The sequence below is a fragment of the Ralstonia edaphi genome (genome assembly GCF_958350185.1).
GTDB classification, from domain to species: domain Bacteria; phylum Pseudomonadota; class Gammaproteobacteria; order Burkholderiales; family Burkholderiaceae; genus Ralstonia; species Ralstonia edaphi.
Window position 1 is genome coordinate 686,114 of record NZ_CATWHI010000001.1, and the last position, 114,139, is coordinate 800,252.

104 protein-coding genes and 1 riboswitch (2 of these 105 cut by a window edge) are annotated in these 114,139 nt (G+C 65.8%); of the genes, 46 read left to right on the plus strand and 58 right to left on the minus strand.

The genetic code is table 11. From position 1 onward, the window contains the following. The 15 genes from R2669_RS03030 to R2669_RS03100 form a co-directional block, all read right to left on the minus strand. A protein-coding gene (locus R2669_RS03030) for a methyl-accepting chemotaxis protein (protein WP_316898476.1) crosses the window boundary here: on the minus strand, positions 1-663 show its 5' portion. Its footprint begins 1,182 nt before the window's first position; the window shows 663 of its 1,845 coding nt (coding positions 1-663); its start codon is at positions 661-663; the stop codon falls past the left edge of the window. A 122-nt stretch (positions 664-785) separates the two neighbouring features. Beyond that, the gene (locus R2669_RS03035) at positions 786-1,277 is read right to left on the minus strand and encodes a chemotaxis protein CheW (RefSeq protein ID WP_147214363.1); all 492 of its coding nucleotides are present in this window, start codon (positions 1,275-1,277) and stop codon (positions 786-788) included. A gap of 77 nt (positions 1,278-1,354) precedes the next feature. Further along, on the minus strand, positions 1,355-3,532 hold the full coding sequence (gene cheA, locus R2669_RS03040) for a chemotaxis protein CheA (RefSeq protein ID WP_316877105.1): 2,178 nt from the start codon (positions 3,530-3,532) through the stop codon (positions 1,355-1,357). Positions 3,533-3,550: 18 nt separating this feature from the next. Next, positions 3,551-3,964 (minus strand): response regulator, encoded by a 414-nt coding sequence (locus tag R2669_RS03045; RefSeq protein ID WP_092972205.1) that lies wholly within the window; start codon positions 3,962-3,964, stop codon positions 3,551-3,553. A gap of 24 nt (positions 3,965-3,988) precedes the next feature. After that, positions 3,989-4,936, minus strand: a complete 948-nt coding sequence (gene motB, locus R2669_RS03050; protein WP_316877106.1) for a flagellar motor protein MotB — start codon at positions 4,934-4,936, stop codon at positions 3,989-3,991. A 79-nt stretch (positions 4,937-5,015) separates the two neighbouring features. Further along, entirely contained in the window at positions 5,016-5,876 is an 861-nt protein-coding gene (motA, locus tag R2669_RS03055) for a flagellar motor stator protein MotA (protein ID WP_027679318.1), read from the minus strand. Between the two features lie 535 nt (positions 5,877-6,411). Then, positions 6,412-6,972 carry a flagellar transcriptional regulator FlhC gene (gene flhC, locus R2669_RS03060; protein ID WP_092972206.1) on the minus strand — a complete coding sequence of 187 codons (561 nt, stop codon included), beginning with the start codon at positions 6,970-6,972 and terminating at the stop codon, positions 6,412-6,414. A gap of 77 nt (positions 6,973-7,049) precedes the next feature. Beyond that, positions 7,050-7,367 (minus strand): flagellar transcriptional regulator FlhD, encoded by a 318-nt coding sequence (flhD, locus tag R2669_RS03065; protein ID WP_004627783.1) that lies wholly within the window; start codon positions 7,365-7,367, stop codon positions 7,050-7,052. 860 nt (positions 7,368-8,227) lie between these two features. Continuing rightward, a complete protein-coding gene (locus R2669_RS03070) occupies positions 8,228-9,124 on the minus strand; it encodes an SMP-30/gluconolactonase/LRE family protein (protein ID WP_316898478.1) in 897 nt (298 codons plus the stop codon). Next, positions 9,121-9,975, minus strand: coding sequence for a citryl-CoA lyase (locus R2669_RS03075; protein ID WP_316898480.1), 855 nt, complete (start codon positions 9,973-9,975; stop codon positions 9,121-9,123). Before R2669_RS03075 ends, R2669_RS03070 begins: the two co-directional genes overlap by 4 nt. 2 nt (positions 9,976-9,977) lie before the next feature. Continuing rightward, entirely contained in the window at positions 9,978-11,165 is a 1,188-nt protein-coding gene (locus R2669_RS03080) for a CaiB/BaiF CoA transferase family protein (RefSeq protein ID WP_316898482.1), read from the minus strand. Between the two features lie 70 nt (positions 11,166-11,235). Next, positions 11,236-12,030: an IclR family transcriptional regulator gene (locus R2669_RS03085; protein WP_316899058.1), complete on the minus strand. Its 795-nt coding sequence runs from the start codon at positions 12,028-12,030 to the stop codon at positions 11,236-11,238. Positions 12,031-12,050: 20 nt separating this feature from the next. After that, on the minus strand, positions 12,051-13,055 hold the full coding sequence (locus R2669_RS03090) for an ABC transporter substrate-binding protein (protein WP_147214369.1): 1,005 nt from the start codon (positions 13,053-13,055) through the stop codon (positions 12,051-12,053). A gap of 27 nt (positions 13,056-13,082) precedes the next feature. Next, positions 13,083-13,913, minus strand: a complete 831-nt coding sequence (locus tag R2669_RS03095) for an ABC transporter permease (RefSeq protein WP_316898484.1) — start codon at positions 13,911-13,913, stop codon at positions 13,083-13,085. After that, positions 13,897-14,718, minus strand: a complete 822-nt coding sequence (locus R2669_RS03100) for an ABC transporter ATP-binding protein (protein WP_316891434.1) — start codon at positions 14,716-14,718, stop codon at positions 13,897-13,899. The genes R2669_RS03095 and R2669_RS03100 overlap by 17 nt, the downstream gene beginning before the upstream one ends. A gap of 259 nt (positions 14,719-14,977) precedes the next feature. Between R2669_RS03100 and R2669_RS03105 the strand changes: the two genes are divergently transcribed. Further along, positions 14,978-15,490 (plus strand): FlxA-like family protein, encoded by a 513-nt coding sequence (locus tag R2669_RS03105; protein WP_147214372.1) that lies wholly within the window; start codon positions 14,978-14,980, stop codon positions 15,488-15,490. Positions 15,491-15,645: 155 nt separating this feature from the next. Continuing rightward, positions 15,646-17,262, plus strand: a complete 1,617-nt coding sequence (locus R2669_RS03110) for a COG3904 family protein (protein ID WP_316898486.1) — start codon at positions 15,646-15,648, stop codon at positions 17,260-17,262. Between the two features lie 9 nt (positions 17,263-17,271). Here the strand turns inward: R2669_RS03110 and R2669_RS03115 are convergent, their stop codons facing one another. Next, positions 17,272-17,979, minus strand: coding sequence for a GNAT family N-acetyltransferase (locus R2669_RS03115; protein ID WP_316898488.1), 708 nt, complete (start codon positions 17,977-17,979; stop codon positions 17,272-17,274). Between the two features lie 288 nt (positions 17,980-18,267). Here R2669_RS03115 and R2669_RS03120 point away from each other — a divergent pair, with 288 nt between their 5' ends. Next, positions 18,268-18,951, plus strand: a complete 684-nt coding sequence (locus tag R2669_RS03120) for a hypothetical protein (RefSeq protein ID WP_316898490.1) — start codon at positions 18,268-18,270, stop codon at positions 18,949-18,951. 411 nt (positions 18,952-19,362) lie between these two features. Here R2669_RS03120 and R2669_RS03125 read toward each other — a convergent pair whose 3' ends face one another. Both R2669_RS03125 and R2669_RS03130 read right to left on the minus strand, forming a co-directional pair. Further along, entirely contained in the window at positions 19,363-19,917 is a 555-nt protein-coding gene (locus R2669_RS03125) for an NADPH-dependent FMN reductase (RefSeq protein ID WP_316898492.1), read from the minus strand. A 43-nt stretch (positions 19,918-19,960) separates the two neighbouring features. Next, positions 19,961-21,178, minus strand: a complete 1,218-nt coding sequence (locus R2669_RS03130; RefSeq protein WP_316877117.1) for a cation:proton antiporter domain-containing protein — start codon at positions 21,176-21,178, stop codon at positions 19,961-19,963. Positions 21,179-21,430: 252 nt separating this feature from the next. Between R2669_RS03130 and R2669_RS03135 the strand changes: the two genes are divergently transcribed. The 11 genes from R2669_RS03135 to R2669_RS03185 all read left to right on the plus strand — a co-directional run bounded on the left by R2669_RS03135 (position 21,431) and on the right by R2669_RS03185 (position 31,307). Then, a complete protein-coding gene (locus R2669_RS03135) occupies positions 21,431-22,192 on the plus strand; it encodes a CoA transferase subunit A (RefSeq protein ID WP_027679331.1) in 762 nt (253 codons plus the stop codon). Positions 22,193-22,220: 28 nt separating this feature from the next. Further along, positions 22,221-22,895 carry a 3-oxoacid CoA-transferase subunit B gene (locus R2669_RS03140; RefSeq protein ID WP_316898493.1) on the plus strand — a complete coding sequence of 225 codons (675 nt, stop codon included), beginning with the start codon at positions 22,221-22,223 and terminating at the stop codon, positions 22,893-22,895. A 9-nt stretch (positions 22,896-22,904) separates the two neighbouring features. Further along, the gene (locus R2669_RS03145; RefSeq protein ID WP_316898495.1) at positions 22,905-23,540 is read left to right on the plus strand and encodes a 2-hydroxychromene-2-carboxylate isomerase; all 636 of its coding nucleotides are present in this window, start codon (positions 22,905-22,907) and stop codon (positions 23,538-23,540) included. Next, positions 23,533-24,237: a Crp/Fnr family transcriptional regulator gene (locus R2669_RS03150; protein WP_316891443.1), complete on the plus strand. Its 705-nt coding sequence runs from the start codon at positions 23,533-23,535 to the stop codon at positions 24,235-24,237. Before R2669_RS03145 ends, R2669_RS03150 begins: the two co-directional genes overlap by 8 nt. A gap of 160 nt (positions 24,238-24,397) precedes the next feature. Beyond that, positions 24,398-25,384: a 3-oxoacyl-[acyl-carrier-protein] synthase III C-terminal domain-containing protein gene (locus R2669_RS03155; protein WP_316898496.1), complete on the plus strand. Its 987-nt coding sequence runs from the start codon at positions 24,398-24,400 to the stop codon at positions 25,382-25,384. Further along, positions 25,381-26,394: an NAD-dependent epimerase/dehydratase family protein gene (locus R2669_RS03160; protein WP_147214381.1), complete on the plus strand. Its 1,014-nt coding sequence runs from the start codon at positions 25,381-25,383 to the stop codon at positions 26,392-26,394. The genes R2669_RS03155 and R2669_RS03160 overlap by 4 nt, the downstream gene beginning before the upstream one ends. Beyond that, entirely contained in the window at positions 26,372-27,178 is an 807-nt protein-coding gene (locus tag R2669_RS03165; protein WP_316898497.1) for an MBL fold metallo-hydrolase, read from the plus strand. The genes R2669_RS03160 and R2669_RS03165 overlap by 23 nt, the downstream gene beginning before the upstream one ends. Next, positions 27,175-28,485 (plus strand): F390 synthetase-related protein, encoded by a 1,311-nt coding sequence (locus tag R2669_RS03170; protein ID WP_316898498.1) that lies wholly within the window; start codon positions 27,175-27,177, stop codon positions 28,483-28,485. The genes R2669_RS03165 and R2669_RS03170 overlap by 4 nt, the downstream gene beginning before the upstream one ends. Next, complete coding sequence (locus tag R2669_RS03175) at positions 28,482-29,105, plus strand: phosphatase PAP2 family protein (protein WP_261797064.1); 624 nt, start codon at positions 28,482-28,484, stop codon at positions 29,103-29,105. Before R2669_RS03170 ends, R2669_RS03175 begins: the two co-directional genes overlap by 4 nt. Continuing rightward, positions 29,102-30,232, plus strand: a complete 1,131-nt coding sequence (locus tag R2669_RS03180) for a sterol desaturase family protein (protein WP_316898501.1) — start codon at positions 29,102-29,104, stop codon at positions 30,230-30,232. The genes R2669_RS03175 and R2669_RS03180 overlap by 4 nt, the downstream gene beginning before the upstream one ends. Next, positions 30,216-31,307: an acyl-CoA desaturase gene (locus R2669_RS03185; protein WP_316898504.1), complete on the plus strand. Its 1,092-nt coding sequence runs from the start codon at positions 30,216-30,218 to the stop codon at positions 31,305-31,307. Before R2669_RS03180 ends, R2669_RS03185 begins: the two co-directional genes overlap by 17 nt. A gap of 24 nt (positions 31,308-31,331) precedes the next feature. Here the strand turns inward: R2669_RS03185 and R2669_RS03190 are convergent, their stop codons facing one another. Both R2669_RS03190 and R2669_RS03195 read right to left on the minus strand, forming a co-directional pair. After that, the gene (locus R2669_RS03190; RefSeq protein ID WP_430708756.1) at positions 31,332-32,114 is read right to left on the minus strand and encodes an alpha/beta fold hydrolase; all 783 of its coding nucleotides are present in this window, start codon (positions 32,112-32,114) and stop codon (positions 31,332-31,334) included. Between the two features lie 57 nt (positions 32,115-32,171). Continuing rightward, positions 32,172-32,423 (minus strand): hypothetical protein, encoded by a 252-nt coding sequence (locus tag R2669_RS03195; protein WP_027679343.1) that lies wholly within the window; start codon positions 32,421-32,423, stop codon positions 32,172-32,174. Between the two features lie 328 nt (positions 32,424-32,751). On the opposite strand from R2669_RS03195, the gene R2669_RS03200 reads away from it, so the two are divergent. Together R2669_RS03200 and R2669_RS03205 are read left to right on the plus strand one after the other, a co-directional pair. Next, complete coding sequence (locus tag R2669_RS03200) at positions 32,752-33,150, plus strand: cupin domain-containing protein (RefSeq protein ID WP_316898506.1); 399 nt, start codon at positions 32,752-32,754, stop codon at positions 33,148-33,150. 35 nt (positions 33,151-33,185) lie between these two features. Next, positions 33,186-34,232: an alpha/beta fold hydrolase gene (locus tag R2669_RS03205; RefSeq protein WP_316898507.1), complete on the plus strand. Its 1,047-nt coding sequence runs from the start codon at positions 33,186-33,188 to the stop codon at positions 34,230-34,232. Positions 34,233-34,259: 27 nt separating this feature from the next. Here R2669_RS03205 and R2669_RS03210 read toward each other — a convergent pair whose 3' ends face one another. The 5 genes from R2669_RS03210 to nirK form a co-directional block, all read right to left on the minus strand. Next, complete coding sequence (locus R2669_RS03210) at positions 34,260-35,213, minus strand: AEC family transporter (protein WP_316898509.1); 954 nt, start codon at positions 35,211-35,213, stop codon at positions 34,260-34,262. A gap of 146 nt (positions 35,214-35,359) precedes the next feature. Further along, positions 35,360-36,244: a LysR family transcriptional regulator gene (locus R2669_RS03215; RefSeq protein WP_316898510.1), complete on the minus strand. Its 885-nt coding sequence runs from the start codon at positions 36,242-36,244 to the stop codon at positions 35,360-35,362. Positions 36,245-36,351: 107 nt separating this feature from the next. Further along, entirely contained in the window at positions 36,352-36,936 is a 585-nt protein-coding gene (locus tag R2669_RS03220; protein WP_147214388.1) for an SCO family protein, read from the minus strand. Further along, positions 36,933-37,724 (minus strand): formylglycine-generating enzyme family protein, encoded by a 792-nt coding sequence (locus R2669_RS03225; protein WP_316898512.1) that lies wholly within the window; start codon positions 37,722-37,724, stop codon positions 36,933-36,935. The genes R2669_RS03220 and R2669_RS03225 overlap by 4 nt, the downstream gene beginning before the upstream one ends. A 16-nt stretch (positions 37,725-37,740) precedes the next feature. Continuing rightward, positions 37,741-39,240, minus strand: a complete 1,500-nt coding sequence (nirK, locus tag R2669_RS03230) for a copper-containing nitrite reductase (RefSeq protein ID WP_316891456.1) — start codon at positions 39,238-39,240, stop codon at positions 37,741-37,743. A gap of 272 nt (positions 39,241-39,512) precedes the next feature. Here nirK and R2669_RS03235 point away from each other — a divergent pair, with 272 nt between their 5' ends. From R2669_RS03235 to R2669_RS03270, 8 genes are all read left to right on the plus strand, one after another. Further along, positions 39,513-39,803, plus strand: coding sequence for a DUF2249 domain-containing protein (locus tag R2669_RS03235; RefSeq protein WP_024978368.1), 291 nt, complete (start codon positions 39,513-39,515; stop codon positions 39,801-39,803). Between the two features lie 32 nt (positions 39,804-39,835). Next, a complete protein-coding gene (locus R2669_RS03240) occupies positions 39,836-42,112 on the plus strand; it encodes a nitric-oxide reductase large subunit (protein WP_316898514.1) in 2,277 nt (758 codons plus the stop codon). A 145-nt stretch (positions 42,113-42,257) separates the two neighbouring features. Continuing rightward, entirely contained in the window at positions 42,258-42,980 is a 723-nt protein-coding gene (locus R2669_RS03245) for a GntR family transcriptional regulator (RefSeq protein WP_260781160.1), read from the plus strand. A 53-nt stretch (positions 42,981-43,033) separates the two neighbouring features. Further along, positions 43,034-43,828, plus strand: a complete 795-nt coding sequence (locus R2669_RS03250) for an ABC transporter ATP-binding protein (RefSeq protein WP_316898515.1) — start codon at positions 43,034-43,036, stop codon at positions 43,826-43,828. Further along, positions 43,818-44,714 (plus strand): ABC transporter permease, encoded by an 897-nt coding sequence (locus R2669_RS03255; protein WP_316898517.1) that lies wholly within the window; start codon positions 43,818-43,820, stop codon positions 44,712-44,714. The genes R2669_RS03250 and R2669_RS03255 overlap by 11 nt, the downstream gene beginning before the upstream one ends. Positions 44,715-45,031: 317 nt before the next feature. Next, a complete protein-coding gene (locus R2669_RS03260; RefSeq protein ID WP_316898519.1) occupies positions 45,032-46,060 on the plus strand; it encodes an ABC transporter substrate-binding protein in 1,029 nt (342 codons plus the stop codon). Positions 46,061-46,095: 35 nt separating this feature from the next. Further along, positions 46,096-46,494: a DUF488 domain-containing protein gene (locus tag R2669_RS03265; protein WP_316877148.1), complete on the plus strand. Its 399-nt coding sequence runs from the start codon at positions 46,096-46,098 to the stop codon at positions 46,492-46,494. 134 nt (positions 46,495-46,628) lie between these two features. After that, positions 46,629-46,847, plus strand: a complete 219-nt coding sequence (locus R2669_RS03270) for a DUF1059 domain-containing protein (RefSeq protein ID WP_206273118.1) — start codon at positions 46,629-46,631, stop codon at positions 46,845-46,847. A gap of 17 nt (positions 46,848-46,864) precedes the next feature. Here R2669_RS03270 and R2669_RS03275 read toward each other — a convergent pair whose 3' ends face one another. Both R2669_RS03275 and R2669_RS03280 read right to left on the minus strand, forming a co-directional pair. Continuing rightward, positions 46,865-47,506, minus strand: a complete 642-nt coding sequence (locus tag R2669_RS03275; RefSeq protein WP_147218566.1) for a helix-turn-helix transcriptional regulator — start codon at positions 47,504-47,506, stop codon at positions 46,865-46,867. A gap of 114 nt (positions 47,507-47,620) precedes the next feature. Further along, a complete protein-coding gene (locus R2669_RS03280; RefSeq protein WP_316898521.1) occupies positions 47,621-48,058 on the minus strand; it encodes a multidrug/biocide efflux PACE transporter in 438 nt (145 codons plus the stop codon). Between the two features lie 114 nt (positions 48,059-48,172). Here R2669_RS03280 and R2669_RS03285 point away from each other — a divergent pair, with 114 nt between their 5' ends. Further along, a complete protein-coding gene (locus R2669_RS03285) occupies positions 48,173-49,069 on the plus strand; it encodes a LysR family transcriptional regulator (RefSeq protein ID WP_316898524.1) in 897 nt (298 codons plus the stop codon). A gap of 21 nt (positions 49,070-49,090) precedes the next feature. Here the strand turns inward: R2669_RS03285 and R2669_RS03290 are convergent, their stop codons facing one another. The 4 genes from R2669_RS03290 to R2669_RS03305 form a co-directional block, all read right to left on the minus strand. Beyond that, complete coding sequence (locus R2669_RS03290; protein ID WP_316877152.1) at positions 49,091-49,966, minus strand: flagellar brake protein; 876 nt, start codon at positions 49,964-49,966, stop codon at positions 49,091-49,093. 143 nt (positions 49,967-50,109) lie between these two features. Beyond that, entirely contained in the window at positions 50,110-50,499 is a 390-nt protein-coding gene (locus tag R2669_RS03295; RefSeq protein WP_316898526.1) for a RidA family protein, read from the minus strand. Continuing rightward, positions 50,496-51,473 carry a threo-3-hydroxy-L-aspartate ammonia-lyase gene (locus tag R2669_RS03300; RefSeq protein ID WP_316898528.1) on the minus strand — a complete coding sequence of 326 codons (978 nt, stop codon included), beginning with the start codon at positions 51,471-51,473 and terminating at the stop codon, positions 50,496-50,498. Before R2669_RS03300 ends, R2669_RS03295 begins: the two co-directional genes overlap by 4 nt. Continuing rightward, on the minus strand, positions 51,470-52,111 hold the full coding sequence (locus R2669_RS03305) for a helix-turn-helix transcriptional regulator (RefSeq protein ID WP_316898529.1): 642 nt from the start codon (positions 52,109-52,111) through the stop codon (positions 51,470-51,472). Before R2669_RS03305 ends, R2669_RS03300 begins: the two co-directional genes overlap by 4 nt. A 474-nt stretch (positions 52,112-52,585) precedes the next feature. Between R2669_RS03305 and R2669_RS03310 the strand changes: the two genes are divergently transcribed. Continuing rightward, positions 52,586-54,913 (plus strand): TonB-dependent siderophore receptor, encoded by a 2,328-nt coding sequence (locus R2669_RS03310; protein ID WP_316898531.1) that lies wholly within the window; start codon positions 52,586-52,588, stop codon positions 54,911-54,913. Positions 54,914-54,959: 46 nt separating this feature from the next. On the opposite strand, the gene R2669_RS03315 is transcribed toward R2669_RS03310, so the two are convergent. After that, positions 54,960-55,721 (minus strand): SDR family oxidoreductase, encoded by a 762-nt coding sequence (locus tag R2669_RS03315; protein ID WP_316898533.1) that lies wholly within the window; start codon positions 55,719-55,721, stop codon positions 54,960-54,962. 112 nt (positions 55,722-55,833) lie between these two features. Here R2669_RS03315 and R2669_RS03320 point away from each other — a divergent pair, with 112 nt between their 5' ends. The 3 genes from R2669_RS03320 to R2669_RS03330 all read left to right on the plus strand — a co-directional run bounded on the left by R2669_RS03320 (position 55,834) and on the right by R2669_RS03330 (position 59,355). Next, positions 55,834-56,763 carry a LysR family transcriptional regulator gene (locus R2669_RS03320; RefSeq protein ID WP_147218550.1) on the plus strand — a complete coding sequence of 310 codons (930 nt, stop codon included), beginning with the start codon at positions 55,834-55,836 and terminating at the stop codon, positions 56,761-56,763. Between the two features lie 209 nt (positions 56,764-56,972). Next, on the plus strand, positions 56,973-57,506 hold the full coding sequence (locus R2669_RS03325; protein ID WP_316898535.1) for a DUF3761 domain-containing protein: 534 nt from the start codon (positions 56,973-56,975) through the stop codon (positions 57,504-57,506). Between the two features lie 79 nt (positions 57,507-57,585). Then, positions 57,586-59,355 carry a SulP family inorganic anion transporter gene (locus tag R2669_RS03330; protein ID WP_316891468.1) on the plus strand — a complete coding sequence of 590 codons (1,770 nt, stop codon included), beginning with the start codon at positions 57,586-57,588 and terminating at the stop codon, positions 59,353-59,355. Here R2669_RS03330 and R2669_RS03335 read toward each other — a convergent pair. From R2669_RS03335 to R2669_RS03345, 3 genes are all read right to left on the minus strand, one after another. Continuing rightward, positions 59,352-61,115, minus strand: a complete 1,764-nt coding sequence (locus R2669_RS03335) for a virulence factor family protein (protein WP_316898538.1) — start codon at positions 61,113-61,115, stop codon at positions 59,352-59,354. The two genes, R2669_RS03330 and R2669_RS03335, sit on opposite strands and share 4 nt — an antisense overlap. Next, complete coding sequence (mprF, locus tag R2669_RS03340; protein ID WP_316898540.1) at positions 61,112-63,745, minus strand: bifunctional lysylphosphatidylglycerol flippase/synthetase MprF; 2,634 nt, start codon at positions 63,743-63,745, stop codon at positions 61,112-61,114. Before mprF ends, R2669_RS03335 begins: the two co-directional genes overlap by 4 nt. Positions 63,746-64,029: 284 nt before the next feature. Next, positions 64,030-64,236 (minus strand): hypothetical protein, encoded by a 207-nt coding sequence (locus R2669_RS03345; RefSeq protein ID WP_316877169.1) that lies wholly within the window; start codon positions 64,234-64,236, stop codon positions 64,030-64,032. A 293-nt stretch (positions 64,237-64,529) separates the two neighbouring features. On the opposite strand from R2669_RS03345, the gene R2669_RS03350 reads away from it, so the two are divergent. The 5 genes from R2669_RS03350 (at position 64,530) to R2669_RS03370 (ending at position 71,406) form a co-directional block, all read left to right on the plus strand. Next, the gene (locus tag R2669_RS03350) at positions 64,530-66,047 is read left to right on the plus strand and encodes a sensor domain-containing diguanylate cyclase (protein WP_147216187.1); all 1,518 of its coding nucleotides are present in this window, start codon (positions 64,530-64,532) and stop codon (positions 66,045-66,047) included. Positions 66,048-66,134: 87 nt separating this feature from the next. Beyond that, positions 66,135-67,151, plus strand: coding sequence for a helix-turn-helix domain-containing protein (locus tag R2669_RS03355; RefSeq protein WP_147216189.1), 1,017 nt, complete (start codon positions 66,135-66,137; stop codon positions 67,149-67,151). 331 nt (positions 67,152-67,482) lie between these two features. After that, positions 67,483-69,393: a S8 family serine peptidase gene (locus tag R2669_RS03360; RefSeq protein ID WP_316898542.1), complete on the plus strand. Its 1,911-nt coding sequence runs from the start codon at positions 67,483-67,485 to the stop codon at positions 69,391-69,393. 22 nt (positions 69,394-69,415) lie between these two features. Continuing rightward, on the plus strand, positions 69,416-69,901 hold the full coding sequence (locus tag R2669_RS03365) for a hypothetical protein (protein WP_316891472.1): 486 nt from the start codon (positions 69,416-69,418) through the stop codon (positions 69,899-69,901). A gap of 98 nt (positions 69,902-69,999) precedes the next feature. Next, positions 70,000-71,406, plus strand: coding sequence for an amino acid permease (locus R2669_RS03370; protein ID WP_316891473.1), 1,407 nt, complete (start codon positions 70,000-70,002; stop codon positions 71,404-71,406). Here the strand turns inward: R2669_RS03370 and R2669_RS03375 are convergent. Both R2669_RS03375 and R2669_RS03380 read right to left on the minus strand, forming a co-directional pair. Continuing rightward, positions 71,385-72,584 (minus strand): M20 aminoacylase family protein, encoded by a 1,200-nt coding sequence (locus R2669_RS03375; protein WP_316898544.1) that lies wholly within the window; start codon positions 72,582-72,584, stop codon positions 71,385-71,387. The genes R2669_RS03370 and R2669_RS03375 overlap by 22 nt on opposite strands. Positions 72,585-72,637: 53 nt before the next feature. Further along, positions 72,638-73,933: an MFS transporter gene (locus tag R2669_RS03380; protein WP_316898546.1), complete on the minus strand. Its 1,296-nt coding sequence runs from the start codon at positions 73,931-73,933 to the stop codon at positions 72,638-72,640. A gap of 255 nt (positions 73,934-74,188) precedes the next feature. On the opposite strand from R2669_RS03380, the gene R2669_RS03385 reads away from it, so the two are divergent. After that, positions 74,189-75,106 carry a LysR family transcriptional regulator gene (locus tag R2669_RS03385; protein ID WP_147216200.1) on the plus strand — a complete coding sequence of 306 codons (918 nt, stop codon included), beginning with the start codon at positions 74,189-74,191 and terminating at the stop codon, positions 75,104-75,106. 20 nt (positions 75,107-75,126) lie between these two features. On the opposite strand, the gene R2669_RS03390 is transcribed toward R2669_RS03385, so the two are convergent. From R2669_RS03390 to R2669_RS03420, 7 genes are all read right to left on the minus strand, one after another. Further along, on the minus strand, positions 75,127-76,431 hold the full coding sequence (locus tag R2669_RS03390; RefSeq protein ID WP_316877180.1) for an O-acetylhomoserine aminocarboxypropyltransferase/cysteine synthase family protein: 1,305 nt from the start codon (positions 76,429-76,431) through the stop codon (positions 75,127-75,129). 237 nt (positions 76,432-76,668) lie between these two features. Beyond that, complete coding sequence (locus R2669_RS03395; protein WP_316898548.1) at positions 76,669-77,598, minus strand: amidohydrolase family protein; 930 nt, start codon at positions 77,596-77,598, stop codon at positions 76,669-76,671. Positions 77,599-77,600: 2 nt separating this feature from the next. Further along, the gene (locus R2669_RS03400; protein WP_316898550.1) at positions 77,601-78,926 is read right to left on the minus strand and encodes an MFS transporter; all 1,326 of its coding nucleotides are present in this window, start codon (positions 78,924-78,926) and stop codon (positions 77,601-77,603) included. Positions 78,927-79,002: 76 nt separating this feature from the next. Beyond that, positions 79,003-80,373, minus strand: a complete 1,371-nt coding sequence (locus tag R2669_RS03405) for an MFS transporter (protein ID WP_430708758.1) — start codon at positions 80,371-80,373, stop codon at positions 79,003-79,005. A gap of 56 nt (positions 80,374-80,429) precedes the next feature. Further along, positions 80,430-81,380 carry an SMP-30/gluconolactonase/LRE family protein gene (locus R2669_RS03410; protein ID WP_316899062.1) on the minus strand — a complete coding sequence of 317 codons (951 nt, stop codon included), beginning with the start codon at positions 81,378-81,380 and terminating at the stop codon, positions 80,430-80,432. A gap of 5 nt (positions 81,381-81,385) precedes the next feature. Continuing rightward, positions 81,386-82,336, minus strand: a complete 951-nt coding sequence (locus R2669_RS03415) for an NAD(P)-dependent oxidoreductase (RefSeq protein WP_316898554.1) — start codon at positions 82,334-82,336, stop codon at positions 81,386-81,388. Then, complete coding sequence (locus R2669_RS03420; protein WP_102065904.1) at positions 82,336-83,034, minus strand: RraA family protein; 699 nt, start codon at positions 83,032-83,034, stop codon at positions 82,336-82,338. Before R2669_RS03420 ends, R2669_RS03415 begins: the two co-directional genes overlap by 1 nt. Positions 83,035-83,203: 169 nt before the next feature. On the opposite strand from R2669_RS03420, the gene R2669_RS03425 reads away from it, so the two are divergent. Next, complete coding sequence (locus R2669_RS03425; RefSeq protein ID WP_316898556.1) at positions 83,204-83,914, plus strand: IclR family transcriptional regulator; 711 nt, start codon at positions 83,204-83,206, stop codon at positions 83,912-83,914. Positions 83,915-83,939: 25 nt separating this feature from the next. Here the strand turns inward: R2669_RS03425 and R2669_RS03430 are convergent, their stop codons facing one another. Then, positions 83,940-85,220 (minus strand): voltage-gated chloride channel family protein, encoded by a 1,281-nt coding sequence (locus R2669_RS03430; RefSeq protein ID WP_316898558.1) that lies wholly within the window; start codon positions 85,218-85,220, stop codon positions 83,940-83,942. A gap of 77 nt (positions 85,221-85,297) precedes the next feature. Beyond that, a riboswitch (Fluoride riboswitch) is annotated at positions 85,298-85,375 on the minus strand. Positions 85,376-85,644: 269 nt separating this feature from the next. On the opposite strand from R2669_RS03430, the gene R2669_RS03435 reads away from it, so the two are divergent. Continuing rightward, positions 85,645-87,138, plus strand: a complete 1,494-nt coding sequence (locus R2669_RS03435) for an acyl-CoA synthetase (RefSeq protein WP_316898560.1) — start codon at positions 85,645-85,647, stop codon at positions 87,136-87,138. Positions 87,139-87,165: 27 nt separating this feature from the next. Here R2669_RS03435 and R2669_RS03440 read toward each other — a convergent pair whose 3' ends face one another. From R2669_RS03440 to R2669_RS03470, 7 genes are all read right to left on the minus strand, one after another. Beyond that, a complete protein-coding gene (locus R2669_RS03440) occupies positions 87,166-88,935 on the minus strand; it encodes a phospholipase D-like domain-containing protein (RefSeq protein ID WP_316898562.1) in 1,770 nt (589 codons plus the stop codon). Positions 88,936-89,142: 207 nt separating this feature from the next. After that, the gene (locus tag R2669_RS03445; RefSeq protein ID WP_147216217.1) at positions 89,143-90,294 is read right to left on the minus strand and encodes an enoyl-CoA hydratase/isomerase family protein; all 1,152 of its coding nucleotides are present in this window, start codon (positions 90,292-90,294) and stop codon (positions 89,143-89,145) included. Next, positions 90,291-91,088 carry an enoyl-CoA hydratase gene (locus R2669_RS03450; RefSeq protein ID WP_147216219.1) on the minus strand — a complete coding sequence of 266 codons (798 nt, stop codon included), beginning with the start codon at positions 91,086-91,088 and terminating at the stop codon, positions 90,291-90,293. The genes R2669_RS03445 and R2669_RS03450 overlap by 4 nt, the downstream gene beginning before the upstream one ends. Continuing rightward, positions 91,088-91,981 carry a 3-hydroxyisobutyrate dehydrogenase gene (gene mmsB, locus R2669_RS03455; RefSeq protein ID WP_316898565.1) on the minus strand — a complete coding sequence of 298 codons (894 nt, stop codon included), beginning with the start codon at positions 91,979-91,981 and terminating at the stop codon, positions 91,088-91,090. The genes R2669_RS03450 and mmsB overlap by 1 nt, the downstream gene beginning before the upstream one ends. Positions 91,982-92,000: 19 nt before the next feature. Continuing rightward, on the minus strand, positions 92,001-93,548 hold the full coding sequence (locus tag R2669_RS03460) for a CoA-acylating methylmalonate-semialdehyde dehydrogenase (protein WP_316898567.1): 1,548 nt from the start codon (positions 93,546-93,548) through the stop codon (positions 92,001-92,003). 66 nt (positions 93,549-93,614) lie between these two features. Continuing rightward, positions 93,615-95,309, minus strand: coding sequence for an AMP-binding protein (locus R2669_RS03465; protein WP_316898569.1), 1,695 nt, complete (start codon positions 95,307-95,309; stop codon positions 93,615-93,617). Positions 95,310-95,370: 61 nt separating this feature from the next. Beyond that, a complete protein-coding gene (locus R2669_RS03470; protein WP_027679405.1) occupies positions 95,371-96,504 on the minus strand; it encodes an acyl-CoA dehydrogenase in 1,134 nt (377 codons plus the stop codon). A 171-nt stretch (positions 96,505-96,675) separates the two neighbouring features. Here R2669_RS03470 and R2669_RS03475 point away from each other — a divergent pair, with 171 nt between their 5' ends. Then, complete coding sequence (locus tag R2669_RS03475) at positions 96,676-97,692, plus strand: AraC family transcriptional regulator (RefSeq protein ID WP_316898571.1); 1,017 nt, start codon at positions 96,676-96,678, stop codon at positions 97,690-97,692. Here R2669_RS03475 and R2669_RS03480 read toward each other — a convergent pair. From R2669_RS03480 to R2669_RS03490, 3 genes are read right to left on the minus strand one after another with little or no spacing between them, the layout of a single operon-like run. Continuing rightward, entirely contained in the window at positions 97,668-98,597 is a 930-nt protein-coding gene (locus R2669_RS03480; protein ID WP_316898573.1) for a LysR family transcriptional regulator, read from the minus strand. The genes R2669_RS03475 and R2669_RS03480 overlap by 25 nt on opposite strands. An 8-nt stretch (positions 98,598-98,605) precedes the next feature. Further along, positions 98,606-100,813: a xanthine dehydrogenase family protein molybdopterin-binding subunit gene (locus R2669_RS03485; protein ID WP_147216228.1), complete on the minus strand. Its 2,208-nt coding sequence runs from the start codon at positions 100,811-100,813 to the stop codon at positions 98,606-98,608. Next, a complete protein-coding gene (locus R2669_RS03490) occupies positions 100,810-101,277 on the minus strand; it encodes a (2Fe-2S)-binding protein (protein ID WP_316899064.1) in 468 nt (155 codons plus the stop codon). Before R2669_RS03490 ends, R2669_RS03485 begins: the two co-directional genes overlap by 4 nt. Before the next feature lie 134 nt (positions 101,278-101,411). Between R2669_RS03490 and R2669_RS03495 the strand changes: the two genes are divergently transcribed. The 8 genes from R2669_RS03495 (at position 101,412) to R2669_RS03530 (ending at position 110,428) form a co-directional block, all read left to right on the plus strand. Beyond that, positions 101,412-102,305: a LysR family transcriptional regulator gene (locus R2669_RS03495; RefSeq protein ID WP_316898574.1), complete on the plus strand. Its 894-nt coding sequence runs from the start codon at positions 101,412-101,414 to the stop codon at positions 102,303-102,305. 240 nt (positions 102,306-102,545) lie between these two features. Beyond that, positions 102,546-103,457 (plus strand): amidohydrolase family protein, encoded by a 912-nt coding sequence (locus tag R2669_RS03500; RefSeq protein WP_316898576.1) that lies wholly within the window; start codon positions 102,546-102,548, stop codon positions 103,455-103,457. 29 nt (positions 103,458-103,486) lie between these two features. Further along, a complete protein-coding gene (locus R2669_RS03505) occupies positions 103,487-104,410 on the plus strand; it encodes an amidohydrolase family protein (RefSeq protein WP_027679411.1) in 924 nt (307 codons plus the stop codon). A gap of 63 nt (positions 104,411-104,473) precedes the next feature. Continuing rightward, positions 104,474-105,865 (plus strand): UbiD family decarboxylase, encoded by a 1,392-nt coding sequence (locus tag R2669_RS03510; protein WP_062738775.1) that lies wholly within the window; start codon positions 104,474-104,476, stop codon positions 105,863-105,865. Then, positions 105,862-106,503 (plus strand): UbiX family flavin prenyltransferase, encoded by a 642-nt coding sequence (locus tag R2669_RS03515; RefSeq protein WP_316898578.1) that lies wholly within the window; start codon positions 105,862-105,864, stop codon positions 106,501-106,503. The genes R2669_RS03510 and R2669_RS03515 overlap by 4 nt, the downstream gene beginning before the upstream one ends. Then, positions 106,500-107,597 carry a CobW family GTP-binding protein gene (locus R2669_RS03520; RefSeq protein WP_316898580.1) on the plus strand — a complete coding sequence of 366 codons (1,098 nt, stop codon included), beginning with the start codon at positions 106,500-106,502 and terminating at the stop codon, positions 107,595-107,597. Before R2669_RS03515 ends, R2669_RS03520 begins: the two co-directional genes overlap by 4 nt. A gap of 79 nt (positions 107,598-107,676) precedes the next feature. Continuing rightward, a complete protein-coding gene (locus tag R2669_RS03525; RefSeq protein ID WP_316898581.1) occupies positions 107,677-109,020 on the plus strand; it encodes a nucleobase:cation symporter-2 family protein in 1,344 nt (447 codons plus the stop codon). A 19-nt stretch (positions 109,021-109,039) separates the two neighbouring features. Next, positions 109,040-110,428, plus strand: a complete 1,389-nt coding sequence (locus tag R2669_RS03530; RefSeq protein ID WP_316898583.1) for an amidohydrolase family protein — start codon at positions 109,040-109,042, stop codon at positions 110,426-110,428. A gap of 4 nt (positions 110,429-110,432) precedes the next feature. Here R2669_RS03530 and R2669_RS03535 read toward each other — a convergent pair whose 3' ends face one another. From R2669_RS03535 to cphA, 3 genes are all read right to left on the minus strand, one after another. Beyond that, entirely contained in the window at positions 110,433-110,945 is a 513-nt protein-coding gene (locus R2669_RS03535) for a GNAT family N-acetyltransferase (RefSeq protein WP_316898585.1), read from the minus strand. After that, positions 110,942-111,523, minus strand: a complete 582-nt coding sequence (locus R2669_RS03540) for a flavin reductase family protein (protein ID WP_316898587.1) — start codon at positions 111,521-111,523, stop codon at positions 110,942-110,944. The genes R2669_RS03535 and R2669_RS03540 overlap by 4 nt, the downstream gene beginning before the upstream one ends. Positions 111,524-112,172: 649 nt before the next feature. Then, positions 112,173-114,139, minus strand: the 3' portion of a protein-coding gene (gene cphA, locus R2669_RS03545; protein ID WP_316898588.1) for a cyanophycin synthetase. Its footprint extends 601 nt past the window's final position; only the last 1,967 of its 2,568 coding nucleotides appear in the window; its start codon lies beyond the right edge, outside the window; the stop codon is at positions 112,173-112,175.

Genomic DNA, 114,139 nt, shown 5'->3' on the forward strand with positions numbered 1-114,139 from the left:
CGCCCGCATCAACGGTACCGTGATGGAGCGGCGCAACGCCCACGTCAGCAGCCCGCCCACCAGAATGCCGCCCAGCAGCAGGCCCGTGGTAAGGGCGCTGAGATTGTGATGCTCGGTCTGGCTGGCTTCGTAGCTGGCTTTGGCCGTGTCCATCTGCAGGCGGTTGAGCGCCGTGACCTTGTCGCCAAGGGGGCGGTACAGCGCCGGCATGACGTCCATGACCGTCTTGTTGATGCGCGCTTCGTCGTGTGCCTGCACGGCTTGCATCAACACCTGTGCGCCGTCACGCACGAAGGCATCGCGCAGGCCCTGGGCCTCGTCGGCCAGCTTGCGCTCGTCTGCCGTGGTGGGCAGCGCGCGGTAGCGCTTCCAGGCGGCGTCGGACTTGTCGAGGAACATCTTGGCGCGCTCGATCGTCTTTTCCATGCCCGGCGCGTTGGGCGCCATGGCTGCACGATCGAGCACGATGCGGAAGCTCAGGAGGTTGGAATCGGATTCGGCCAATGCCACGGTGCCCGCCAGCTGCACGGCATAGCCGTCCTGCACGCGGATGTTGGCGTGTCGCATGCCGATCAGGCCCGTCACGCCCACGATGACGGCGAGCACACCGATGCCCGCCATCATCAGCCCCAAGCGGAGCCGGATGGTCATTTTGCTGAACATGCTTCCCTCCCCTAACGGCGCCGCACCTGTTGTTTCGGTGTCTTGTCGCCCACCGGGCCCCTTCGGCCCGGCCTCAATCGCTGTGGACACGTCGCCGCGCCCCAGCCGGATTCATGTCGCGATCAGGCAGCTTCCGCTTCGTCGCACAGTGCCATGTCGGCCGACATCAGCAGACGCTCGATGTCCACCAGGATCAGCATGCGCTCGTCGATCGAACCCAGGCCGCGGATGTACTCCGTGTCCAGCGCGCCCGAGAACTCCGGCGCCGGCTTGATCTGCTGGCTTTGCAGCGTCAGCACGTCCGACACGCCATCCACGACGATGCCGACCACGCGGTCCATCAGGTTCAGGATGATGACGACGGTGTACTGGTTGTACTCGACGCGATCGAGCTGGAACTTGATGCGCAGATCAACGATCGGCACGATGATGCCGCGCAGGTTGATCACACCCTTGATGAAATCGGGCGCATTGGCAATGCGCGTGACGGTCTCGTAGCCGCGGATCTCCTGCACCTTCAGGATGTCGATGCCGTATTCCTCGCGGCCCAGCGTGAAGGCCAGGTATTCCTCCCCGCCGGTGTCTTCGCCGATCGCGTGTTCCTTGACTTCCATTGCGGCTCCCCTCGGCCCATCGGGCCACTAGATTGAATTCGTTGCGGTGGCGGATTCCACCCTGCAGGCGTGAACGCTTATGCCGCGGCCATCGCCTCGGTCGAGAAACGGCCGCCCTGTGCTTCGCCCATCTCGTGCTTTTCGGCAGTAACGGCACGCATCGCGTTTTCTGAATGGCCCGAGCGGGTCTCGCGCATCAGTGCCGACACGTCGACGATCAGTGCAACGCTGCCGTCGCCCAGGATGGTCGCCCCCGAAATGCCGGGCACGCGGCGGTAGTTGGTCTCGAGGTTCTTCACCACCACCTGCTGCTGGCCGACCAGTTCGTCCACCTGCAGCGCAATCTTCTTGCCTTCCGAATCCAGGATCACGACGATGCCTTCCGACGGATCGGGCAGCGACGGCGTGATGCGGAAGCGTTCGTACATCGGCACCAGCGTCAGGTATTCGTTGCGCACCTTCAGCAGGCGGCCACCGCCCGGCACGGCCTTGATGTCTTCCGGACGCGGCTGCAGCGATTCGGCCACGCACGACAGCGGGAGGATGAACACTTCGTCGCCGGTCTTGACGGACATGCCGTCCAGAATCGCGAGCGTGAGCGGCAGCACGATGCGGATCGTGGTGCCCTTGCCCTTCTGCGACTGGATCTCGACGTAGCCGCCCATCGACTGGATGTTCTGCTTGACCACGTCCATGCCGACGCCGCGGCCGGAGACGTCCGTCACCTGGTCGGCGGTGGAGAAGCCCGGCGCGAAGATGAGCTGGTTGATCTCGTCGTCGGTCATGTTGTCCGACACGGGCAGTCCGCGCTCGCGCGCCTTCTTGAGAATCTTGTCGCGGTTCAGGCCCTGGCCGTCGTCGCTGACTTCGATAACGATGTTGCCGCCCTGGTGTGCAGCGGAGAGCAGCAGCTGGCCGGTGGCGTCCTTGCCGGCGGCCACGCGGGCCTCGGGCAGTTCGATGCCGTGGTCCAGGCTGTTGCGCACCAGGTGCGTGAGCGGATCGATGATCCGTTCGATCAGGCCCTTGTCCAGTTCGGTCGACTTGCCGAACGTCGACAGCTCCACCTGCTTGCCCAGCTTGTGCGCCAGGTCGCGCACCAGGCGAGGGAAGCGGTTGAACACGTAGTCCATCGGCATCATGCGGATGGACATGGCGGCCTCTTGCAGGTCGCGCGCGTTGCGTGTGAGCTGCGACAGGCCGGCAAACAGGCGTTCGTTGAGCACCGGGTCGAAGGCCTGCGCGGTTTGCGCCAGCATGGCCTGCGTGATGACGAGTTCGCCCACCAGGTTGATGAGCTGATCGACCTTTTCCACGCCCACGCGGATCGACGTTTCTGCAGCCACGGCGGGCTTGTGGTCGGCAGCGGCCGGGCGGGTCGGCGCCGGGGCTGCGGCAGCGGCAACCGCCTGCGCCGGCGCGGCTTCGTTGGCAGCGGGGGCATGCACTTCCGTCTGTGCGGCGGCGGGCGTCGGTGCGGCGACAGCCGGTGCGGCGGCTTCGGCCGCGGCCGGCGCGGCGCCACCAACGTGCGGCGTGATGACGATCTGGTCGGCATCGATGATGAAGCAGCTCACCGCGGTGATGTCGTCGGCGGTGCAGGTGCTCTGCAGCACGATGTCGCTGTTGCGGCCGGTGCGCACGTGGCGCAGCACGGTGCCCAGGTGCTTGAGTTCGGTGACGATCAGCTCGCAGTCTTCATTCGAGACGTTGATGAGCTTGATGTCCAGGCCGCCTTCGATGTCGCCCACGGCGTCGGCCGCAGGCGCTTCGACGACCACCGGCTCGGGTTCAGGCGCAGCCACCGGTTCGGGCGTCGCCACCACGGGCGCCGCAGCCGCCGGTGCGGCGGCAACAGGGGCGCCTTCCTCGGCGGTCAGGCTGTTGAGCTTGGCCACCATGTATTCGAGCGTGGCCGTATCGATGGGGTGCTCTTGCCGGTAGGCATCAAGTTGGCTTTTCAACACGTCTTTCGTTTCCAGGAAGGCATCCACCATGTTTTCGCGCAGCTGCAAGGTACCGGTGCGGGCGCGGTCCAGAATCGATTCCGCCACATGCGTGAGTTCCGTCATGTGCGTGAAACCGAAGGTCGCGGCACCACCCTTGATGGAGTGCGCGCAGCGGAAGATGGCGTTCAGATCATCAGAAGAAGGGTTGGCGACATCGAGGTTGAGCAGCAGCCGCTCCATGTCGACGAGCAGCTCTTCCGCCTCTTCGAAGAAGGCGCCGAAAAACTGGCTAAGGTCGAGGTTCATATCTGTCGTCTCGGTCGTTTAATGCGTCGATGCAGACCCGTGGGTCTGCGCATGCCATTCGAGCAGTTGCATCACCGAATCCGTCAGCCCATCCGGGTCGAACGGCTTGGGCAGGAAGCCCGTCGCGCCGGCAGCGCGTGCCTGGTCGCGGATGGTGCTGTCTGCCTCGGTGGTCAGCATGAGGATCGGGGTGTCGGCGTAGGCCGGCAGCGTGCGCAGGGCACGGATAAGGGTCAGGCCGTCCATCGACGGCATCACCTGGTCGGTGATCACAAGGTGGTGGCTGCCCTGGGCCAGCGTGCGCGCGGCTTCCAGCGCGGCGGTGCCGTCGCCGGCTTCCGTCACGGCAAAGCCGCACTCGCGCAGGCACGCGGCAATCATGCGGCGGATCGATGTGGAATCGTCCACCACCAGGATGTGTTTCTCGCTCATCGACTGTTTCTCCCTCGGCGCTCTTTATGGCTTGGCCGCAGTCACCGCGTCTGCCACACCCGTGGCACGTGCGGCGGCGTCGGTCAGCGTGTCTTTGCCGTCATTGCGCAGGTCGGCCACCGGCTCGACCCCACCCGAACGCACGGCTTCAGCGGCGCGTGCGTTGAGCACGACGATGCTGATGCGGCGGTTGATCGGGTTGTAGATGTTGGTCTTGTCCAGCGGCACCGACGCCTCCAGGCCCACCACGCGGCTGACCTTCTCGGGCTTCATGCCGCCGGCCACCAACTCGCGTCGCGACGCGTTGGCGCGGTCAGCCGACAGTTCCCAGTTGCTGTAGCCGTGCTGCGTTGCGTACTGCGTGGCGTCGGTGTGGCCCGACAGGCTGATCGGGTTGGGCACGTCGTTCAGCGCCGAGCCCAGCTCGCGCAGGATGGTGCGCATGTAGGGCTGCACCTCGGCGCTGGCGTTGGCAAACATCGGGCGATTCTGCTGGTCGACGATCTGGATGCGCAGGCCCTCGGTGGTCATGTCGATCAGCAACTGGTGCTTGAACTGGCTCATCACTGGGTTCGTCTCGACCATCTCGGCAATCTTCTGCTTGAGCTTGTTGAGCGCCGCATCGTCCGATTCGTCGCGGATGTTGCGCTGGCGCTGCACGGTCGGGCTGGGGCTTGGGTTCGGCTGCGGCATGTTCTGCTTGAGCGCGGGGCTGCCCTGCAGGATGCTCGATTGGTCGCCCGAACCGGCGCCACCGAACAGCGCCACCTTCAGCGGCGTGCGGAAATACGTTTCGACCGACGACAGCTCGGCCTTGGTCACCGAGCTGAGCAGCCACATCAGCAGGAAGAACGCCATCATGGCGGTCACGAAGTCGGCGTAGGCGATCTTCCACGCGCCACCGTGGTGGCCGTGTCCGCCTTTCTTGTTGCGCCGAATGACAATGAAGGTCGGCGTGCTGGACTTGCTCATGGTCCGTTCCCGTCGGTGTGTGCTGCGTCGTTAATGGCTTGGCTCGTTGGCCACGCTCTGTGTCATATGGGGTTCAGCGCTACGCTGTCTTGGCGCCACGGACGTGGTCTTCCAGCTCGGCAAAGGACGGACGCTCGGTCGAGAACAGCACCTTGCGGCCGAACTCCACGGCAATGGCCGGGGCGTAGCCGTTCATGCTGGCCAGCAGCGTCACCTTGATGCACTGGAACAACTTGGTCGATTCTTCGGCGCGCTGCTCCAGCAGCGAACCCAGCGGCCCGATGAAGCCGTACGCCAGCAAGATCCCGAGGAACGTACCGACCAGCGCGGACGCGATCAGCTTGCCCAGCTCTGCCGGCGGCAGGCCGACCGAGCCCATGGTGTGCACCACGCCCATCACGGCGGCCACGATGCCGAAGGCCGGCATGGCGTCGCCCACTTTGGTGATGATGCGGGCCGGTTGTTCGGCTTCGTGGTGGTGGGTGTCGATTTCCTGATCCATCAGCGCTTCGATCTGGAATGGATTCAGGTTGCCGCCGACCATCAGACGGAGGTAATCGCAGATGAAATCCAGCGCGTGGTGATCAGCCTGGATGGCGGGGTAATTGGCGAACAGCGCGCTTTCGTGCGGGGCTTCGATGTCGGCTTCAATCGACATCATCCCTTCGCGGCGGATCTTGGACAGCACCACGTACAGCAGCGCCATCACTTCCATATAGAGGGCCTTGGTGTACTTCGAGCCTTTGAACAGGCCCGGCAGCGCCTTGACGGTGGCGTTGATGGCCTTTTTGTCGTTGCCGACCACGAAGGCGCCAATGCCGGCGCCGAAGATGATCAGCAGTTCGGTCGGCTGGAACAAGGGCCCGAGGTGTCCTCCGGCCAGCATGTAGCCGCCGAACACCGACGCGAGAATCACGATGTAACCGATGGCAACTAACACGGGGCGAACTCCTGAATGGGCGATCCTTCGATCAATACAAAGGGGAATATCGGCATTCCCCCGGTTAACTGAAGGCCGGAGCCCCTGGTTTTGCTGCTGCGCGAACCTTGCGAAACCCCGCCGCCGCGCCCTTCTTCCCCAAGAACGGCAACAAAACGGGCGGCTTGAGCACCACCTGGCTGAAAGAAGACGTTCCCCTGGGCGAATCCAAAGAAAAAAGGACGGAAATCGCTTTCCGTCCCGACTTTTTCGTCCGTTTTCTGCGCCCAGCGGCAAAAAAAATGCCGGTCCGCAGTTTCCTGCGACCGGCCTACCCCCTTCCCCTTTTGTCCTGCCTGAGCCCCTGTGCTTTCCTGCTCTGTGTTCCTGCTCTTTGTTCTTTGTATTGTTATGTGCCGATCTGGCCGGCTATTCCCGTATTTCCCGTACTGCTACCCGTATTTCCCGTCCGCCCTTTTTTTGTCCATCCCCCGGCGGTCCTGCAACTTCCGTGCTCCCGTCTTCCCGTATTCCCGTCTTCTTGCAAATGCCGTGATCAGGCGTCGACCGTCTTTTCTGCGATCGCATCAACCGGAGCAGCGACGCGCTTTTTCTTGCCTGCGCGTGACGGCGGCTGGCACACACCGCACACGAAATCGTGGTGCAGGTCGTCTGCGTGGGCCACGAAATGGCCGGTGCAGCGCTTGCACTTCACGGTGTGCAGCATCTTCCCCTCGAAGAATTTCAGCATCATCCACGCGCGGGTGATCGAAAGCACCTCTTCCTGTTCGTGGACGTGAATATGTTCCTGGTACAGCTTGTAGGCCGAGATCAAGCGGCGCACACCCGTGCTGCGGCTGTTCTCGCCCAGAAAACGGTAGATGTTCAGGAAGATCGACGAATGGATGTTCGGCGACCACGTCAGGAACCAGTCTGCCGAGAAAGGCAGCATGCCCTTGGGCGGCGATTCCCCACGGATTTCCTTGTACAGCTTGACCAGACGCTCACGGCTGAGCGTGGTTTCCTGTTCCAGCAATTGCAGGCGCGCACCGAGCGAAATCAATTCCGCTGCGAGGTGGATCTGCTGAACTTCGTTCATGACGCTGGTGTGACGCATGGCACTGCTCCCGCTTTCGCTTACTACCCATCCAAAGTGCAATCTCTGAACCCGGCGGAAAACCCGCCGCAAATGGCTCAGCTGATCTGCTCAACCGCCTGACGTGCCAGCAGAATCGACATTTGCGATTGCTGCAGGCCCTTGTCACGGTGCGGCTGGGTCACCAGACCCAGGATGGCGTGATCGTCGAAGCGGAAGCGGCACAGCATCATGTTCGTGCTGGCCAGCTTGACGATCTGCGCGGGCGACATCGTCAACAGGATGTCTGCCAATTCTTCAGAGATGCCCAGGCGAAAGAGCGCGGCATCGCGATCCTTGGCCAGCATCTGCTGGGCAAGCATCAAGTAGGTGAGATTCAGTTCGCTGATCTCGGAAACAATGTCTTGCGTGTCCATGTATGTCCCGTCGTGTGCAGTAAAAGTACAACTTGCATCCGATCTCGCATGGTGACGTCCGGTGGCGCTCTCTTTTTGCGCCTACCCTCGCCGGGCTGTTCACCAATCCCCACAGATCGGATGTTCCTGCAGTCGGCGCCGTTGCCGGCACTTCCTGCTCCTTCTTACTCACGTCGCTAAAGACATGGCGAAGTTGTTTTCTGTTGAACACATTGTGGGTTTACGTCCGGGCTAAGTAAAGAAGGGGGGACCCCTACGTCGGAGGGGTGAGGTAGTCCGATCTCTTGTAGGCGATTTTCCTACAAATCTGTTAATAAACGTTGCAAATGAAGCCTTTGCCGACGCAACAGCCCTGGGTGGACGATGCGCTAAAGCGGGTGTTTGACACGTATTTACCCCAATGAACGGCCAAAGATAGCAATTAAATTGCCTAAAGTTGCCGAAAATCAACAAAGAAGGCGTCGCACTTCTGCGACTGTGAGCATCGGATGCCGGGTTAACCGCTTGTAGGACACTTCTGACCCACTCCTACACGCCGTGTAGGACAGTTCCGACCCGTTTTTGGCCAATTTTGTAGGAGCGGTCCTACAGTCAAATGGCGATTTTGTAGGACGACTCCTACCTTTCAGTTTATCTAAACAAGACACGTCTACTTAAACGATACAAAAAGCCGTCGTGCGACGAGCTTGCCGAGGCGCGAAAGGACGGTACCGTCACTTCCCGTGCTGCAGCACAGCAAAAAGTGCGGCTTGACCGCCTTCATGAGGACAAATTGGGGAAATTTTGACGATCTGACGGCCGCCCTTCTTGTAGGACAGCTGTAGGACAACGTGAGCCGCAGCAACCGCTCACGTGTGCCGTCAATCTTGGAGCGGCGAGATCCAGCGGGCGCGCAATACGGTGCCCGTGGCGGATTCGGTGATGACGAGCGATTGCCCGTCGGGCGTGAGTGCAACGTTGGTGGTGGTGCGCCCCCGGCATGACGCGATGCGCGCCAGCGGTTCGCCATGCGGCGAGACGACGAACACCGCGCCCAGCGATGCATGCGCGACGAAGAGGTGGCCGGCTGCGTCCATCGCCATGCCGTCGGGGCCGCTGGTGCCGTAGAACTGCGCGAAGCGGCCGACCTTGCTCGTGCTGCCGTCGGCAAGCAACGGCAAACGCCAGACGGCGTTGTCGCGCGTCATGGCAACGAACAGCGCGGATTCGTCGGGCGTCAGCACCAAACCGTTGGGGCTCGGGCCATTGGCGAGCAGACAGTCGAGCCGGCCATCCGTGCGCAGGCGATACACACGGCCGGTCGGGTCATGCAGGCCGGTCTGGCCTTGGTCGGTGAAATACACATCACCGTTGCGGGCGACGATCAGATCGTTGGGGCCCTTGAAGCGCTCGCTGTTGCGCCGCGTAAGAAACGGTGCGACCGCGCCCGTCGCAGGGTCCAGCGACAGCAGGCCATTCTTGTAGTCCGCAATCAGCAGCGTGCCGTCGTGGCGCAGCGCCAGGCCGTTCGGTTCGCCGTCGTATTCGGCCACCACATCCCACACGCCCTGCGCAGAGACGCGCAGGATACGGCCATGCGGAATGTCGACCAGCCAGAGATTGCCGTGTGCATCCCAGCACGGGCCTTCCAGAAAGCAATCGACCGGCGCGCCGCCTTTGTTGGCGCGGGACCATTCGGTCGGCACGGGGCGGCGCAGCGCGCCGGGCATCTCCGCAAAGACGGTGGTTTCGATGACGGGCCAGTTGAAATACGTCATGGCGCGGTGGCGGGTTCAGGGTGAGCCAGATGCCGCGTGGCATGCCCGGTATAGCGGTACGGCAACTGGCGCGGCATCGGGCCCTTGTTGCGTTCACCGCGGCCGCTTTGCTCCCAGGCGTGCGCCAGGATGCCAACGGCACGCGACAGACAGAACACGCCGCGTGCAAGCGGCGCAGCAAAACCCAGTTCCGCATAGATGACGGCCGTGGCGCCATCGATGTTCATCGGAATCGGCTTGCCCTTGCGGCTGGAGAGCAGCGCTTCAATGGTGCGGCCGATAGCGGCATAGCGCCCGCCGACCACCCCGTCCTGCGCCGCCTCGTCCACGAGCGCGAGCAGGCGCCCCGCGCGCGGGTCTACGGGGTGAAAACGATGCCCAAAGCCCGGCAGGTATTTGCCATGCGCAGCGATGAACGCGTCGACACCCGCCGCCGTGGCCGCCTCCAGCGAGGCGCCGTCGAAGATGCGCGCCTCGATATCGTGGAACAGCTCGACCGCCTGCTGCCCCGCTCCGCCGTGCACGTCATCCAGCGCATTCAACGCAGACGCCATCGCGCCGTTGAGCGGCAGGCCACAGCTTGTCGCCATCTTCGCGATCGCAATGGATGGCGCATGCGGGCCGTGATCGACCGACGCCACCAGCGCCGCTTCCAGCAAAGCCGCCTGCCGCTTGCCCGGCAATTCGCCGCGCAGCATCAGCCAGATCATTTCGGCAAAGCCGATCTGGCCGATCAGCTCCTGGATCGGGTAGCCGCGTACGTGGATGCGGCCCGGTTCGATGTCAATGATGTCGGTGCGCCAGTAATCGGCAGCGAGGCCGGCGGCGTCCTGTGTCGGTGCGGTCGTCATGATCAGATGGCGCCTTCGGCGCGCAAGGCTTCGATTTGGTCGTGGCGGTAACCGAGCCTGGCGAGCCAGTCGTCGGTATGGGCAGAGAGCGATGGCGCCGGTGTCTGCGGGCACGGATCTTCGCCCGAGAGGCGGAAGCCCGCGCGCGTCACGTGCTGCCCGGCTTCCGGGAACGAGGTGACAAAGCCGCGGCCCGTCACCTGTTCGTGCGCCAGCACGCCAGGCACGTCGAGCACCAGCCCGGCCGGCACGCCGGCTTCGATCAGCAGCGGCTCCCATTCGGCGGCCGGGCGCGCGGCCAATGCCGCTTCCAGCGCGTCGTTGAGCTGCTGGCGATGTTCCTTGCGTGCATGGCGCTCGGCAAAGCGCGGGTCGGTGGCCAGCTCCGGATCCCCCACCACGCGGCACAGCGCGGCAAATTGCTTGTCTTCGTTGGCGGCGATGTTGATCAGTCCATCGCCCGTGGTGAATGTGCCCGACGGCGCGGCGGTGAAGTTCTGGTTGCCCATCGGCTGCGGCGTCACACCGGCGTTCAGGTAATTGGAGACGACCCAGCCCATGGTGGCAAGCGTCGATTCCAGCATCGACACGTCCACCATGCAGCCCTGCCCCGTACGCTGCGCGCCGAGCAGGCATGCGGTGACGGCCAGCGCCGCCGTGATCCCGCCCACCGTGTCGCTGATCGGGTAACCAACGCGCAGCGGCGCCGATGCATCGTCGCCGGTGACGCTCATCACGCCGGAAATGCCCTGGATGATCTGGTCGTATGCGGGTCTGCCGCTGAGCGGGCCGTCCTTGCCAAAGCCCGAGATGGCGCAGTAGACGAGACGCGGATTGACCTCGCGCAGCACGTCGTAGCCGAGTTCCAGGCGGTCCATCACGCCGGGGCGGTAGTTCTCGATCAGCGCATCGGCCTGCGCCACCAGCTTGAGCAGGATCGCGCGCCCCTCGGGGTGTTTCAGGTTGACGGTGACGGACTGCTTGCCCGCATTGACGGCAACGAACGAGGCGCCCATCTTGCGGCGCGCCTGCTCCGGATCGGCGCCCAGACGGCGGGCGAGATCGCCATTGCCCGGCACCTCGATCTTGATGACTTCAGCGCCGAGCAAACCCAGCTGATAGCCGCAGAACGGCCCGGCCAGCACGTTCGACAAGTCGAGCACGCGCAAACCCGCGAGAGGCAAAGCCATGAAAACAACTCCTGCTACACAGTCGGCTCCGCCCCTCGCCCGTTCAGGAAGTTGGGCGTCTTGGCGGAGCCTAGGTTTTAGAGATCAGTTGGGCAGCGAGACGCAGCGGCGCGGGGTCGCCGCCCAGCGTGGACGTGATTTGCGCAGCGTGCTCCAGCACCGGCACGCGCCACGACTGCAGCAGCGCCCCGTCGATGCGCGAAGCCGGGCCGGCCAGGCACAGCGCCCCGCGCAACGCCTGCTGCGCCCCAAACACCGGCACCGACAGGCCCACCGTTTCCCGATCTCGCTCGCCGATCGACACGTAGTAGTGATCGCGCCGGATCGCGTCGTACGTGGCGCCCTGCATGCCCGAGAACGCGCACAGCACGCGCCCGCCCGAACCGCGCTCCAGCGGCAGCACATCGCCCTCGCGCACGTGATCGCGGATCGAATGGTTTGAATCCACGCGGTGCAGGCAGACACGCACGTCGCGCTCGCGGATGTAGAGCGACACCGCCTCGCCCGTGGCTTCGGCCAGCGCGCGCATATGCGGCAGCACCACGTCGCCCAGGCGCATGCTGCGCTGGTAGAGCGCGCCCAGCATCAACGGCGCGGCACCGATCTGGTAGCGGCCGTCTTCGAGGCGAAACAGCATGCGGTGCTGGATGAGCGAGCCGGCAAGCCGCAGGATCGTGCTCTTGTAGAGCCCGGTGCGCGCGGCCAGCTCGGCCAGCGTCAACGCGTAATCGCCGGGGCGGAACGCAAACAGGATCGAGAACGCGCGGTCCAGCGCAGCCACGCCCGACTGCCCCGGCGTGGCGGCATCGCCTTCGTTGGCGGCGGGCGTGGTCTCGTTCTGGGCGGTTTGGCGCTCTGCGGTCATGGCGGGTTGGGCGAGACGGTTCACTTGACCGTCTTCAGGGCTTGGTCGACGAAGCGGTTAGTGTACGTTTTCGCCAGGTCGATCTTGGCGTTGCGGATCTTTTCGTCGTAGCTGGAAAGCACCGTCAGCGCCACCTTGGCATCGGCATCCGTCATCAGGCCGTCCTTGGAGAAGATCGGCTTGGAGTGGCGCAGCGCATCGACAAACACGTCGCGCCCACCCACCTGCTGCTCCTTGGGCATCTTGTCGGCAATGGCTTCTGGCGTGCTGGCGTCGATCCATTTGAGCGTGCGGATGAAGGCGTTCACCAGACGCTGCACGGTCTCCGGATTCTTCGTCATGAAGTCGCGCGTCACGTACAGCGTGGCGGTCGGGTAGCGGCCGCCGAACACGGCGTTGGAGCCGGCATCGGTGCGCGTATCGACGAGGAACTTGGCGGCGCGGCGCTTCTCCAGCAGGCTCGCCACGGGGTCGAAATTGACGAGTGCATCGATCTCCTTGCGATCCAGCGCCACCATGCCCGGCGCGCCGGAACCCACGGCGATGTACGACACGTCGTTCACCTGCAAGCCGCTCTTGATGGCGTAATAGCGGGCAAACAGATCGGTGGACGAGCCCGGCGCGGTGATGCCGATCTTCTTGCCCTTCAAGTCCTTGCCGCTCTTGATATCGAGGTCGGGCCGCACGGCCAGCACGATGCCGGGCGTGGTGTTGAGCAGCGCGACCGAGACGATGTCCTTGCCCTGCGCCTGGATGTGGATGGTGTGGTCATAGAAGCCCACCACCGCATCGGTCGAGCCGGCAATCAGCGCCTGCAGCGCCTTGCTGCCGCCGGCCTGGAAGTTCTCCACCTTCACGTTGAGCCCTTCCTTCTGGAAGTTGCCCAGCGACTGCGTGAGCGGCACCGGCATGTAGTTCAGGATCATCGAGCCGACCGACAGGCTCACGTCCTTCTTCTCCGGCTCGGCGGCGTTGGCTGCCGTGCAGACGGCCGCACACAGCAGGGCCGAAATCCATCGCTTCATGGTTGTCTCCATCATTGTGATTGGGGCTCAGGCGCCCGTTTCGGGGTCGACCTTCGGGCGCCACACCAGCAACTTGCCTTCGAGCGCATCGACGCTGCGGTCCAGCGCAATCACGAAAGCGGATAGCACGACGATCCCCGAAAACACGCCGGTGGCATCGAACACGCCTTCGGCCTGCGCAATCAGGTGGCCCAGGCCGGCAGACGAGCCGAGGTACTCCGCCACGATCGCGCCCATGACGGCCATGCCGACGGAAGCGCGCAGGCTCGAGAGAATCCAGCTGGTGGCCGACGGCACATACACGTGGCGCAGCAGGCTGATGCGGCTGGCCTTGAGCAGCCGCGCGTTGGCCAGGATGACGGGGTTCACCTCGCGCACGCCCTGGTACGTATTGAAGAACGTGATGAACAGCACCATCGTCGCGCCCAGCGCCACCTTGGAGGTCAGCCCCAGCCCGAACCACATCACGAAGATGGGCGCGAGCAGGATGCGCGGGATCGCATTGAAGACCTTGATGAACGGGTCCAGCACCTCGGCCGCGAGCTTGGACAAGCCGAGCCACAGCCCCAGGCTGATGCCGAGCAACGTGCCGATGCCGAACGAGAGAATCGTCTCGGCCAGGGTGATCGCCAGATGCGTGTAGATGTCGCCGCCGGAGAACCACTCCCAGATGCGCGCGACAATCGACGACGGCATCGAGAAATAGAACGGATCGACCACGCCCGCGCGGCCGACGCCCTCCCACGAGCCGAACATCAACACCACCACGGCCAGCTGGAACAGGCGGATCTTGGTCTTGTGCGCGAGACCGGCGCGCTGCGTGCCCACGGCAGACATCGTGTTAGTGCTGGACGGCATGGCTCTTCTCCACTTCGGTGCCGAGGATCGACCAGATCTCGCGATACAGGCGGATGAACGCGTCGGACATGTTGATTTCAGACACGTTGCGCGGGCGCGGCAGCGTGATTTCCACATCGCCAACCGGCCGGCTGGCGGGCCCGGCGGACATGACGACCACGCGGTCAGCCAGGGCAATGGCCTCCTCCAGGTCGTGCGTGATGAACAGCAGCGATTTGCGGTCTTCCTGCCAGAGGCGCAGCAACTCGCTCTGCATGAGATGGCGCGTGTGCACATCGAGCGCCGAGAACGGCTCGTCCATCAGCACGATCTTGGGCGAGAGGATCAGCGTCTGCGCCATGCTGATGCGCTTCTTCTGCCCGCCCGAGAGCTGGTGCGGATAGCGCGCCTCGAAGCCGGCCAGGCCGACCTTCTTCATCCACGGACGGGCGCGCTCGCGGGCTTCATCCACCGGCATGCCCTGGAACACCAGGCCGAGCGCGACGTTGTCAAGCGCCGTCTTCCAGGGCAGCAGCGAGTCCTGCTGCATCATGAAACCGGCATTGCCATTGAGCCCGGTCAGCGGCTCACCAAACACCGTGACGCTGCCGCCGGCCGGCTTGAGCAGCCCGGTCACGGCGTTCAGCAGCGTGCTCTTGCCGCAGCCCGTCGGCCCCACCACGGCCACGAATTCGCCTTCACCAATCGACAGGTCAACGCCCTGCACCGCGGTGAAGCTGCCGAACCGCACCGAAACCTGATTGAGCTGGACCGCCGGCAACCCGGCGTGGAGTCGGCCGCTTGGGGCCGGAGGGGAGGAAAGCATGGGCGTCTCCGTGAACGCGCTTTTTTCGATGCGTTCTATTCAATGGAATTTTGTTCTATTCTATCGACCATCAACGACCGGGTTAACGGGCGTAAACCCGTAAACATCCCAAATCATGGGGACAATTGACGTACATTGACCAGAAAAATCGCCACATTTGTTCTTTTGGACAAACCTTCGTTCTTTTAGACGGAACGTTAGCAATAAAGACTCGTAAGGTTTGTTGGGCCGAACCCTAAAGTTTTCCGCCCGCCATCCGTTGACAGGCGTACTGATCAGCGAGATGGCCATGCAACTTTCCTCCCCTTCCGTTTCTACTGCGACCGCCGGCGCATCGGGCAGCGGAAGCAGCTCGGGCGCCGACATCGAGCGCCTGCAGCGCCAGCTCAAGAACCTGCAGAAGTCGATGCAGGATCTTCCCGCGCAGAATCTGCCGCCCGATCAAGCACGCGAGCAGGCCCAGTTGCTGAGCCAGCAGATCCAGATCGTGCAGGCGCAGATCGCGCGCCTTCAGGCGCAGAACGGCCTCGAGCAAGCCGAGACCCGGCTGGAGAACCGCCACAACGCATCCAAGAACGCTTCGGGCACAAGCAATACCGATGCGGCCGCCAAGGCCCGCACGACCGACAAGGTCACCGGTTCGTCCACCGTAAGCGACACCCGGCAGCACACTCGCGAGGCAGCGCAGGCGCAGGCGGCACAGGCTGCCCACCCCGCCAGCGCGGAGGCCATCACGCCGGCCAAGCCACCGCTGGTTTCCGTCAGGGCCTGACGGGCGCAGCGCGGCGGCGGCTTTTTGTGGATGACGCCGTTGCCCACGCCTGACCGCCCTGCTCATCACCCCCTCCCATCGGGGGGACGCCAGCTTGCGGCGCCGACAGCGACAATCGCCGCGCCGCCATCCGATGTGCGGCATCGAGAACACGCATGACCTCCGCTGCCAGCGACGCCGCCCTGCCCCCAACCGCTCCTTCCGATCCGCATCGGGAGCGCACGCCATCGCGCAATTTCTTTGCACGCCACTGGCGCGGTGATTACAGCCTCGCCCGGTCGTACTGGCTGCACACGGCGCTGATGCAGTTTGGTGTGGTGGCGCTCAGCGCCGGTGTCACGCACGCGCTCGCGCATAACGCGCCGGCGCGCGCGGCATCTGCCGCGCTGCTCGTGATTTACGTGATGGGATTGGCGCTGTGGATCTGGGCGGTGGTCGGCACCTGGCGCTCGGCGGATCGCGAACAGGCACGCAACCGGATTGCCGGCATGTCGAATCTGTGGCCGCTGATCGCCAAGGTGATGATCGTGGTTGGCGCCGTGGGCACCAGCTCGCGCCTCATCAACGATGGGCCGCGCCTGGGCGCGCATCTGCGTACCGCGCTCGGTGAGCAGGCGGCCTCGCCATTTACCGTGATACCGCAGCGCGACGGGCGGGCCATCCTCTTCAATGGCGGCATCAACGACGGCGCCGCCGATGCGCTGGAAGCCGCGCTGCGCAAGGCGCCGAACGCCACGGCTGTCGTGCTGCGCTCCGAAGGCGGTTGGCTGCGCGAAGGAACGCTGGTGGCAGACGTCATCCGCCGCCACCATCTGCGCACGTATGTTGAGCGCAGCTGCGCTTCCGCTTGCACGATCGCCTTCCTCGCAGGAGCGGACCGCGCCGCAGCACCAGGCGCGCGCATCGGCTTCCACCGCCCACGTGCGGTCGGCGCCGAGCACGACCAAACCCCGGGCGCGATCGACAGCGAACTCTGGCGAGCATATTCGGATGCCGGTCTGCCCGACGCATTCGTGCGCCGCGTGCAGGACACGCCGTTCGACCAGATGTGGTTTCCCACCGCGCAGGAATTGCTCGCCGACCACGTCGTCACCCGCACATCGCCCGGTGGCGAATACGCGACGATGGCCACGCAGCTGAATACCCGCGAAGCGCTGGCGGCGGAATTGCGTAGCGCCCCGCTGTACGCCGCACTGGAACGCAAGTACCCCGCGCACTTCAGCCGGCTGATCGACACGCTGTGGCCAGAGCTGCAGCGCAACGTTACCGATGCGCAGATCGTGGCGCTGCTGCGCGAGCAGACGGGCAAGCTGTACCGCGCGCTGATTCCGACTGCGCCTGACGCGCTGCTCTTCGCCAACGCGCAACTTACGCTGGAACAGGCCCAGGCCTTGCAGCGCGTGAGCCCTGAAGCCTGCGTGGCCTATCTGGACGGCACGTCCGGCGCGAGCGCCGCCGCCGCGCGATTGCCGCGCGCCCTCGTGACGCGCGAGCAGGCTCTGTTTTCAGACCTGATGCAGGCCGCCGACCCAGACCACGCGCCGGTTGTCACGCGCGCTCAGACCCTGCCGGTGCTGCAACTCGCCGTGGCCGCGCTTCCCATGGCCGAGCAGCGCGTACTGACCGTCCCGGCGCTGCGCCACACGGCCCCGCCGGCCGAGCGCTGCCAGGCGCTGATCGGTTTCTCCCGCTCCATCCTGGCCCTGCCGGAAGCCGAACGCGCGCTGGCGCTGCGCGGCATGTACGCCGATACCTCCGCCCCCGATGCGTGAAGCGGTACGTCAGCTCGAACGCAGCGCAGCCAGCGACGCGCGCTGACGACCCGCCTCATCAAAGTTGTCTGGCGACAGCCATTGCTCGAATGCGGCCCGCACCTGCGGCCAATCGGCGTCGATGATGGAGAACCACGCGGTATCGCGGCTGCGTCCCTTGTAGACAACGGCCTGGCGGAAGATGCCCTCGAACTGGAAGCCAAGCCGCCGCGCGGTCTGCCGCGACGGTGCGTTCAAGCTGTCGCACTTCCACTCGTAGCGCCGGTAGCCGAGGTCTTCAAAGACGTGCTTCATCAGCAGAAACTGCGCTTCCGTCGATGCCGGCGTCCGTTGCAGCAACGGTGAAAACGTCACCGCTCCCACCTCCACCACGCCGTGGTCTGGCGTGATGCGCATCAGCGCCAGCGTGCCCACTGGGCGTTCAGTGCGCATGTCGACGACTGCGTACTGCAACGGATCGCGCTTCGCCGCAATGCGCTCGATATAGGCGCGGTGTGCCGCTGCATCGGCAAACGGGCCTTCCACCATGTAGGTCCAGACGCGGTCGTCCGGGGCTTGGCTGAACGCCTCGAACAACGCGTCGGCATGGCGTGCCGCATCAAGCGGCTCGAGCCGGCAGTAGCGGCCGGCGAGCGGCGTATGCGGCGGCAGCGGACGGGCCGTCCAGTCGGGCAGCGGCGCGCCAATGGGTTGCTGATAAGCGTTGAGGGTGGCCATGCGTGGAGCCTGAATCGAGAGCGACAAGGAGCCTTCACCCTACCGGACGCGCTGGCTCCAGGGAAAGAGCCATGGAAACCAACAACGATAGAGCCACATCCAGCACCCCACGCGCGGATTAATCCGTTCGATGCCCCGCCACACGCCGATAGCGCACGTGCATGCAAATCGATATGTTGGCGGCGGGGGAGACGGCGCCACGAATAGGCGCGGGCATAGGCATTGCTGTGCAGGGGTATGCACGCGCCCTCGGAATCGTCCGCCATCTTTTCTGCCAGGAGCCCGCGAGTGGCGCCGTTCATTACAGAGTGGTATCGCCGCTGGGGCCGCCACGTCCGCTACGCCTGCGCGGCCGCATGGATGGCCCTCGCCGGCATGGCGCCCGGCAGCCCGGCGTGGGGGGCGCCGAAATTCGCCTACCCCGTCACGCAGCGCATCGACGCCGGTGCGAGCATCGCCGTGCCGCGCACGTGGGGCCCATTGCGGCTGAACGGCGACACACCCATCCCGTCGGTTGCGGCGACCATCAACTCGCCTTTCGGTCCATCACGTCTGGTGTTTGCGCAGCAAACGGTGGCGCCGGAGAGCTTCGCGCTGGTCACGGTGCGTAAATCGGATTTCGACAAAGGCACGCCTGATTACCTGGAGACGTTGCGCCCGCGGGATCTGGCGATCCTGCTCACGCACATGGAGTCGCGCGTGCATGGCGATCGCCCGGCCTGGGCCTCCCGCCTCGTGCGCGGCCGGGCTCCGACGCAGCAGATCGTCGGCGGGCGCCGGGTCATTTACTGGGAAGGCGAATGGAACACGTCCGCGGCCCGGACAGTCGTCGTTCGGGGGTATGCATTCTTTGGCAACGGCGCCGTCTATCTGCTGCGCATATTCGGCACTGCGGGGCACAGCGAACCAGCCGAATTTGCCGAAGAAGCGCGCTTTGCCGACATGGTTGCCGCCACCTTCCGCACGAAATAGCCACCGCGCCTTCGCCCTGATTGTTGCAACGCAACAACAAGCGTCCCACGCCTAACAGCCCCGGTTCCCAAGCGCAGGCCCGTCCACGCAAGGGCTGAAATCTGTTGTTACTCTTGGAACAGTCTGTTCACCCGGCGCCGTATTGTTCTTCCGCATTGCAACACCTACACTTCGTGACAGTTGTTCAGACATCGATTGCCTGAACAAGCAATGCAAGTGTTGTAAGGAGAACAATGATGAAATGGTTGGATATTGGCGCCGTCATGGCCGCCTGGATTGCGAGCTGCGTGGCAGCCGGCTGGCTCATCAGCGCCGCCGCTTTCCTGGCTTAACGCCCCTGCCCTAAAGGCAAAACGGCCGAGCGGGAACCCCTTCCCCGCCCGGCCCTGAACACCCCGGTTGATCGATTCGTCAGGCTGGCTTCTGACCCGCCCACTCGACGAATCGGTCGACAAACCCCTGCAAGAACTGGCGCGTCCGCGCATCCGTCACCCCGCCCTGGGCATCAAAGGGCTCTCCCGCAAAGTGGAAGAACACCTCCGGCAACGGCAAGACCTTCACGCCGACCGCCGCGAGCACATTACGCAATTGCGCCTGCGACAGCGCCGTGCCGATTGCGCCCGGCGAAGCCCCCGCAATGCCGGCCGGTTTACCGCCCCACACGCTCTGGCCGTACGGCCGAGACCCCCAGTCGATCGCGTTTTTCAACACGCCCGGTATGCCGCGGTTGTATTCCGGCGTGACGAATAACAGGGCATCGACGCCCGCCACCGCCGCCTTGAAACGCTGTACCGGCTCGGGCAGGTTCGCATCCAGATCCTGGTTGTACAGCGGCAGCTCGCCAATCTCGATGAACCGCGCCGTCGCCCCCGACGGCAGCAAGCCCGCCAGCGCCTGCGCCAATTGGCGGTTGAACGACGCCTTGCGCAGACTGCCGACGATCACTCCGATAGTCAGATTGCTCATGAATGCTCCTTGCGTGCAAAACAGTTCGGGATGGCGCTGACGCTCAATCCGCCGTCGCCGGTTCGGGGGCCACCTCCCGCTTGAGGCGGTTGATCAGGGCAAACATCAGCGGGTTCAGCAGAATCGACAGGATCGCTGCCGACAACAGCAGCCCCCGCGCACGGTCGGGCAGGATTTGCAGACTGATCCCGAGCCCAATCAGGATGAACGAAAACTCGCCGATCTGCGCGAGGCTGGCGGAAATCGTGAGCGCCGTGCGGTTACCGTGGCCAAACGCGCGCACCACCGCAAACGCCGCCAGCGACTTGCCCACCACCACGATCAGCACCGTGCCCAGCACAGCCCAGGGGTCTTCGATCAACACCCTCGGGTCGAACAGCATCCCCACCGACACGAAGAACAGCACCGCAAACGCATCGCGCAGCGGCAGCGATTCTTCCGCCGCGCGCTGGCTGAATTCGGACTCGGCCAGCACCATGCCCGCAAAGAACGCGCCGAGCGCGAACGACACGCCAAACAGCACCGTCGCGCCATAGGCGACGCCCAGCGCCGTGGCCAGCACGCCCAGGCGGAATAGCTCGCGGCTGCCCGTCATGACGATGCGCTCGAGCATCCACGGGATCACGCGGCGGCCCACCACCAGCATCAGCGCGGCAAAGGCCACCACCTTGGAGAGCGTGACGGCCAGCACCTTGACGATGTCCCACGTGCTGACCGCCGTGCTGCCGGCGCCGCCCAGCGCACCCGCCAAGGCAGGCAGCAGCACGAGCGTCACCACCATCACCAAGTCTTCCACGATCAGCCAGCCGACGGCGATATGGCCCTCGTGCGAGTTGTCGATACCGCGATCTTCCAGCGCCTTGAGCAGCACCACCGTGCTCGCCACCGAGAGCGCTAGGCCGAATACCAGCCCCGGCCCCCAATCCCACCCGAGCAGCCACGCCAGCCCCATGCCCATGAGCGTGGCAAGCGCAATCTGTCCGATGGCGCCCGGAATGGCGATGGCCTTCACCGCCAGCAGCTCCTTCATCGAGAAGTGCAGCCCCACGCCGAACATCAGGAGGATCACGCCCAGCTCGGCCAGCTGCGGCGCGAGGCTTTGGTCGGCCACGAAACCGGGCGTGAACGGTCCGGCCACCACACCCGCCATCAGGTAGCCCACCAATGGCGGCAGCCGCAGGCGCTGCGCGATGGTGCCGAAGATGAAGGCCAGCACGATGCCGCCGATGATGGTGGAGATGAGCGGAGTGTCTACGTGCATGCGGTCCTGGAATGGAAATGCGGCGGGTTCAGAGACAGGAGGAGCGGAAATGCTGGGAAAGGGCCGATCGGCCCTGGTGCGACAACTGCGGCGCGGATTTGTTCTTGGTGCGTCACAACTATAAGGATTGCCCTTTGCGAAACCTTACGAAGCAAATGTCATGCAGAAGACATCGCGGCAGAAACACCGCTCCTACACTGCGCCGCAGACCGCTCGCCCAGGACGGCGAGGGCGACCCTCAGGAGACAACCCATGCGCTACGCCAACAAAGTCCTTCCCGTGGACGAGGCCATCGCCCACGTCCGCAGCGGCAGCCGCCTGATGCTGGGCGAATTCGTGGGCGCCGGCGAGCCGGCCTGCTGCATCGAGGCGCTGCTCGCCAGCGGCATCGGCCAGCTCACGCTAATCACCAACACGCCGGGGCTGCGCGGGGGCTTTCTCAAAGCCCGGCTGTTCAGCTCGGGCCAACTGGCCGAGTTCATCGGGACGCACGTCGGCACGACCGATGAGTCGACGCAGGCTTACCTGACCGACTCCGTGCGCGTGGCCGAGTTCTTTCCCATGGGCACCTGGGCGGAAAAAGTGCGCGCGGGTGCGCTGGGCCTGGGCGGCGCCCTCGTGCCGGTGGGCGTGGGCATCCTCGACCAGCCCGGGATGTTTCCCAAGCGCGGCGCCCCCAAGCAGACCCTCACCGTCGATGGCACGACGTGCTTCGTCGAGCCGCCCCTGCGCGCCGACGTGTCGATCATCAAGGGCTGGCGCGCCGATACCTTCGGCAACGTGGAGTTTCGCGGCACGGCACTGCAGAACCAGCGCGACATCGCCATGGCCGGCGACTACACCATCGTCGAGGTGAACGAGATCGTCGAAGTGGGCACGATTCCGCCCGAGCGCGTCGGCTGCCCGGGCGTGTTCGTCAATGCGGTGGTGCAGGGGCTGTCGCTGGACGACCAGCACGCGCTGTACAGGCACCACTGGACGAAGCTCGGCCGCCTGCCCGCCGCCGAAGCGTGATCGTCAGACCCACAACAAGGAGACCGCCATGCAAGCCCTGCCCGAAACGCCCAAGCAACGCATTGCCGCCCGCTGCGCACAAGAACTGCGCGCCGGCGAAGTCGTCAACCTTGGCCTGGGAATCCCCACGCTCACGGCCAACTACCTGGACGCCAATGCCGGCGTCATCTTCCATACCGAAAACGGCGCCTTCGGCTTTGGCGGACGCCCGCCGCTGGACGCCATCGACAGCGACTTCACCAACGCCGGTTGCGAACCCATCACGCTGATGCCGGGCGCGGCCCTCATGGACCTCGCCACCTCGCTCGGTGCAATGCGCAACGGCTACATCGACGTGACGATCCTCGGCGCGTTACAGGTGGATGCGCTGGGCAACCTCGCCAACTGGGCGTGCGATCGCAACGGCAAATGGTGGCCCGGCATCGGCGGGGCGATGGACCTCTGCTACGGCACGCGCAAGGTGATTGCCGCGCTGGCGCATACCGACAAACACGGCAACTCCAAGATCCTGCCGCGCTGCACGCTGCCGCTCACGGGCCGGGGATGCGTGAAGGTCATCGTCACCGAGCACGCCGTGTTCGACGTGACCGACGCGGGGCTGGTGCTGCGTGAAATCCTCTCGCATGCGACACTCGACGACATTCGCGCCATGACGGCAGCGCCCTTCACGCTGGCGCCGCTGCTGCAGATGCGCGCCGCCTGAGGAGACGCCATGCCCACCACCGTCGATTGGTTCTTCGATGTCATCTCGCCGTTTGCCTACCTGCAGCTCGAACAGTTCGATGCGCTGCAGCAGGCGAACGACATCGTCATCCGCCCGCGCCCACTGGTGCTGGGTGCGCTCCTGCATCACTGGGGGCAGAAGGGCCCGGCGGAGATCACCTCCAAACGCGTGTTCACGTATCGGCATGCGCTGTTTCGCGCGCAGCAGCTCGGCATTCCGTTTCGCATGCCGCCCGCGCACCCGTTCAACCCGATCAAGGCATTGCGGCTGACGATTGCGATGGGCGGCTCGCTCGACGCCGTCCGGGCGGTGTTCCGGCATATCTGGCGCGACGGCAACGATGTGGCGTCGCCGGAGGGCTTTGCCGCGCTGTGCGAGGCGGCCGGCTTTGCAGAAGGCGTCACCGCTGTCGAACAACCGGCCGTGAAAGACGTGCTGCGTGCGCACACCGATGCGGCCATCGCGCTCGGCGTGTTCGGGGTGCCCACGCTGGTGCACGACGGCGAGCTGTTCTGGGGTGAAGACGCGACCGACATGTTCCTGCAGAGCCTGCGCGCTGGCTGGCTCTCCACGCCCGAAGCGCAGCGCGTGAGCACGCTGCCGGTGGGCATTCAACGTGGCTGAACACGACACCAACTCGCGCCCCGGCATCAGCCGCGCGCGGCTGGCGCATATCGCGGCATGGTCGATCGATCTGCCCGCGGAAGAAGCCGACCGCGCCTGCGCCGGCATCGTTGAGAAAACCTACGCGCGGGGCGCCTGCATTTGCCCGAAAAACACGTTGCTGGAGAGCTGGACGGGCGTGGTGACGGGCCTCATCAAGATCGGCACGGTGTCGCCCGAAGGGCGCAGCGTCACGTTTACGGGCGTGCCGGCCGGCGGCTGGTTTGGCGAAGGCACGGTGCTCAAGAACGAGCCGCGCCGCTACGACATCGTTGCGCTGCGCGACACGCGCATGGCCTTCATGGACCGCACCACCTTCATGTGGCTCGTTGAAAACAGCGTCGCGTTCAACCGCTTCCTGGTGAAGCAGCTCAACGAGCGGCTCGGGCACTTCATGGCGCTGCTGGAATACGACCGGCTGCTCGATGTCACGCCGCGCCTGGCGCGTTGCATTGCGTCGCTGTTCAACCCGGTGCTCTACCCCGGCGCGGGCGACCACCTCGAGATCACGCAGGAAGAACTCGGCCTGCTTTCCGGCATGACGCGGCAGGTGGCCAACCAGTCGCTCAAGGCCCTGGAGAAGGACGGCGTGGTGCGGCTCGAATACGGCGGCGTGACGGTCGTCGACCTCGATCGGCTGCGCAGCTACGGCGCCTGAAGACGCCGCTTTTATTAACGAATCTTCATCCGGCAGAGCAAGCCGCACCCGCTAGAATCGCGGCACAACAAGACAAGATCATTACGCTGCGGCATGCGCCCCGCGCCGCCCGCAGCCGGAAGAGGGAACAGGGCATCGCACCATGTGCGTGCCTGCATCTATGCTGCCGATTCATCTGCTTTCCACCGGCAAGGCGCTGCCGGAGCAACAAGTCACGTCCGCTGAACTGGATGCCCGCCTCGGCCATCGGGCTGGGTACGTGCGCAAGAAGTCCGGCATCGACGTCCGCCACCATGCCACGCTGACCGAGCATCAGTCGGAACTCGCCGGCGCCGCCGTGCGCGATGCACTGCGCCGCGCCGATGTTCCGGCTGCGTCCATCGACCTGTTGATCTCCGCCTCGGGCGTGCAGGAACAGGCGCTGCCCAACACGGCCGCGCGCATCCTGGAGCCCGCCGGGCTGCCGGCCGGCACGCCCGCGTTTGACGTCAACGCCAGTTGCCTGAGCTTTCTCACGGCGCTGCATGTGGCAAGCAGCCTCCTGACCACGGGCGCGTACAAGCGCATCGCCGTGGTGGCGTCCGACCTCGCCTCGCGCGGCATCGATTGGGACGACGCCGAGACCGCATTGATTTTCGGCGACGGGGCAGCGGCGGTCATCGTTGAAGCGGCCCCATCGATATCCGGCGCGGGCATCCACGCCTACCGCATGGAAACCTACCCCGCCGGCAAAACCTATTGCGAAATCCGCGCGGGCGGCACGCGCCGCAACCCGCGCACCGGTGCGCAACCGACCGATTACCTGTTCCACATGGACGGCAAGCGCGTATTCAAGCTCGCCTCGCAATTGATGGACGGTTTTCTCGATCGTCTGTTCACGGGCAGCGGCTACACGCTGCGCGACATGCATGTCGTCGTGCCGCATCAGGCGAGCCACCTGGGGATGCAGCATCTGCGCAAGCGGTTGGGCGTGCCGGAAGCCAGCGTGGTCGATATCTACGCGCAGCACGGCAACCAGGTAGCCGCGTCGATTCCCACCGCGCTGCATGAAGCGGTGACGACCCAACGCATCGAGCCCGGCAAACCGGTGCTGCTTGTCGGCACGGCGGCCGGCCTGACGCTCGGCGGCATGGTGCTGACGCTATGACGACGCTGGTGACGGGCGCCACCGGTGGGCTCGGCCGCAACGCGGTCGACGCACTGCTCGCGCAAGGCGCCCGCGTGCGCGCGACGGGGCGCGATGCCACGCAACGCGACGCCTTTGCCGCCCGTGGCGCAGACTATGTGCCGGCCGACCTGGCACAGCCGACAGCGGCCACGCTGGATGCGCTGCTCGACGGTGTCGACACGGTCTGGCATTGCGCGGCGCTGTCATCGCCCTGGGGCGCGTATGCGGACTTCTACGCGGCCAATGTGCGCGCCACGGCGGCGCTTGCCGAAGGTGCCGTCAAGCATGGCGTCCGCCGCTTCGTGCATATCTCCACGCCGTCGATCTATTTCGACTACCAGCATCACGCCGATCTGCCCGAGAACTATCGTCCTGCGCGCTTCGCCAATCATTACGCGGCGACGAAGATGCTGGCAGAGGCGGCCATCCAGCAGCAGGTCGCCACGCAGCACCGCACGCACTTTGTCATCCTGCGGCCGCGCGGGCTGTTCGGCCCGCATGATCGCGTGGTACTGCCGCGCATCCTGCACTTGCTGGAGCTGCGCGGCGGCGTGCTGCCCCTGCCCCGTGGCGGCGCGGCGCGCATGGACCTGACGTATCTGGAAAACGTGGTGCACGCCATGCAGTGCGCCACCAGGGCGAGCGTGCCTTCCGGCGCCGCTTACAACATCACCAACCATGCGCCGGCCACGCTGCGCGATCTGCTCGATCAACTGCTGGCGCAGCAGCTCGGCCTGCGTTATCGCGTTCGCGCAGTGCCGTATCCCGCGATGGCATTGGCCGCACGCGCCATGGAAGCCGGCAGCGCCGTCACGCGTCGCGAGCCGCTGCTCACGCGCTACAGTGCCGCCGCGCTGCACTACGACATGACGCTCGCCAACGACCGCGCGCGCATCGAACTCGGCTACGTGCCGCCCATCGACATGGCCGAAGGCATCCGCCGCACGGCTCACTGGTTACGTGAACATGGCAACGTTGTCCGTTTTTGAAGCCGGGTACTGCACGCATACCGCGTGTGTGGCGCTGCGCGGCGCGGGCCTGCGCACCTGCGCGTTTCCCGCACGCGCCTGGCTGATCGAAGCCGCCGGGCGGCGCTGGCTGTGGGACACGGGCTATGCCTCGCATTTTCATGACCACACGCGCAGCGGCTTGTTTGCGATCTACCGCAAGGTCACTCCGGTGTATTTTGATGCGTCCGAATCCATGGCGGCGCAGCTCGCGCAACAGGGCGTGCGCCCAGCTGATCTGGACGGATTGATCGTCTCGCATTTCCACGGCGACCACGTTGCCGGCTTGCGCGACTTTCCGGGCGTGCCGGTCATCTGCTCCGGCGAGGGATGGATGCACCTGCGTGCGCTGCGTGGCGTTTCCGCGTTGCGGCGCGCTTTCGTGCCCGGGCTGATTCCCGAAGATTTTGAAACGCGCACGCGCTTTGTCGAACAATTCGAGCAAGTCGCGCTGCCGCCGGAGCTGGCGCCATTCACATCCGCCTGGGCCTTGCCCGACAGCAACGGCGACGTGCTGCTCGTGCCGCTGCCCGGCCACGCCGCCGGGCACCTCGGCGCGTTCGTGCGCACGCAGGAAGGCTGGGTGCTGCTGGCCGCCGACGCCGCCTGGTCGCCGCTGAGCTATCGCGAGCTGCGCGGGCCATCGGTATTGGCGTATTCGATCATGGAAGACCGCCACGCCTACTTCGACACACTGCGCAAGCTGCACGCGCTCGATGCGGGCGGCCACGTGCGCATCCTGCTCACACACGAGGGGGCGTTGTGACGGCGTTGCACCGCCTGCTGTGGTCGTACTGGCAAACGCGCCGGTTGCGGCTGCCTGATCGCGCCACGCTGGAAGCGCATCAGCAGCGGCAGATCTCGCGCTTCACGCAACGCGTGCTGACTCGCAGCCCGTATTTCCGCCCGTTCGCATCGAAGCCGATGCACGAATGGCCGTTGATGGACAAGGCCACGATGATGGCCAATTTCGACGCCATGAATACCGCCAGCCTGCGCCTGCACGACGTGCTGGCCTGTGCGCAACAGGCCGAGCAGTCACGCGATTTCCGGCCGACGGTCGGGGCGTATTCGGTGGGCTTGTCGTCTGGCACCTCCGGCGGACGCGGCGTATTCGTCGTCAGCCCGACCGAGCGCGCGCAGTGGGCCGGCATCCTGCTCGCCAAGCTGCTGCCGCGCGGGCTGTTGCACGGCGAGCGCGTCGCGCTGTTCCTGCGCGCCAACAGCAATCTGTACACGGCCGTGCGCAACCCGTGGCTGACGTTTTCATTCTTTGATCTGTTTGCGCCGTTCGAATCGCACCGCGCGCCGCTGGAAGCATTGCAGCCGACCATCATCGTGGGGCCGGCGCAGGTGCTGCGTGCCCTCGCCATGGAGAAGTTGGCTGGCCGGCTCGACATCGCGCCCGTGCAGGTGTTGTCCGGCGCCGAAGTGCTGGAACCGATGGACCGCGCACTGCTTGCGCAGGCCTTTGGCAACGTCGGCGAGGTCTACCAGGCCACCGAAGGCTTTCTGGGCGCGACGTGCGCGTACGGCACGCTGCACCTGAACGAAGCGCACGTGCACATCGAGCCGCAATGGCTGGACGCGCGCCGCTTCGTCCCCGTCATTACCGATTTCACGCGCAGTACGCAGCCCATCGTGCGCTACCGGCTGGATGACATCCTCATCCGCCGCGACCCGGCGCTGGGCGCCTGCCCCTGCGGCAATCCGGCGATGGCCATCGAGCGTATCGAAGGCCGCTGCGACGATACGCTCGTCCTGCCCGCGCTGGGCGGCGGCACTGTCACGCTGTTTGCCGACGTGTGTTCGCGGGCGCTGGCACAGGCGCTGCCGCTGCATGCGGATTACCGCCTGGTGCAGACCGATGCGAACACGCTGGCGTTGTCCATTCACCCGGCCGACGCCGACATTGCGCGCGCGTGCCGGGCGCACCTGGCCGATGTCTTCGCCTGCCAGGGCGTCGATGCATCGCGCGTGACGTGGCACGCCACACCCGAGCGCATCGCCACCGATTTCACCACCAAGCGCCGCCGCATCGTCCGGCTCGCGGCGCCGGGAGCGGCACGATGAGCCCGCTTGCCACGCGCCTGCGCCATATGGCCTTGGGCTGGTGTTCGGTGGGCCTCGTCTATGGTCTCTGCGGAGCGCTGCAAGGCGTTGGCACGATCGTGCCCGAGACTGCACTGGACCGCGCCATTCCGTTCAGCACGTCGGGCATCTGGCTGTACCTGTCGTTCTTCGTGCTGATTCCGCTGGCGTATCTGCGGGCCGACATGTCGCGCCTGCCTTGGCTGGAACGCGCCATGCAGATGAGCGCGCTCGTGAGCGGTGCGGTGTTCATGCTGTGGCCGACCACGCTGCACTACCCGCCGTTGGCGGATGCATCGTTGCCCGGCAGCGTGCAACGCATGCTGATCGCCATGGATTCGAGCCAGAACTGCCTGCCCTCGCTGCATGGGGCGCTTACGCTGCTCTCGGTATGGGCGCTGGCGGATTCGCGCAGGCCGATGCGCACAGCGCTCGCCGCAGCCTGGGGGCTCGGCATCCTGTACGCCACGATCCAGACGCGCCGGCACGTCGCACTTGACCTGTCGGCAGGCGTGGCCGTGGGCGTGCTGTGCGGCGCGGCTGTCCGTCTATGGTTGGCGCGGCGCGCGTCAACGCTCTCCATCGAACCGGTGTCCACATGAATGCCTTCGCCTTGCCGCTTGCATTGATGCTCGGCTGCGTGCTGCTGGAACTGGCTGCGCTCAAGTGGTGGCGCGGCCAACCGCTGCCGTGGCGCGACGTCATCCTCAACCTCAACTCCGGCCACGTGCTGATGTGGCTGTGCCGCGGCGTGGAAGTCGCGGGCTTCACGTGGCTATATGCCCATGCCAGCTTGCATTGGGTAGATGGCTGGCACCCGGTGGCGGGCTGGGCCTTCGCGTTTGTCGCGTGGGATCTCGGTTTCTACTGGCTGCACCGCATGCACCACAAGCTGGGCTTTCTGTGGGCGATCCATGCCGTGCATCACGAGGGCGAGCATTTCAACCTCTCGCTGGGCGTGCGCAACGCGTGGCTGTCGTCGCTCACATCGCTGCCGTTCTTCGTGCCGCTGGCGCTGTTGGGGGTCACGCCGGAAATGTTCGTGGCGGTGTCAGGCCTGCATTACTCGGTGCAGTTCTACAACCACTGCGGACTGGTCGGCCGCTCGGGCGTGCTCGACCGCTTCATGGTCACGCCCGCCAACCACCGCGTGCATCATGGCTGCAACCCGGAATACATCGATCGCAACTTCGGCGGCACGCTGCTGCTGTGGGACAAGCTGTTCGGCACCTATCAGCGCGCGCTGGCCGACGTGCCGATCCGCTACGGCGTGCACAAGCCCACCCACAGCGACAACCCGTTCTGGGCCAACGTGGTGCCGGCATTGCAGTGGCTGGGGCTGCGCACGCCGCATTTGCAACGCGATACGCGCACCACGCCCGCCGGCTGGATCGCCACCGGCGGTGTGCTGCTGTTTGGCGTGGTGATCGACTATGTGCGCACCGACGGCCTGTGGCCCGGGCACTGGCAAGCGGCCTGGTTCGCGCTCATCCTGCTGCTCACGCTGGCGCTGGGCGGTTTGTCGGATGGGCGCGGCTGGGGACGCTGGCTTTGGCCGTTGCTGGCGCTTGCGCTGCCCGTGCTGATGATCGGCATATGCGGCGCGGGCGATGCATTGTCCGACACGTTGGCCGTTGCGCTCGGGTTGCATGGTCTTGCTTGCGGACTGTGGCACGCGCTGCGGACCGAATCGCCGCTCTCTTCGTCGCCGCATGCCGAATCTCGCTAAGCTCCGCTACGCTTCACCGCGCGCCTCGTCGCTGGCCGAAGATTTACGCCGTGCCGCGCACGACCATCTGCAGGCGCACGGCGACCATCGCTTTGCCGATGCACAGTTCATTGCCAAGGGCGTCATCCTCGTTGCGGTATCCGTGCTGTTGTATGGCGCCATGGTCACGGCCACGCATGCGACGGCTTTCGTGCTCGCCTACATGGCCTTTCCGTTCATCGCGATGCTGCTGGCCATGAACGTGCTGCACGACGGCGCACACCGGGCGCTCTCCCCCCGGGCATGGCTGGACCGCCTCATGACGCGCGTGACCGCCATCCCGCTCGGCATCGAACCGGCCTACTGGACGGTGCGCCACGTGCACTATCACCACGCGCATGCCAACGTGGAGCACTACGATCTCGACACCGCCGCAAACCGCTTCCTGCGGCAGACGCCCTTTCAGCCGTGGTATCCGCAGTTTCGCTATCAGCATCGCTACTGGCCGCTGATTGCCGCCCTCTCGCTGCCGTACATCAACTGGATCTACGACTGGTCGGATCGCCTTGGCCTCACGCCGCTGGCGGCGGATCGCGTGTTGCCCGGCCTGCGCGGCTGGGTGACGTTCCTGTCTGCGAAGACGCTGCACTTGCTGATTGCCGTGGCGGTGCCGGCCTGGGTGGCACATCGGCTTGGGCTCGGCTGGGGCTGGGTGGCGTTCGGGTACTTCGCAGGGCAGATGCTGGCTTCATGCGTGCTGGTCGCGTTGATTCTGGGCACGCACTGGGCGGACGTGACGTTCTATCTGCCGCCCGAATCGGGCCAGCTGCCGCACACGTGGCACGAACATGCATTCCACACCGCGTGCGACTGGCGACCGCAACCGGCGTGGATCGGCTACTGGCTCGGGGGCCTGAACTGGCACCTCACGCATCACCTCTTCCCGACGTATAGCCACCGCCACTATCCGGCGCTGGCGGCACGTGTGGCGGAGGTGGCGCGCGCCCATGGGCTTGACTACCGCGCACTCACCTACCGCGAGTTGCTGACCGCGCAGCAGACCTTCCTGCGCGCCATGGGCCAACGCCCGAACTGACGCGCAGGCAACACGCGCGCGGCCTCAGTTACGCGCCTCGACCGCGTGCACCGCATCCAGAATCACCTTTGCCACATCCTGCGGCCGCGACTGCTGCGGCACGTGGCTCGTCGGTAGTGTCGTCACCTTGGCGCCAATCTTCCTGGCCATGGCGCGTTCCAGATCCGGCTGGATCATGCGGTCGTGCGCGCTGACGATGAACCACGACGGCTTGCTTTGCCATGCCGCCACCGTGGTGCGCTCCCCAAATGCCGTGGCCTTGATGGGACCTTGCGTCGCGGCCATCACGCGTGCCTGCGCGGCGGGCACATCCTGCGCAAAGTCGCTCGCCAGCGCCGCGGCGGGCAGTGACAGATAGCCGTTGGCGTCAGCGACAAGCTTGCCGATGCCCGGCGCGGGCGCGTAGTCCTTGCCCACCTCTTCCGTCGACTGGCCGGCGTCCGGCGCAAACGCCGCCACATACACGAGGCCGGCAACCTTGCTGTCCGCGCCGGCTTCGGTGATGACCGTGCCGCCCCACGAGTGCCCCACCAGCACGACCTTGCCCGGCTGGTTGCCGATGGCGCGGCGCGTGGCGGCCACGTCGTCGGCCAGCGAGTTCAGACGGTTCTGCACCGCCTGCACCTTCACGCCCTTGGCCTGCAGCAGCGGGATCACCTTGGCCCAGTCGGACCCATCGGCAAAGGCGCCGTGCACGATCACGACGGAAGGTTGATCGGCGTCGGCCGTCGTGGCGGCCAACAGGGGCGCACTGGCGGCCATGCCGAGTGCCAGCGCTGCGATGGAGACGGCTTTGCGGTTGAACATGTCGGGTCCTTGTTGTCTTCGGTTCTTGGTGGGAGGGGCGTGCGCGCTGCCGCCGCTTCAGGCGTGTGCACCGTCGTAGTACGGGTTCGCGCTGCGGGCACCGTCGGTGTAGATGTCGGTGGAGCGCGCACCGTCCGTATAGACGTCGGACGAACGCGCGCCCTCGGTGTAGGCATCCACGGCGCTCTGCACGGCGCGGGCGCCTTCGGTGTACGGGTCGCGAGCGCCAACAGATGAAGCCGCTTGCGCACCGGCAGCGGCCACAGCGAGAGCAACAACAGCAAGGGTCTTGGCGAGATTGCGGGTCATGATCGTTTTCCTTTTGAATGGTTGGGTTGGGATTGCGGCCCGCCGGTGCCTTGCTTGGCATCAGGCCGGCGTCTTGGCCACGGAATGCATTTAAGTCGCCCGACGTATCCGCCGCGTAGCGATGTGCTGCCCGTTTTGTCTGGACGTGTACCGGAGCCGCCACCGGATACAAACGCATACAAAACCCCGTCCATCGATGCCCATTGCTACAAAGCAATACAAATCGGCGGCATCGTGAAACCGACCGGATACATCGGGGGCGCCCAATGCTGGAAACGAGGAGAGCAAGACCCCGCCTCGTCATCCATCCTTGATCACTGGAGCCCTCATGCAACCGAAACGATTGACCGCAACCTTGCTCGTCCTCGCAAGCGCGCTGGGTGCGCACAGCGCATTTGCGCAAGCTGCAGGCGTGCATCGGACCGACCTCGTCCATCACGACCTGAGCGTGCCCGGCCGCGAAACCCTGCAAGTGCGCGTGGATTTTGATGAGCGTGCGTTTGCCCCCGCGCATGTCCACCCTGGCGAGGAAATCGCCCACGTCCTGCAGGGCACGATCGAATACCGGCTGGAGGGCCAGCCGCCCGTGACGCTGCACGCCGGCGATTCGCTGTTCATTCCGGCTGGCGTTGCGCACTCCGCGCGAAACGTCGGCAGCGGCAATGCCTCGGAACTGGCCACGTATGTCGTGAAGTCCGGTGAGCCGCTGGTCACGCTCGTTCACTAAACCTGTCGCCCTTCCCCCTCAAAGAGAGAACATCCATGTCGAACCCCGTCAACCTTCGCCGTCGCCGCCTTCTGGGCACCACCATCGCCAGCATTGGTGTGCTGGATCTCGGGCTGGCCGAACTTGTGCATGCGCAACCGGCACCGTCCTCCAGCGCAAGCACGCTGCTGAGCGGGCAGGCCAACCCGTTCGGCTCGCTGCAACAGATCGATGCCGGCGTGCTCAACATCGGCTATGCAGACCTGGGCCCCAAGAACGGCCCCGTGATGATCCTGCTGCATGGCTGGCCGTATGACATCTACAGCTATGCAGAGGTGGCACCGGCGCTGGCGGCGGCGGGCTATCGCGTGCTGGTGCCGTATCTGCGCGGCTATGGCACGACGCGCATCCGCTCAGCAGACACCCCGCGCAACGGGCAGCAGGCTGCGCTGGCCGCCGACATCATCGCGTTCATGGACGCGCTGAAGATCAAGCAGGCGCACTTTGGCGGATACGACTGGGGCGCGCGCACGGCGGACATCATCGCGGCGCTGTGGCCGGAACGCTGCAAGACGCTGGTGTCTGTGAGCGGCTACCTGATCGGCAGCCAGGAGGCGAACCGCAAGCCGCTGCCGCCGGCTGCGGAATTTGCGTGGTGGTACCAGTTCTATTTCACGACGGAACGCGGCGCGCAGGGCTACGCCGCCAACCGCAAGGAATTCAACCGCCTGATCTGGAAGCTCGCTTCGCCCACGTGGAAGTTTGACGACGCCACGTACGACCGCAGCGCCGCCGCCTTCGACAACCCCGATCACGTCGACATCGTCATCCACAACTACCGCTGGCGCCTGGGGCTGGCGCAGGGTGAAGCAAAGTACGACGCGCTGGAACAACGCCTGGCCGCGGGGCCCGCGATTACCGTGCCGACCATCACCATGGAAGGCGACGCCAACGGCGCTCCGCACCCCGAGCCGTCGGCTTACGCGAAGAAGTTCACGGGCAAGTACCAGCATCGCAACATCGGTGGCGGCATCGGGCACAACCTGCCCCAGGAAGCACCGAAGGCGTTTGTGCAAGCCATGCTGGATGTGGTGCACCTCTAAGCCGTCAGGCCGGCCGACGCTTCTGGCTCACAGCGCGGAGAGCAATCCTTGGGGCAATCCGCGTGTAAGCGCCAGCAGCGTCATCACGGCCGGCATGGCCGCCGCGGCCATCACCGTCTGCGCGGCGGTGATGCCGGCCATGAGCGGCGCGTCACCGCCCAGCTGGCGCGCCATGATGTACGACGAAGACGCGGTCGGCAGCGCCTGGAACAGCAGCGCCACGATCAATGCGGCATCGGTCAAGCCCAGCGCGTGGCCAAGAGCCAGCGTCAGCACGGGCATGGCCAGAAACTTGATGACCGACGACACGAGCACCGGCTGCGCCCACGACCTCACACCGCTGAAGTTCAGCGCAGCGCCCACACACAACAGCCCCAGCGGCATCGATGCCAGGCCGAGCGCCCGCACCGCCGGCTCGATGGCCGCAGGCATCTGCAGCCCCAGCAGCTGCATGGCAATCCCGAGCGAGCAGGCGACCACCGGCGGGTTCGTCACGATCTGACGCACCAGCGCACGGCCGGTGAGCCGCACCGACCCATAGCGTGCAAAAACGAGCACGCACAGCAGATTGACGGTCGGCACGATCGCCGCGTTGCATACCGCGGCCAGCGCAATCCCCTTGGCGCCGAAGAGGCCCGTGGCGAGCGACACGCCAACGTAGTTGTTGAACCGCACGGCCCCTTGGAACACCGAGGTGAAGGCCGCCCCGTCCACCTGCATCCAGGGCCGGGCCAGCATCAGCGCGACGGCCACCAGCAATGTCGCACCAATCAACGTCAGCACCAGCGGCAGCACGGGCAAGGACTGCATGTGCGCCGTGGCCAGACCATGCATGAATAGCGACGGCAACAGAACGTAGTAGCAGAGCCGCTCGGCCTGCGGCCAGAACGGTTCCGCGATAAAGGCGGAGCGCTTGAGCCAATGGCCAAGCGCCACCAGGAGGGCAACGGGTGCGAGCGCGAGCAGGATGGCAGCAGTCACGGCCGTGCTCCTGCAGAGCAACGTGCCCGCAATGTGGATGAGGGGCGCAGGAACTTCTGGAACAGCATGCGGATGCTCGGCAAAAACGGGAACACCGCCAAGCTATCACGCGGTCGCAGCAGCAATAATTGTTATTTATCTGGCAATCAATGAGAAATTCTCATTGCAGAAGCGACGACGGCATCGGCCAACGCCTGCGTAAAGCGCTGCGCAGCCCGCGATTGGTGTTCAAGCAGGACCACCGCGCGGTGCAATTGCGGTTGCCCGAATGGCAGGCGGGCAATGGGCGGCAATTGCGTCAGCTCCGAATCGGAAAGCGCCACCACAGCGGCCCCCAATCCGCTGGCCACCATCCGCACGATCGTGTCCTTGTTGTCGAGCACCATTTCTTCGCGCACGCGCACGCCCAGGCGACGCAGTTCGGAAGCGATCATGCGACCGGCCCAGGCCTGCGCATCGAAGCGGATAAACGGCAGCTCGGTCAGCAACGCACGCGCATCGTGCTCGGCATATTGGGCCGGCGCGAGCAGCCAGAAGCGGTCTTCATAGAGCGTCGTCCACACAAGCTCGGCCGGATGCGGCCGCACAGGGTGTGACGTGATCGCGGCGTCCAGCTCGCCGTCAGCCACGCGTTGCGCAAGCTCGGCCGACATGCCGGCGGCCACGTGCACGCGCAGGCCTGGATGCGCCGTCCGCAGAGCCAGCAGCGCATTGGGCAGCGGCCCCGACAGCGCCGTCTGGATGGCGCCGATGCGCAACCGTCCGACCAGCGCCCGCTCATCGCTTAGCGCGTCGGGAATGCGGTCATACAGCGCAAGGATCTGTTCGGCCTGGGCCAGCACGATGCGGCCGGCCTCTGTCAGCGCGGGCTCGCGGCGCGAGCGGTCGAACAGGCGGACGTTGAACTCCTCCTCCAGGGATTTCACCTGCAGGCTGACGGCCGATTGCGTGAGCCCGATGGCCTCGCCGGCACGCGCAAACGTGCGGTGGCGGGCGATGGCAACGAGCGTTCTCAAGGCGCGGAGGGACATGGCGGATGCGAAGGTGAACCGGAGGGACGGGATGGTGCATCGTACCTCTCCACCTGCCGCTTCCCCAACGGGGAGCCGCTGCGCCAGCCGCCTAGCCGCCTAGCCGCTCAGCGTTGCGCCGCCACCAGCTTGCGCATGGCATCCACCAGTTTCGGATCGACCGCGCCGAGCGTGTTGGTGCGCGCATTGATGCGCCCTTCCGCGTCCAGCAGCAGGATCGTGCTCGAATGGTTGAAATCGCCATCGGCCAGACGGCGGTATTGCACGCCCAGCAAGGCCGCCACCTCACGCGTGCCGCTCGCGTCAGCACGGGCGACCTGCCAGTGCTCGTCTGCGTTGTGCGCGGCGGCGGTCTTCTTGAGCGCCGCAACGGAATCACGCTCCGGATCGACCGTCACCATCAGGACACGCACGCCGTCGTGCGCGGGCTTACCGCCCTTTGCCAGCGTCGCCCGAATGGTCTCGAAGATCATCGGGCAGACCATCTGGCACGACGAATAGAACATGCTCACCAGCACCGGCTGGCCGCGCAGGTCGGCCAGGTGGAAGACGCGGCCGTTCTGGTCGGTCAGCGCCACTTCGGATTGATACAGCGAGCCCGAAGCCACGGGCCCGGCGGCAAGCGCGCCTGCAGCGGCACCCGCCAGCACACATGCCACGAAGGCACGGCAAAGTTGCTTAAGAAGCGTCATGGACGTTCTCCATTGATGGATCGGGCGCAGCGAAAGCCAAGGCTTCCCGTGGCATCGGCGCCTTCAAGTGATGACAGCAACGCCACGCGCATCAGCACGGCGTAACTGTCGCGGCGGACGATGCTGATGGCACCGGCGCCGCAAAACTTCTGCTTGTCGGGGTCGCCCTGGGTGCGGCTGTCTCCGGCAATGAACAGTGCGTTGAAATCGTCGACCCATTCCCAGATCAGGCCGTGCAGGTCGCGCACGCCATGGACATCCGCAGGGCCGCCAACGGGTGGCAACACACGCGTCGCGGGCCGTTCGTACCAGCCGAGAATGCGTTGCGCCCATTGCGGGTCGTCGCGGGCGTCAGCGCGCGTGGCGTCGGCCGCGGCGGCGGATTCCCACTCGAGCCACGTCGGCAGCCGCGCGCCTTCGCTTTCGCAATAGGCACGGGCGGCAAACCAGCTCACGCCGGTCACCGGCGCTTGCGGCGACGCTTGCGGATCGGCGTGCGTCGCATCGGCCCAGTCGGCAAGGTAGGCCTTGCCGGCAAAGACTTGCGGCACCCGGCCACGCTGCCAGGCTTCGTGGCGTTGCACGAAGGTCTGGAATTCGCCGATGGTGACGGGCGTGGTGCGCAGCTCAAACGGCTCGATACGCACCCGCTGCGGCTGCCCCGGTGCGTTCTGGGGCAGCACGCTGTCGAAGTCGCCGCCGGGCACCCGCACATAGGTGGCCCCGTGTGCGGTTGCACTGGCCAGCGCCATCAACATGGCAGCAAGGTGCAAGGTCAGGCGGGACATGGTCGTGCGGGTCCGCTCAATGTTCGGCCGCGGCCTTGGCAGGCGCCGGCTGGGCACGCACCTTCTTGACTTCGTCTGCGCTCACGCGGCCGCCGGGGTTGTCCCAGCTGTTGAGCACGTAGGTCAGGATGTTGGCGACCTCGTCGTCGTTGAGCTGCGTCATCGGCGGCATGACAGAGTCGTATTCCTGCCCGTTGACCTTGATCTTGCCGTTCAGGCCGTGCAGCACGATGTTCATCGCACGCTTCGGGTCTGCCGCGAGGAAATCCGACTTGGCCAGCGGCGGGAACACGCCAGGCAACCCGGCGCCATTGCCCTGGTGGCACACCGAGCAGGTACCCGCAAACAGCGCGCGGCCAGCCTGCACCTGATCCTGCACGGTCAGCGTGCCGCTCACGGATGCCTGGGTTGCCTTGGTGACGGCGCTCATGTTGGGAGCCGCGCGATCGCCCAGGTACACAGAATCCAGCTCCTTGCCGGAATAGACCAGCTTGTTCTCCGGCCCATCGATCTTGAGGATGGCCAGCGCACCCTTGTTGAAGGCACGGAAGATCGAGTGGTCGACCAGCACGTAGCTGCCAGGCACGCGCGCGGTGAACTTCACAACCGCCGCGCCGCCCGCCGGGATCAACGTGGTCTGCACGTTCTTCTGCACGTTGGTGCCGCCCTCGTAGCGCACCTGGTCGAAGATGGCGCCAATCACGTGGAAGCTGGAGACGAGGTTCGGCCCGCCATTGCCCACGAAGATGCGCACCGTTTCGCCCACCTTGGCATGCAGCGCCTTGTCACCGGTCAGTGCACCTTCCGCACCGTTGAACAGCACGTAGCTCGGACGTTCATCAATGGCCTTTTCCATGTCGAACGGCTGCAGGCCCTTCTCGCGGTACTTGCCGGCCGTGTAGAAATCGCCCTGCATGACGTAGTACTCGTGATCCACCTTGGGCAAGCCTTCGGGCGGCTCGACCAGGATCAGGCCGTACATGCCGTTGGCGATATGCATGCCCACGGGCGCGGTGGCGCAGTGGTAGACGTAGATGCCCTCGTTGAGCGCCTTGAAGGTGAATTGCGACTCATGGCCCGGTGCGGTGAAGCTCGATGCTGCGCCGCCGCCCGGCCCGGTCACGCCGTGCAGGTCGATGTTGTGCGGCATCTTGCTGCTCGGGTGGTTCTTGAGGTGGAACTCCACCGTGTCGCCCTGGCGCACGCGGATGAAGCTGCCGGGAACGGTGCCCCCGAAGGTCCAGAAGGTGTAGCTGACCCCTTCGGAGATCTGCATTTCCTTCTCGACCACTTCCAGTTCCACGATGACCTTGGCCGGATAGTTCCGGTTGACCGGCGGCGGCACAAGCGGCGGACTTGTCAGGACGGCGTGGATCGGCTCGCCGCGTGGCGGCCCGAAGTCGCCCGGCAATTTGGCGCTGGCGGCGCGGGCCGCAGTGCCCGCAAGCAGTGCGCCCATCACCACAGAAATCAGGCCCGCGCGCATGAGGCTGCGGACGGTGTGAAGACGGCTCATTTTTTCCCCCGTGTATCGGTCTGGTGTCGTCCGCTCCACGTTAGGCCCCGACAGCCAGTAGGGCTTTGATACAGCGCAAACGAAAAACGGCCCAAACCAGCACATCCGCCACGCCGTATAGCGGGCAACCCCAGTCGTGGCGCGATTCGCCGCATCAAGATACCCATAAAACAAGCATCTGACGTACATCAATAACGCCGGAGATTCCGGCCACTAATATAGTTGCATCCTTAATGCATCTTTTTGATGCGACACCCACAGAGGGCATCCCCATGACACAGTCCGCCTCCACCATCCAGCTCGACCTCCGCGTGCTGGCGCCGCGCGAGCGCCATCCGCTGATCTTCTCCGCCTTCGGGGAACTCGGCATCGGCCAGAGCCTGGAGCTGATCAACGATCACGATCCGCGCCCGCTGCAGTCGCAGTTTCAAGTGGAGCGCCCGGGCCAGTTTTCCTGGGACTACCTTGAGCGCGGCCCCGCCACGTGGCGCGTTGCCATCACCAAGGTGGCGTCTGCCGCCAGCGCCGGCCACTGCTGCGGCGGTTGCGGTGGTGGCGCCTGAATTTCCGATTGCATCCTGCAAGGAACCTTGTCATGAAAAACAACCAAAGGCTGTGGCGGTGGCTCGGCCTGATCTTCATCCTGTCGTTCGGGGCATTGGGCTATCTAGGCCGGCAGATCTATCTGGCTGCGCCGCCGATTCCGCATGCCGTCGTCACGTCTGTGGGCGAGGTGCTCTTTACCGGCGAACAAATCCAGCGCGGGCAAGAGGCCTGGCTGGCAGCCGGGGGCCAGCAGCTTGGCACCGTCTGGGGCCACGGCAGCTACGTTGCGCCTGACTGGTCTGCCGACTGGCTGCACCGGGAAGCCACGGCGCTGCAAGCCATCCGCGCGCGTCAGCAGTTCGATACCGACGCGCCGCTGACGACCGTGCAGCAGGCCGCCGTCGACGCCAGCGTGAAGGAGGAAATGCGCCGCAACACGTACGACGCCAATCACGACATCCTGACCGTATCGCGTGAGCGCGCAGAGGCCATCCGTGGTGTGGCACAGCACTTCCAGGCGCTGTTCGGCACCGATCCGTCGCTGGCAACGCTGCGCGACCAATACGCCATGGCCACCGGCGTGCTGCCGGAAGCGGCCGACCGCGAAGCCCTGGCGGCATTCTTCTTCTGGACATCGTGGGCCGCCGCAGCGGACCGCCCGGGCGAGACCGACATCTCGTACACGAGCAACTGGCCGCATGAACCGCTCGTGGGCAACACCATGACCGGCGGCGCCGCCATGTGGTCGATGGTCAGCATCGTGCTGCTGCTGGGCGGTATTGCCGCCATGCTGTGGCTGCACGGCAGCAGCAAGCACGAAGAAGAGGCTGCGCCGCTGCCGGCAGATCCGTTCCTCAACGTGGCCGCCACGCCGTCGATGAAGGCCACGCGCAAGTACTTCTTTGCCGTGATCGGCCTGATGCTGGTACAGATCGGCATGGGCGCCATCACCGCGCACTATGCGGTGGAAGGTGAATCGTTCTTCGGGATTCCGCTGGCACAGGTGCTGCCGTACGTGATCAGCCGCACCGTGCATACGCAACTCGGCGTGCTGTGGATTGCCACGGCGTGGCTCGCTACGGGCCTGTACATTGCGCCGCTGCTGTCGGGGCGTGAACCGAAGTTCCAGAAGCTTGGCGTTGATCTGCTGTTCTGGGCGCTGATCTTTATCGTGGTGGGCTCCATCGCCACCGGCTGGCTCGGCACGCTGCAACATCGCGGTGCGGACTTCGGCTTCTGGGTCGGCAACCAGGGGCTGGAATACACCAGCATGGGCCGCGTGTGGCAAATCTTGCTGTTCGTCGGCCTGCTGTTCTGGGTCGTGCTGCTGGGCCGGGCGCTGTGGCCGGCACTGAAGACACCGTCGGAATCGCGCGGGCTGATCGCCATGGTGTTCCTGTCGGCCACGTGCATCGGCGGGTTCTATTCGACGTCGCTGGTGTGGGGCCAACACACGCACTATTCGATGATCGAGTACTGGCGCTGGTGGCTCGTCCACCTGTGGGTCGAAGGCTTCTTTGAAGTGTTCGCCACCGCCGTCATCGCGCTCATCTTCACGCGCCTGGGCCTGATTCGCGCCAGCAGCGCCAACCGCGCCATCGTGGCCGAGACGATCGTGTTCCTGTTCGGCGGCATCCTGGGCACGCTCCACCACCTGTACTTCACGGGGACACCGACCTCGATCATCTCGGTGGGTGCCGTGTTTTCTGCGCTGGAAGTGGTGCCGCTCACGCTGATCGGGCTCGAAGCGCTGCAGAACTATCGCCGCACGCAAGGCACGCCATGGCTCAATGCCTACAAGTGGCCCGTGCTGTGCTTCGTGGCCGTGGGCTTCTGGAACACCGTCGGCGCCGGCCTGCTCGGCTTCGCCATCAACCCGCCGGCTTCGCTGTACTACGTGCAAGGTCTGAACATGACAGCCGCCCACGGGCACGCCGCACTGTTCGGGGTGTACGGCATGCTCGGTATCGGCCTGATGCTGTTCTGCCTGCGCGGCCTGTATGCGCGCAGCCTGCATGCCGACCGCCTGCTCAAGCCCGCGTTCTGGGGCCTGAACATCGGCCTGGCCATGATGGTGTTCATGTCGCTGCTGCCGGCCGGTATCTACCAGGCCTGGGCCAGCGTCACCAAGGGCATGTGGTACGCCCGCTCGCCGGAAGTCGTGCACTCGAAGGTGATGGAAACGCTGGTCTGGCTGCGTGTGCCGGGTGACATCGTGTTCGCCATCGGTGCGCTTGTGCTGGCCTGGTATGCGCTGCGGTTGCTGCGCCGTCCGAAGGCCCAACAGACCGAGCCGCTGCCGGCTTCGGCTCGCGCCACGCGTTAATTCTTGACCCAAGCAGTTCCACCAAAACCCGCAGGGCCCGTGTCGAGCAGACCGGGCCCTGCGGGTTTTCCTGTAATGCCCTCCGCCTTCAACCTCCCTACAATGACAAATCATATAGATGAATAGTTGACCACTTTTGATACCGATGCCCGCCGATCTCCGCCTGCCCCGCTACCAGCAATTGCGCGACGATCTGGCCGCGCAGATCGCCCAACAGCACTGGCGCCCGGGCGACGCCATCCCGACTGAAGCCGAGCTTGCCAAGACGTACAACGTGGCGGTCGGCACGGTCCGCAAAGCGGTCGATGTCTTGGTGGCCGAGGGCTTGCTCGAACGCTTCCAGGGCCGTGGCACCTTTGTGCGGCGCGCCAGCTTTGCCAGCTCCCTGTTCCGGTTCTTCCGCTTCCAGAGTGAAAGCGGCGAGCGACGCATTCCTGAGAGCCGCATCCTCAAACGCGATGTGCTCGATGCGCCGTCTGCACCGGCTGCGGGCTTGCAGATCGAAACGGGCTCACCGGTCATTCGCCTGACCCGGCTTCGCTTGTTGGATGGCGCGCCGATGCTGGCCGAAGAGATCTGGCTGCCTTACGACCGTTTTGCGCCGCTCGCCACGCTCGAACTCGACGCGTTTGGCGACCTGCTGTATCCGCTGTACGAATCCCACTGCGGCCAGATCATTGCCAGCGCTGAGGAAACGCTCACCGCCGAGGCCGTGAACGCAACGTATGCGCGGCTGTTGCGCATCCAGGCCGGCGATCCGGTGATGGTCATCGAACGCGTTGCGCGCGGCTACGACCGGGTACCGCTCGAATGGCGGCGCTCGCGCGGCGCGGCGGCGCACTTCCGCTACCACGTGGATATCCGGTAGCGCCGCATACGCCGCACCCCAATCCGACAAAAACACACACAGGAGACAACATCATGCAGGCCAACTCACCGACCGCGCCGCCGCTGGTGGACGTGCGCGGCGTCACGCTGCAGTACAAGACACGCCAGCATCTGGTGACGGCCACCTACCGCGTCGACTTCCACGTCTATCCCGGCGAGCGCTACATCCTGCTCGGGCCGTCGGGCTGCGGTAAATCGACATTGCTCAAGGCCATCGGCGGCTACCTCACGCCCACCGAGGGCGAGATCCGCCTGAAGGGCCAACCTGTGACCAAGCCGGGGCCCGATCGCATGATGGTGTTCCAGGAGTTCGACCAGCTCCTGCCGTGGAAGACGGTGAAAGAGAACGTGCTGTTCCCGCTGCTCTCCACGGGCAAGCTGGGCGCGCGCGAAGCCGAAGAACGCGCGCTGCACTACATCAACAAGGTCAACCTCACCAAGTTTGCCGACCACCACCCGCACATGCTGTCGGGCGGGATGAAGCAACGCGTGGCGATTGCGCGCGGCATGGCCATGGAGCCTGACGTGCTGCTGATGGATGAGCCGTTCGCCGCGCTCGACGCGCTCACGCGCCGCAAGATGCAGGACGAGCTGCTGCAGCTGTGGGACGAAACGCGCTTCACCGTGCTGTTCGTCACGCACTCGATTCCGGAGGCGATCCGCTGCGGCAGCCGCATCCTGATCCTGTCGCCGCATCCGGGCCAGGTCCGCGCAGAGCTGCCGAGCCTCGCGCGCGGCGATGATGACCCGGAGCGCTTCAAGGCGCTCGAAGCCGAGATCCACGACATGCTGTTCGCCCGCGCAGTGGAGGAAACCCATGCAGACTGAAACCCTTTCCATGCCGGCCACCCCCGACATCAGCAACCGCGCGCCCGTCTACAGCACGCCCGTGGCGTTCGAGCGCATCGGCGTAGTGGAAAAACCGCTCTCCATTGCCGAGCGTCTGTACGAACAGGCATGGCTGCGCAAGCTCGTCATCCTCGTCGTGCTGGCACTCGTCTGGGAAGGCGGGGCGCGCTGGCTCGACAACCCGCTGCTGATGCCGACGTTCTCCGACACCGTCCAGGCACTGTGGGCCGGGCTGGCCAGCGGCACGCTGTTCGCTCGTATCGGCACGTCGATGCAAACGCTGCTGGCGGGCTACGCGCTCGGCTTGGCGTTGTCCTGCGCGCTGGTCGTGCTCGGCATCAGCAACCGGCTCGGGCAGGACTTCCTGGAAACGCTCACCGCCATGTTCAACCCGCTGCCCGCCATCGCCCTGCTGCCGATCGCGCTGGTGTGGTTCGGCCTGGGCAACGGCAGCCTGATCTTCGTGATCGTGCATTCGGTGGTGTGGGCGGTGTCGCTCAACACGCATGCCGGTTTCCTGTCGGTATCGAACACGCTGCGCATGGTGGGCCGCAACTACGGGCTCTCCGGCATGGGATACCTCACCAAGATCCTGATCCCGGCCGCGTTCCCGTCCATCCTCACCGGCCTGAAGATCGGCTGGGCCTTCGCATGGCGCACGTTGATCGCGTCCGAACTGGTGTTTGGCGTCAGCTCCGGCCAGGGCGGCCTCGGCTGGTACATCTACGAAAACAAGAATCAACTGCAGATTCCCGAAGTGTTCGCCGGCCTGCTGACGGTGATCATCATCGGCCTGCTGGTAGAGAACCTAGTATTCCGCACGCTGGAAGCCCGCACCGTTAAACGCTGGGGCATGCAGAACTAAGGGAGCCCGCGCGACTACCGGGACCGTCCAGGCGCTTACGGTCGCCCCCAGACGGTTTGGCCGTACCCTGCCCTAGATGGCGCCTTGAATTTCTGTTGCAGGGAGGAAAAAGAAGGGAGGCTTGTCTGAGCGCAGCGAGTTTGCCTCCCTTCCCTCCCTGCGACATAAATTCAAGGAATGGGTCGCCATCTCGGGCGCGCCTTTCTTTGCTTACTTTCTTTGGCAAGACAAAGAAAGTGAGTCGCCCCCGGCAGGGGGTGAAACGAGAAATGCACCACCAACATACAGCCATACAAACAACGACAAGGAGACAACCAATGCAGCAAACACGACGTAACGTCCTCCGCCTGACAATCGCCGCCACGCTAGCCACATCGCTCCTGTCCGGCGCCATCAGGACCGCCCACGCAGAAGCCACCGAAGTCCGCATCTCCCACGGCTACGGCATCCTCTACCTGCCCATCATGGTCATGGCCAGCGAGCACCTGCTGGAGAAGCAGGCCAAGGCCGCCGGCCTGGGCGACGTGAAGGTCAGCTACCGCGTGCTCGACGGCGGCAACGTCATCAACGACGCCATGCTCTCCGGCGCGCTCGACATCGCCTCGCTGGGCGCGCCCGGCTTCCTCACGCTCTGGGACAAGACCCGCGGCAGCGCAATGGAAGTGCGCGGCCTGTCGTCGCTCAGCTCATCGTCGATGTACCTGATGACGCGCAACCCCAACGTCAAAACGCTGGCGGATTTCTCCGACAAGGACCGCATCGCCGTGCCGGGCATCAAGACCTCGCTGCCAGCCGTGGTGCTGCAAATGGCTGCCGCCAAGACCTTCGGCGACAAGCAGTTCAACAAGCTCGACCCGATCACCGTGCCGCTGCCGCACCCTGACGCCACCGCCGTCATGCTGGCCGGCGGCAGCCAGATCAACAGTCACATGGCCTCGCCGCCGTTCTCCTACACCGAGGCCGCAGCGCCCGGCCTGCACCGCGTGTTCAACACGGTCGACGTGCTCGGCAACATCACACTGGACATGACCTACACCAGCAAGAAGTTCTACGAGGCCAACCCGAAGCTGTCGGCGGCATTCGTGGCGGCGCTGGACGAAGCCAACGCATTCATCGCCAAGGACAAGACCAAGGCGGCGCAGATCTACATCGCTCAGTCGAAGGTGAAGAGTTCGCCGGAAGAGGTGAAGAAGATTCTGGACGATCCGGATTCTCGCTTCACGACCACGCCCGTGGGCGTCGCACACTATGCTGAGTTCATGCAGCGCGTGGGCACGCTCAAGAACAAGCCGGCGTCGTGGAAGGATCTGTTCTTTCCCACGGTGCAGAGCAGGCAGGGTTCGTAAGCAGGCCGCGCGCAGCATCCACACGGAGACATTCCATGGCACTACGCATCGTCCGGCTCGGCGAGCCGCGTCACCCCGATGAAGGCTTGCGCATCGGCACCGTGCGGCGCCCACCGCGCGGCGTGCCCAAGGAAGAATTCGCCAGCCGCGATTTCTACGATGTATGGATGCCGCTGCTCTCGCCCACGCCCGAACTGGTCAAGCAGGCGCAGGCCGCGCAAACCGCGCACGACGAGAAGGGCTGGCAAACCTTCGTACGCCACTTCCGCACCGAAATGCGCGACGGCGATGCAGCGCGCCTGCTCGACATGCTGGCCGCGCTATCGCACCAGACCAACCTGTCGGTGGGCTGCTATTGCGAAGACGAGGCGCATTGCCATCGCTCGGTGCTGCGCGCGTTGCTGGAGGAGCGTGGGGCGAAGGTGGTCGGCTAAAGGAAGGCTCAACAGGACGGCACGTACCCCACACGGGTGACGACGCGCCGCCGCGGCAAACCTATAACGAAGAGGCGCACGACCGGAGTCGCCCGCGTCGCGCCGTCGTCATTCGTCATTCCAGGAGCACCGCCATGGGCCGCCGCTACATCGATTGCCGCGCCTTCCCCAGCGAGACCAACTGCTCGGTCGCCATCAGCGCCGACAGCGATGCCGAACTGCTGGAGGCAGCTGTGCAGCATGCCGTTTCCGTGCACAAGCACACCGATTCGCCCGAGTTGCGGGCGCAACTGCAAACCCTTTTCCAGGACGGCACCCCCGCCGTGGCGCCACCAAAGATGGCTACCGCCTGATCCAGGCGCACATGGACCTACCGACGCGCCGACAGGGCCAGCATCAGCCGCACGACATCGCACTGGCTGTGCGTGTTGGTCTTGCGATAGACGTGCTTGAGGTGCGTGCGCACCGTATCGAGTGAAATGCCCAGCGTGCGGGCAATACAGGCCGGGTCCGAGCCGCTTGCGAGCAGATCGGCAACATCGGCTTCGCGGCGCGTCAGGTGGAACGCATCGGACAACCACAGACTGGCCGGCTGCGCAGGCGAGATACCCACTCGCGCCGCAACGCGTTGCCAGCACAAGGGCAGTGCCTGTGCAAAGTGCGGCAGCAAGGCTTGCGGCATCGCACCACGCCGCACAGGCTGCGGCACGCCGGCCTTGCGGTAATCGAGCCATACCGCGCCGCGCACTTCGGCATCGGCCACGGGCCAGGCCTCGACGCCATCACCGCGCACCGCGTGCAGCAGCACGTCGGCCGAGCATGCACCACGCGATGCCGCCCAGTGCCAACGTCCATCGACGCGCCAGCGGATCATGGCCGCAGCGTGGTCCGCACCGCACGCATCGCGCAGCACGTTCATCACGCCAACGGCGTCACCGGCGCAGGCCGCCACGTAGCATTGGCGCAGCACGGTTGCCGAGGCATGGGATGACGTAACGGAAAGACGCGGCATGAAGGCAATACGGGCGCAGCGGCTTGCGACCGCTGCGCCCGTCTTGAAAGGGACTTCATTATAGGAAGCGCGTCACCTTCCGCACTGCCCCTTTTGCCCTAAGCCCATCGTGCATCAGGCCAGCGCGCGGCGCGACATCCAGCGTGCGCGCAGATGGTCGTACGCGAGGTTGAAGAAAAACGTGTACGGCAGGAAGAACAGCATGATGCCGATGTCGATGACGAAGGCTTCCCAGAGGCTGACGTTCAGCCACCACGCACCCAGGGGCACCAGCATCACGACCAGCCCACCCTCGAACAGGCAGGCATGCACCACGCGCAGCATCAACGTGCGGGAGAGCCTGTAGCGATGCTCAATCCGCTCGAAGATCGCGTTGAACACCATGTTCCACGCCATCGCGACGCCGGCAAACATGAGGGTCAACGCGCCCATGTGCGCGAGCGGCACGCCCATGATCCAGCTGAACAGCGGCGCGCAGATGATGGTGGCGATCAACTCGAAACTCAGCGCGTGAAACACACGCTCGGCAGGGGTTTTGGCGGGAACTTGCATGGAAACGACTCCGAAGAATGGGCGTGATTTTCATCGGTGGAGACGGGTTTCGCCAGTTCGATACCATCGGCTTTTCCGATATATTGAGGCCATCCATCCACCCGGGAGCGATCGATGCGCCACTCACCTGAAGCCTTGCACGCCTTTGCCGAAGCCGCCACGCTGGGTTCGTTCTCGGCGGCGGCGCGCAAGTTGGGCAAGCGGCAATCCACCGTGAGCGAGGCGATCGCGAATCTGGAGATCGACCTGGGCCTGACGTTGTTCGACCGGACCACGCGACAGCCGAGGCTGACCGAAGCGGGCCGCGCGATGCTCACGCAGGTGCGCCGCGTGCTCGACGCCAGCGAGCAGATGGACCGCCTGGCGGCGCAAATGGCCGGTGGCCTGGAGGCGCGCCTGACGCTGGTGGTGTCCGATACGTATCAGTCCGATCGTTACGAGCAGACGCTCGCGTCACTCGAACAGCGCTTCCCCGAACTGGAGCTCGAATGCCTGATCGCCGAGTACGAAGACGTGCTCGACATCATCCAGCAGGGCCGCGCGCAGTTGGGGCTGGTGGCCACGCAGCCGACGTATCCGCCCGACATTGGCGCCGCAACGATCGCCGAACAATCCGAGATCGGCCTGTTCGTGGGACGCCAGCACCCGCTTGCGCAATATGGGCACGAAGAAGTGCCGCATGCGGTGCTGCGCGACACGCGCGAGCTGCGGCTGAACACGTTCGTCGATCCGGTCGGCCCCAGGGCGGAAACGACGCCCGTACGCGGCCTGCGCCGTTGGTCTGCGCCGAGCTACCTGATGCTGCTGGAAATGGCCGTACTCGGTTTCGGATGGACGGAACTGCCGCGCTGGCTGGTCGATCACTTCGCAGCGGATCGGCTGCACGAGGTGCAGGCACGCGGGTGGCCTCGTCATGTACCCGTGGATGCAGTGTGGTCACGCAAGCGCACACTCGGCCAAGCCGGCGCCTGGCTGCTGGAGACGATGCTGGCCGGCACCACGCCGCCCTGAGGCAAACGCTGGTCCCGATCGCTACTCGTCTAGCCGATCGATGATCAGATGCGAAAGCTGCGCCGTCTGCTCCTTCGACAAGGAAAACTCCATGCCAAACGACGGAAACGCAGATGCAGGCGCCCCCAGCGCGGGCGACCCGCTCGCCACGCGGCCCGTCAGGGAGAACGACTCCAGCTGACCATCCACGTAAGCGCTGAAATCGAGTGCCAGCCTGTCGCCGGGCTGAAACGCCGCGCTGGCGCTTTGCACAAGCGCCCCATTCAGGCAGATGTCGCGGATCACCGCCACGCGGTCTGCCGCTGACGCCGCCTGCCCGTCGGGGCGCAAGCGGGCACCGATCCGGACCTGCACACGCTTGGCACGGCGCAGCGGCATCTTCTGCATCTTGATCGGCGCAGACAGCACGAGATACGGCGCGGGAAATTGCCCCACCGACACCACGCTGCACATCATGGTGACGACCGCGCGGCCGGAAAATCCGCGCAGCAGGAGGATGTCCCGAATCTCTGGGCGCAGCGTCCGCTTGCCGTCGGCGGGCTGCGTGACGAACAGCGCCTCGCCTTCGATGTAGCCGATGAGCCTGCACGGCAGCAGCCCGCGCAGTGGCGCCGATTTTTCCTGCACCTGCAGGACGGTGCCCACACTGAGGCCGCTCGACGCGAGGCGGGGCTTGGCTTCACCGGATGCCGCAGGCGCAGCAACCTCAACGCCCTCGCCTTCATCCAACGCCAGCACCGGGCCGTGATGGAACAGGAGGCGGACGTCTTCGGCATCCGGAACCACGGCGCCGGCGGGCAGCAGCAGACGGCCTCCACTATCGGCGAGCGGGAACGGCAGCGGCTGGCCAACCGGCACGTCTTCCTGGGTAAGTTGCCGCGTTTTTTGCAGGGTCATGGGGGCGATGGATCTGTGCGTCTAGGCCGGGCATGTGCCTCGGCAGGCTTACCGGCCATTTTGCAACAATGGCGGGCAAACGGCCGGAGATCAACTCGCGCGAACCCTGCCTGCCTGACGCACATCAACTGCAAGCGTTTGCATCACGCCGCCAGTGCCGTCGCCTCGATTTCCACTGCCAGACCGTAGTGCAGCGTCGGCACCGGCACCACGGCGCGCGCCGGGCGCAAGTCACCGATCCACTCTCGGTAGAGCGCATCGAACGCGGGCCAGTGCGTTTCCATGTCGGTCACGTACACGCGCACCTGCACCAGACGCGAGCGGTCGGTGCCCGCGGCGGCAAGCACGGCGTCGACGTTGGACAGCACTTGCCGCACCTGCGTCTCGAACGGCGCGTCAACGAGCTTTTCGCCGGTGGGCGTCACGGGAATCTGTCCGGCGACGAACACGAAGCCATTGGCGCAGACCGCGTGCGAATAGTGCCCTGCCGGCGCACGCAATGCCGGCGCGTTCAGATAGCGCGCGCCGCTCATCTGGCTTCCTCCGCGCCCAGCACCAGCTTGGCGAAGAGCTGCAAGTCCACATTGCCGCCCGACAGGATCACGCCGACGCGCTTGCCGCGCACGTCGACCTTGCCGTTCAGCGCCGCAGCGGCGGCCAGGCAGCCGGTGGGCTCGACCACCGCCTTCATGCGCGAGGCGAAGAACTGCATGGCGTTGACGAGTTCTGTATCGGTCACGGTCACGATGTCGTCGACCAGTTCGCGAATCACGGCAAACGTGTGATTGCCCAGATGCTGCGTCTGCGCGCCGTCGGCCAGCGTCTTGGGTGTATCGATGTGGACGATCTGGCCCGTGCGGAAGCTCTGCTGGCCGTCGTTGCCGGCCTCGGGCTCCACGCCGAAGACCTTGCACGCCGGGTTCAGCGCGCGCGCTGCCGTGGCGCAGCCGGAGAGCAAACCGCCGCCGCCCAGCGGGGCCAGCAGCACATCGAGCGGGCCGACCTCTTCGATCAATTCCTTGGCGGCCGTGCCCTGCCCGGCCATCACGTGCGGATGGTCGTACGGCGGGATCAGCGTCAGACCCTGCTCTTCAGCCAGCTTGCGGCCGATGGCTTCGCGGTCTTCGGTGTAGCGGTCGAAGAACACCACCTCGCCGCCGTAGCCGCGCGTGGCTTCCACCTTCACGACAGGCGCGTCCTTCGGCATGACGATGACGGCGCGCATGCCGAGCAGCCTGGCCGACAACGCAATCGCCTGCGCGTGGTTGCCCGACGAAAACGTGATCACGCCGGCCTTGCGCTGCTCCGGCGTGAATTGCGACAGCGCGTTGTACGCCCCACGAAACTTGAACGCCCCCATGCGCTGGAAGCTCTCGGCCTTGAAGAACAGCTCGGCGCCGGTCATGGCGTTGGCGGTGGCCGACGTCAGCACCGGCGTCTTGTGGGCAACGCCGTGCAGGCGGGCGTGGGCGGCAACGACGTCGTCGTAGGAAATGGGCAGGCTCATGCGAGGTCCTCGGGAAGGTAGGTGTAGACGGTGGAGCGCGCCACGCCCAGCGTTTGCGCGACTTCAGTCAGCGCGCGGCGCAAGTTCAGCAAGCCGCTGGCGGCCAGCTCGCGCATGGCCTCGCGACGCTGGTCGAGCGTCATGGCCATGGGCGTGGTGTTGCGTGCGGCGGCAAATTGTTCGAGCGCGATGCGCACGTCTTCAACGCGGCGCGATGCGAGCGACTCGGGCACCGGCGGCGCTGCCACATCCACGCGCATCAGTTGCGTCAGGCCGGTGGTCACCGCGTTCAACATCGATACATCCATGTTCAGGCAGATGGCCACCACGTAATCGCCGCGGCTGTTCTTCAGGCCGATCGATGTGCTCTTGGCCGGGCGCCCGTCGGGAAACCGGTTGGCGTAGTTTTCGATGACTTCCGGGAAGTCCGGATCGGCCAGGCGCGCGAGACCCAACTCCGTCACGGCGTCGCCCACACGGCGGCCGGACAGGTTGTTGGCGATGGCGACGACGGCATGATCGGGATTGGTCAGATCGTGCAGGACGACTTCCACCAGCGGCGCCAGCGTCTTGCCCAGCGCCTCGACGATCTTCCGGCCTTCGCGCAGAAGAAGGCGGTTTTCTTCGATGGGCTTCATGGGTGTTGACGATACGTCAGTTACTGACATTTCGTCAATTCCGCATTCGGCGTCATCCACGCACTCATTTGGGGCGCGCGATGGGCTGGCGCATTTCAGGGCTCCGCCTGCGATGCAGCGGCCAGAAAACATCCTGAAGAAAGCTCACCAAATCTGCCCCTCCATGGAAGTCCGACGACGCATCGTGTCAGGCGTCGCGGCAAAAGAGGTCATCCCTTCGCACGGGCGGATGGCATGGTTCCTGCACGCCACCGCGCGTCGTATCACCAAAAAAGCGGTCGGGGAGTTGTGTGATGAAGGTGCAGTACGGAAGGGCAATCCGCCCGGCAAGAGAGAAGTGCGCAAGGGTTCACGCTACGCGGCACAGCCAGCGGCAGCGCTGCGTCGTGCAGACCCGCCATGGAGATGGAGCCCCGCACGCTAGGGTGACTGCAGAGCCCGCGGCCTGATCGCTGCGTCGCTTGCTTCACCATCATGCGGTCGTTTAACGCCTTTGCACGCGCTGCGGCGCAGGCCTGCCTGCCGCCGCGCACGGGCCGCACCGTGCAGCGGGTGCGGCTGCTGGGTCTTGCCGCGCTGTTCGCGGTGCAGTACGCCCATGCAGCGCCGCCGGGCACCTGGGATTTTTCAATCGAGCGGGCGCCCCTGGAGCGCGTGCTGATGGAAATCGCCCGCATAAGCGGACAGCCCATGTCATTTCCGTCCGGCCTTGCGAAAGACCTGTCGGCGGGTCCGATTCGGGGCACGATGTCTGCCCAACAGGCAGCACAGCAGGCACTGAAGGACAGCGGCTTGCAACTCACCACGCTGCCCGACAACACGTTGACCATCGTGCCGGCGCCCGACGCACCGCGCGACATCGGGACCTTGCCGCCAGCCGAGGTGCGCGCCAGCGTGGGCAGCGATTTTGCGGTCTTCACAACCGGCTTCGCCACGCACATCGAAACGCCCATCACGAGCGTGCCCCATGCCGTCAGCACGCTCACAAGAAACCTGCTTGCGAGCCAGAATGCGCCGTCGATTGCAGACGCCCTGGCGCTGGCCGGTGTCTCGTCAATGTCGCTCGATCCCACGGCCACCCCCCGCTACGCCACGCGGGGTTTCATGACGGGACAGATCACCGTTGATGGCCAGCCCGACAAGATGGCTTCGCTGCGGCCCGTCGAGGCGGTCGAAGATGTTTCGGTGATCAAGGGCGCGCATGCCGACATTGGCGGCACCCCGACAGCCGTGGGCGCCATCAATGCCAACCTCCGGGCGCCTGCCGTCATGCCACAGCGAACAGTCACCGTGGAAATCGGCTCGCATGCCGAGCGCAAGGCCGTGGTGGATCTGGCCGGCCCCATCGGATCAACCGACCTGTCTTATCGGACAGTGGCGTTGCAGGACACGACGGCCAACAGTGATTCGGGATACGCCGGCCGTCGCAAGAGCTACGGGCTTGCGGCGCTCGGCTGGCGAGATGCCGCAACGGAAGTCGCGGTCGGACTCGAATCCGCAACCAGCCGTCAGCCCATGCCGCCCGCCACGTTTGCGCTGAACGGCGCGCCTGTCCGGCTGGCCCTGCAAAGCCCGCTGGGCAATGCCGACGACAACGTGCAGTCCCGTGCGAGCCGCGGTTACTACAAGGTGTCGCGCACGCTCTCAGACGATTGGTCGTTGCACTCACGCGGCACGTACGAAACGCTCACCCAACAATCTGTGCTGTGGCATTTGGCCCCGGTGATCAACAACACCGCGCCCTCGCTTACGTTCAATCTGGGCGACCGCAGCGACAACACCGCGTGGGCCATCTCAAACGAACTGGCGGGCAAGTTCGCACACGGGCCGTTCGAGCACGCGCTGACGCTCGGTTGGGATGAATTCCACGAGCGGCAGGACATGGCGTTTGCGGCAACACCCATGCTGATGCCCCAGAATCCGTTTGCGCCTGTCCTGCTGCCGCCGGCCACCTTCGTGCCGGGCCTACAGGCTTCGCAGTCGGTGCGGCAATCAGTGTTCCGCGTGCGCGACCAGATTGCCATTGGCGACCGTTGGGAACTGTCCGGCGCCCTGTACGTGAATGACTACGTCGCCAAACTGCCGCGCACACAGCTTCAGGGCACGGCCTGGACACCGTCGATGGGTCTGCTCTACAAGCTTACGCCGCATACCGCATGGTTTGCCGACTACTCGCGCGGGTTCCGCCTCAACACCGGCTACTTCGACCCCTGCGAGACCTTGCTGCCCGAACGGAGCCGCCAGTTGGAAACCGGCCTGCGCTGGGCCGATGCCAACCGTGGGCTGACGATGCAGGCCGCGCTGTATCGCATCGATGCGCACAACGTGAGACTCGTGGACGTGGCGCCTGCCGGCTACGACACGCAAATCGCCAAACAGAGCAGCGAAGGGCTGGAAGTCTCGATGCAGGGTTCGGTCACAAGCGGCTTGGACGCTTCACTGTGGGTGGCACTGTCTCGTGTATCCGGCGTGTCGAGCACCGGGTTCCTGCCGCAGGCGCCATTCCTGAGCGGGTCGCTCTGGGCGACGTACACCATGCAGGCGGGGCAGTGGAAAGGCGCGGGCGCCGGGATTGGCATCACCGGCCAACGCGGCGCCCCCTGCTACGGCGACACCCCGTTTCGCATGCCCGGCTTCGTGCGCGTCGACACCAGTCTCTTCTGGCACCAGAAATCCTGGAGCGTCGATCTCTTCGCGCGCAACCTCTTCAATATCCGGGCTTATGGCAACGCACAGTCCGGAAACTTCATCCCCGTTCAGCCTGGCCGCACGCTGACACTGCGCGTGACCCGCAGCTTCTGACGCTGGCCGGCCAAACCGGATCGGGCCCACCCGCCAAGGGACGGGCTTAAAGCTGGCTCATGCCGCCGTCGGCAACGATTTCCGTGCCAACAATGAAGGCCGATTCCGGCGCCGAGAGATGCAGCACGGTCGACGCAATCTCGTCCGGCGTGCCAAAGCGGCCCAGTGGCACCTGGCCCTGTATCTGTGCGGCGGTGGCGGCCAGCGTGTCGGCATCCAGCCCAAGCTTGCCGTACAGCGGCGTTGCGACCGGGCCGGGGCTCACCACATTCACGCGGATGCCCGCACCAATCAGCTCACCCGAGAGCGTCTTCGCCAGCGAAATCAGCGCCGCCTTGCTCGCCGCATAGACCGACGAATTCGGCATGCCGATGTGCGCGTTGATGGAGCCGTTCAGCACGATCGACGTGCCCTTGTTGAGGATGGGCAGCAGCGCCTGGACCTGGAAAAACGCGCCCTTCACGTTGGCGTTGAAGGTCGCATCCCACAGGGCTTCGTCCACATCCGGCAAGGCGGCAAACCTAGCCATGCCGGCATTGATGAACACCGCATCCAGACGCACACCCGCCTCCTGCAGCTGACGGGTCAGCTCGCGTGCGGCCGCCACGGTGCCGGTTTCATTGCGGATGGCGATGGCCGCATTGCCGCCAACCGTGCCGAGCGTGGCGCGCGCCGTTTCCAGCGCTGCCGCATCGCGGCCGGTAATGACCACGCGGGCGCCTTCGCGCGCAAATGCCTGGGCGGCTGCCAGGCCAATACCGCTGTTGCCGCCAGTGACCAGAACGGTCTTGCCTTCGAAGCGATTCATGATGTCCTCCAGTAGGAAAGTTGAACGTGAACAATCGCGTGACTGCAGTGTGGACGCGGGCAAGCGGTTTGCCATACGATCCGGACGATGAACACGTTCGAAGGAATTGCACATGTTGACAGACGAAGAATTGGCGCTGCTGCAAGCCATCCGGCAAACCGGCAGCCTGTCGCGTGCGGCAGCGCACTTGGGCAAGGCGCCGTCGACCGTGTCGTACGCCGCACGGCAGCTGGAGCAGCGCTTCGACGCCCTGCTGTTTGACCGGCGCCGCTACCGGCTGCAGCTCACGCCAGCCGGGCAACTGCTCGTGGAAGAAGCCGCGCGGCTGGCGCAGGACGTCTCGCGCGTGACGCAGCGCGTGCGGCAAGTCGCCAACGGCTGGGAAGACCGCTTGTGGATCGTGACGGACGAGCTGCTGGAGTTCGAATCGCTCATGCCCGTGATGCACGCGTTCGATGCGCTGCAATCGGGCGTGACCCTGCGCGTGACGCACGAAGTGCTGGCCGGCACCTGGGAAGCGCTGCGCGATGGCCGTGCCGATCTCGTCATCGGGGCGACCAACGAGCCGCCTTCCATCCCGAACCTCGGGTGGTTTGAACTGGGCGTGGTGGAATGGGTGTTTGCCGTGTCGCCCCGGCATCCGCTCGCCGCCATCGACGCGCCCCTCACGCGCGAGGAAATCACCCGGCATCGCGCCGTGGTGGTGGCCGATTCGGCGCGCACTACGGCCGGCCGCGCCTACGGCATGCTCAGCGGGCAACCGACGCTTGCCGTGCCCAGCATGCGCGCCAAGACGCTTGCCCAGCGCGACGGCCTGGGCGTCGGCTGGCTGCCCAGGCACCGCGTCGCGTCCTTACTTGCGCGCGGCGAGCTGGTGGAAAAGCGCACCACCGATCCGCGCGAGCCCAACCTGCTCTACGTCGGCTGGCGCAGCGGTGGCGATGAAGACGGCGAAGGCCGCGCACTGCAATGGTGGCTTGAGCAGCTACGGCAGCCGCGTCTGGCCAAGCAGCTCGTGCAGGGTGTGGACGTGTTCGCCTGAAACTGCGCCGGGCCGTGCGATCTTGCCTATGCTGGGATGGCGTCGGCACCATACCGCCCGTCGGCGCAACACAAGCAACGCCGACTGTTGCGGAATGATCAACGTTGCCGCGTTTGTCTGCTGACAAACCCTCGGGTTGGTCAACGCGCGCTGTCGGCCGGCGTTAATCGGTCACGCACGTATCTCCGTGCCTCGTTGAGGGTCTCGTTATGAAACTGTCTGCGTTGATGTTTTCGATGGGTGCGCTGGTGATGGGGTCGGCGTTTGCGCAGGGCACCGCTGCACCTGCCACCGCCCCGGCGGCCGTTCATGCGGTCTGCAAGGACGGCACGCCCTACAGCGGCGCGACGCTCAAGGGCGCTTGCCGCGGCCATGGTGGAGTCGACAAGAAAGCCAGCACAGGCGGTACCCCGGCTGCCGCGCCAGCCGCGCCCGCAGCTGCACCTGCCGCTCCGGCTGCCGCCAAACCTGCGGCTGCAGCGCCGGCCGCGGCGCCCGCACCGGCACCGGCGCCTACCCCCGCAGCCAAGCCTGCTGCTACAGCGCCGGCCAAGCCGGCTCCGGCGGCCACCGTTGCTCCCGGCGGCGGCCCCGACAAGGTGTGGGCCAATGCCAGCACCAAGGTCTACCACTGCCCGGGCGATCGCTACTACGGCAAGACCAAGCAAGGCGAATACATGACCGAAGCCGATGCAAAGGCCGCCGGCATGCGCCCAAGCCGCAACAAGGCCTGTACCAAGTAAGACACGCCTGCAGCAAACCCGTACGCCGCGGCCCGCCCGGGTCGCGGCGTCGTCCATTTCAGCCGGACCACCGCGTCGCATGCCGCCAAGCAACGAACACCCCGCCGCCGCCCTGCAACACCCCGAGGGCTTCGCCCCGCTGGATGCGCCGCCACAGCCACCACAGCAGCGGGTGGTGCGCGACGTTATCGCCGGGTTCTCGATTGCGGGGCTGCTGCTGCCCGAAGCCGTTGCCTACGCGGGCATCGCAAGCCTGCCGCCGCAGGCCGGGTTGATCGCATTGCTGTGCGGGCTTGTGGTCTATTCGCTCGTCGGCACAAGCCGCTTTGCCATCGTTTCGGCCACGTCGTCGTCAGCGGCCGTGCTGTTTGCCACGGTGTTGTCGGAACCGGGCGCCAGCGGTGCGACGGCGCTCACGATGGCCGCGGCGCTCATCATCGCAACGGGCGTGCTCTTCATCCTGGCCGGTGCGGCGCGGCTGGGCGGCATGTCGGATTTCATCGCGCGGCCGGTGCTGCGCGGCTTCACCTTCGGGCTGGCGCTGACGATTGCCGTCAAGCAGTTGCCCAAGATCATCGACGTGACGGTGCACCACAGCGACACGCCCCGCGTTGCGCTGGATCTGATCACCAGCGCAGCGGGTGCCAACCCGTACAGCACCGCATTGGGCGCCATCGCACTCGCCCTGCTCTTCGGCCTGGGCCGGTGGGGGCGCATTCCCGCCACGCTGGTCGTTATCGTGATGGCGATTGCGGCCGGCTACTGGATCGACTGGCACGCGCACGGCATTGCCGTGGTCGGCCATATCGACCTGCAGAACATCAGCTTCGGCGTGCCGGCGCTGAATCGCGCGCAATGGATGGAAAGCGCCGAACTGGGCTTTGCGCTCATGCTGATCCTCTACGCCGAGTCCTACGGCTCGATCCGCAACTTCGCGCTCAAACACGGCGACAGCATCTCGGCCAACCGGGACCTCGTCGCGCTGGGCTGCGCCAATCTGCTCTCGGGCCTGCTGCACGGCATGCCCGTCGGCGCCGGATACTCAGCCACGTCTGCCAACGAAGCCGCGGGCGCGCAATCGCGTCTGGCCGGGCTGTGCGCGGCAGCCGTGGTGGCGCTGATCGTGTGGCTGTTCCTGCCGCAGCTCGCGCGCATTCCCGAACCGGTGCTGGCGGCCATCGTGATCTTTGCGGTCAGCCACTCGCTGCATCCGGCCGTCTTCAAACCGTACTGGGCGTGGCGCCGCGATCGGCTGGTGGTGATTGCCGCGTTGCTCGCCGTGCTGGTCCTGGGCGTGCTGCACGGGCTGCTGGCCGCGATCGGCGTGAGCCTGCTGCTCACGCTGCGCCAGCTCTCCGAGCCGAACGTCAGCGTGCTCGGCCGCCTGCGCCAGAGCCACGATTTCGTCGATGTGTCTTTGCACCCGGAAGCCAAGCCGGTGCCTGGCGTGCTGATCGTCCGGCCCGAAGTGCCGCTGTTCTTTGCCAACACCGAACGCGTGCTCGGCAAGGTGCGGGCGATGCTGCAACAGCCGCACGAGCCCGCGCTGCGCGCCATCATGCTCAGCCTGGAAGAAACGCCGGACGTGGACGGCTCGGCCATCGAAGCGCTGCGCATCTTTGCCGCCGAATGCGCGGCGCGCGGCCTGCAACTGATGCTGGTGCGGCTCAAGCCCCGCGCGCTGACGGGCTTGGAGCGCGCGACCGACAACACGCTGCGCCCCGAGATGCTGCACGAATTGAGTGTGGACGAGTGTGTGCAGTCGCTGGCAGCAGCGCCGGGCACACCCGCTGGCGCCCAGGTCGACAACGCCACAGCGTCACCGTCAGCCCCGGCGCCGGCAGACTAACGCGGCGCGTTGCCCGCTACGCGCGCACCTTCGAGAATGATGCGCGCCAGCTTGGCGTAATCACCATCAAAGTGATGGCCGCCCGGCAGCTTCACGAGCTGCACCTGCTTTGGGTCCAGGCCTGGGCAGTTGGTGTCTTTCTCTTCCTTGCCGTAGATGCACATGCCAATGCCCGCCGGCAGCTTCTGCACCTCGGGCAGGATCGGCAGGCCCGACGCACTGCTCGACACCCAGTTCGTCATGTGGAACTCAAAATCCGCACGCTTGCCCAGGCCCATCATCACGGCCAGGGCAACATGCTCGCGCGACGCCGCCGGCAACCGGTTGACGATGAAGGGCAGTACATCTGCGCCTTGCGAATAGCCGATCAGCAACGCCTTCTGCTTCTTCCAGCGCGCGGCGTAAAAGCGCACGAGGCGGTCCATGTCGGCGGCGGCAGAGGCCGGCGTGCGCGGCGTCCAGAAGTAGCGCAGCGAGTCGATGCCGACCACAGGCACGCCCGATTTGGACAGCGCGGCGGCCACCTCCTTGTCCAGCCCCGCCCAACCGCCGTCGCCCGACAGCAGCACCGCGAACAGTTCGGACGATGTACCGGGCTGCGCCGGGACTTCGATGATCGGCAAATCGGACACCGCCGCAGGCGGCGGCGGGGGCGGCGGTTTGCGCTGGGCGACAAGCTTGGCGAAGGCCGACTTGAACGGCTCGACGGCCGTCACAGGCGGCGCATTGGGCGCCGATGCCGTTGCCGGCAACGCCACCGATTGGGCACCCGAAATCGTATCGATGAAGGCTTGCGTGGCACGCGCCTCGCACAGCGGGCCGGAGCGCCGCGCAAACGACGTCGGCGTGGCCGATTGCAGCGCCACCCACGGCGCAGACAACTTCGTGGCGGGCAGAAGCACGACCCCGGCATTCTCGGGCGGCTTGACGCGTTTGGCGGTCGTGCGGCTCTCACTCATGCGTCGGCTGAAGTGCACGCCCTCGCCCTTGCACAACGGCTTGCGCAGCTCCAGCACGGGGCAGAACTCCATCGACATGGCCGCGGCAAAGATGTTCGGGCGCGCCTGGGCAATCATGGCGTAGGCCAGCGCACCGCCTTCGTTGTCGCCAACGAGGATGGGCGGGTAGTAGCCCGGCACCTTCTCGTAGGCCTGCAGGAAGCGGCTGAAGTTTTCAAGATCGCCATCGGGGAACGCGCAATCGCCGGGGTCGGCTTCCAGGCTTGCGAACAGCGCGGGCGTCGACAGGCCTGCCACCAATGCGCCCTGCTGCGCGAGGCTTTCTGCCATGCGCGATTCAGCCGACGTCCAGCCAAGATCGCCCGACAGCATCAGCACGACGGAGCGGATTTCGCCCTTCGGCTTGTAGACCGGCACATCGCGAAAACGCCCGTGCGTGACGAACTCGACCGCGCCCGGTGCGGCGGCGGGCGTAGCGGGCGCCACCACCGGCAGCGACAGCACGCCGCCGTTGGCCGCTTTGTTGGCCGTCACGGCGGCCCCACTCATCTGCAGGCGGGGGGGCATGTCGCCACGCGGCGGCACCGCCACGACACCGCTGGCGCCTGTCATGCCAACGGGCGGCACCAGAACCGGGCCCTGCGCGGGCGCAGGCCTGGCTGCAGCCGGAGCATCGGCGGCGATGGCCGAGGACATGGCCAGCACCATGCCGACCGCACTCACATGCCCGACCCAACGCAAGCCTTTGCGTAGCACTCCCCGATGCCGCGCCTCTTGCGTGCGCGGTGCTTGCCAACTCATTTGGAGATCACTCCCTTCAAGCCACCGCCGATCAGCGCAGCGACATCCGTCAATGTGAACAGCGGCGCAATCCCGCCACGTGCGAGCAGGTAGCGGGCTTCCCACACCGGCTCGAACTTGTCCTTGAAATTGCGCAACCCTCTGAAATTGTAGAAGCGCGCGCCGTGTCGGAACATCATCCGTCCGAAGCGGTGCCAGCGCGGCGCAAGCTGATGCTCAACCATGCCCGACATCGGCGCCATGCCCAGCCCGAAACGCTGGTACCCCTGCGCCTGGAAGTGGAGGATGACCTTGCCGAACAGGAAATCCATCGTGCCGGGCGGCACATTACTGCGATAGCGCATCAAGTCGACGCTCGCCTCGATGCGCAGCACGTCGGGGCACATCAGCGTGGCAAACGCGAGGATGACGCCCTCGCGGCGCACCACGGCCACGGGCTGGCTGCAGATGTAGCGGTCTTCAAATGCGCCGAGCGAGAAACCCTTCTCGCGTGCGTTCTGATTGCGCAGCCATTCATCGGAGATGGCGCGCAATTCGTCCAGCACGGTCGGCACCTCTTCCGTCGGGATGATCTCGAACGACAGCCCTTCGCGCTCGCCGCGCGTCACGCCGTGGCGCAGGTTGGCGCGACGCGAACCCTTCAGGCTGAACTCCGGCAGCGACACATACGCCTCTTCGCCCAGCTTGTAGGCACGCAGGCCCGCATCGAGATACAGCGACAGCGTCTGCGGCCGCGTCTTGTAGAACGCGGCGCGCCCGCCATGCGCGTCGGCCATTTCGATAAAGCGCCAGATCAGCTCGGGCCATTCCTGCTGCGCGCCCACGGGGTCGGACAGCGCCACCCACGAGCGCCCCTGCTTGGCGTACATGATGAACGCGTTGCCCGACGGCGAGAACAGCAGGCTCTTGTCGCCCATCAGCGCGAGCGTGGCATCGGCGGCGGGCTGCTTGCGGACGATCTCGGCCGCGCGGGCGAGCTCTTCGTCGCTCGGGAAGGTCGTAACGCCCGGCTCCTTGCGAAAGAGCTGGCGCATGCCAAAGCCGAGCCCCGTGACGGCCACCGCCATCAGCGCGCGGATGGAACGCGGCGCATCGCCGTCGAACGTGAACTGCCACCAGAGCTGGTTGGCGTAGGCGACCTCGCGGTAGGCGAAGAAGAGGATCCACACGCACGCCGCAAACACGCAGACCATGGCGAGCAGCCACCCCGCCTCGAGCCGCTGCGAGAACAACGACGAAGGCCGGTCAAACTGCCGGCGCGAGATGACGAGCAGCACCGCCAGCGTGACCAGCACGGCCATCTCCGACACGGCAATGCCCTTGGGCAGCGCCAGCACGCCGGTCAGCAGCGACAGCACCAGCGCCGCCCACCACGCGGCGTCCAGCCGGTGCAGCAGCCCGCGCGCGACAAACAGCATGATGAGCCCCGCCACGCTGCCGATCATGTGCGAGGCTTCCACCACGAACAGCGGCACGTGCATGCGCAGGAGGTCTTCTGCCTCGTCACTGGCTGGGGTGACGCCCGAGACCAGCAGCATCACGCCCGCCACCATCGTCAGCGCGGCCAGCAGCACCGGCGACAGCTTGACCGCCGCGCGGCCAAACGGGGCCCCGGCGCCGGAGCGCAGCTCGAACGCGCCGAGCATGGCGGCAGCCACGACGAGCGGCAGCAGGAAATAGATGACGCGGTAGAACAGCAGCGCGGCAAGCACCTCGGCCGGCGGCGCCTGGCCGCTGCAGCCCAGCAGGATGACGGCCTCGAACACGCCCAGGCCGCCGGGGCTCTGGCTCAGCACGCCCAGCGTGACAGCCAGCGCGTAGAACGCCACGAACGTCGGCAGATCGACCGCGCCGGCCGGCATCAGTACCCACAGCGCGGCCGCCGCCGCGATCATGTCCGCCGCCGAAATCGCAAACTGGCGCGCGGCCAGGCCCGGCGGGGGCAGGCGGATTTCCCACCGGCCGAACAGCGTCACATGGCGCTGCCGCATGCACAGCGCGAGCAACGCCACGACGCCGGCCAGCACCAGCAATGCCACGACTTCGAGCAGCGCGGCCGGCAAATGCGTAATGGCCGCGATGTGCGGCGCGCCCCACAGCAGCCCGACCGCGCCAAAGGCCGTGGTCGACACGCCCAGCGCCCCTGCATCAAACGCGACCGCCTCCGTCACGCGGGCGGCATCGACCCCGGCTGCCGTGTACAGCCGGGTGCGCACCGCGCCGGCCGTCAGCGAACCGAGGCCGACGGTGTTGCCCAGTGCATAAGCAATGAACGAGGTGGTTGCCACCGTGGCGGGGGCCACGTGCGCGCCGGCATAGCGCAGGCCGGACGCGTCGTAGCCGGTCAGGGCGATGTAGCTCAGCGCGGTGGCAAGAACGGCCAGCAGCAGATGCGAGCGTGGGGTGGCCTGCAGCGCCGCGACCATGTCGGCGTAGTGCACATGGTCGAGCAGCGCATACAGGCTGTCGAACACCAGCGCGCCCAGCACCAGCACCACGCCGATCACGATCCAGCCGGCGAGGCCGAGGCCCGAATCGGGTCGGGCAGGCGTGGCGGGCGCGGCAGGTGCAGCGTGGGCCGATGGTCGGCGGGGTGTTGGACTGGCGTCGTTGGACGCGGCGTCAGGCATGGTGAAAAACGAAATCCTGCTGGCTTGGCGGAGTGCCGGGTCGAATCGATTTGCGAATCCGGACAGGCAGACACGGGAAGCCGCGGCAAGCCAAACCGCCGAAGCCCTTGCTCCGCACGGTATCGACGTCTTGATTGGACCTTGGCCGACCGGCGCGGGCTTGTCGCGCGCGCCGGTGCTCGCTGGACCCGCGCTTCAGACGGCGCGTGTGCTGGATTCGCACGTTGTTTGCGGTCTACGTAATACGGCTGACGCCGCCGAAACGTTGACACGCAGTCCGCATTTTACGGTTTGGGCGCACTCCCCGGCGCCTTGGGCGGCACATCCGGCTTGCCGGCATCGACAGAAACCGGATCGCTGGCGGGAAAGGTTTCCTCGATGCCTTCGTCGAGTAGCGCTTCTTCGTGCGTGTCGGCCACGGGCGGATGCGGATTGGCAGGCGCCGGCGTGGGCCCGGGGGTGGACAAAACGCGATCGTCTGACTCTGGCATGGCGTTCTCCAAGGATGCTTACCCAGCATAGGCAAAGCCGGCTTGACAGGATGACATGGAGGGCGGCATGGGCGTATGTCGGGCCGGCGGCGTGCCTGGCGCCACGCGTGCGGCACTCAGCCGATGCTCAGCAAATCGTGCGCCAGTGCCTCGGGAAGCGTTGCGCAAACCGCGTCGAATGCGCATCCGCAAACGTTTTCTCTGCGGAAAACGTCTTAGATAGTATTGCGTAGGAAGGTGGAGTCCGGTACACAATCGGGGCTACCATTTTCAATATCTTCACAATTCTGCGCATGCCTTTACAGCGCGCCACCGGTGCATTCCTGCGGCGGCCTTCCCTGCTGATCATCGGCGCGTCGGTGCTGTCACTGATGCTGGCGGCACTCACCGCGCTCTCGCTCTGGGAAATGCGCACGGACGCGCTGGCCCGTGCGCGCGATGCTGCCGACAACCTCTCGCTGATCTTGCAGCGCGACATCGCCCGGAACATCGAGGTGTACGACCTCTCGCTGCAGGCCGTGATCGACGGGGTGCGCGACCCCGCCATGCTGGCGCTGCCGCCCAACGTCCGCCAGCTCGTGCTGTTCGACCGCTCGACCAACGCGCAGGATCTGGGCTCGCTGCTGGTCACGGACCAGACGGGTCAGGTGGTCATCGATTCGCGTTCGGTGCCGCCGCGGCATATCTATCTGGGCGACCGCGATTACTTTCAGGTGCATCGGGGTTCTGCAAACGTCGGGCTGTATATCAGCGAGCCGTTTACCCCGCGCGTGACCGGCCTCGACACGTCGCTTGGCCTCAGCCGGCGGCTGAATGGCCCTCACGGCGAATTCAACGGCATCGTGGTCGGCACGCTGCGCCTGAACTATTTCCGGCGACTGTTCGATGGCATCAATCTCGGACCGCACGCCACCGTCACGCTGGTACGCACCGACGGCACGCTGCTCATGCGGCGCCCGTATGACGCAAAGCTCATCGGCCGCAGCCTGGCCGATGCCGCTGCCTTCCAGAAGCGCCTGCTCGCGCCGCAAGGCTCCTATGTGGATGTCGCCGGCGTTGACGGCGTCGAGCGGCTGTTCAGTTTCCGCCATATCGGCGACCACCCGCTGATCGTGACCGTGGGCCTCGCCACCGAAGACATCTACGCCGAATGGCGGCAGCGCGCATGGGTCATCAGCGGCATCGTGCTGATGCTCGACGCGGTGTTCATGGGCCTGTCGTTCCTCTTTGCGCAGCAGCTGCGCAAGCGGCTCGAGATGGAGCAGCAATTGCATCTGCTGGCCAATACCGACAGCCTGACCGGACTCGGCACGCGCCGCGCACTGGACGCTGCGCTGGACGTGGAATGGCGCCGCACCAATCGGTATCACACCCCGATGTCGGTGCTGATGATCGACGTGGACGACTTCAAGCCCTACAACGACAGGTACGGCCACGCCGCAGGCGACACCGCGCTGCGCACGGTGGCACGCTGCATCAACGACTGCATCAAGCGCCCCGGCGACTTCGCCGGCCGCTATGGCGGCGAGGAATTCGTCGCCGTGTTGCCGAATACCGACCTGAGCGGCGCCGTGCGTGTTGCCGAAAGCATCCGCGTCGCCGTTCTGGCCGCCAACGAACCGAACGCGGGCAGCGCGTACGGCAAGCTGACGGTCAGCATCGGGGTGGCGTCCTACTCAGGCATCGCCGCGGCCGACGATACCGTCCAAGACCTGATCCACCTGGCAGACGGGCGCCTGTACGAAGCCAAGGCCGCCGGGCGCAACGTGGTCATGCCCAGGCAGGAAAGGCCGAAGCTGGCGGTCGTTTAGCCAGGCCCCGCCGGACACCCCACTTTGGGGGCATGCCATCATCTGCCACCGCTTCTGCACAATGCGCAGGGCTTTCAGGAAACCGCCGTGAGCAAACCTCCGCACTCCCACTTCGATACGTCTGCGCTGCCGCGCGAGCATCAATTTGCGGCGTGGCGGGATGCCATCAACGTGCTGTTCGACACGCGCTCCGCCGCGCCGCAGTCGCACGGCTTCCAGGCCAGCGTCGACGCCTATCTGTGCGGCGAGACGGGCGTGGGCATGATCAGCGCCCAGGCTCAGCACTATGACCGGTCCCGCTCCAAGCTGGGGCGCGACGGCATGGACGTCTACGTGCTCCAGTACTACCTGGAGGGCAGTTGCGGACAGCGCGACGGCGCAAGCGACAGCGCCACACGCCCGGGCGATCTTTTCATCGTTGACGCAGCCCAGCCGCTGGCCACCAGCACGAGCGACAGCCGCTTCCTGAGCCTGGCCGTGCCACGGCGCCTGCTGGCACCGCTGCTACGCGCACCCGACGAACTCAGCATGCGAGTGCTGCGTGGCGACGCCCCGATGGTCGGGCTGCTGCGCGATCACCTGTGTTCGCTCTATCAGTCCGTCGGGAAGTTGAGCGATGCCGAGGCACAGGCCGTCATCCCGGGCACCTTGCAACTGGCTGCGGCCGCCATCAACTGCCAGGTGACCGAAGCCAATGCGCCGTCCGTGAGGGAGAGCCTGTTTGCCTCGATCTGCCGGCATGTGCAGCACAACCTGTCGGACCTGGCGCTTTCGCCCGAAGGCGTGGCCGCGCAGTTCGGCATCTCGCGTGCCACGCTGTACCGGCTGTTCGAGCGCGAAGGCGGCTTCTTCAACTACCTGCGCATGCAGCGCCTGCGGCAGTGCCATGCGATCCTGGCCAACCGGTCGCAGACACACCGTTCGGTGGCCGAAATCGCGCAGACCTACGGCTTTTCCGACGCCTCGAACTTTACGCGTGCGTACCGGCGCGCGACCGGCATGTCGCCCCGCGAGACGCGCATGCTGGCCGTCGAAGGGCGCGCCGCCGCCATGCCGTTCGTGCAGCACAAGGACTGGCGCACCTGGGTCATGCAGATGCGCTGATGCGCGCGGCACCCTCTCTTCCCGCACCTCGTTTCCCTTCCCCCTCCCTTGCTTGCGGCGCCCAGGGCTGAGACGCGCTGACAGGTTCGCGCGACGGCCGAACCGGTTCGCAGCCACAGCGGCCATCTCCGTTGAATGCCGGCTGGCGTGCGTGCGAGCATCCGGCCCGACCTGACGAGTGCCCATGTGCTCGCGGCGGGCACGCCGGACGTGCCCTCTCTTCGTCGAACAGGTCGGAGCGGTGCGGACATTCCGCACCTCGCACAACACACAACACACAACGACAAAAAACGGGGGTCTTGTGAAAGACATAACGGGAAAATCGCTTGCCTTGACGCTCTTCGCCACCGTGGCGCTGGCCGCGTGCGGCGGTGGCGACTCGGGAAGCAACACCGCCAGCAACGGCGGCAACACCGGCGGCAACACGCCGCCCGCATCCACGTGCGCGGAAACCGGCGTTGATGCCAAGTACGCCTGCCAGACCGGCAGCACCGAGCCGCTGTACGCCTACCAATGGGCGCTCAAGCAGGCGACGAGCTTCTTCGCGGCGTTCGGCCTGGTGGCCAACGGCACGACCGACATCGACGTGGAAGACGCACACAAGGCCGGCATCAAGGGCCAGGGCGTGAACGTGCTCGTGCTCGATGACGGCATCGACGTGCACAACGAAGACCTGTTCGCCAATGCCAACTCGGACATGACGCACAACTTCGACGATGGTTCGAACGATCCGACACCGGCAGACATTCCCGCGAACATCAAGGACGCGCATGGCACCAACGTGGCCGGCATCATCGCGGCGGCGCAGAACGGCAAGGGTGTGATGGGGATCGCGCCGCGCGCGACGCTGGGCGGGGCGCGCTTTATCGGCGCGGCGAATCCGGACACGACCGCAGCCTACGGCGGCGCGGACTGGTCGAAGAACGGCCACATCATCAACGCGTCGTACGGCGCGAACCCGCAGGCGCCGCTGGAGTACGACACGTCCACCTCGACACAGGCAGCGGTGCGCGCCTTCCCGAACCTGCGTGGGGGCCGCGGGCTCGTCATGCTCAAGGCATCGGGCAACGAATATGAGTCCATCAACGACGGCGTCAATGTTCCGCCGCGCACGTGCCCGACCGTGGGTGCCAGCGCCGGCATGATCGGCTGCGAAACGCCGGCCAATGACCCCGAAGCGCTGGAGCCAGGGGTGATCGTGGTCGGCGCGGCAAACGCGCAGGGCATCAAGTCGAGCTACTCCAACGCCGGATCGGTGAACTGGATCACCGGCCTGGGCGGCGAATACGGCGACGGCGGCAAATACGGCGAAACCGGCAGCGGCCCCAAGATTTTCTCCACCGACCTCAGCGGCTGCGCACGCGGCTACAGCCGGGCCAATCCGGACGACACCAACGACTTTGCGATTGCTGGCACGACCACCAACCTGAAAGACAACGCGAAGTGCGACTACTCGAGCATGAACGGCACGTCGGCGGCTACGCCCACGCTGTCGGGCGTGGTGGCGCTGATGCTGGCTGCCAACCCGAACCTGACGTGGCGCGACGTGCGCGAGATCCTGCGTGCGACAGCCCGCAAGATCGACGCCGACTACGGCAGCCGTAACGGCCGCAACGCGCGGATCGACTTGCTCACCGGTGCGGCCACCGGCGATACCAGCGCCGCGCTCACCGACGGCGCGACCACCGCACGCCTGGACTACGGCTGGCAGACCAACGCCGCCGGCTATGCGTATTCAACGTGGTACGGCTTCGGGCTGGTCGACGCATCGGCCGCCGTGAAGATGGCCAAGGCGACCGTCGCCTACAAGCCGGCAGCGCTGTCGGTGCCCGATTTCGCGCCCGCGTTTGCCAACGTCAACCAGCTGAATTACGGCGCGGTGCAGAAGCTCGGCCAGTTCAACGTGTCAGGCACCGACAAGGTCGACGCCCTGCAGTTGCGTGTGTCGGGCTCAGTCTGCGTTGGTAGTGTTGGCTTCTTCGTGAAGTCGCCGTCGGGCACGGTGTCGGCGTTGTCCCTGCCGTACAACGGCTATTACAACAACGGCGTGGATACGGTGAACAAGTACGGCCTGGGCAGCTACGCCTTCTACGGCGAGAACGCCGCCGGCACGTGGGAGGTCTATGCCGTAAGCGGCGTGCCGACCAATGCCTGCTCGACGTACCAGCCCCAGGGCGGCACCCACACCGTGACCCTGACCACGCCGCTGGCCGTGGAATATCGCGTGATTGCTGCCAAGTGAGCCCGTTCGGAGACCATTCAACATGATCAATGCAACTCTTATGAAGACCGTGGCGCTGGCGGCGCTGCTCTCGATGGCGTCGGCGTGCCAGGCGGCCGACCTGACGGTGGGCAAACACCTCAGCACGCAAGAGCTGGCCCAGTACGCGAGCGCACCAACGGTGCAGATCGAATCGCAGTCGTTCAAGGTGCTCTCCAGCGGCACGCGAACCAAGGCGGCGGGTGCGACAGGATCCGCCGTCACGCAGGTCGTCAATGAACGCGGCGTGGTGGGCGAGAGCCGCAACGAGGTGGTCGTCTCGCAGGTGTCAGTCGACAGCGTGCGTCAGGCCGTGAGCAGCCTGCCCGCAACGCCCGTATCGGCTGAGTACTACGGGCACCTGAACATCAGCACCCTGCGCTTTGCTTCGTTCCAGGAAGCCGTGAACGCGCGGGCGCAGCTCCGGAAGGCGCTGCCGCAGGCGCGGGTGGATGTTCCGATCCAGTACGCCAAACCCGTGGCGCGCTGAGCGTCGCCGCCCCGTTGCACAAGACGCCCCGCCGCCGCGCGGGGCGTTTTGCATGGAAGGCGTATCATCCCGGCCTCTTCCCAAGCCAGGACAACATCATGACGAAGGCCACCGGCAGCTTCGAAGCGCTGGCCGCACGCGAAGGCGGCCTGCAGCACCGCCTCTCTTCCGCGCAGCTCACCATGATCGCCATCGGCAGCGCGATCGGCACAGGCTTGTTCCTGGGCAGCGGCGCGGCCATTCAACTGGCCGGCCCGGGCGTGATTGCCAGCTACGCCATCGGCGCATTCATTGCCCTGCTGCTCATGGGCTGCCTGGCAGAAATGGTGGTCGCGCATCCGACCACCGGGTCTTTCGGCGCCTATGCCGAGCACTACGTAAGCCCGCTTGCCGGCTTCCTCGTGCGCTATGCGTATTGGGCGGCCGTCGTCTTCGTGATCGGCGCCGAAGTGACCGCGGTGGCGGTGTACATGGCGTACTGGTTTCCGGGTGTGCCGGCGTGGGTGTGGATCGTGGGGTTCTCGGCCGTGCTGGTGTGGATCAATGCCAGCAGCGTCGACGTGTTTGGCGTGGCCGAATACTGGTGCTCGATGATCAAGGTGGTGGCCATCGTCGCGTTTCTGGCGGTAGCAAGCTACGCCATCCATGGCGCACCCGACGGCGGCCCGATCGGCTTTCACAACTACGTGAGCGCGGGCGGTTTTCTGCCGCACGGCTGGAACGGCGTGTGGTTCGGTGCGGTGGTCAGCATCTTCAGCTTCTTCGGCATCGAGCTGATTGCCGTGGCCGCCGGCGAGGCTCGCGAACCCGAAGCTGCCGCCACGAGCGCATTCCGCTCGACGCTGTTCCGTCTGGTGTTCTTCTACCTGTGCACGCTCGCGTTGATGCTCGCCGTGGTGCCGTGGCAGCAGGCCGGCACGGGCAAGAGCCCCTTCGTGCGGGTGATGGAAATCCTCGGTATTGCCGGGGGTGCGGGCGTGATGAACTTCGTTGTGCTGACTGCGGCGCTGTCGTCGATGAACGCGCAGTTGTATGTATCGACGCGCATGCTGTTCAGCCTCGCGCGCGGCGGCCAGGCGCCCAGGGCGCTTGGCGCGGTGAGCCAACGCGGCGTGCCGCTGCGCGCACTGGCGGTGTCCAGCTCCGGTGCGGCATTGGCCGCCGTGCTGAGCGTCGTGCTGCCGGGTCACTCGTTCCTGCTGATGATGTCGCTGGCGATGTTCGGTGCGCTGTTCACTTGGCTCGTCATCTTCATCACGCACCTGCGCTTTCGCCGCGCAGCGGAACGCGAAGGGCGCATGCTGCGGTTCCGCATGTGGGGGTTTCCGGCGCTGACCGTCATCGGTTCCGCCGCAATGGCAATCATCATCGTCAGTACGGCATGGATGGCGGACTTCCGCATGACGCTGGTGGTGGGTGTGCCGTTCCTGCTGCTGATGGCCCTGGTATTTCGGCAGGCGCGGCTGGGGGAGCCGCCTGCGCCTCAGCCCTCTGCGCGCAACTGATCCTCGACCAGCGCCACCCAGCATGCCGCGCCAATGGGGATGAGCTTGTCGTTGAAATCGTAGCCGTCGTTGTGCAGCGAGCAGCCGACCCACTGGCCGCCCAAGCCGTTGCCCAGCGCGAAGTAGCAGCCCGGGCGCTTCTCCAGCATCCAGGCAAAGTCTTCGCTACCCATCTGCGAGGACGGCGGCACCTGGATGACGCGCTCGTCGCCGAGCACACTCGCCACGGCACGGCGTGCGATAGCGGTCTGCTCTGGTGTATTGCAGATGGCCGGCACCAACCGCTCATAGACGATCTCCGCGTGCACGCCATGGGATGCGGCCTGGTGCGTAATGACCTCGCGAATGCGCGTCTCCAGCAGCTCGCGCACCTCCGGCTTGGTCGCGCGCACGCTCAACTTGAGCATGGCCGTTTCGGGGATGATGTTATGCGTCGTCCCGGCCTGCATTTGCCCGACGCTGATGACGGCCGCATCCACTGGGGCAACGTTGCGCGAGACGATGCCCTGCAACGCCACAACCGTCGAGGCCAGGGCCAGCGTCGGGTCCACCGCCAGGTTAGGCATGGCGCCATGGCCGCCGCGCCCGCTGAAGGTCACTGTCACGCGATCTGACGAACCTCCCAGCGGGCCGCTCTGCACCACGGCCACGCCCAGCGGCAAGCCCGGCGCGTTGTGAAACGCGTAGATGCCATCGCAGGGAAAGCGCTCGAACAGGCCGTCCTCCATCATGGCCACGGCACCGGCCAGGCCCTCCTCATCGGGCTGGAAGATGAGGTTAAGGGTGCCGTTGAAGTTGCGCGTGGCCGCCAGGTGCTCGGCGGCGGCAAGCAACGTGGCGGTATGGCCGTCGTGGCCACACGCATGCATGCGACCGGCCACCTGGCTGGCGTAAGGCAAGCCTGTGCGTTCCTGCATGGGCAGCGCGTCCATGTCGGCGCGCAGGCCGATCGTGCGCGTGCCGTTGCCCACTTTCAATTGCCCCACCAGGCCGTGGCCGCCGACGCTGTGCACGTCATAGCCCCATTCACGCAGCAGGCTGGCGACGAGCTGGGAGGTGTGCGGCACGTCGGCACCCAATTCCGGATTGGCATGGATGCGATGACGCAGTTCGGCAAAGCGATCAGCGCCCGCGTGCAGGGCCTGGGGGATGCTGGGTGAATTGGGATCGAGGTACATGGTGCGAGGTCAGAGGCGAACTGGGTAAAGGCAGCGATGGCGCGGTATCGATGTCAATCGCGGCCGGGATACGTCGGGAACAGCGTGAGCGCGCCCAGACTGATGGCGCTGCTGGCCAGCAGGTACCAGGCCGGTGCCATCGGGTTGCCGGTTACGCCCAGCAACCACGTAACGATGAGCGGCGCAAAGCCGCCGAACACGGTCACTCCCAGGCTGTACATCACCGACATGCCGGTTGCGCGATGTTGGCGTGGGAAGGCTTCCATCAGCAGCGCCGCGCCCGCGCCATTGCTGACCGACATGAAGGTCACGCCCAGCGCGATCAACCCCATGGTCAGTGCCAAGCCCGCGCCAGAAGAAAGCAGCACGAAGCCTGGGTACGTGCACGACAGGCTGACCGCAGCCGCGACATACAGCATCGGCTTGCGCGTCGGCAGACGATCGGCCAACAAGCCAAACAACGGCGACATGATCAGCATGGTGAGCCCCGCCACGCACGCCGTCAGAAATGCCGTGACAGGCGGCATGTGCAACGAGTGGATCAGGTACGTGGGCATGTAGAAGATCAGGATGTACATGGACGCAGTGGCCCCCGTCATCAGCAGCATGCCAAGCACGAGCGTGCGCGCATGCTCGCGAAGCACGCCGACCATGCTGCCGTGCGGGCCGCCCTCGTGCGTCTCCTTCAGATGCCGGCGGATGTACATGCCAACCGGCGCGATCAGCAAGCCCAGCAAGAACGGCAGCCGCCATCCCCAGCTCTGTAACGCCTCGGGGCTGAGCACGGCGCTCACCCCGGCCGCACTCAACGCGCCGAGCAGTGCAGCCGCACCCTGCGTGGCAGCCTGCCAGCTCACCAGGAAGCAACGCCGGCCCTTGCTCGCCGATTCCAGCAGCAGTGCCGACGCCGCACCGATTTCCCCGCCGGCCGACAGCCCCTGGAGCAAGCGCCCGAGCACCGCCAGCACCGTTGCCGTCACGCCGATCGTCGCGTGGCTGGGCGTGAAGGCGATCAGCGCGGTGCCTGCCGTCATCAAGGCAATCGTCAAGGTGAGTGCTGCCTTGCGGCCACGCCGATCGGCCATGTTGCCGATCAGCACCGCACCCAGCGGCCGCATGACAAAGCCCGCGCCAAACGTGGCGAATGACAACAGCAACGATGCCAGCGGGCTGCTCGATGGAAAGAACAATCGCCCGATGGTGGCGGCAAAGAAGCTGTAGACCGTGAAGTCGTACATTTCGAGGCCGTTGCCGATGGCGGCAGCAACGACTGCGCGCCTCGAATGCGGGGTGACGGTGGTGGTGCCTTGGCGCGGGGCGCCAGCGGGCACGGCGATCTGGGCATCCATCTTGATGTCTCCTCCAGTCGGGCGGGCTTCTATGAGCGTCCCGCAATGCGCTGGATTGAAGGGCAATAGTAGGAGCGGTCGGGCCGGTTCCGCCTCTCGCTTTTTTTCATGGCTATAGCTGTTGGCTATGGCGGGAGCCCGCACCCGGGCCTGCGCGGCTCGTCCAATGGCCGCCCCAGGAGGATTCCGCAGTACAGTTGCTGGCTGGCGGTGCGGCATGCCGGCTTTCCGCTGCGCCGGGTATCAAGGACACCTATGAAGCTCAACCAGCTACGCGCACTGGTCACCGTTGCCGAGACGGGCAGCATCCAGGAGGCTTCGCGCCTGCTTCACATCACGCAGCCCGCGCTCAGCAAGGCCATCAAGGAACTGGAAACCAGCGTGGGGGCCACGCTGTTCGTACGCTCCAGCAAGGGCATCCGGCTTACGCCGTATGGCCAGCGCCTGGTCGGGCATGCACGCTTGATCAACGAAAGCGTCAAGCGCGCACGAGAAGACCTGGAAGACATGAAAGGGGCGGTGACGAGCGAATTGACGGTGGGCGTCACGCCCGTCACCGCGCTCATCGGGCCGGTGGCTGACTGCCTCGTGACCTTCAGGCGCGAATTTCCCAATGCGCGGCTGCGCATCCTGGAGGCACGTCCGGGTCAATTGCTGGAACTGCTGCGCGAGGGCGCCATCGATTTTGCGCTGACGTCTCAGTTGCAGACGGGCGAACGCGGGTTCGACCACACCGTGGTGTGCCGCGCGCAGACGCTGATCGGCGTACGCAAGGGCCACGCGCTGCGGGGCCAGCAACCCCTGCATGCCTTGCAGCAGGAAGAGTGGCTCGCCCCCGATTCGCTTACCGACGAACACTCGCCGCTGTACCGGCTGTTTGCCGATGCCGGTCTCGCACCGCCCGAACGCGTGGTCGAATGCAACTCAATGACGCTGCTGCTTGAGCTGTGCTGGAAATCGGACGCCCTGCTCCTGCTCTCGAGCGAATCGACACGCTCGCCCATCATCCGTCAGACAATCGAGTTTATCGAGACCGATCAGCCAATGCCCGAGCGCGTCATCTCGCTGCTCACGCGGGACCGCCATGTTCTGACAGCGCTGGGCGCGCGCTTGCATGACGCGCTGGCACAGGCGTTGCGGCAAGCCTATCCGGAGCGGCCGGCGCAGCCGTGAGCCAGCGCGGTTCTGCGCGATCAGGCCAGCGCCAGCGCCTGATCCAGATCGGCGAGCAGGTCGTCGATATGCTCGATGCCAATCGATAACCGGATCGTCTCCTGCCGCACGCCAGCCTTGGCAAGTTCGGCTTCCGACAGCTGCCGGTGCGTGGTCGATGCCGGATGCGTTGCCAGCGATTTGGCGTCGCCAATGTTCACCAGCCGCGTGAACAACTGCAGCGCATCCTGAAAACGCGCGCCGGCGGCAAAGCCGCCCTTCACCCCAAACGTAAGCAACCCCGGAGCCTTGCCGGAGAGGTATTTGCGCACGAGCGCGTAGTCCGGGTGGTCGTCCAGGCTGGCGTGGTTGACCCACTCCACCTTGGCGTGGCCGCGCAGATGCCGGGCGATGTGCGCCGCGTTCTGCGCGATGCGGTCGATGCGCAGGCCCAGCGTTTCGATGCCCTGCAGGATCAGGAACGCGTTGAACGGCGACAGCGCCGCACCGGTGTTGCGCAGCGGCACCACGCGGGCGCGGCCGATATACGCCGCGTCGCCCAGCGCTTCCGTATAGACGACACCGTGGTAGCTGACATCCGGCTCGTTCAGCCGCTTGAAGCGCGCCTTGTGCTTGGCCCACGGAAACTTGCCCGAATCGACGATCGCGCCGCCCAGGCTCGTGCCGTGGCCGCCCAGGTACTTCGTCAGCGAATGCACGACGATGTCGGCGCCATGTTCGAAGGGCCGCGTCAGGTACGGGGTCGGCACCGTGTTGTCGACGATGAGCGGCACGCCGTGGCGGTGCGCGATCTCGGCCAGCGCGGCAATGTCGGTGATGTTGCCCAACGGGTTGCCGACGGTCTCGGCAAAGATCGCCTTGGTACGGTCGTCGATCAGCGCTTCGAACGAAGCGGGGTCGCGCGGATCGGCAAACCGCGTGGTGATGCCCGACAGCGGCAGCGTGTGCGCGAACAGGTTGTAGGTTCCGCCGTACAGCGTGCTGGCCGAGACGATGTTGTCGCCCGCTTCCGCAATGGTCTGGATCGCATACGTGACGGCCGCCTGCCCCGACGCCAGCGCAAGCGCCCCGATGCCGCCCTCAAGCGCGGCGATGCGCTTTTCCAGCACGTCGTTGGTCGGGTTCATGATGCGCGAGTAGATGTTGCCCGGCACCTTCAGGTCGAAGAGATCGGCGCCGTGCTGCGTGTCGTCAAACGCGAACGCAACGGTCTGGTAGATCGGCACGGCCACCGCGCGAGTGGTCGGGTCCGCGCTGTAGCCGCCGTGGACGGCTACGGTGTCGAGTTTCCAGGCAGGGGCAGTGCTTAAGGACGGCTGCGTCATGGTGCGTCTCCGGAAGGTTGGTCCGGCGAGCATATGGGCAGCGCATCGACGGCGGAACGACCGTTTTTGTCTTTGGTTATGCGCTCAGTCTTCTTAGACGCTCCCTTCACCGCGCCCCGTCTGCCTACGCGTGATCAACGTGCGCAGCGCTGTGTCTCGCACCTCCAGCGATCGCAAATACCCCTAGGGCACCGAGCGCGAGGAGCACCTCGCTGGACTCGCATTGAGTTCTTGATCTCAAAAGCCGTAAAGCTCTACCGGATTGGCCACAAAGATCATCTGCTGCCAATCCGCACGGCTGATCCACGTGGCCATCGTATCGACCAGCGCGGCATCGTCGGGCTTGTGCGTCTTCTCGGTCGGATGCGGCCAGTCGGTGCCCCAGAGCATCCGCTCGGGCGCCATGTTGATGAAGGCCTTGGCCACGGGTTCGACATCCGCATAAGCGGGCGCACCCGTCCTGGAATCGACGTAAGGACCAGACAGCGTGACCCACGTGTTGCCCTTGTCGACCAGGCGCTGCGCCGTGCGCATGGCGTCGGACTGCATGCCGCCCGGCTGTGGCACGTGCGCAATGTGATCGATGACAAGCGGACACGGCAGCGCAAGGAGATGCGGCTCCAGCGCGGGCAACTTGGCGCCTTGCACGACCAGTTCGACGTGCCACCCAAGCGCGCCGATGCGTGACGCCAGCGGTGCAAGCATCTCGACGGTGGTGGCGCCCGGATAGCTGAGGTTGAAGCGGATGGCCCGCACACCTGCCGCATGCATTTCCGCAAGCTGGGCGTCCGTCACGGACGTATCGACCACCGCAACACCGCGCGCATTGGGCCCGAAACGCTTGAGCGCATCCAGCGTGCAGCGGTTGTCCGTTCCGTACGTCGACGGCGTGACCACCACGTTGCGCTGCACGCCCAGACGCGCCTGCACCTTGCGGTACTGCTCGATGCTCGCGTTGGGCGGCCGCAGCGTGGTGCCTGGGGCGCTCGGGAATCGGTCATCGTAGATGTGCATGTGGCAATCCACGGCGCCGGCCGGCAGCTTGAACGTCGGCGGGGCGCTGCCGGTGGACCACAACTCTTCTGCGTCGGCCAGCCCCGGAACAGCGGCCGCCACGGCACCGGCGCCGGCCATCTGCAGGAACTGCCTTCTGTTGAGGGCGCGCATGGTCAGGCGGTCTCCGTCTTGTTCAGCACCTGTGCTTCGGGCGTGGAACGGCTCAACAGCAGTAGCGTCGTCACGCTCACCAGCGTCAGCACGGCCAACGGCATCAGCGCCAGTGCATAGCTGCCCGTGGCTTGCTGGACCCAGCCGTACACATTCACCATCAGGCCGCCGCCGATGAGGTTGGCAATCGCGTTGATGGTGGCGAGCCCCGCAGCGGCTGCACTGTTCGAGAGCATGCCGGAGGCCAGCGCCCAGAACGGCCCCTTGAACGAATAGGCCCCGACCAGCACCGCGCACAGCATCACCATGGTCGGCACGAGCGACCCGCTGAGCGACGTGCCGAACAGGCCCAGACCGATCAGCAGCATGGGAATGGCGGTGTGCCAGCGGCGCTCCTTCAGGCGGTCGGAGCGGCGGCCCCACAGCACCATCAGCACCGATGCCACGGCATACGGCACGGAGTTCAGCAGCCCCGTCTGCATGACGGTCAACCCGAACGATTTGAGAAGCTGCGGCTGCCATACCGACAGCGTGCTGCCGGCGGCCGATGCGCACACGTCCACCAGCGCGAGGCAGAGCACGTAGCGATTGCAGAACAGCTTGGCCAGCGGCATCTGCGCAACCTTCTTCGGCCCACGCGCTTCACCGGCCAACGTATTCGTGAGCCACTGGCGCTCTTCGTTCGACAGCCATTTGGCTTCCTCGGGCCGGTTGGTCAGCACGCGCAAGCAGGCGAAGCCCAGCAGCACCGTGGGGATGCCTTCGAGGATGAACAGCCAATGCCAGCCGCGCAGGCCGGCAAACCCATCCATCTGCAGCAGCGCAGCAGAGAGGGGCGAACCGATAAAGCTTGCCGCCGGGATTGCAACCATGAACGTCGCCACAATGCGCGCACGGTGCGTTGCCGGAATCCAGTACGAGAGGTACAGCAGCACGCCGGGGAAGAACCCCGCTTCTGCAGCACCCAGCAGGAAGCGCAAGGCATAGAACGAGGCCGGGCCGCTCACCAGCGCCGTGGCGGCCGAGACCAGCCCCCACGTGATCATGATCCGCGCGATCCAGATGCGTGCGCCGTAGCGTTGCAGCGCCAGGTTGCTCGGCACCTCGAAGAAGAAGTACGACACGAAAAAAAGGCTGCTGCCGAAACCGAACACACGGGCCGTCAGCCCGAGGTCATGGTTCATCTGCAGCGAGGCCATGCCTACGTTGCCGCGGTCGATGAAGGCCAGCAGATAGCAGACCATGAGAAACGGAACGAGCCGCCAGACCACCTTGCGAAGGGTCCGCTGCTCGATCTCTGTGACGCCGGTACCGCCGGTCACTTGCATGTGTGTCTCCTGGCGCCGTCGGGTGCTGTGCGGCGCTGTTTGAATGTCTGGGTAGAAAGGTACTGCGATCGCACGATCAGGGTGTTGCGGCTTCACCGGCATCGGCGCCCGGGTCGCCCAGCCAGGCGATGGACAGTGCGCCGATGATGAGCACGGCCGACACCGCCAGCAGCGGCGCCGTAAAGCCCTGCGAGTACTGCTTGATGGCACCGACCATCGACGGACCGACAAAGCCGCCGAGGTTGCCCACGGAAACGATCAGCGCGAGGCCGCCCGCGGCCGCACGGCCCGTAAGGAAGGTGGACGGAATCGCCCAGAACGTGGCCTGGAACGCCAGGATGCCGCTCACCGTCACGCACAGCGCCGCGAGCTTGAGCGCCGGTGCATCCAAGGCCGTGCTGGCCGCCAGCGCCACCGCTGCAACCACCAGCGCGGCAGCCACATACGGGACGCGGTTCTGCGCGCGGTTCGCCACGCGTGCCCACCACAGCATGACCACCGCACCGAGCGCGTACGGGATGGCCGTCAGCCACCCGACCACGGTGTGCTCGACGCCAAACTGCTTGATGATCTGCGGCATCCAGAGGCCCACGCCGATGGAGCCGACGATGCCGCAGAAGTTGATGAACGCCAGCACGAAGACGCGCCAGTTGGTCATGGCATCGCGCAGGGTCGCGCCGTGCTTGCTGGCGATGTCGCGTTGCTCCATGGCGAGGCTGCGCGCGAGTACGGTCTTCTCATCGTCGGTGAGCCATGTCGCCTTTTCCGGCCGATCCGCGAGCACGAACAGGCACGCGATGCCAAGCAGCACAGCCGGCAGCCCTTCGATCAGCAACAGCCATTGCCAGCTGCGCAGCCCATGCAGGCCGCCGAGTTCCAGCAGCGCGCCGGAAATGGGTGAGCCGATCATGTTCGCCACCGGAATGCCCACCAGGAACGCAGCCGTCACCTTGGCGCGCCACTTGCCCGGAAACCAATGCGTGAAGTAGAGGTAGATGCCCGGCGTGAAGCCCGCTTCGGCAAGACCCAGCAGAAAGCGCGCCGCCGCAAAACTCTTGGGCCCGACCACAAACGCCGTGGCCATCGAGAAGATGCCCCACGTGATCATGATCCGCGCGATCCAGATGCGCGCCCCCACCTTCTGCATGATGAGGTTGCTCGGGATCTCGAACAGGAAATACCCGATGAAGAACAACCCTGCGCCGAACCCGAACTGCTCGGCCGTGAGGCCAATGTCCTTGTTCATGGTGAGCGCGGCAAAGCCCACGTTGGTGCGATCGAGATAGCTGATCACATAGCAGGCGAAGATGAACGGCAGGATGCGGCGGAACGCCTTGGCCAGCGTGCGTTCGCTCGCCTGGTAGTCCGCATCGGGCAGCGTGGTGGCGGGGCGCACATCCGCGCCATGCGCTGGCGTGGTGGCAGTCAAGGTCTGGGACATTTGCATGGTCTCCTCCATCGCGCTTCTATGAGCGCTCAGGGTCGGGTATCGATGAGCTGGGGCTAGGTCGTGGCTTTTGTCTGCTTTGCCCGATGCGGCAGCGGGCCGGCGATGTCCATCTCGGTCTTGAGCACCGTGCCGGACACCGATTCGGTCATGAAAAGCGTCTTCATTCCGGGGCCACCAAAGCACAGGTTCGTGAGCGATGCACCTTCGGGGCTGGTCAAGACCATGTCCGGCTCTGCACGGTGGTTCAGCACCCACGCGCGGCCGAGTCCGGGGTTGGCCACGAACAGCCGCCCCGCTGTGTCGATCGTCAATCCATCCGGGCCGCTCGGGCCGTACGACGTGAAGAACTGGCCGACCTTGCTGACGGAGCCATCGGCCTGTAACGGCACACGCCACACGCAGTTGCCGCGCGTCATGGCGACGTACAGCACCTTCTCGTCGGGCGACAGCACAAGCCCGTTGGGGCTGGGGCAATTGCCCAGCAGCATGTCGAGCCTGCCTTCCGGCGAGAGGCGATAGACGCGACCCGTCGGGTCTTGCAGCCCGGTCTGGCCCTGGTCGGTGAAGTACAGGTTGCCGCGCGAATCGAACGTCAGATCGTTCACGCCCTTGAAGCGCTCGGAGTTGCGGCGCTCAAGATACGGCGTGACTTCGCCACGCTTGATGTCGAGCAGCATCAGCCCGTTGCGGTAGTCGGTGATGAGCAGGTGCGCATCGTCGACGAACTTCATGCCGTTGGGCTCACCGTCGTATTCGGTCACCAGTTCCCAATCGCCCGCCTTCGAGATGCGGAAGACGCGGCCGTGCGGGATATCGGTCACGTACAGATGACCGTGGCCGCGGCCGTCCGGACACCACACCGGTCCTTCCAGAAACGAGTCGGTGGCTTGCCCGCCGCGATTGGCGCGCGCCCATTCCGTCTGGACATCGGGCTTGCGAAACCTGGCAGGCATGCGCGTGAAGACTTCGGCTTCACGCACCGCCGGTGGCGAGAGCAGGAACATGGACATCACGCCGCCGTGCGGGCACGTTCCTCGATCACTGCGAGCACATTGGCCGCCGCGCCCTTGCCCATGTTCACGTAGGCCGCGTCGCTCACGCCGCCGACGTGCGGCGACAGAATGATGTTCGCAATACCCTGGAACGGATGCGGCACCGTCATCGGCTCCACACCGAAGCTGTCGAGCCCTGCTGCACGGAGTTGGCCAGTGGCCAGCGCTTCCACCAGCGCGGCTTCGTCAATGAGGCCACCGCGCGCCGTGTTGACCAGGATCGCGCCGGGCTTGAAGCAGTTGAACGCGTCGCGGTTCAGCATCTTGCGGTTCTGGGCGGTCAACGGGCAGTGCAGCGACACCACATCGGACTGCGCGTACAACTCGCCAAGGCTCACCAGCTTGACGCCTGCCGGCGTCTCCTTGGCGTACGGGTCGAAGGCGATGACATTCATACCGAACGCCAGCCCGATCGTGGCAGCCCGGCGGCCGATCGCGCCCAGGCCGACCACGCCCAGCGTGCGGCCATCCAGTTCGACTGACTTGTGCGTCGCCTTGTCCCAATGCCCCGCACGCATGCGCGCGTCGAGGTGCGGGACAGACTTGGCACACGCCAGAATCAGCGCCCACGCATGTTCGGCCACGGCCGCGGCATTGGCGCCCACTGCAGCCCGCACCGCGATGCCACGCGCCGCGGCAGCATCCTGATCGATGACGTCGATACCGCTGCCGTGCTTTGAGATCACCTGCAGGTTGCCGCCGGCTGCATCCATGATGCGGGCGTTGATCTTGCCGTAGCGCACGATGATCGCTACCGGCTTGTGCCGTGCGCAGAGCGCGAGGATGTCGTCTTCGGTGGGTTGCTTGCCGGCAAACACGACCTCGAAATCGCCCAGCATCTCCATTGCTTGCGGGGCCAGGTCAGCTGCCGTGACGAGCAGGACGGGCTTGGTTGCAGTCGTGCTCATTACAGTGCCTCGCCTTCGGCCAGCATGCCCGCCGCGCGCAGTTCTTTCTCGAGCCAGCCGGGGCGCGTATCGCCCTTGCGGATCGCCGCAATGCGGGCCGCTTCGGCATCCACCTTTTTCTGTGCGAGCACGAGAATGCGCTCGACGTCGGCACGCGGGATCACGACTACGCCATCTGCGTCGCCCACGACCAGGTCACCCGGGTGCACCGTTGCGCCGGCAGCCGATACAGGCAGGTTCACGCGGCCTGCCACGCTTTTGGTCGGGCCGCACGGGTTCAAGCCGGCAGAAAAGATCGGGAACGTGCCGTGCGCCAGCTCATGCGAATCGCGCACCGCGCCATCGATGACAAACCCGGCGATGCCCGTTGTCTGCGCCTGCGTGGCCATGATCTCGCCGATCAGCGCGCAACTCTGGTCGCCCTTGCCGTCCACCACGATCACATCGCCGGGCTTGGCGACCGCCAGGGCGGCATGGATGGCGAGATTGTCACCGGGGCGCACCTCCACCGTGACGGCCGGCCCGGCCACTTTCATGGTCGGCGCGAGCGGTTTGACGCGACAGTTCAAGGTGCCGCGGCGGCCGGCAACGTCAGCCAGGATGGCCGCCTGGAAGCGGGCAGCCGCCTCGACCAGCGCGGGCGAAACGCGTTCGATGTCGCGAACGATGGCGGAAGTGTTGTGTGAAAGGGTACTCATGAAAACCTGCCTCAGACTTTGATGTTTTACTGTGTAAAACTGTGGTGTACTCAGTGAAATCACTATAGCGACGGCAAGGGGGGCGATCCACTAGCGTTTACCCTTCCGCTAGATACAACAGCGTTGTACCCAGTACAATCGCACCGTTCGAAGTTCGGGGAGTCGGAAAATGGGAAATGACGGCGTTGCCGCAGTAGAAAAGGCGCTGGCCTTGCTGGATTGCTTCAAGCCGGGGGCGGAGGCCCTGTCACTCGCGGCCTTGGCGCAAGCGTCGGGCATGCACAAGACCACGGTGTATCGGCTGATGAACTCGCTGGAGCGCATGAGTTATGTCACCCGCTCCGAGTCCGGCGCGTACTCGCTCGGACCGCGCTTGCTGTATCTCGGCAAGCTCTACGAGCAGTCGTTCCACTTGTCTTCCGTGGTGGAGCCGGTGCTGCATGCGCTGGCGGCGGCCACGCGAGAGAGCGCATCGTACTACGTCGTCGATCACGGCCGGCGGCTGTGCCTGTTCCGCGCCGAGCCGTCCGAAGGCCTGCGCGAGACCCGCCTGCCCGGCACGTCGCTGCCGCTGGACGACACGGCCATCAGCCACGTGCTGCGTTATTGGGGGCTGGGTGAAGCGCTGTATGACGGCACCCCCGAATTACCGCTGTTCACCTCTGGCGCGCGCGACCAGCACACGGCGGCGTTCGCCACGCCCATCTTCGGTTCCGGCGACAAGTTCATGGCCGCGCTGACGCTGTCAGGCGCAGCTTCACGGCTGGAAGCGGCGCGCACCTCTGGGGAGGTCGTCACGAAGCAGTTGCAGGCGGCGTCCGAGCTGTCGCGCAAACTCGGCGCAAGTGCGGCGTTGTGCGAGCGCTTCTACGGCGGTTGATGGACGCCACGCTCGCGCCTCCGCGCTAAAAGCGCCCGGCGGATTCAGCCGGAGCCTGCGCCGCCGGTTCCGTGTCGGACGGGCGCTTCGCATGGCCAATGCGCTGCGCGTGATAGATGCCGGTGTGGCCCGAGAAGAGATAGCTCACCACGCAGGCAATGCCGGCAAACGTGCCGACTTCGGGGCCGAAGAGTTCCATCGCCATCAAGGTCGACGCGATGGGCGTATTGGCGGCGCCCGCAAACACGGCAACGAACCCCAGGCCCGCCAGCAGCGGGAACGGCAGCGGGAGCACGTAGCCCAGCGCATTGCCCAGCGTGGCGCCGATGTAGAACAGCGGCGTGACCTCGCCGCCCTTGAAGCCGGACGCCAGCGTGACGATCGTGAAGGCCGCCTTGCCGGCAAAGTCGTACGCCGGCAGCGGAATGTGGAATGCGTCCACGATGCCCGGAATGCCGAGGCCGAGATATTTATCCGTCCCCAGCGCCAGGGCCACCGCCACGACCACGCTGCCGCCCAGCACCGGGCGCAGCGGCCCGAAGGCGATGTGATGCTTCAACAGGCGGCTGAGCCGGTGCGTGAGCGCCGCGAACGTCATGCCCGCCAGACCGAAGACGATGCCCGCCACCACGACCAGGCCGATCGCGATGGGCGTGAGATGCGGCACAAACGGAATCGCATACGGCGTGTGGTGCACGCCCAGCAACGGCGGCACCAGGTCGCCCACGATGGCCGCGATAAAGCACGGCAGGATCGCGTCATAGCGCAGACGGCCGATCGCGAGCACCTCCAGCCCGAACACGGCGCCGGCCAGCGGCGTGCCGAACACCGACGCGAAACCCGCGCTGATGCCCGCCATCAGCAAGATGCGCCGGTCCGCCGGGGCCAGCGAGAACAGCCGCGTGAGGTAGTCCGCGAAGCTGCCGCCCATCTGGACGGCCGTGCCTTCGCGCCCGGCCGATCCGCCAAAGAGGTGCGTGACAACGGTGCCCAGCAGGATGAGCGGCGCCATGCGCTTGGGCACGACGCGCTTCGGGTCGTGGATCTCGTCGATCAGCAGGTTGTTGCCGCCTTCCACCGAGCGCCCCGTGTAGTGATAGAGCAAGCCGACGGCAAGGCCCGCCACGGGCAGGAACCACAGCAACCAAGGATGAGCCATGCGCGTGTCGGTCGCCCAGTCCAGCGCCAGCAGCAACACCGCGGAGCCCAAGCCCGCAAGCATGCCGACAAGCGCCCCCAATGAGAGCCAGCGCAGCAGATACCCGAACATGAGCAGCGGCTCGGAGCGTGTAACCATTTTCTTCATGATGACCAGATTCGAAGAACTCAAACCTGAGCGACAGAACGTCGTTTGGGCGTGTGCCTACAACTTCCTTCGTCCAGGAACTTGTAGGCATCATCAGCCGGACGCGTCATCCGCAGACCGGCGGTTAAGGGAGGCATGCCATCTCCACAAGGTTGCGCATTGTGCCTGAAGGCCGTCGTGGTCACAACCGGGCACAATCGCGCACCACCCGGAAAAATGCCCGCCCTGCCATCACACCGGACGGGCTTTTCGGCCTCCGGCGTGCCGCAGCATTCCGGTGGCTGGCTCCCGCTGCCAAGCGGTGCGTTGTCCAATGACATTCACCAGTGTGCGCAATTCACCGTGGATTGTTCAATACGGCTCGATCCGGCATGCTGCATGGATTCAGCAGCCGCCCACCAGAGACCCCGCGCAGGAGACACGCATGACCGCCCACCTGATCTTCGATGATCGCCCCACCGATGCCGATACGCTGCTCTCCCGCGGCGCCGCCCTTGCCGGCGGTCTGCGCCGCATGGGCGTGCAGGAGGGCGACGTGATCGGCGTGTTGCTGCGCAATGCACCGGCCTACATCGACGTGATGCACGCCTGCCGCATCGCGGGGTGCTACTTCTGCCCGATCAACTGGCACTTCACGCCGGCCGAGGTGGAGTTTCTCGTGCGCGATTCTGGCGCCAAGGTATTGATCGGCCATCGCGACCTCGTCGACGCGGTGGAACCGCTGCTGCCGGCCCACGTGCAGCTGCTGCGCGTGGACGCCGAAGGCACCGACCGTGCCGACGGCTATGCCAACTGGCTGGCGCTGCAGACGCCATACGACGGGCCGCTGGTATCGCCGCGCGGGCACATGGCCTATACCTCAGGCACCACGGGCCGGCCCAAGGGCGTGGTGCGCCAGGCCGTGCCGCTCGACCAGCTCGACGCGCATCTGCAGAAGGCGCGCGCCGTGGTGGCGGCCACGTTCGGTATCGTGCCGGGCTGCCGCGCGCTGGTGCCGGCGCCGCTCTATCACAGCGCGCCGAGTCTCTTCGCACAGCAGGCCGCGCAGATGGCAGAGCTGCTGGTGGTGAACGCGCGCTTTGATGCGCTGCGCGTGCTCGAGCAGATCGAGCGCTACCGCATCGACACCGTCTACCTCGTGCCGATCATGTATGTGCGCCTGCTCAAGTTGACGGACGAAGAACGCAGCCGCTACGACCTGTCTTCGCTGCGCTTCGTGGCGTCCACCGGCGCACCCTGCGCGCCCGAGATCAAGCGCAGGATGATCGACTGGCTTGGCCCCGTCATCTATGAAACGTATGCGTCGAGCGAGACCGGCATGATCACGGTGATGGACCCGCGCGACGCAGCCGCCCGCCCAGGGAGCGCCGGCCGCCCGGTGTGCGACGCGCGCGTGCGCATCCTGCGTGAAGACGGCACGCCGTGCGACACGGGCGAGATCGGTCTGATCTACAGCCACCAGCCCGCCTACCCCGATTTCACCTATCGCGGCAATGACGAGGCACGCCGCAAGGCCGAGCGCGATGGCCTCGTCACGCTCGGCGACATGGGCTACCTCGATGCGGACGGCTACTTGTACGTATGCGACCGCGCATCAGACATGGTCATCTCGGGCGGCGTGAACATCTACCCGGCCGAGATCGAACACGCGCTGCTGCGCCACCCCGATGTGGTCGACTGCGCCGTCTTTGGCGTACCCGACGACGAATACGGCGAGCGCCTCGTCGCGGTGGTGCAGACCGAGCGCGAAGACCTGCAGGCAGAGGCCGTGATCGAATGGCTGCGCGGTCAGATTGCCGGCTTCAAGATCCCGCGCCAGATTGAATTCACCACAGCACTGCCGCGCGACGACAACGGAAAGATCGCCAAGCGCCGGCTGCGCGATGCGTGGTGGGGCGACCGGCAGCGACGCGTTTAAGGCTGCACGCACCGCCGCCGGCATCGGTCACGCGACCACCGCCTCCTGCGCTGTGCCCGACTTGGCGAACAGCGTGCGCTCCGTGAACTTGATGTTTTGCGGATCGTAGTACGGGTCGGCCCACGCGCCGGTCGGCTTCAACACCAGCGGCTTGTCGGCCGTGGCCTTCGACTCCCCCGCGCGGAAGCGGTAGTGGTCGAACAGCCGGATGGCCTCGATCGCATAGGCCGTGACGATGGCCGGGTCGTAGATGGCGATCAGGCTGTCGCCGTTCTGCTCTTCGCCGCCCTTTGACAGGTTGGACGAGCCGCAGAACACCACCGGCTCATCGCCATTGAAATCGCACACGACAAACTTGTGGTGGATGTGCTGGCCGGCGCCGGCATCCACTTCCTGCTTGAACGGCGCAGGCGCGTCGTCCTTCAAATACGCGAACGACACGGTTTGCGACGGTACATCGCGGCCCGGCGCAAAGGCGTCGACACCACCCTGCTTGTCGATCACGCCCAGCGAGAGCAGCCCAGCCTTGTGCGGCACCACCTGTTCGAGCGTGGTCAGCATCTCGCCGCCGCCATCGGTGGCCATCACCGCAAACAGCACGGACGACAGCGCGCCCTTCACGCGGTCAGCCGCCTCCGTCAGCAACGCATCGGTCTGATGCGGCGAGAAGCCGAAGCGCGCACGCGGCGTGCTGCCTTGCGGCACCGCCTGCCAGCTGGCCGCCAGCGCATCGGCGCGGAAGGCTGCGGCCACCTTGCGGCTGCCGGCAGCGTCTTCGCCGTATTGGCCGATCCATCCCCACAGACGCTCGAATACCTGCGCATACAGCTGCGCGGCGTCTTGCTCGAACACGAGCACGCTGTTGGCCTGCACATACAAGCCGCGCAGCGAGAAGTTGGCAGAACCGGCCAGCACGCGCACCGGCTTGCCGGCCGCATCACGCAGCAAGATGGCCTTGTGGTGCTGAAACCGCGCCAAGTGCGTGCGGCGGACATCCGCGCCGGCTTGCCTGAAGTAGTCAGTCGCTTGCGTCTCAAACGCGTTGTCGGTGCCGTGGCCCGTCGGGCTGGCGCCGTTGCCGACGTAGTTGTCCTGAATCACGCGGACCTTGCGACCGTTCTGCGCAAGCCACGCAATCGCACGGATGATGTCAGGCTCATCCAGGTCATAGGCCAGCACGTCGATGCCGTAACCCTCGGACGCGTGGCAGTGGTTCAGCAGATCGATGATGAGACGGCGGCCGGTGGCGCCCAGGTAGGCGTACTTGTTCTGATACGGCTGCGTGTCGTACAGCAGCGGCGATTTTGTCTGCGCGCGCTTGTCCGGTGCCAAGGCCGTGTTGCCGCCGTAGTGATCGATGAACGCCTGCGACGACACATAGCCGCGCACCATGCCCACGGTGGCCCAATCGCTCATCGGCTGCTGCAGCGTGGCGGTGACGGTGCGCGTGGCGCGCGTCTCCAGTTGCACAGGGTTCGTCGACACAAAGTAGCGCGCGTGCACCGTGTAAGTCAGGTGCGCGGCGGCATGCGGCGGAAAGTGGACCCAGTGGAACGACTGAAACGGCGCGTCGATGGAATCGGCATAGTGGCCGGCCTTCAGCGGCGCATCTGCATGGATGGGCGTGTCGAAGGTGAGCCGGTTGGGCACCCAGTAAGGCGCCCCGCCCTGCGGCGTGCACTGGATGGCAAAACCGGCCAGATCGGCGCGATCGGCATCGGCCACATCAAAGGCGAACAGCACGGCGCTGTCACCCTGATACACCTTCACCTGAAATGAATCGACGGATGTCGCCATGGGAGCCTCCTGGGGAGTGGCAAAGCATCCGTCCAGTTAGCACCGCGATTGTGACAACCGTCTGACGCCGGGCACCGAAGCCGAGCTGCCATGCGGGTTGGCAGGCGGAGAATTCAACCAGGCTTCAATCCCATCTGCGTACGCGCCTGCAACTGAATGCGCCGCCTCCAGCGCAGCGCGTGTCGCCCATGCGCCGCTCCCCCCGACTCAACCAAGCCCCGCCAACGGGTGCGCCTCCGCCCGCCAGGGCGACGTCAGAAAATGCCGCACCCGCTCGGGCCGCACCTGCGGCAGCGTGGCCGGCGCCCAGCCGGGCCGGTGATCCTTATCCACCAGATGCGCGCGCACGCCTTCGCAGAAATCGCCTTCCTGGATTCCGCGCGCAACGATGCCCAGTTCCATTTGGAAGCATTCCGCCAGCGACAACTGCCGGCCCCGCAGCAACGCTTCGCGCGTGACGTGCAGCATCGTCGGCGAATGCGTGGTCATGGCGTCAAGCGTCGCCTGCAGCCACTGGCGCGGCTCGCGTGCCGATTCGCGCTCAAGGCTCTCTCGCAACGTGGCCACAATGCGATCGACCGAAGAACGCCGATCGAAATAGCGCAGCACCCATGGCATCGCCTGCGCCAGCGGCGCGTGCGGAACGACGTTGCACGGCGGCTCGAACACGCGGCGCAGCGCTTGCATGAGGTCGCCATCGTGCGGCATGCGCTGCAGCCGGTCTTCGAACGAGGCAAGCCATTCGGCAGGCACGCACACATCGGCCAGGTGGCAATGCAGCGCATCGGCACCGGTCAGCGTCACGCCTGTCAGACCGACATACAGCTCAAGCTCGGGCGACATCACGCTCAAAAAGCGCGTGGCGCCCACGTCGGGCAGAAAACCGATGCGCGTTTCGGGCATCGCCATCTTCGTCCGCTCGGTCACGACACGCAGCCTTGCGGCTTGCCCAAGGCCCATGCCGCCGCCCATGGTGATGCCATCCATCAGCGCAACGATGGGCTTCGGAAACTGGTGCAGCGCGTAGTCGAGCCGGTATTCGTCGACGAAGAATTGCAGCCAGCCGTCGTCGCCGTCCATGCGGCCCTGTTGGGCAAGCTGATAGAGCGCGCGGACATCACCGCCGGCGCAGAAGCCCTTCTGGCCCGCGCCGCGCAGCACCAGCGCGGCGATGCCGTCGTCATGGCGGCATTGCTCCAGCAGCGTCGCCAGTTGGCGCACCATGCCGTGCGACAGCGCATTCAGCGCAGACGGCCGGTTCAAGGTGATGACGGCCACGCGGTTCACCACGCGCATCAACACCTCGGGCTCGGCAGCGGCGGCCTCGGGCGGCGCCGCCTGCAGTTGGACGGCACTCATTGCAGCGTCTCCGATTCGTGTGTGGAATGCCAGCGCGGCGCGCGCTTCTCAAGGAAGGCGTTCACGCCTTCGCGCTGGTCCGGGTGGTCGAACAGATCGACAAAGCGCTCGCGCTCCACGGCCAGCGCCGCGCTGCGCGGCACGCCATTGCGCGCCTGATGGATCAGCTGCTTGCTGAAGGTGACGGCCTGCGGGCTCAACGTCGTTACACGCAGCGCCATGGCGATGGCGGCTTCGCGAGCAGCGCCCGTTTCCACCACCTCTTCCACCAGGCCGATGCGCAGGGCGGTCTGCGCGTCGACGCGCTCGCCAGTCAGGATCATGCGCTTGGCCCAGCCTTCACCCACGAGCCAGGGCAGCGTCTGCGTGCCGCAACCGCAGCACAGCAGGCCGACAGCCGTCTCCGGCACGGCCAGCTTGGCATGGGGCTCGGCGATGCGGATGTCGCATGCCAGCGCGCACTCCAGGCCACCGCCCATCGCAAAGCCGTTGATGGCAGCGATCACCACCGGGCGCGCATTCTGCAGCGCCTCGAACGCGGCACCGAAACGTGCAGCGGCCTCGCGCGCCACATCGCGATTGCCATCGGCAAAGGTGTTGAGGTCGGCGCCCGCGCTGAAGAACTTCGGCCCGTGGCCCGTGACGACGATGGCGCGTACGCGTGCATCGGCGTTCAATCGCTCGACAGTGCCTTGCAGCTGCAGCAGACCTTCCGGGGTGAACGCGTTGGCCGGCGGACGCTTGAGCGTCAGCACCGCAACGGTGCCCTCATGCAGCGTTTCCAGTTCGATCATCACGCCGCTCCGTCTTTCCGATACAGCTTGATGACGGCGGAGAAATCCAGCTTGCCATCGCCCTTGCTGCTCACGGTTTGATAGAGCTGCTGCGCCAACGCGCCCAGGTAGACCGGCTGACGGACGGACTTTGCCGCATCGCCTGCCAGGCCCAGATCCTTGAGCATCAGGTCGGTACCGAATCCGCCCGTATAGCCGCGCGACGACGGCGCGGTCTCGATCACGCCCGGGAACGGGTTGTAGGTATCCGAACTCCAGCACCGGCCCGTCGACGTGTTGATGATGCCGCCCAGCACCTTCGGGTCGATGCCCAGCGCTTCGCCCAGCGACATGGCTTCGGCCACGCCGGCCATGGTGATGCCGAGCACGAGGTTGTTGCAGATCTTCGCGCCTTGGCCGGCGCCGGTGTCGCCGCAATGCACGAGGTTGTTGCCCATGGCGGACAGCACCGGACGCACCTGCTCGAACGCCTGTGCGGTGCCGCCCACCATGAACGTCAGCGTGCCGGCCGCCGCGCCGCCCGTGCCGCCCGAGACCGGCGCATCGACAAAGGTGTTGCCGTGCTCGGCCGCCAGCGCGGCAAACGCCTTCACGCTGGCCGGGTCGATGGTGCTCGAATCGATGATGGGCACGCCCTTGGCAATGCCCGCCAGCACGCCGTCTTCCGCCGTCAGCACGTGGCGTACATGCGCGGCGGCGGGCAGCATGGTGATCACGGTTTCCGCGCCTGTCGCAGCGTCTTTGGGAGACGCGGCGGCCATGGCACCGGCTTCCACCAGCGCGCCCACGGCCTGCGTATTCAGATCAAAGACGGTCAGCGCGTGGCCCGCCTTGAGCAGGTTGCGCGCCATCGGGGCGCCCATGTTGCCCAGGCCGATGAATGCGATTTTCATGACAACGCTCCCGGTGCGATCAGCGCAGGCTGATGGTGGTATTCACGCCGCCGGCATCGACCGCGTCGTCAAACCAGCGCGCCGTGACCGTCTTCGTTTGCGTATAGAACTGCACGACCTGCTTGCCGTACGGGCCCAGATCACCCAGCTTGGAGCCGCGCGAGCCGGTAAAGCTGAAGTACGGCACGGGCACCGGAATGGGAATGTTGATACCGACCTGCCCAACGTCGATCTCGCTTTGGAACTTGCGCGCCGCCGCACCGCTCTGCGTGAACAGGCCCACGCCGTTGCCGAACGGGTTGGCATTGACCAGCGCAATCGCATCGTCCAGCGTGGGCGCCGTCAGCACCAGCAGCACGGGCCCGAAGATTTCGTTGGTGTAGATGTCCATGTCGGTCTTCACGTCGGTAAAGACCGTGGGGCCGATGAAGTTGCCGTCTTCGTAACCGGCGACGCGCACATTGCGGCCGTCGAGTGCGAGCGTCGCGCCCTGCTGCACGCCCGATTCGATCAGGCCGAGAATGCGTTGCTTGGCGGCACGCGAGACAACGGGGCCGACATCGGTACCCGTCTCCACACCGGCATTCACCTTGAGCGTTTTTGCCTTGGCGATCAGGTCCGGCACCCACTGCTGCGCGGCGCCCACCAGCACGACGACTGAGGTCGCCATGCAGCGTTGCCCCGCCGCGCCGAAGGCCGCACCCACCAGCGCATTGATGGCCTGCTCGCGATTCGCATCGGGCAGCACCACGGCGTGGTTCTTCGCGCCCATCATCGATTGCACGCGCTTGCCGTGCTCGCTGCCGAGGCGATAGACATGCGTGCCGACCGCGGTGGACCCGACAAACGAAATCGCCTTCACATGTTCGTGCGTGCACAGCGCATCCACCACGTCCTTGCCGCCGTGCACGACGTTCAGCACGCCCGGCGGCACGCCGGCCTCGAGCGCCAGTTCAACCAGCTGCATGGTCGACAGCGGATCCTGCTCTGAAGGCTTGAGCACGAACGTGTTGCCGCACACGATCGCCATCGGAAACATCCACAGCGGAATCATGGCCGGGAAGTTGAACGGCGTGATGCCCGCGCACACGCCAATCGGCTGGCGCAGCGTGTAGGTGTCGACCGCGCCCGCCACGTTCTCCAGAAATTCGCCCTGCTGCAGCGAGCCCACCGAGCACGCGTGCTCCACCACCTCCAGCCCGCGGAAGATGTCGCCTTCTGCATCGGGCAGCGTCTTGCCCTGCTCGGCCGTCAGCGTGCGGGCGATGCGCGGCGAGTGCTCGCGAATCAGCGCCTGGAACTTCAGCATGATGCGCATGCGCGCGCCGACCGGCGTGTTCTTCCACGTGGCAAACGCCGCATGTGCGGAGCGGATGGCCGCGTCCACTTCGTCGGCCGTGGCAAACGGCACGCGCGCCAGCACTTCCTGCGTGGCGGGGTTCACGATGTCGCGCCATTCCTTCGACTGCGATTCGACAAACTCGCCTCCGATCAGCAGCTTGACGGTGGGCGGGGTGTCCTGCTGTGCAGCAGGCTTGGCGGAAGCGAGGGAAGCAACGGCGCTCATGGGAGTCTCCTGGCGATTCGGTATCGGTTGCGGTGGCGGTAATGGGTTCAATGCGGGACGGGCAAATCAGGCGAAGTCTTCTTCCCAGTACTCGCCGGGCAGGCGAGCCGGTTGCGGCGTGCGTTCAAGCTCCAGCCGACGCAGTTCCACGCGGCGGATCTTTCCGGAGATGGTCTTGGGCAGCTCGCTGAACTGCAGCCGGCGGATGCGCTTGTAGGGCGCCAGCTTTTCGCGCGAGAAGAGGAACACGGCGCGCGCAAGCTCGGGGCCAGCCTCATAGCCCTGGCGCACCGTCACGAACGCCTTGGGCACGGACAGCCGCAGCGGATCGGAACTCGGCACCACGGCGGCCTCGGCAATGGCCTCGTGCTCGATCAGCACGCTTTCCAGCTCGAAGGGGCTCAGCCGATAGTCGGACGACTTGAACACGTCATCGGTGCGGCCCACGTAGACGAAGTAACCGTCGTCGCGGCGCATCGCCACGTCGGACGTGTGGTAATAGCCGTTGCGCATGGCCTCGCCCGTGGCCTTGGCGTTGTTGGCGTAGCCCTGCATCAGGCCGAGCGGGCGATGCGAGAGCGGCAGCACGATTTCGCCTTCGCTGGTGGGCTGATCGTCGTGGTCGACCAGTTCCACGCGGTAGCCGGGCAGCGGGCGCCCGACCGAGCCCGGCACGACCGGCTGGCCCGGCGTGTTGCCGATCTGGCAGGTGGTCTCGGTCTGGCCGAAGCCGTCCCGAATGGTCACGCCCCAGGCGCTGCGCACGCGCTCGATGATCTCGGGGTTGAGCGGCTCGCCCGCACCGACGATCTCGCGCAGCTTGACGGCGTATGAGGCCAGCGGCTCCTGCACCAGCATGCGCCACACGGTGGGCGGCGCGCACAGCGTGGTCACGTTGAAGCGCACCAGCACGTCCAGCGTGTCCTTCGGCACGAAGCGGGCGTAGTTGTAAACGAACACGCAGGCCTGCGCATTCCACGGGGCAAAGAAACAGCTCCACGCGTGTTTGGCCCAGCCGGGTGAGCTGATGTTCCAGTGGATGTCGCCGGGTTGCAGGCCGATCCAGTACATCGTCGACAGGTGCCCGACCGGATAGCTCTGGTGCGTGTGCTCGACCAGCTTCGGCTTGGACGTGGTGCCCGAGGTGAAGTACAGCAGCAACGGGTCGGTCGCCTTGGTTGGCCCCTCGGGCACGAACTGCGCGGGCGCATCGTAGGCGGCTGCCAGGTCGATCCAGCCTTCGCGCTGCGCGCCCACGGCGATGCGCTTGACGCTTGCATCCACACTGTCGAACTTGTGCAGCTCCGCCGCGTCGACAACCACGCAGTTCGCGCCGCCCAGTTCAACGCGGTCGCGCACGTCATCCGGCGAAAGCTGCGTCGTGGCCGGCAGCACCACCGCACCGAGCTTCATTGCCGCGAGCATCACGTCCCACAGTTCGACGCGGTTCGGCAGCATCAGCAGCAGACGGTCACCCCGCACGATGCCAAGCCCGCGCAGGAAGTTCGCCATGCGCGACGAGCGCTCCGACATCTGCGCAAACGACAGCTTCAACCCTTCGCCCTGCGCGTCATCGACGATCCACAGCGCCGGGTTGTCGTTGCCGCGCGCCATCACATCGAAGTAGTCGAGCGCCCAGTTGAACGTGTCCAGCGTCGGCCACGCAAATTCGCGATACGCCCGGTCGTAGTCGGTGCGATGGCGCAGCAGAAAATCGCGCGCTTCCACAAAACCCTGTGCTGCAGATACCGCTTGGTTCATCGTCGTCTCCTGGTCGGCGCGTTTGCGCTCTTTCGTATGCGGTCGATGTGCGCGGGGCGTGCTACACGTGCCGCGCGATCACCATCCGCTGGACTTCGCTGGTGCCTTCGTAGATCTGGGTGATGCGTGCATCGCGGTAGTGGCGCTCGACGGCGTAGTCGGCCAGATAGCCGTAGCCGCCGTGGATCTGGATGGCGTTGGAGCAGATTTCTTCCGCCAGTTCCGATGCGTAGAGCTTGGCCTGCGAGGCTTCCGACAAGCACGGCTTGTCTGCGCTGCGCAGGCGCGCCGCGTGGTGAACAAGCAAGCGCGCCGCATTCAGGCGCGTGGCCATGTCGGCCAGCATGTTGGCGATGGTCTGATGCTCGCGCAGCGCCTTGCCAAACTGGATGCGCTCATTCGCGTAGTTGCGTGCCGCATCGAACGCGGCGCGCGCAATGCCCACGGCCTGCGCGGCAATGCCGATGCGCCCACCTTCCAGGTTCGACAACGCGATCTTCAGGCCCTCGCCACGCTCGCCCAGCAGGTTCTCTTCGGGCACGGCGCAGTCTTCCAGCGTGATCGGGCAGGTGTCCGACGCGCGAATGCCGAGCTTGTGTTCGGGCCGCCCAACGTGAAAGCCCGGCGTGTCCGTCGGGACGATGAAGGCCGAGATGCCGCGCTTGCCCGCCTCAGGGTCCGTCACGGCAAAGACGATGGCGATGTTCGCGCGTGCGCCGTTGGTGACGAACTGCTTGTTGCCGTTGAGCACCCACTTGCCGTCGCGCAGCACCGCACGCGTGCGCAGGTTGTTGGCCTCGGAGCCGGCATGCGGCTCGGTCAGGCAGAACGCGCCAATCGCACGGCCGGTGGCCAGATCCGGCAGGTAACGCGCCTTCTGTGCCTCGGTGCCGAACTTGAGGATCGGGCCGCAGCCGACCGAGTTGTGCACGCTCATCATCGTCGCGCTGGCAGCGCAACCGGCGGCCACCTCTTCCAATGCGAGCGCATAGGCCACGTAGTCGGTGTACGAACCGCCCCACTCCGCCGGCACGATCATGCCCAGCAGGCCCAGCTCACCCATCTCGCGCACCACCTCGTCGGGCAAGGCGCCGTCACGGTCCCACTGCGCGGCGTTGGGCGCCAGGCGCTCGGTGGCAAAGTCGCGCGCAGCGTCGTGGATCATCCGCTGCTCTTCGGTATAGAAGTCGTCCATCGCTTGGCTCTTGCTTGTTTGCTGACCGGTGCCGCGTGACGCTGCCTGTGCAGGCGCCTTACACTGTGCAGCCCGCGGCGCTCGGGTTCGATGGGGGAAAAGTGTAGGCACGCGGCTGGGCGGCTTCGATGCCCGTCACGATCAACTTGCGTGAGCGGATTTGCCATACCGATGAAAAACAACGAAAAAGGAACGGTCTCTGTCAGCCTCGTCAACGAGGCCGTGACGCGCGCCCGCGCGCATGGCGTGGACATGCAGCCCATCATGGCCGCCGCGGGCATCACGCCGCAGATGCTGGCGCAGCCGCGCAGCCGCGTGTCATCGACGCAGTACGGCGCGCTGTGGGCCGGCATTGCGCAGGCCATGGACGACGAGTTCTTCGGGCAGGATGCGCACCCCATGCGCTGGGGCAGCTTCGTGGCGATGACGCAGGCGGCGCTGACGGCGCGCACGGGCAGGCAGGCGCTCGCCCGGGCCACGGGCTTTCTGCGGCTGGTGCTGGACGATCTGCATGTGCGCGTTGAAGAAGACGATCAGCGTGTGCGTCTTGTCTTTGTGCACCGCAAGGGCACGCGGGTGCCGCCCATGTTCACCTACGCCACGTGGCTCATCATGGTCTACGGGCTGGTGTGCTGGCTCGTGGGGCGGCGCATTCCGTTCATTGCCGCGCGCTTCCGTTGTGCGGCGCCGCAGGATGCGCAGGAATATCGCCTGATGTTCTGTGACGACATGGCGTTCAGGCACGATGCGTCGTACGTCGACCTATCGCCCGATTTTCTCGACCTGCCGGTCATTCAGACGGCGGCGTCCAGCAAGACATTTCTGCGGGATGCGCCGGGCAACTTCATCGTCAAGTACCGCAACCCGGATTCCTTCGCCGCGCGCGTACGCAAGACGCTGCGCAATCTGCCGGTGGCAGGCTGGCCCGCGTCGGACGCAATGGCGCTCAAGCTGAACGTGGCCGAGGCCACCATGCGGCGGCGCCTGAAGCTGGAGGGCCACACGTATCAGTCGATCAAGGACGACCTGCGGCGCGACATTGCCATCGGCCAGCTGCAGGACACGCGCCGCACCATCGCCGACATTGCCGTCGCGGTCGGCTTTGCGGAACCGAGCGCCTTTCACCGCGCCTTCCGCAAATGGACCGGCATGCGGCCAACGGACTATCGGCTGGCCAGCGCAGGCTGAGACTGCGCGGCGACGGCGTCCCCAGCGGTGTCGCTCACTTCCCGCAGCGTCTCCAGAAAAGCCCTGAGCACCGGCGAGTGATCGTCCACGCGATAGTGGACGTACAGCGGCACAGCAGGCAGCGCCGGCTCCAGCGGGCGGAAGACCACACCGGGCGGCGCCAGGTTCGCCGTGGAGCCCGGCAGCAGCGCCACACCAAAGCCCGCGCTCACCAGCGCCAACAGCGTCTGCACTTCGGTCACCTGCTGGCGCACAAGCGGCGCAAAGCCAGCCTGGATGCACAGATGCAGCAGGTGATCGGCAAAGCGCGATCGCTTGGATTCGAACGCAACAAACGGCTCGCCGGCAAAGTCGCCGAGGGCCAGGCTGGTGTGCCCGGCCAGGCGGTGCGTGGCGGGTAACGCCATCACGATCGGCTCGTGCTGCAGCAGTTCGCTGCGCACGGCGGGGTCTTCCTGCCCTAGCCGGAAGATGCATGCATCGATGCGGCGCTCCTTGAGTGCGGCCACCTGCGCGGCGGGCGTCATCTCCTGCAAGCGCCATTCGACGCCGGGGTAGCGCTCGCGAAACTGGCGTAGCGCTTCGGGCAGCAATCCCACCATCACCGAGCTGATCATGCCGATTTCCAGCTCGCCTACTTGCCCACGGCCCGCCTGCCGGGTGAGGTCCAGCGCGCGGTTGAGCTGGGCGAACACCAGCGGCGCCTGCTCCTTGAGCGTGCGCCCAGCGGCCGTCAGTTCCACGCGGTGGTGACTACGCACAAACAGCGGCGTGCCGATCTCGTCTTCCAGCAGCCGGATCTGCTGGCTCAGCGGCGGCTGCGACATGAACAGGCGGGCCGCCGCCCGGCCGAAGTGCAGCTCGTCGGCCAGCACCGAGAAATAACGCAGCAGGCGGATGTCCACGGTATGCGCTACGCCTTCAGGTCGAAGTTGAACGGTGTCTCGCGCTGGCGCTTGCCGGTCAACCGGAAGATGGCATTGGCAATGGCGGGCGCCACGGGCGGGTTGGCCAGCTCGCCCACACCACCCGGCTTGTCGCGGTTGCCATCGATGATGACGATGTCGATGGCGGGCATGTCCGACATGCGCATCACGGGGTAGTCGTGGAAGTTGCTCTGCTGCACCGCGCCGCCCTGGATGTCGATGCGATCGAACAGCGCATGGCCGAGGCCCCACATCAGGCCGCCGTACAGCTGCTCCTCCACGCCGGTGCGCGAGACCGCCAGGCCAACGTCGGCCACGCAGGTGAGCTTTTGGACGACGACGCGGCCGTCCTTGCGCGCCACCTGCGCCACCACGGCGATGTAGCTGTCATACGCCTGATGCGTGGCCACGCCCAGTGCGTGGCCGTGCGCCATGTTTCCCCACCCCGCACGCTGTGCGGCGGCGCGCAGCACGTCGACATGCCGGGGCCGGTCGGCCATGTGAGCGACGCGGAAATCAACCGGATCGCGCCTGGCCGCCACAGCGAGTTCATCGATGAAGCTCTCGGTGGCGAAGACGTTGGGGATGAAGCTGACGGCGCGGTACCAGCCCGTCGGGATGCCCGTTTCGTGCCGCACCCAGCCGATGTCCATGTGGTTGGCGCGGTATGGAAAATCCCACTTCGAGAGGGCCTCGGTGGTGCTGTAGTCCATGCGATCGGGGCGATCGAAGTAGCCGGGCTCCCACTGTTCCGGCGATGCGGGCGACACCGCGCGGATGCGCAGCGCATCGAGCCGGCCTTGCGCATCAAGCGCGCCTTCGAGGCGGTGATACGTGGCGGGGTGGCCGTACAGCGCGCGCATCTCGTCTTCGCGGCTGTTCATCAGCTTGACGGGCACGCCCGTCTTTTTGGCAAGGTAGGTGACTTCGAACAGCCAGTATTTGCTCTCGCGCGCGCCAAAGCTGCCGCCCGACACCATCTCGTGCAGCACCACCTTGTCGCGCAGCACGCCGCAGATCACCTCGGCAGCTTCCATCGCGGTGGATGGCACCTGGATGCCGCCCCAGTATTGAATGGCGCCGTCGTTGAACCACGCGGTGATGTTGACGGGTTCCAGCGGATTCTGCTGCTTGTACGGCATGCGATACGCCGCGTCGATGCACTTGGCGCCATGGGCCATCGCCACGTCCGTGTTGCCGGTCTGCACGGTGTGCACCACGCGCGCCTTGCCGCTGGCAAGCCATGCGGCCTGGTGCTGCGCGACATGGCCGCTGTCGAAATCGGCGAAGGCGCTGTCGTCCCACTCGACCTTGAGGGCCGCGCGGCCCTTGTCGGCGGCCCAGTAGTCGTCGGCCAGCACGGCCACGCCTTCCTGGTTACCGCCCAGCACATCGACGCGCATCGGGATGGTCATGACCTGGCGCACGCCGCGCACCTTCAACGCCTCGGCGCTGTCGACGCGGCGCACACGTGCACCGGGCATGGGCGCACGCTGCACGACTGCCACCAGCATGCCGGGCAACGACACATCGATGCCGTACTGGAACCGGCCCGTCGTCTTGGCCAGCGCATCACGCTTATGCCTGAGCTTGCCGATGTACTTGAAGTCCGCTGGATTCTTCAACGCCACATTGGCAGGCGCAGGCAGACGGCCCGCCGCATCGGCCAGTTCGCCGTAGGTGGCCTTGCGGCCGTCGGCATTGCAGATGACGGTGCCGTCTGCGGTGCTGCATGCGGCCACGGGCACGCCCCAGCGTTGCGCCGCCGCGCTGATGAGCATCGCGCGCGCCGTGGCGCCGGCTTGCCGCAGGCGCGCATATTCGAGCGACACGCTGGTGCTGCCGCCGGTGGAATACACCTTCCAGACCGGATGGATGTAGTCCTGGAAGAACGGATCTTCCGGCGTGACGACGGCAATGCGCATCGGGTCCACATCCAGCTCTTCGGCCACGCAGGCGGCCAGCGCGGTTTGCGTGCCGGTGCCGGAATCGTGCTTGTGGACGACGATCTTGACGGTGTTGTCGGCCAACACGCGGACCCACGCATTGGGTTCGAATTCCCCCGCGGCGCCATCCTTGCCGGCGGCCAGTGCATCGGGCAAGCGAAAGCCGACCGCCAGCCCCGCCGTCAGCAGCGCGCTCTGCTGTAGGAAGCGGCGGCGCGACGGTGCATGCAAGTCACGCGGCGCGTTCATGCCTTGCCTCGCTCGTCGGCGGCGGCGCGCTTGATGGCCTGGCGGATGCGCCCGTAGGTGCCGCAGCGGCAGATGTTGCCGGCCATGGCATTCGTGATGGCCTCGTCGTTGACGGGCGTGCCTGCCGCCAACAAGGCAGCGGCCGACATGATCTGCCCCGATTGGCAGTAGCCGCATTGCGGCACGTCTTCGGCCACCCAGGCGCGTTGCAGCGGGTGCGTGCCGTCCTTCGACAGGCCTTCGATGGTGGTCACGCTGTGCCCGGCCGCGGCCGACGCCGGCGTGATGCACGCGCGGATCGGTGCGCCATCCAGATGGACGGTGCAGGCCCCGCAAAAGCCGCCGCCGCAGCCAAACTTGGTGCCGGTCAGTTTCAGCCGATCGCGCAGTGCCCAGAGCAGCGGCATGTCGGCATCGGCGTCATCCAGCGCATGGGGCGCGCCATTGACCATAATCTCGGTCATCATTGTCTCCTCCAGAATCGGGCCGTCTTGTGCGGCCGCGCGTGACTGCAATATGAAGCCGCGTACGGGCGCCCCGCCAGCGACGATTTCTGCCAGCCCGTGTAAGTCGAACTAACAGCTCACCCACCGCCGCCATGTACAAGCGTTATCCGTCGATCCAGTCGATGCATGCCTTCCTGCAGGCGGCGCGCACCGGCAGCTTTACCAAGGCCGCCCAGCAACTGGACCTGACGCACAGCGCGATCAGCCAGCAGATCCGTTCGCTGGAGGAGTTCATCGGCCAGCCGCTGTTTGTGCGCGAGGCGGGCGGCATCGTGCTGACCGATGCGGGCCAGCTCTTTGCCAGCATGCTGACCGACGGCTTCGGGCAGGTGGACCGGGCGCTGTCTTCGGTGCGCAACCGGCACGTGCCGCAAACGCTCATCGTCGATGTCGACAGCGAACTGGCGCAGGGCTGGCTCAATGCGAGGCTGCCGCAATTGCTCGCGGCCCTGCCCGGCTACCAGGTGATGTTCCTGTCCACCACGCGCGGCGAGCGGCCCTCGTTCGAACGCGTGGACGTTTCGCTGCGCTACGGCTATGGCGAATGGGATGACTGCGAGATGGCGCTCGTCTGTGGCGACCACGTCACCGCTGTGGCGGCGCCCGCGCTGCTGACGCGGCATGGCGTGCAGGCGCCGCTGGCGCCGTCGGCTGCGATGACGCTGCCGCTGCTGGGCTACACGCGGCGCTCGTGGATTCCGTGGCTGGACGCCGCCGCGCTGGAACCGCTCGAGCCCGCCGTGGTGGCCGCGTTCGACAACGCCGCCAACATGGTCGCGGCCGCCGAAGCTGGCGTCGGCGTGGCGCTGGTGCGTGGGCTGCTGGCGGCCGATGCACTGCAACACGGGCGCCTCGTGCGGCTGACCGACGTGGCCATCCCGGCGCACTACAACCTGTATGCCGTCTGGCAGCGCGGCCAGGGTGAGCGCGCACAGGCGGTGGTGAACGCAGTGCAGCAACTCGCGCGCGACACGCTGGGCGCCTGAGCGCCCGCCGCCTTCCGACCGACTTGCCGATATCGGCAACGTATCAAGACCGCCGCCAAATAGTATTGGCCGGCCCCCGGCCCCGACTCCGATACTGCGCCCCAAGCAGCACGCATCCGGCATCACGCGATCCGGCGAGGGGAAGGCACACGCCTAGCAAAGAGCGCCGCGCTGCAGGACGTGCCTGCCCTCACCGGGAAGCCATCACGCGCTTCCTCCCAGTCATCAGGAGATCCAACGATGATCATCGACATCAGCTGCTACCCCACCGACCTGGTGGACCTCGCGTGGTGGCACGACGGCGACCCCTTCACCGGCGAGCGCCTGCTCGAAATGATGGACGGCCCTTACATGATCAACGGCAAGCCGCGCCGTATCGACAAGGCCTTCATCCAGCCGCCGCAGGGCAACACCATCTACACGTGGACGGACGGCGAGCTTTCGGGCCGCGAGTCCATCGACGCCTACATGGCGTACACGCTCAAGATGGTGCAGACCTACCCCGACCGCTTCATCGGGTGCTTCGTCTACAACCCGCGCTGCGGCGTGCAGAACGGCGTGGAGGCCATCGAGCGCTACGTCAAGGAGCACGGCTTCAAGATGGTCCAGACGCAGGCCAACATGCACGCCTACCGTCCGGACCGCGCGCTGGACTGGGTGATGCCCGCATTCGAGAAATGTGCCGAGCTGGGCGTGCCCGTCAAGCTGCATACGGGCGACGGCCCCTACAGCATTCCGTCGGAATGGATTCCGATGATCAAGCGCTTCCCGAATGTCGATTTCATCATGGCGCACTTCGGCGTGCAGACCGGCGGCGTCTACGTGTTCGAGCCGATGCAGTGGGCGATGGAGCTGCCCAATGTGTATTGCGAATCGGGCTGGTGCCTGCAGTCGCGCATCGTCGAATTTGCCAAGGTGCTGCCCAAGCACAAGATCCTGTTCGGCACCGACACGCCGCCCAACGAGCCCGGCATGTGGCTGCGTCTGCTGGAAGTCTTGTGCATGGACCCGCCGCAGGGCCTGAACCTCGATGAAGACACGCTCGAGGATTACCTGGGCAACAACATCGCCCGCATGATCGGCCTGGAGCCGACCCGTCCGCCCAAGACCGTGGCCGAAGCCGAAGCGCAGCTCGCGCTGGCTGCCGCCTGAGCCACCGCAGACCGCACGGAGCGCAACACATGATTATCGATACCCATCTGCACCCAACCAACCTGGTCGACGAGGCCTGGCGCCACACCGGCACGCCGTTCAACGGCGAGCGCATGATCCAGCTGATGGACGGCCCGTACATGATCAACGGCAAGCCGCGCCGCATCGACATGGGCTTCATCCAGCCGCCGCCGGGCAACACCGGCTACCGCGACGGCAACCGCCGCGGCCGCGAAGGCATTCGCGACTACATGGCGTACATCGCCGAACTGACGCAGAAGTACCCGGACCGCTTCATCGGCAACTTCACCTACAACCCGCGCTGGGGCCCGGAGAACGGCGCGGCGGAGCTGGAATTCCACATCAAGGAATACGGCTTCAAGATGGTCAAGCTGCACGCCAACATGCACGGCTACCGGCCCGACCGCGCGCTCGACTGGCTGCGCCCCGCGATGAAGGTCTGCGCCAAGTACAACATCGTGGTGCTGATCCACACCGGCGACGGCCCGTACACCATCCCGACAATGTTCTATCCGATCATCCGCGAGTTCCCGATGGTGAACTTCATCATCGGACACTTCGGTATCCAGACCGGCGGCAACTACTCGTTCGAAGCGTTCTGGATGGCAATGGATACGCCCAACGTGTACTGCGAATCGGGCTGGTGCTTCCAGTCGCGCATCGTCGAATTTGCGAAGCAGCTGCCGCGCGACAAGATCGTCTTCGGGACCGATTCGCCGCCCAACGAGCCCGGCATGTGGCTGCGCGAGCTGGAGGTGCTGTGCTCGGCGCCGCCGCAGGGGCTGGGCATCGATGAGGACCACCTCGAAGACTATCTGGGCAACAACATTGCGCGACTGGTCGGCATCGAACCCACCAAGCCGCCCAAGGACCTGGCCGAGGCGGAGCTTCGCCTGAAGTCGACCTACGTCCAGACAGCAGAAGCGGCCTGAGCGCCGATCCCGCGGGCGCCGTGCCTCTGTGGTATTCGGCGCCTGCCTCTAGCGAGGTGTGCCATGAGCATGACCCGGCTTGGCGAAGGCCAGGATTTCCACGTCTTCGCCAATCTCTATCGCGAGCTGTATCCCGAAGATGTGCTGACGGTGCGCCACGGCATCTCCGCCGATCAGGACGTCACCGCCGTCATCGATCAGCTTGCTGCGCGCAACCAGACCCCCATGCTGGTCTGCGAGCAGGTCAGCGGCCTGCAGGTGCCGCTGGTCACCAACGTCTTCGCCTCGCGGTCACGGCTGGCACGGTTGTTCGACGTGTTGCCGCATCAACTGCACGATGCCTTCCAGGCGCGCGCCAATGCGCCCATCGCACCGCGTGTCGTCTCGCACGGCCCCATCACCGACGAGGTGATCGAAGGCGACGCGGTCGACGTTGCGCTGCTGCCGATGATCAAGCACTTCGAAAGCGACCGCGCGCCCTACATCACCAACGCCATCATCGTGGCCGAGGACCCGGTGACGGGCGTGGCCAACATGAGCTATCACCGCTCGATGCGCCACGCACGCAACGCACTGGCGACGAGCCTGCACTCGCGCGGCCACCTGTGGCGCATGCTGCAGACCGCGCGCGAACGCGGCGACGTGCTGCGCGTGGCGATGGTGGTAGGCGCGCATCCGCTGTTCATGCTGGCCGCCGCCGCCCGCCTGCCCTTTGGCGCTGACGAACGCGCCGTGGCGGGTGGCCTGCTCGGCGCGCCGCTCGATATCGTCCGCACGCCGCGCTACGGCATCGGCGTGCCGGCGGCAGCGGAGTTCGTGCTCGAAGGCACCATCGACCCCGCCGCCTATGCAGAAGAAGGCCCGTTCGGTGAATTCACCGGCTATTCGTCCGACCGCTCCACCAACAATGTGCTGCGCATCGATGCCCTGATGCGTCGGCGCGATGCGTGGCTGGTCGACGTGGTGGGCGGCCCGTACGCCGAGCACCTGACGCTGGCCCGCTTGCCGCGCGAAGCCGAGATGAGCGAGAAGCTCAAGGCGCGCTTCCCATCGGTGACGGCGCTGCACTATCCGAACTCGGGCACGCACTTCCATTGCTACGTGGCGCTCAACCCGACGCGCGACGGCGAGGCGCGGCAGGTCATGCTGGCGCTGCTCGGCTGGGATCCGTACCTCAAGACTGTGATTGCCGTGGATTCCGATATCGACCTGCAGCAGGACGAGCAGGTGCTGTGGGCCATGGCCACACACTTCCAGCCGCACCAGGATGTGTTCATGGTCGATGGCCTGCCCGGCAGCCCGCTCGATCCGTCATCGTCCGTGCACGGCACGACTTCGCGCATGGGCATCGACGCCACGCGCGGTGCCGGCTTCGAAGGCATCCGCGCACGCATCGATCCGCAGGCGATTGCCCGCGCGGGCGACATCCTCCGTCAGGCCGGAGCGCGTCCATGAGCGCGCGCCACCCTCGCGCTCCCGCCCGGCCGCGCATGGTGGTCGGCATCAGCGGTGCATCGGGCTTCGTCTACGGCGTGCGGCTGCTCGAACTGCTGCGCGCGCTCGAGGTGGAGACGCACCTCGTCGTCACACGTTCTGCGCTGCTGACGATGGCGCACGAAACGCCGTACAAGCTGGCCGACGTGATCGACCGCGCTACGCATTACCACCGCGCGGACGACATGGCCGCCGGCATTGCCAGCGGATCGTTTCGCGCGCTGGGCATGATCGTGGCGCCGTGCTCGATGAAGTCTTTGGCGGAGATTGCCACGGGCGTCTCGTCGACGCTGCTGACACGCGCGGCAGACGTCACGCTCAAGGAGCGCCGTCCGCTTGTACTGATGGCGCGCGAGACGCCATTCACGCTCGCACACCTGCGCAACATGCAGGCCGTCACGGAGATGGGCGCCATCGTCGCGCCGCCCGTACCGGCCTTCTATGCGCGCCCCAATACGTTGGACGACATGATCGACCACACCCTCGGCCGCGTACTCGACCTGTTCGGGCTCGATGCCGGCACCGCCCTGCGCTGGGGCGAAGAAGCCTTACCTGCCTTAGTCCGTACCCCACCCACGCTCGACAAGGAGACAACATGAAACCCCAAGCCACGGCCCACGCCACGCTTCCCGGCCCGAACACCAAGATTCCGGTCACCATCCTCACCGGCTTCCTCGGCGCCGGCAAAACCACGCTGCTGAACTTCATCCTGCGCGAAAACCACGGCCGCAAGATCGCCGTGATCGAAAACGAGTTCGGTGAAGTCGGCATCGACGGCGGCCTCGTCATGGCCTCGGAAAACGAAGAGATCTACGAGATGGTCAACGGCTGCGTGTGCTGCACGGCCGAGGTGCGCGAAGACCTCGTGCGCATCGTGCGCCAGCTTGTCGCGCGGCCCGAACGGCTCGACCACATCCTGGTGGAAACCAGCGGCCTGGCCGATCCGTATCCGGTGGCGCAGTCGTTCTTCATCGACGACCCAATTGCCGAACATGTCGAGCTTGACGCCATCGTGACCATGGTCGACGCCAAGCACATCGCCGCGCATCTGGACGACCTGCAGCTGGACGGTGTCGACAACCAGGCCGTCGACCAGATCGTCTGCGCGGACCGCATCGTCATCAACAAGGTGGACCTTGTGGGCGGCGACGATATCGACGCGCTGCGCGGGCGCATCCGCGGCTTGAACGCCACGGCCGACATCGTCACCTCCAGCTATGCCGAGGTCGATCTGAACAAGATCATCGGTGTCGGCGCGTTCGAGGCGACGCAGAAGCTGCTGGAGATCGGCGCAGACGCCGGCCACGGCGAGCATGACCACGAACATGAACATGTTCACGCCGACGCTCACGAGCATGACCATGAGCACGAACATGAGCACGACCACCAGCACGATCCGAGCGTCTCGTCAGTGGGTTTTGACGTGCCGGCCGACGTGGATCTCGTGCGCTTCCACACGTGGATCGACACCCTGCGCACCGAGCAGGCGGAAACGCTGTTCCGCATGAAGGGCATCCTGGCCGTGAAGGGTCAGCCGCAGCGCTACGTGCTGCAGGGCGTGCACAGCCTCATCGACTTTCGCGCAACGCAGCCGTGGGGCAGCGAAGCGCGCAGCAGCAAGATCGTCTTCATCGGCCGCGACCTCGATCGTGCGGCCCTGCAGGACGGTTTCAACGCGTGTCTGGCGGCGTGAGCATGCCATGACATGACATCCCCCTGACCCGAGGGCGGCTCCTGGCACGCCCCGGGCATGACAACGATAGGAGACAACCATGACAACAGCCGTACACCCGGTCGACCAGATTCTGTCGACCCGACAGATGTTGACGTTGGGCTTGCAGCATATGGCGGTGTCGTACATCGGCGCCATCGCGGTACCGATGATCATCGCGTCGGCGCTCAAGATGTCGCAGGCGGACACCATTGTGCTCATCAGCACCACGTTGTTCTGCTCGGGCATCGCCACGCTGTTACAGACCATCGGGTTCTGGAAGTTCGGGGTGCGGCTGCCGATCCTGCAGGGGGTGGCGTTCAGCAGCGTGGGGCCGGTGATCGCCATCGGCACCAACCCTGCCGTAGGTTTCGCGGGCGTGTGCGGTGCGGTCATTGCGGCCGGGCTGTTTACGCTGCTCGCCGCACCGCTGGTGGGGCGGCTGCGGCGATTTTTTCCACCGGTGGTCACGGGCTGCATCGTGACCGTCATCGGCCTGCAGCTCTTTCCCGTCGCGTATGACTGGGTGGGCGGCGGACGCAACGCTGCCAACTTCGGTGCACCATCGTTTCTGCTGGTGGCCGCGGTGGTGGTCGCCACCATCCTCCTCATCAATCGCTTCGGCAGCCCGCTGCTGCGCAACCTCGCCGTGCTGGTGGGCATGATCGTCGGCACGTTGCTGGGCTGCGCCATGGGTATGGGCGACTTTCACGGCGTGGCAGACGCGCCGTGGGTCACGCTCCCGGTGCCGTTCCACTTTGGCGTGCCCGTGTTCGCCGTGGTCCCCGCGCTGACCATGATCGTGGTGATGATCGTGCAGATGGTGGAATCGATGGGCTTGTTCCTGGCCATCGGCGACATCGTCGAAAAGCCGATCGAAGAAGAGGAAGCCATCAACGGCCTGCGCGCCAACGGGCTGGCCAGCGCCATCGCGGGCATGTTCGCCGCATTCCCCTTCATCGCCTTCATGGAAAACGTCGGGCTGGTGGTGCTCACCGGCGTGCGCAGCCGCTGGGTGGTCGCCGTGAGCGGCGTGCTGATGTGCCTCGTGGCGCTGGTGCCCAAGGCGGGCGCCGTGATTGCGGCCACGCCGACAGCCGCATTGGGCGGCGCCGGCATGGCCATGTTCGGCGTGGTGGCCGCGGCGGGCATCCAGACGCTGGCGCGCGTCGACTACGAGCACAACCGCTACAACGTGCTCATCGTCGGTTTCACGATTGCCGCCGCGCTGGTGCCGGTGCTGGCGCCGACGTTGTTCAAGCAGCTGCCCGACTGGTCGCAACCGTTCCTGCACAGCGGCGTGGTCATCGCCTGCCTGGTGTCGGTGGCGCTGAACCTGCTGCTCAACGGTACCGAAGAAGCGCACGTGCCCGCGTCGGTCGTGCGCACGGCGGGCCGCGCCTGATTTTCCAATGGACCTCTCCATGCACAACACGCCTCAAGACATCCTCATCCGCCGCCCCTTGGCCGTCATGACCGGCCTGCGCGGTGACGCAGCACGCGCCGGTGCGGTCGACATCCGCATCGCCGACGGGCGCATCGCCGAGATGGGCCCCGACCTCATGCCCCGCCCCGGCGAGCGCATCGTCGACGCCAGCGACTGCATCGTCTACCCGGGCTGGATCAACACGCATCACCACCTGTTCCAGAACCTGCTCAAGGCCGTGCCGGAAGGCATGAACCAGGATCTGCAAGGGTGGCTGGCGAGCGTGCCGTATCCGCGCCTGCCGCTCTTCACGCCGGAGCTGATGCGCACAGCTGCGCGCCTGGGCATGGCGGAGCTGCTGCTGTCGGGCGCCACCACCTGCGCCGACCACCACTACCTCTATCACGCAGGCGGCGGCACCGAATCGGGCGACATGCTGTTCGACGTGGCCGATGAATTCGGCATGCGCTTCGTGCTCTGCCGCGGCGGCGCCATCGAATCGGCCAGCAGCCACCCGGGTTTCTCGAAGACGGCGCTGCAGCCCGAAACGCTGGACCAGATGCTGGCCGACATCGAGCGGCTCAAGCACCGCTATCACGACGACGCACCCGACGCGATGCGCCGCGTGGTGGTGGCGCCGACCACCCCGACGTTCTCGTTGCCGCCGGCATTGCTGGTCGAGCTGGCACGTGCCGCGCGCGGGATGCGCCTGCGCATGCATACGCATTTGTCGGAGACCGACAACTACGTGCGTTTCTGCCGCGAGAAATACAACTGTCTGCCCGTGGAGTTCGTGGCCGAGCACGAGTGGCTGGGCCCGGACGTCTGGTTTGCGCACCTCGTGCACCTGCAGCCGTCGGAGATCCGCATGCTGGCCCAGACGGGCAGCGGCATCGCGCACTGCCCGGTCAGCAACAGCCGGCTGGGCAGCGGCATCGCACCGGTGCCGCAACTGGCGGCGGCCGGCGTGCCGGTGTCATTGGGCGTGGACGGCGTGGCGTCCAACGAATCGGGCAGCATGACCGGCGAGGTCAACACCGCGTGGCTCATCCACCGTGCCGCGCAGGGTGCCGGCGCCACCACCGCCGAAGACGTCATCCACTGGGCGACCGCAGGCGGTGCGCGCGTGCTCGGCCTGAGCGAAGTCGGCACGCTGCAGGTCGGGCAAGCCGCCGATCTGGTGCTCTACGACATCAACCACCCGCGCTTCTACGGCTTCCACGACCCCGCGCTCGCGCCCGTGGTCGCCGGCGAGCCCATCACCGTGCGCACCAGCATCATCGGCGGGCGCGTTGTGGTGGACGAAGGTGTGGTGTGCGGGCTGGATGTGGCGAGCATCCGCGCCGAAGCCAGCCGGGGCGTAGCCGACCTGATGGCGTGTGCTTGACGGTTCAGACGTCTAGCCGCAGCGCCATGTGTTCTTCGTCGTAGAAGCGGTCACCGACACGCATGGCGCGGCGCTCGACGCCGAAGGTTTCGAAACCCGCGTTGCGATACAGCGTTTGCGCACGCGGGTTCTCGGCATTGACACACAGGTGGATCTGCAACACGCGCGCCGCACGCGCATGCGCAATGGCGGCGTCGAGCAGACGGGCCGCAATACCGCCCCGCCGATGTGCCGGGTCAACAAACACGCCCCACAGCACGGCCTTGTGGGCGACCTGCGCCAGCGGCTCGCGACGCAGTCCGGCAATGCCGATCAGCTCCGGCCCCGCAAATGCACCGAAGACGATCTGATACTCGGTCGCCCGGATGCGGTTGCGGGTTTCCTCCAGCGTGCGGCCCGACTCTTCATCGTGCGTCGGCCAGATGGCGGTCGGCGAATCCTCAATGGCCTTCAGGCGGAGCACCTTGAACGCTGCCGCATCCTCATCGATCAACGGGCGGATGGCGATGTCGCTCATGGCTGTTTGGGCTCCACGGTAAATGCATCGCCGGTTTCGAAGAACGCGCCGCCCGCCAGGTAATGCACGGTCTTGCTGCCCGCATCGGTAAAGTGCCAGCGGCCGTTGCTGAACAGCGCTGGGTCCGCCCAGGCGGCGGTCACTTCAGCAATGAAGAGGTCGTAGCGCTTCTCGTTGTGCGGTTCCGGAATGACGCGGCATTCCAGCCACCCTGCGCAGCCTTCGACGAGCGGCACGTCGATCGTGCGGGCTGGCACCGTGGCCAGGCCGAGCGCATCGAACTTGTCGCCGTCCCGGCCAGACAGCGTGCCCACCGTGAGCGTGGTCTCGGCAATTGCACGGGTGGGAATGTTGAGCGCAAACACGCCCGAGGCTTCGACCAGCTCGCGTGTGAGGGTGCGGCTGTCGACCACGACCAGCACCTTGGGCGGGTCAAAGTCGAGCGGCATCGCCCAGGCTGCTGCCATGACGTTGCGGACACCGTTGTGGGCGCTGGTGACCAGCGTGGTCGGGCCGTGGTTCAGGAGGCGGTAGGACTTTGCGAGTTCGACTGGGGCGAGTGTGATGGGGTTGGGCATGATGGCGCGGGGACTGAGGGGGAGGCGTCATCATAGGGTAATGGTGTTGGAGGGGGTGGGCGGGGGTTTCTGCCTTGTTCTTTTGTTGTTGGTGCATCCCCCTTTCGTACCCTGCCGGGCACGACTCACTTTTCTTTGTCTTGCCAAAGAAAAGTAAGCAAAAGAAAGGCGCGCCCGAGATGGCGACTTCCCCTTGGATTTGTGCCGCGGGAAGGGAGGGGAGGCAAACTCGCTTCGCTCAGACAGGCCTCCCCTCTTTATCCTTCCCGCAACAAAAATCCAAGGCGCCATCAAGGGCTCAACGTCAAAAGAAAAAAGGCCAACCCATCGCGCGGTTAGCCTTTGTCGTTTGGGCTTGTGCCCAGATGGTGTGGCTTTTGTCTTTTGACTTTCCTGCCCTAGATGGCGCCTTGAATTTCTGTTGCAGGGAGGAAAAAGGAAGGGAAACTGTCTGAGCGCAGCGAGTTTTTCCCTTCCCCTCCCTGCGACATAAATTCAAGGAGTCTTTCGCCATCTCGGGCGCGCATTTCTTTGCTTACTTTCTTTGGGCAAAACCAAAGAAAGTGAGTCAGCCCCGGCAGGGGATGAAACAAGGGATGCACCACAAAACCAAAAACAAAACCCCAGCGAACTTCACTGGGGTTCTAATTTACTCAGCAACGCGCCGCGCAATATGCTCCAACGCCTCCTCCACCTGATCAATCAAAATCAGGCAGAGATCACCGGGCTGCAACCGCCCCAGCGCGGTGTCGATGGCCAGAAATTCACCACGGATTTCCTCAACACGGCTCGTGCGCGATGCACCCTGCAGTCCTTCGCGCAGCAACGCAAGCACTTCACCGTCAGCACGCCCACGCTGGCATTGGTCTTCGTACAGCACGACATCGTCAAACACGCCGCCAAGAATCTGCGTCTGCTTGCGGATGTCTTCATCGCGGCGGTCGCCGGCACCGCTGATCACCACCATGCGGCGCTGCGCCGGCATGGTTGCCACGGCGTTGCACAGTGCCTGGATGGCATCCGGGTTGTGGCCGTAGTCGGCGATGAGCGTGGCGCCCTTGTAGTCGAACAGGTTGAAGCGGCCTGGCGCAGTGGCGGCGTCATTCACAAAGGTGGCGAGACCGCGGCGGATCACCGCCCAGTCGATGCCGAGGGCCCATGCAGCGGCAATCGACGACATCGCGTTTTCCACCTGGAAGCCGATCGTGCCGTTGCGCGTGAGCGGAATGTCGGCCAGTGCGATGCGCGTTTCGTTGGCACCTTCGGCGGCGACGATCTCGGCGCCGTCGACAAACACCACCCGCTTGCCCTGCGCGCGGTGCAGCGCCATGGTCGGCAGGCTGGCGTCGTGCGCGAAGAACGTGACCGAACCGGGGCAGCCGTCGGCCATGCGCGCGACCATCGGGTCGGCGGCGTTGAGCACCGCCATGCCGTGCGGCGCCACGTTCTGCACGATCACGCTCTTCAGCACGGCCAGGTCTTCCACCGTGCTGATGTAGTTCAGGCCCAGGTGGTCGCCTTCGCCCACGTTGGTCACCACGGCCACATCGCAGCGGTCGAACGCGAGACCTTCGCGCAGCAGCCCGCCGCGCGCGGTTTCGAAGACGGCGGCATCGACATCGGGATGCAGCAGCACGTTGCGCGCGCTGCGCGGGCCGCTGCAATCGCCGGTGTCGATGCGCTGGCCCTGGATGTACACGCCGTCGGTGCCGGTCATGCCCATGCGCAGGCCGCTGGACGCCAGCAGATGCGTGATCAGGCGCACGGTCGTGGTCTTGCCGTTGGTGCCGGACACCGCCACCACGGGGATGCGGCCGTCGTCGCCATCGGCGAACATCGTCGAGACGATGGCCTCGCCCACGGCGCGGCCCTTGCCGTATGACGGCTGCAAATGCATGCGCAAACCCGGCGCGGCGTTCACTTCAACGATGCCGCCGGCCTGGTCTTCGAACGGCTTGAGCATCGTCTCGCACACGGCATCCACGCCGCAGATATCGAGTCCGACCATCTGCGCGGCCGCCACCGCACGCGCCGCGATGGCGGGATGCACGTCGTCGGTCACGTCGGTGGCGGTGCCGCCCGTGGAGAGGTTCGCGTTGTTGCGCAAGACCACGCGCGTGCCCTTCGGCGGCACAGCGTCGGCACTCAGGCCCTGCTTGGCGAGCGTGGCCAGCGCAATGTCGTCAAAGCGGATTTTCGTGAGCGACGTGGCGTGGCCTTCGCCGCGGCGCGGGTCGCGGTTCACTTCGTCGACCAGCTCGCGCACGGTGTGCTTGCCGTCGCCGATGACTTGCGGCGGGTCGCGGCGCGCGGCCGCCACCAGGTGCTTGCCCACCACGAGCAGACGGAAGTCATGGCCGGGGATGTAGCGCTCGACGATGACGTCCGAAGAAATGTCGGCGGCCACTTCGTACGCCGTCATCACTTCTTCGCGCGTGCGGATGCGCACCGCCACGCCCTTGCCCTGGTTGCCGTCGCGCGGCTTGACCACCACGGGGCCGTGGATTTCCTGCGCGGCTTCCCACGCCTCTTCGGCGCTGCGCACCGAACGGCCCAACGGCACCGGCACGCCCGCCGCATGCAGCAGGGTCTTCGTCAGGTCCTTGTCCTGCGCGA

Coding starts and splice junctions, on each gene's coding strand:
- R2669_RS03035 (WP_147214363.1), bottom strand. CDS start 1,277: ATGGAAGTCAAGGAACACGCGATCGGCGAAGACACCGGCGGGGAGGAA.
- cheA (WP_316877105.1), bottom strand. CDS start 3,532: ATGAACCTCGACCTTAGCCAGTTTTTCGGCGCCTTCTTCGAAGAGGCG.
- R2669_RS03045 (WP_092972205.1), bottom strand. CDS start 3,964: ATGAGCGAGAAACACATCCTGGTGGTGGACGATTCCACATCGATCCGC.
- motB (WP_316877106.1), bottom strand. CDS start 4,936: ATGAGCAAGTCCAGCACGCCGACCTTCATTGTCATTCGGCGCAACAAG.
- flhC (WP_092972206.1), bottom strand. CDS start 6,972: ATGCGTCACACCAGCGTCATGAACGAAGTTCAGCAGATCCACCTCGCA.
- flhD (WP_004627783.1), bottom strand. CDS start 7,367: ATGGACACGCAAGACATTGTTTCCGAGATCAGCGAACTGAATCTCACC.
- R2669_RS03070 (WP_316898478.1), bottom strand. CDS start 9,124: ATGACGTATTTCAACTGGCCCGTCATCGAAACCACCGTCTTTGCGGAG.
- R2669_RS03075 (WP_316898480.1), bottom strand. CDS start 9,975: ATGACGACCGCACCGACACAGGACGCCGCCGGCCTCGCTGCCGATTAC.
- R2669_RS03080 (WP_316898482.1), bottom strand. CDS start 11,165: ATGGCTTTGCCTCTCGCGGGTTTGCGCGTGCTCGACTTGTCGAACGTG.
- R2669_RS03085 (WP_316899058.1), bottom strand. CDS start 12,030: ATGACCGCAGAGCGCCAAACCGCCCAGAACGAGACCACGCCCGCCGCC.
- R2669_RS03090 (WP_147214369.1), bottom strand. CDS start 13,055: ATGAAGCGATGGATTTCGGCCCTGCTGTGTGCGGCCGTCTGCACGGCA.
- R2669_RS03095 (WP_316898484.1), bottom strand. CDS start 13,913: ATGCCGTCCAGCACTAACACGATGTCTGCCGTGGGCACGCAGCGCGCC.
- R2669_RS03100 (WP_316891434.1), bottom strand. CDS start 14,718: ATGCTTTCCTCCCCTCCGGCCCCAAGCGGCCGACTCCACGCCGGGTTG.
- R2669_RS03110 (WP_316898486.1), top strand. CDS start 15,646: ATGACCTCCGCTGCCAGCGACGCCGCCCTGCCCCCAACCGCTCCTTCC.
- R2669_RS03115 (WP_316898488.1), bottom strand. CDS start 17,979: ATGGCCACCCTCAACGCTTATCAGCAACCCATTGGCGCGCCGCTGCCC.
- R2669_RS03125 (WP_316898492.1), bottom strand. CDS start 19,917: ATGAGCAATCTGACTATCGGAGTGATCGTCGGCAGTCTGCGCAAGGCG.
- R2669_RS03130 (WP_316877117.1), bottom strand. CDS start 21,178: ATGCACGTAGACACTCCGCTCATCTCCACCATCATCGGCGGCATCGTG.
- R2669_RS03135 (WP_027679331.1), top strand. CDS start 21,431: ATGCGCTACGCCAACAAAGTCCTTCCCGTGGACGAGGCCATCGCCCAC.
- R2669_RS03140 (WP_316898493.1), top strand. CDS start 22,221: ATGCAAGCCCTGCCCGAAACGCCCAAGCAACGCATTGCCGCCCGCTGC.
- R2669_RS03145 (WP_316898495.1), top strand. CDS start 22,905: ATGCCCACCACCGTCGATTGGTTCTTCGATGTCATCTCGCCGTTTGCC.
- R2669_RS03155 (WP_316898496.1), top strand. CDS start 24,398: ATGCTGCCGATTCATCTGCTTTCCACCGGCAAGGCGCTGCCGGAGCAA.
- R2669_RS03160 (WP_147214381.1), top strand. CDS start 25,381: ATGACGACGCTGGTGACGGGCGCCACCGGTGGGCTCGGCCGCAACGCG.
- R2669_RS03165 (WP_316898497.1), top strand. CDS start 26,372: ATGGCAACGTTGTCCGTTTTTGAAGCCGGGTACTGCACGCATACCGCG.
- R2669_RS03175 (WP_261797064.1), top strand. CDS start 28,482: ATGAGCCCGCTTGCCACGCGCCTGCGCCATATGGCCTTGGGCTGGTGT.
- R2669_RS03180 (WP_316898501.1), top strand. CDS start 29,102: ATGAATGCCTTCGCCTTGCCGCTTGCATTGATGCTCGGCTGCGTGCTG.
- R2669_RS03185 (WP_316898504.1), top strand. CDS start 30,216: ATGCCGAATCTCGCTAAGCTCCGCTACGCTTCACCGCGCGCCTCGTCG.
- R2669_RS03190 (WP_430708756.1), bottom strand. CDS start 32,114: ATGTTCAACCGCAAAGCCGTCTCCATCGCAGCGCTGGCACTCGGCATG.
- R2669_RS03195 (WP_027679343.1), bottom strand. CDS start 32,423: ATGACCCGCAATCTCGCCAAGACCCTTGCTGTTGTTGCTCTCGCTGTG.
- R2669_RS03200 (WP_316898506.1), top strand. CDS start 32,752: ATGCAACCGAAACGATTGACCGCAACCTTGCTCGTCCTCGCAAGCGCG.
- R2669_RS03205 (WP_316898507.1), top strand. CDS start 33,186: ATGTCGAACCCCGTCAACCTTCGCCGTCGCCGCCTTCTGGGCACCACC.
- R2669_RS03215 (WP_316898510.1), bottom strand. CDS start 36,244: ATGTCCCTCCGCGCCTTGAGAACGCTCGTTGCCATCGCCCGCCACCGC.
- R2669_RS03220 (WP_147214388.1), bottom strand. CDS start 36,936: ATGACGCTTCTTAAGCAACTTTGCCGTGCCTTCGTGGCATGTGTGCTG.
- R2669_RS03225 (WP_316898512.1), bottom strand. CDS start 37,724: ATGTCCCGCCTGACCTTGCACCTTGCTGCCATGTTGATGGCGCTGGCC.
- nirK (WP_316891456.1), bottom strand. CDS start 39,240: ATGAGCCGTCTTCACACCGTCCGCAGCCTCATGCGCGCGGGCCTGATT.
- R2669_RS03235 (WP_024978368.1), top strand. CDS start 39,513: ATGACACAGTCCGCCTCCACCATCCAGCTCGACCTCCGCGTGCTGGCG.
- R2669_RS03240 (WP_316898514.1), top strand. CDS start 39,836: ATGAAAAACAACCAAAGGCTGTGGCGGTGGCTCGGCCTGATCTTCATC.
- R2669_RS03245 (WP_260781160.1), top strand. CDS start 42,258: ATGCCCGCCGATCTCCGCCTGCCCCGCTACCAGCAATTGCGCGACGAT.
- R2669_RS03250 (WP_316898515.1), top strand. CDS start 43,034: ATGCAGGCCAACTCACCGACCGCGCCGCCGCTGGTGGACGTGCGCGGC.
- R2669_RS03255 (WP_316898517.1), top strand. CDS start 43,818: ATGCAGACTGAAACCCTTTCCATGCCGGCCACCCCCGACATCAGCAAC.
- R2669_RS03260 (WP_316898519.1), top strand. CDS start 45,032: ATGCAGCAAACACGACGTAACGTCCTCCGCCTGACAATCGCCGCCACG.
- R2669_RS03265 (WP_316877148.1), top strand. CDS start 46,096: ATGGCACTACGCATCGTCCGGCTCGGCGAGCCGCGTCACCCCGATGAA.
- R2669_RS03270 (WP_206273118.1), top strand. CDS start 46,629: ATGGGCCGCCGCTACATCGATTGCCGCGCCTTCCCCAGCGAGACCAAC.
- R2669_RS03275 (WP_147218566.1), bottom strand. CDS start 47,506: ATGCCGCGTCTTTCCGTTACGTCATCCCATGCCTCGGCAACCGTGCTG.
- R2669_RS03280 (WP_316898521.1), bottom strand. CDS start 48,058: ATGCAAGTTCCCGCCAAAACCCCTGCCGAGCGTGTGTTTCACGCGCTG.
- R2669_RS03285 (WP_316898524.1), top strand. CDS start 48,173: ATGCGCCACTCACCTGAAGCCTTGCACGCCTTTGCCGAAGCCGCCACG.
- R2669_RS03290 (WP_316877152.1), bottom strand. CDS start 49,966: ATGACCCTGCAAAAAACGCGGCAACTTACCCAGGAAGACGTGCCGGTT.
- R2669_RS03295 (WP_316898526.1), bottom strand. CDS start 50,499: ATGAGCGGCGCGCGCTATCTGAACGCGCCGGCATTGCGTGCGCCGGCA.
- R2669_RS03300 (WP_316898528.1), bottom strand. CDS start 51,473: ATGAGCCTGCCCATTTCCTACGACGACGTCGTTGCCGCCCACGCCCGC.
- R2669_RS03305 (WP_316898529.1), bottom strand. CDS start 52,111: ATGAAGCCCATCGAAGAAAACCGCCTTCTTCTGCGCGAAGGCCGGAAG.
- R2669_RS03310 (WP_316898531.1), top strand. CDS start 52,586: ATGCGGTCGTTTAACGCCTTTGCACGCGCTGCGGCGCAGGCCTGCCTG.
- R2669_RS03315 (WP_316898533.1), bottom strand. CDS start 55,721: ATGAATCGCTTCGAAGGCAAGACCGTTCTGGTCACTGGCGGCAACAGC.
- R2669_RS03320 (WP_147218550.1), top strand. CDS start 55,834: ATGTTGACAGACGAAGAATTGGCGCTGCTGCAAGCCATCCGGCAAACC.
- R2669_RS03325 (WP_316898535.1), top strand. CDS start 56,973: ATGAAACTGTCTGCGTTGATGTTTTCGATGGGTGCGCTGGTGATGGGG.
- R2669_RS03330 (WP_316891468.1), top strand. CDS start 57,586: ATGCCGCCAAGCAACGAACACCCCGCCGCCGCCCTGCAACACCCCGAG.
- R2669_RS03335 (WP_316898538.1), bottom strand. CDS start 61,115: ATGAGTTGGCAAGCACCGCGCACGCAAGAGGCGCGGCATCGGGGAGTG.
- mprF (WP_316898540.1), bottom strand. CDS start 63,745: ATGCCTGACGCCGCGTCCAACGACGCCAGTCCAACACCCCGCCGACCA.
- R2669_RS03345 (WP_316877169.1), bottom strand. CDS start 64,236: ATGCCAGAGTCAGACGATCGCGTTTTGTCCACCCCCGGGCCCACGCCG.
- R2669_RS03350 (WP_147216187.1), top strand. CDS start 64,530: ATGCCTTTACAGCGCGCCACCGGTGCATTCCTGCGGCGGCCTTCCCTG.
- R2669_RS03365 (WP_316891472.1), top strand. CDS start 69,416: ATGATCAATGCAACTCTTATGAAGACCGTGGCGCTGGCGGCGCTGCTC.
- R2669_RS03370 (WP_316891473.1), top strand. CDS start 70,000: ATGACGAAGGCCACCGGCAGCTTCGAAGCGCTGGCCGCACGCGAAGGC.
- R2669_RS03375 (WP_316898544.1), bottom strand. CDS start 72,584: ATGTACCTCGATCCCAATTCACCCAGCATCCCCCAGGCCCTGCACGCG.
- R2669_RS03380 (WP_316898546.1), bottom strand. CDS start 73,933: ATGGATGCCCAGATCGCCGTGCCCGCTGGCGCCCCGCGCCAAGGCACC.
- R2669_RS03385 (WP_147216200.1), top strand. CDS start 74,189: ATGAAGCTCAACCAGCTACGCGCACTGGTCACCGTTGCCGAGACGGGC.
- R2669_RS03390 (WP_316877180.1), bottom strand. CDS start 76,431: ATGACGCAGCCGTCCTTAAGCACTGCCCCTGCCTGGAAACTCGACACC.
- R2669_RS03395 (WP_316898548.1), bottom strand. CDS start 77,598: ATGCGCGCCCTCAACAGAAGGCAGTTCCTGCAGATGGCCGGCGCCGGT.
- R2669_RS03400 (WP_316898550.1), bottom strand. CDS start 78,926: ATGCAAGTGACCGGCGGTACCGGCGTCACAGAGATCGAGCAGCGGACC.
- R2669_RS03405 (WP_430708758.1), bottom strand. CDS start 80,373: ATGCAAATGTCCCAGACCTTGACTGCCACCACGCCAGCGCATGGCGCG.
- R2669_RS03410 (WP_316899062.1), bottom strand. CDS start 81,380: ATGTTCCTGCTCTCGCCACCGGCGGTGCGTGAAGCCGAAGTCTTCACG.
- R2669_RS03415 (WP_316898554.1), bottom strand. CDS start 82,336: ATGAGCACGACTGCAACCAAGCCCGTCCTGCTCGTCACGGCAGCTGAC.
- R2669_RS03420 (WP_102065904.1), bottom strand. CDS start 83,034: ATGAGTACCCTTTCACACAACACTTCCGCCATCGTTCGCGACATCGAA.
- R2669_RS03425 (WP_316898556.1), top strand. CDS start 83,204: ATGGGAAATGACGGCGTTGCCGCAGTAGAAAAGGCGCTGGCCTTGCTG.
- R2669_RS03430 (WP_316898558.1), bottom strand. CDS start 85,220: ATGAAGAAAATGGTTACACGCTCCGAGCCGCTGCTCATGTTCGGGTAT.
- R2669_RS03435 (WP_316898560.1), top strand. CDS start 85,645: ATGACCGCCCACCTGATCTTCGATGATCGCCCCACCGATGCCGATACG.
- R2669_RS03440 (WP_316898562.1), bottom strand. CDS start 88,935: ATGGCGACATCCGTCGATTCATTTCAGGTGAAGGTGTATCAGGGTGAC.
- R2669_RS03445 (WP_147216217.1), bottom strand. CDS start 90,294: ATGAGTGCCGTCCAACTGCAGGCGGCGCCGCCCGAGGCCGCCGCTGCC.
- R2669_RS03450 (WP_147216219.1), bottom strand. CDS start 91,088: ATGATCGAACTGGAAACGCTGCATGAGGGCACCGTTGCGGTGCTGACG.
- mmsB (WP_316898565.1), bottom strand. CDS start 91,981: ATGAAAATCGCATTCATCGGCCTGGGCAACATGGGCGCCCCGATGGCG.
- R2669_RS03460 (WP_316898567.1), bottom strand. CDS start 93,548: ATGAGCGCCGTTGCTTCCCTCGCTTCCGCCAAGCCTGCTGCACAGCAG.
- R2669_RS03465 (WP_316898569.1), bottom strand. CDS start 95,309: ATGAACCAAGCGGTATCTGCAGCACAGGGTTTTGTGGAAGCGCGCGAT.
- R2669_RS03470 (WP_027679405.1), bottom strand. CDS start 96,504: ATGGACGACTTCTATACCGAAGAGCAGCGGATGATCCACGACGCTGCG.
- R2669_RS03475 (WP_316898571.1), top strand. CDS start 96,676: ATGAAAAACAACGAAAAAGGAACGGTCTCTGTCAGCCTCGTCAACGAG.
- R2669_RS03485 (WP_147216228.1), bottom strand. CDS start 100,813: ATGAACGCGCCGCGTGACTTGCATGCACCGTCGCGCCGCCGCTTCCTA.
- R2669_RS03490 (WP_316899064.1), bottom strand. CDS start 101,277: ATGACCGAGATTATGGTCAATGGCGCGCCCCATGCGCTGGATGACGCC.
- R2669_RS03495 (WP_316898574.1), top strand. CDS start 101,412: ATGTACAAGCGTTATCCGTCGATCCAGTCGATGCATGCCTTCCTGCAG.
- R2669_RS03500 (WP_316898576.1), top strand. CDS start 102,546: ATGATCATCGACATCAGCTGCTACCCCACCGACCTGGTGGACCTCGCG.
- R2669_RS03505 (WP_027679411.1), top strand. CDS start 103,487: ATGATTATCGATACCCATCTGCACCCAACCAACCTGGTCGACGAGGCC.
- R2669_RS03510 (WP_062738775.1), top strand. CDS start 104,474: ATGAGCATGACCCGGCTTGGCGAAGGCCAGGATTTCCACGTCTTCGCC.
- R2669_RS03515 (WP_316898578.1), top strand. CDS start 105,862: ATGAGCGCGCGCCACCCTCGCGCTCCCGCCCGGCCGCGCATGGTGGTC.
- R2669_RS03520 (WP_316898580.1), top strand. CDS start 106,500: ATGAAACCCCAAGCCACGGCCCACGCCACGCTTCCCGGCCCGAACACC.
- R2669_RS03525 (WP_316898581.1), top strand. CDS start 107,677: ATGACAACAGCCGTACACCCGGTCGACCAGATTCTGTCGACCCGACAG.
- R2669_RS03530 (WP_316898583.1), top strand. CDS start 109,040: ATGCACAACACGCCTCAAGACATCCTCATCCGCCGCCCCTTGGCCGTC.
- R2669_RS03535 (WP_316898585.1), bottom strand. CDS start 110,945: ATGAGCGACATCGCCATCCGCCCGTTGATCGATGAGGATGCGGCAGCG.
- R2669_RS03540 (WP_316898587.1), bottom strand. CDS start 111,523: ATGCCCAACCCCATCACACTCGCCCCAGTCGAACTCGCAAAGTCCTAC.